This is a genomic window from Streptomyces sp. NPDC002779 (assembly GCF_042888685.1).
GTDB lineage: Bacteria > Actinomycetota > Actinomycetes > Streptomycetales > Streptomycetaceae > Streptomyces.
In genome coordinates this window covers 871981-986023 of sequence record NZ_JBIAQC010000001.1, presented here as the reverse complement: position 1 = coordinate 986023, position 114043 = coordinate 871981, and the positions used below count along the sequence as shown (strand labels likewise).

Sequence of the window (114043 nt, the reverse complement as noted above, 5' to 3'; positions counted from 1 at the left end):
GCCGGCCGGACGGACGCCGGGGTGCATGCGCGGGGGCAGGTGGCGCATGTGGATCTGCCCGCCGCGTTGTGGGAGGAGCACCGGGAGAAGCTGGTCAAGCGGCTCGCGGGGCGGCTGCCCAAGGATGTGCGGGTGTGGGCGCTGAGCGAGGCTCCGGACGGGTTCAACGCGCGGTTCGCGGCGCTGTGGCGGCGGTACGTCTACCGGGTCGCCGACCGGCCGGGCGGGGTGGATCCGCTGCTGCGCAGTCATGTGCTGTGGCACGACTGGGACTTGGACGTCGCGGTGATGGACGCCGCCGCCAAGTCCCTTGTCGGGGAGCACGACTTCGCCGCCTACGCGAAGAAGCGTGAGGGGGCCTCGACCGTCCGGGAGATCTTCGACTTCGAGGTGCGGCGGACCGTCGACGGGGTCGTCGAGATCGAGGTCCGGGCCGACGCCTTCTGCCACAACCAAGTGCGGTCCATGGTCGGGGCGTTGCTGTTCGTCGGCGACGGGCACCGCGGGGTGGAGTGGCCGCGGAAGGTGCTCGACGCGCGGCTGCGGGACAGTGCCGTGCATGTCGTACGGCCGCACGGGCTGACCCTGGAAGAGGTCGCCTACCCGGCCGCCGATCAGCTCGCCGAGCGGCAGCGGCAGGCTCGGCGGGTGCGGGGGCAGGTGCACTGAAAGGGGGCCCCGCAATCCCGCGGGGCCCCCTTTCGGCGGGCGTCAGTCCTGCGTGCGGGGGCGCTTGCGCAGCCGCGTCGCGGCCCAGCCGAGACCGACCAGGGCCGCGGCCGCCCCGGCCAGGGTGCCGATGCCCGCGGCGCCGGTCAGGGCGAGGCTGCCCGAGTCGCCCTGGGTGCCGGTGCCTCCGGTGCCGCCGGTGCTGCCGGTGCCGCCGGTCGTGGTGTCGGACGTGCCGGACGGGCTCGGGGACGGGGAGGCGGTCGCGCCCTCCTCGGTCACCTCGACGGTGAAGCGGATCCCGGCGTCGCCGGCCGTCGCGAGGACGTTGTACGTGCCCGGCTCCTGGCCCGCGACCAGCTCGGTGGCGGTGGCCTCGCCCTCGGCGTCGGTGGTGACGCTCACGGACTGCTCGCCCTCGAACGTCGGGGCCTCATCGGTGTTGCTCTCGACGCTGAACTCCACCTCGGTGTCGGCCGCCGAAGTACCGTGCTTGGTCACCTTGACGGTCAGCGGCTCGGCGAAGGCCTCACCGGGGGCCGCCTGCTGGTCGTCGCCGCCCGTGATCTCGACGGCGTGGCTCAGTTCCGCGACGTGGGCGGTGAACGTCGTGGAGGCGTCACCGGAGGTCGCGCGGACCGTGAAGGCGCCCTCCTTCTCCTCGGTGATGACGCGGGGGGACTCGGCGCGTCCCTGGGCGTCCGTGTACACCTCGGCCGGGGTGGAGTCGTCCCACCGCACGCCGAGGCCGTTCGGGTCCTCCAGGGTGTAGGTCACCTTCTGGTCGGGCAGCGGCTCCCCGTCCTTGTTCCGGGCCACGACGACCATCGGGTCGGAGACGTCGAACGGATCAATGGTCTGATCGTCACCGGACTCCCGGGTCAGCCCGGACACCACGGGGATGCCCTTGGGGTCCTTCCACTGGAAGACCACACGGCCGTCGCCGCCGCGGGAGTTGGAGCCGCCCTGGCCGATGCCGGAGAGGTCGGGCGTGTTGTCGTCGAGCGGGTTGTGCACCCAGAACGGGTCGTCCTTCGCCGCCGGGTAGGACGTGTTGCTGCTCACCAGGCGTACGTCGGAGGTGCGCTCGGCGTCGACGTAGCTGGAGCCGCCACCGCCGCTGCCGGCGTCGCCCTTCGCCTCCCGGGCGCCGCCGCCACCGCCACCCGCGTACCCCGCGCCGCCACCGCCCGCCTTGGCGCCGCCGTCACCACCGGCACCGCCCTGCGTGTGATCGGCACCGGGCTTGCCGCCCTCGGCACCGGCCGCGCCGCCCTGGCCGCCCTTCGCGCCCTTGCCACCGAAGTCGCCGCCGCCGGCGTCGCCGCCATCGGGAGCGCCACCGTCTCCACCGCTGCCCAGGTCATGGCTGCCGGTCCCGCCGCCGCCACCGCCGGCGGCGATGAACAGCGCGGTGCCGTCCGCGGCGCGGACCGCGGTGCTCGCGCCGCCGCCCCCACCCCAGCTGTCCGCGCCGCCCTTGCCGCCGAGCGCGTCGCCGTAGAGCTTGCCGCCGATGCGCACGCCGCCGACCTTGACGGTCAGATGCTCACCGGGGGTGACGTCCAGCGTGCCCCCCACATACGCGGCATTGCCGCCGCCGGCGAAGGCATTGCCGTCGCCGCCCATGCCCCAGCCGCGGAAGTCCAGCTCCTCGACCCCGGCCGGGACCTGGAAGTCCACGGCCGCGCCCGAGTGGTCGAAGATCTTGCAGTGGGTGAAGCCCTCCGTCGGCTTGCACGGTGCGGTCCCGGCCGCGGCGGCCGGGAAGGCCCCGCCGGCTCCCAGACCCGCCACCAGCAGTGCGGCCGCGGCAGTGAAGCGCAGGCCGACTGAACCCCTGTTCATGAACCCTCCGGTGTCATACGTACACAGCCCCCCCCGGGGGCCTGCGAAGTGTCGTGGTGAGGCGGCGAGATTCCCCTGTCTCGTCCAGGCCCTTGAAAAATGAAGGTAGGACCGAAAGCATCAACCTCACGTGTTCTACTGTGAGTTTACTGTCACACTGGTCTCATTGAACACATGAATAAGTGAACGCTTTTGACGAACGAGGGCATTTTGAGAAGAGGTAAAAGGGGCTCCGCTCCGATGGGGCGGCGTTCCGCGCTGCGGGCCATGGGGTTCGGGGGCCTGGTCACGGTGGGTGGCATAGGCGCGCTGGCCACCGCGGACGCGGCTCCGGCCGAGGGCCTCGGGGTGCCGCCGTACGCGCCGACCGGAGTGCGGCCGCGCTATCGCCGGGCGACCTGGAGCCAGCAGTTCCAGTCGGGGCACGGCTGGACGGCGGGGGGCACCGGGACCGCCTCGTCGAACCCGGCCGACACCGCCGTCTTCACCCGGGGGACGTCCTCGGTCCGGGTGACCACCGCGGGCACCGGGGTGCAGTCGTACGTCCGCAAGACCGGCATGACCGCCATGGACCTCAGCGGCAAGATGATCCGGCTGATCTTCCGGGTCTCGGACGCCGCCCACCTCAGCCGGATCGTCTTCTACCTGGGCAGCTCCGGGCTGAAGAACGCCTTCAGCTGGCGGGTGCACACCCACTCCGGCACCGGGGCCAACTACGTGCAGTCCGGGGAGTGGGTGACGGTTCACCTGCAGTGGGCGGACGTGGCCGCCGCGTCCGGCACGTACACGCTCTCCGCGGCGGGCGAGCCGTCGGTGCGGACGGGCTTCACCGACATGTCCTTCGCGGTCTACGACGACGCGGCGGCACCGGTGACGTACCACCTCCAGGCGGTCGAGCTGGTGCCCGACACCGAGTCCGTCTTCCCCAAGGGCGTGGTGTCCATCACCTTCGACGACTCGCACAAGTCGGTGCACGATCTGGCCCGTCCGGTCATGGACCCGTACGGCATGCCGGGCACGCTGTACAACATCGCCGATGTGATCGGCACCGGCTCCTTCGTGACCCTCGGCCAGATGCGCTCGCTCCAGGACTCCTCCGGCTGGGAGATGGCCGGGCACTCCTACGCCAACGCCACGCACACGGCGAGTTACCCCAAGCTCACCGCCCAGCAGGTCGACGCGGATTTCGCAAAGCTGCGGGAATGGCTCGTCGGCAACGGATTCACCAGCGAGCACTTCGCCTATCCGCACGGCGCATTTCAGAAGACCACCGACGGGGTGCCCGTCGATCTGCTCGCCGCCCGCCACTTCACCACCGCGCGCTCGATCATTTCCGAGACCATCGAGAGCTTTGCGCCGGCCATGCCCTACCGGCTCAAAGCGCTGACCGGAATCACCGACGGAACGGGAATCGGCGGCACCGCGCTGAGCAAGGTGGTCGGCACGGGCGGAGCGCTGGACCGCTGTGCCAACAGCGGCAGTTGGCTGATCCTGTGCCTGCACAAGATCGTGGCCGGTACGCCGGCGGCGAGCACCGAGATCAGCCAGGCCGGTCTGCGCACGCTGATGGCGGAGATCGACAAGCGCGAGATCGAGGTGCTCACCGTCCAGGAGGCGATGGCGTACTACGCCTGACGGCTAGCGGCGGTCGTTGAACCAGCCGTCGTCCTGGTGCTCCGGGGCGTACGGCTGGTTCTCCGGGGGCCACTGCTGCTGTTGCTGCGGCGGCTGTTGCTGTTGTTGCTGGTACGGACCCTGCGGCTGCTGCGGGACGTAGGGCTGCTGGCCCTGGTGGCCCTGCCACTGGTCGTACCCCTGCTGCTGGTGGTGCTGCGGCTGCTGCTGGTACGGACCCTGCGGCCGGCCGCCGTACGGCTGCGGCTGCTGCTGGTACTGCGGCTGTTGCTGCTGGTACTGCGGTGTGATGTAGCCCTGCTCGGGGATCGGCTGCGGCTCTGTCACGCCGTTCCACGCCACCTGCTGCTGGGGCGCGTTGCGGCCCATGTCGTGCAGCTCGCCCTGGGTGTGGCCGGTGTAGGCGTGGGCCATGCCGTTGGGGTTGCGCGGGGAGGCGTGCGGGGCCGTACGGGCGAGGGCGATGCCCTCCAGGCGCATCATCTCGATCGTGGAGGAGACCTGCTGGGACGAGTACTCGTCCTCTTCCTCGTAGACCGCGGAGACGTCCTGCTCGTGGTCGCCGGCGACCGAGACCTCGACGCCGCCCTGACGGGTGCCCCAGCTGCCCTTGTGCAGGGTGAGCAGGGCGTAGAAGCGCAGCGGGGTCAGCAGGAGCAGCTGGATGACGCCGTACAGCGGGGCCAGCAGGAACATGCCGAAGCGTTTGATGAAGCCCATGCCGCGGCGGGGGAAGTCCAGGTACCGGACGTTGCGCAGGTACCCCATGAGGACCATGAAGACCAGGTAGTCGCCGATGTGGTTGACGAACCGCTCCGGCTGCATGATCGGCAGGATGACCATGGAGTAGAACATCGCCGAGCCGAAGACCAGCCACAGCGCCAGTTCCATGCAGGTCAGCCAAAAGGCGGGCCGGAACTTCTTCTGGTTCCTGAAGGCCCACAGGGACTCGCGGAAGAAGGACTTGTTCCAGCGGACCTGCTGGCGCAGGAAGTGCGGCAGCTTCTCGGGGACGGCGGTGTAGCCGACGGCCGTCTCCTGGAAGACGACCTGGCCCTCCATCAGGCAGTAGTTCGTCATGCGCCGGTCGTCGCCGAAGACGGCCGGCTTGCCGAGGAACTGCTGGTTGAGGAAGTCCGGCAGGTACTTGCGCACCAGCGTGCCGCGGTACACCGAGAGCGCGCCGCAGCAGCAGAGCACCGACTTCAGCCGGGAGTACGCGGCCCGCTCGAACAGGAACGAGTTGCCGTACCGCAGGTCCTGCAGGCGCGTGAAGATGTTGCTGTCGTGGTTGAGCGCGAGGACCATGCCCGTGGAGGCCATGATCTTCGGGTCGGCCATGGGCAGCAGCAGCTCGCGGACGGTGTCCCGGGACAGGATCGTGTCCGAGTCCACGCACAGGAACAGGTCGGTGTACGGCGCCGCCTCGAAGCCGAGGGCGAGGGCCTCGCGCTTGCCCTTGTTCTCGGGCTGCACGCTGACCGTGTACTTCACGCCCTGCGCCTCGAACTCGCGGCGCATCTTCTTCGCCGCCTTGATGCCGGAGTTGTCGGCGCTGGCGTCGTCGATGATGTGGATCTCGTTGGGGAGCCGGCTCTGCGCGAGAAGGCTGCGCATGCCCTGCTCGAACATCACCGGGTCCTCGTTGTAGATCGGGATGACCGCGGTGACCCAGGAGTTGTCCAGCAGCATCAGCTCCTCGCGGTCCGCCTTGGCGGGCCGGTAGAAGAGTGCACCGAACATCTTGAGGGCGAGCAGCCCGAGCGCGCCGAACGAGTAGTAGTGGAGCGAGTCCGGGTCGAGCTTGGTGACGATGACGGCGGCGATGGCGAGGAAGAAGAAGTACGAGACCTTCAGATGCCGTCGGCGCTTGTGACGGCGGCGGCCGTCGGTGTCGACGGCCCCCGGTATGTAGGCGTCGGTCACAGCTTGACCACCTGGGGATGGTCGGCCGACCTGCCGCGCGTGTCGAAGAGCAGGCGGCACCGGTCGGCCAGCGCGTCCAGGTCGAGCTCGCTGTGCTGCTGGAGAAGGATGGTCAGGTCGGCGTCGGCCGCACCGGCGAGGTAGTCCTCGACCCGGGGCACCGAGGTGCCCTCGACGGTCCAGCCCTCGACGCGGGGGTCGTAGTACGCGAGGTCGGCGCCGCGCTCGAGCAGCAGCTCGGCCACGTCCACCGCGGGGCTCTCCCGCTGGTCGGAGATGTCCGGCTTGTAGGTGACGCCGAGCAGGAGGACGCGCGAGCCGCGGATCGGCTTGCCCTGCTGGTTGAGCAGGTCGGCCGCGCGGGCGACGACATGGGCGGGCATCCGCTGGTTGATCTCCTGGGCCAGTTCCACGAATCGGAACGGTATACCGAGCGAACGCACCTTGTAAGAAAGGTAGTTCGGGTCGATCGGGATGCAGTGGCCGCCGACGCCGGGGCCCGGGTAGAAGGGCGCGAAGCCGAAGGGCTTGCTGGAGGCGCAGCGGATGGAGTCCCAGAGGTCGACACCGATCTCACGGCAGAACATCGCCATCTCGTTGACGAGCGCGATGTTCACGTGCCGGTAGGTGTTCTCCAGCAGCTTGGCCATCTCGGCTTCACGCGTGCCCTTGGCCTCCACCACGCTGCCCACGAAGCGCTCGTACAGCGCGCGGGCCGCCTTGGTGCAGTCCGGGGTGGTGCCGCCGACGACCTTGGGCGTGTTCTCCAGGCCGTAGGTCGGGTTCCCCGGGTCGATGCGCTCGGGGGAGAAGGCGAGGTAGAAGTCGACGCCCGCCGTCAGGCCGCCGGCCTCCAGGCGCGGGCGGACGACCTCGTCGGTGGTGCCCGGGTACGTCGTGGACTCCAGGACGACCAGGGTGCCCGGCTTGAGGTGGGCCGCGATGTCCGCGACGGCGGAGTCCACCGCGCCGAGGTTGGGCGCGCCGTGCTCGGTCAGCGGGGTCGGCACGCAGATGACGACGGCGGCCGCGTCCGCGATGACCTCGGGCGAGGAGACCGCGCGGAAGCCCTGGTCGAGCATGGCGCGTACATCGGCGTCGCTGATGTCGTCGACGTGCGAGGAACCGGAGTTCAGCCCCTGCACCACTGGCTGGCTGCGGTCCAGGCCCACGACCTTGAGGCCGGAAGCGCTTGCTGCCCGGGCAAGGGGCAGCCCGACGTAGCCGAGCCCGATGATCACGAGATCGACAGTGGTGTTTCGGTTCACGGCAATACTTCCCACCCCGGCGCCACCCAGGCCCCCCGGCCCGGGCGCACAGTCATCCATCGAATACAGGAGCGAGAAGGCTAACAGCGACCACACATGTGTTCACAGCTCGCACACCGTCTTTATTGTCACTAGAGGCGCGTACAACCCTTACGCATGGTCATGAGTCGGCTCGTTCGGCGCCGGATTCCGCTTCGAACCGACCCCTGGTGCCGGGCCCGGCGACGGGTACCCTCTTGCCGATTCCATCCGCCGGGCGCACGCCCCGCGCCCCCTGAAGGAGACCTACGTGGCGTCCCGTCGTCAACCCCGCCGGCGTAGTGGCATAGCCCGCGCTTTCAAGGTCCTGCTCGTGGTGGCCGTCCTGGCCGGCGGTGTGCTGGCCGCCAAGCCGCTGTGGAACCACTTCAACCCGGAGGACCCCGAGCTCACGGTCCGCTACCGCACCGAGACCTCCGCCGAGGCCGACGCGGTCCGCCCGTGGCTTGAGGTCTTCAACACCTCCGAGCAGCCGGTCCCGCTGAGCGAGGTCGCCCTGCGGTACTACTTCGCGGCCGACGACGACGCCTCCTACGGCTTCAACTGCGTGGAAGCGGCGGTCGGTTGCGCGAATCTGACCGGTGCCGTGGTCGCCATGGACACGCCGCACGAGGGCGCCGACCACTACCTGGAGCTGGGGTTCACCGAGAAGGCGGGGGTGCTGAAGCCCGGCGCCAACAGCAAGGGCCTGGAGATCCAGCTCTACCGGACCGACCACAAGCCGGTCGACCAGGACGGTGACTGGTCCTACGACGCCTCCAAGAAGACCTACAAGGAGTCCGACCGGATCCCCGCCTACAAGCGCGGCGCCCTGGTGTGGGGCGAGGAGCCCGGCGGCGGGGACGGGAAGACCTCGGCGCAGCCGGTGTCCCGGACCGAGCCGGAGCTGCCCGAGGGCGGCTTCTTCGACGACTTCAACTACCGGGGCCCGAAGGACACCGCGCTGTTCAAGCACGGCTGGCTGGTGCGCACCAGCGAGGGCGGTCCCGGCATCGAGAGCACCTGGACCGCGAAGGGCGTCTCGTTCCCGGGCGACGACGAGGCGCTCGGCGGGCAGGTCCTCAACCTGCGCGCCGCCACCGACGGCACCGAGGCCGGCACCGCGCAGGCGGCCCTCGGCACCAAGGAGGCCAAGTTCCGCACCGGCACCTACGCGGCCCGGATCCACTTCACCGACAAGCCGACGACCGGTGAGAACGGCGACCACATCAACCAGACGTTCTTCACCATCGGCGGCTCGGGCAGCAAGTACGCCGAACTCGACAACGAGTACATGCCGAACGGCGGTTGGGGCGCGCCCGGACCGAAGCTGGACACCACCACCTGGCGCAATGCCGACGAGGGCGACCGCGTCACCAACAAGACCGAGCGGAGCATCGCCGGCTGGCACACCATGGTGATCACGGTCGACAAGAAGTCGGTCACCTACAGCATCGACGGCGAGACCCTCTACCGCAGCGGCGCGGACTACGCCCCCCGCGCGGACATGGCGATCCACTTCAACACCTGGTTCGTGGACCTGCCGTTCGCCGGCGACCGCGCCTGGGACATGAAGGTGGACTGGGTCTACCACCAGGCCGGCGAGAAGCTCACCGCGAAGGAGGCCGAGCAGGCCGCCAAGGAGTTCCAGGGCAACGGCGTCGGCTGGTTCGACACCCTGCCCGCCTCCTGAACGGCTAGCCCGCCTGCGCCGCCGCCGATGCCTGGGCCTCGCCCCGGCGGCGGATCTGGTTGAAGGTGAACGTCTGGAGGTCGTCATCGGCCGAGAACACCTCGGTGTCCTTGGTCGTGACGTCCTTGCCGCTGGTGAAGCCGGTGACCGTGAAGTAGGCGTAGCGGCCGCTGGCATTGCGCGTGGTGCGGCAGACGGCGCCGCTGCAGAAGGGCTTCACGCCCTTGCCGGCCAGCGCCTTCACGATGCTCTTGTCGTCCGTCTCGCTCTTGGCCTTCGTGGCCTGGGCCGCGGTGTCGAAGACGGCCACGCCGACCGTGACCGCGACGCCGTCGTGGACGTAGGTGACGCGCATCAGACGGGTGCAGTCGTTGGCGTCGAGGATCTTCGGCAGGGTCTTCAGGGCGGCCGAGGAGCAGTCCCCGGTGTCGGCCGTCGCGCCCTTCTGGTAGACGGTCTCGCCCACGGTCAGCCGGGTGCCCGGGAAGAGGGTCTCGGGGCTGAGCGGGGCGGTGTCCTTCTTCGCGCTGGCGATGAAGTCGTTCGGATCCAGCGGGGGCGGCGCGCTCGTCGGCTCGAAGGACGGCGCCGGGCCCGTGGACCCGCTCGGTATGTCCGCGGTCGCGGGAAGCTGCGCGCTCGGCTTGCCGGACGCCTCGTCGCCGCCGTTCGCCGACACCACGGCCACCGCGACCGCCGCGGCCACGCCGACCGTGGCCAGCGCGCCACCGCCGATCAGCAGCAGCCGGCGCCGCTTGTTACGGGACTCGGACGCCTCGGCGAGCGCGGCCCAGTCCGGGGTCTGGCTGTCGCCGCCGCTGTTCCACGGCTGCTGGGAATGCGGTTTCCAGGGGTCCCACTGGGACTGGGGTCCCCCCTGCTGCCCGAAGCTCATGCGCCGCATCTTAGACGGGGCCCGGGGTGTGCCGTTCCGCCTCAAGAGGCCCTGGACGCCTAGCGTTGCGTCGATGAGCGAGCGCAAAAGCGACATCTCCGGGTGGTTGGTACGACCCGCGTCCTGGCATCTGTGGGCGCTCCTCGCGGCCGTGCTCGGCGCCACGACGGTCCGCACCACCCGGGTGACCAGGGACGGCGGCATGGACAACGCCATCGTGGTGCGGGCCGCGCGCACCTGGCTGGCGGGCGGCTCCCCCTACGACGATCCGCACTTCCTCTATCTCCCGGGCGCCGTCCTGGCCGCCGCCCCCCAGGCCCTGCTCTCCCCGGCCGCGCTGCGCCTGCTGGTCCCGCTCGCGGTCACCGCCTGCCTCGCCGCGGGCTGGGCCTGCGCCCTGCGGCTGCACCGCGTCCCGCTCCGCAGCCGCCTGGCCGCCCTGGGCCTGGCCGGCCTCGCCGCCGGCTTCGCCCCCTTCGCCCATCTGATCCTCCTGGCGAACTGGACGGCGACGGCGGCGCTCGCCCTGCCGCTGGGACTGCTCCTGGCGGACCGGAACCGCTGGACGGCGGCCGCCGTGGTGCTCGGCACGGCGATCGCGCTGAAGCCGGTCCTGGTCCCGGTGGCGCTGCTGTTCGTCTTCGCCGGCCGGTGGCGGGCCCTCGCCCTGCTGGTCGCGCTGCCCGCCACGGCGTCGGCGGTCGCGGCCCTCTTCCTCCCCGACCCCACCGGCTTCTTCACCCGCACCCTGCCCTTCCTGCTGCGCGGCGACGACGACTTCGTACGGCTCTACGAGGCGTCCCCGGCGGCCGTGCTGCCCCGGCTCGGGGTGCCGCAGGGGCCCGCCGCCCTGCTCGCCCTGCTCGCGGCGGCCGTCGGGGTGGGCTGCGCGTACCGGCGCTGGCGGCGCGCCGACGCCGGGCCGCTCAGGCTCACGGAGACGGCGGCGGCCCTGATGCTCTCGGCGTTCCTGGTGTCCAGGCCGTCGTATGACCACTACCTGGTGATCGTCGTGCCGCTGCTGCTCGCCTCTGTTCCGTGCGCGGGGTCGGTGGCCCGGTCGCCCTGGTTCTGGCTCGCGCTGGTGCCCCAGCTGCCGGGGCTGAGCTGGCCCTATCTGGAACCGGTGCAGCGGCGGGCCTTCAAGGACGCGCTCACGCTGTGTGTGCTGGCGGGCACGGTCGCCGGGCACGGCTGGGCGGGGCGGCGCGGGGACGGGGTAAAATCGGTTCCCGTTAAGGCAGCGACCTCGTTTTGACCCTTCCGGGGCAGCACAGGTATTCTGCCTGTTCGTTGTGTATTGGCTTGCTCATTCTCACGGGACGGGCCCTTACACCGGTCCACCGGGCCGATGACCAGCGACCTGCACGCGGTTTGCGTCAACCGCAGTGTGGTCAGGGCTGTCGTGATCGTTTCGGTGACCTGTTCAGGACCATTCACTCGAAGCGAAGGCTACGAACCGTGCGTACGTACAGCCCCAAGCCCGGCGATGTGACGCGCCAGTGGCACGTCATCGACGCCCAGGACGTTGTCCTCGGCCGTCTCGCCACCACCGCAGCGACCCTCCTCCGGGGCAAGCACAAGCCGATCTACGCCCCTCACGTCGACACCGGTGACTTCGTCATCATCATCAACGCCGACAAGGTGCACCTGTCCGGCAACAAGCGGACCCAGAAGATGGCCTACCGCCACTCCGGTTACCCGGGTGGTCTGCGCTCGGTCCGTTACGACGAGCTGCTCGACAAGAACCCCGAGAAGGCCGTCGAGAAGGCCGTCAAGGGCATGCTCCCCAAGAACACTCTGGGCCGTCAGATGCTCTCGAAGCTGAAGGTCTACAAGGGTGACCAGCACCCGCACGCTGCCCAGCAGCCGGTGCCGTTCGAGATCACCCAGGTCGCGCAGTAAGTCCGGCCACCCCCTAAGACTGAACAGAATCTGAGGAGAATCGTGGCCGAGACCACTGCCGAGCAGCCGCTCGAAGAGCTTGACATCGACAGCTACACCACCGAGTCCGAGGTCCCCGTCGAGGGTGAGTACACCTCGGAGTCCACGGCTTCCCGCTTCGGCGAGCCCCAGCCGGCCGCCGGCCTGGGCCGTCGCAAGAACGCCATCGCCCGCGTCCGGATCGTCCCGGGCACCGGCAAGTGGAAGATCAACGGTCGCACCCTCGAGGACTACTTCCCGAACAAGGTGCACCAGCAGGAAGTCAACGAGCCCTTCAAGGTGCTCGAGCTCGAGGGCCGTTACGACGTCATCGCCCGCATCGCGGGTGGCGGTGTCTCCGGTCAGGCCGGTGCGCTCCGTCTCGGTGTCGCCCGTGCGCTGAACGAGGCCGACGTCGACAACAACCGCGGCGCCCTGAAGAAGGCCGGCTTCCTCAAGCGCGACGACCGTGCGGTCGAGCGCAAGAAGGCCGGTCTGAAGAAGGCCCGTAAGGCTCCGCAGTACAGCAAGCGTTAAGCTTCGCTGCCTGCAGCGCGTACTCGCACTTCAGCAGTACGTTCGAACGCCCCGGCGGCACGCCACAGTGCCGCCGGGGCGTTCGTTTATCACGGTCTTGGGCGTATAACGGCACAAGACGTTCAAAGACTGATGTGATCGCATGATCGTGGGCGATCCCCGGAAGTGACGCTTCATCAGGAGGACAAGTGGGACGACTCTTCGGCACGGACGGCGTGCGCGGTGTCGCCAACGCGGATCTGACCGCCGAAATGGCGCTCGGTCTGTCGGTCGCGGCGGCCCACGTGCTGGCCGAGGCGGGCTCCTTCGCGGGCCACCGGCCCACCGCGGTGGTCGGCCGGGACCCGCGCGCGTCCGGGGAGTTCCTGGAGGCCGCCGTGGTCGCCGGTCTGGCGAGCGCGGGCGTCGACGTGCTGCGGGTCGGTGTGCTGCCGACGCCCGCCGTGGCGTATCTCACCGGCGCGCTCGGCGCCGACCTCGGCGTCATGCTCTCCGCCAGCCACAACGCCATGCCGGACAACGGCATCAAGTTCCTCGCGCGCGGCGGGCACAAGCTCGACGACGAGCTGGAGCAGCGGATCGAGGCCCTCTACGAGGAGCACCGGCGCGGTGAGCCCTGGGAGCGGCCCACCGGCGCGGGCGTGGGCCGGGTCCGGGAGTACGACGAGGGCTTCGACAAGTACATCGCCCACCTCGTCGCCGTCCTGCCCAACCGGCTCGACGGGCTGAAGATCGTCCTCGACGAGGCGCACGGTGCCGCGTCCCGGGTGTCGCCGGAGGCGTTCTCGCGGGCCGGTGCCGAGATCGTCACGATCGGGGCCTCGCCGGACGGGCTCAACATCAACGACGGCTGCGGCTCGACCCACCTCGATCTGCTGAAGGCCGCCGTCGTCGAGCACGGCGCGCACTTCGGCATCGCCCACGACGGCGACGCCGACCGCTGCCTCGCCGTGGACCACACCGGCGAGGAGGTGGACGGCGACCAGATCCTGGCCGTCCTCGCGCTGGCCATGCGGGAGCGCTCCGCGCTGCGCGCCGGGACCGTGGTGGCGACGGTGATGTCCAACCTCGGGTTCAAGCTGGCGCTGGAGCGGGAGGGACTGAAGATCGTCCAGACCGCGGTCGGCGACCGGTATGTGCTGGAGGAGATGAAGGAGCACGGGTACACCCTGGGCGGTGAGCAGTCCGGGCACGTGATCATCCTCGATCACGCGACCACCGGTGACGGCACGCTGACCGGGCTGATGCTCGCGGCGCGGGTCGCGGAGACCGGGCGGTCGCTGCGGGAGCTGGCCTCGGTGATGGAGCGGCTGCCGCAGGTGCTGATCAACGTGCCCGACGTCGACCGGACGCGGGTGAAGACGTCCGGGGAGCTGGCGGCGGCCGTCGCGGAGGCGGAGGCGGAGCTGGGGTCCACCGGGCGGGTGCTGTTGCGGCCCTCCGGGACCGAGCCGCTGGTCCGGGTGATGGTGGAGGCGGCGGACATCGATCAGGCTCGGGCTGTTGCCGGGCGGCTGGCCGATGTGGTGAAGTCGGCACTGGGCTGAGCGTCTGCGGGGGGCTGTTGTTGGCCGGCTGCGGCGCCGTCGTGGCTTGTCGCGCAGTTCCCCGCGCCCCTAGGTGGGTGTGCCTGCCCGGCGCCTTGAGTGTGCCCAGAACCACTTCTGGGCCAGCAGCGTCAAGGTGCCTGCCAGGACGATGCCCAAGAGGTTCAGCAGGAGCTGTTCCGTCGAGCCCACGGTCTGCTCGGTGTCGCCGAAGCTCAGGGCCACCGCCGCGTTGGCGGCCGCCGGAACCGTGGTGACCGAGATGGCGACGCCCACCAGGGCGCCCGACTTGGACGAGGTCAGCGAGAGGGTGCCGGCCATGCCGGCCAGGATCGCGACGATGAACGAGAACCAGTCGGGGGCGTAGACGAAGCCCGTCTGAGGGCGCTTGGCGTCCAACTGCTCCCTGCTGAACAGGTCGATCGCGTCCATGAAGTGGCTGAAGCCGACCGTCACCGCCATGGCCACGGCGAAGCCCACCAGCAGTGCGACCAGTGACCGCAGCGCCAACCGCGGGGCGCGCTGCACCAGCGCCGTGCTGAAGCCCGCCAGTGGTCCGAACTCCGGGCCGACGGCCATCGCGCCCACGATCAGGATGGCGTTGTCGAGCACCACACCGCAGGCCGCGATCATGGTGGCGAGGGTGAGGAACGCGAGGTAGGTGACGGAGAGCGTCGACTCCTCGTGGGTCGCGTCCGTCAGCTGCTCCCACAGGACCGCGTCCGCGGCCTCGCCGGGGGCGTCCTTCTCGGCCTTGTCCGCGCGCTTGGACAGGGAGAGGTCGATGCTCTCGACGGCGATGGACCCGCAGTCCTCGATCTCCAACCGCCTCAGCCCGTTGAGGAGTTCGTCCCCCGCCTCGCGCGCCACGTCGCACATGACGACATCACCGGCGGGGGTACGGGCGGCCCCCTTCAGCACCACGAGATGGGTGGTGCCGACGGTCGACTCGATCAGGCCGACCACCTCGTCCGTCTTGCCGGGAGGCGTGATCAGGCGCAGATGCAGCATGGGCGCCTTTCTACCAGCTCACAACTTCCGCAGGCTCAGCCGCTGCACTTTGTGGTCGGGGCCCTTGCGCACGACGAGGGCCGCCCGGCCGCGGGTGGGGGCGACGTTCTCCACCAGATTGGGCTTGTTGATGGTCCGCCAGGTCGTCCGGGCGTAGTCCAGTGCCTCCTCCTCGGAGACCTGGGTGTACTTGCGGAAGTACGAGGACGGGTTCTGGAAGGCGGTGGCGCGCAGTTTCTTGAAGCGGCTGAGGTACCAGCGCTCGATGTCCTCGGTGCGGGCGTCGACGTACACGCTGAAGTCGAAGTAGTCGGCGAGGCCGACCCGGGTGCGGCCGTCCTTGCCGGGCAGGGCGGGCTGCAGGACGTTCAGGCCCTCGACGATCAGGATGTCCGGGCGGCGGACGGTGAGCCGCTGGTCCGGGACGATGTCGTAGATGAGGTGGGAGTAGACGGGGGCGGTGACCTCCTCCTTGCCCGCCTTGATGTCGGCGACGAAGCGGGTGAGGGCGCGGCGGTCGTACGACTCCGGGAAGCCCTTCCTCGACATCAGGCCCCGGGCCTCCAGCTCCCTGGTCGGCAGCAGGAAGCCGTCCGTGGTCACCAGTTCCACGCGCGGGTGCTCCGGCCAGCGCGAGAGCAGCGCCTGGAGGAGGCGGGCGACCGTGGACTTGCCGACGGCGACCGAACCGGCGACCCCTATGACGAAGGGCGTGCCGGACTGCGAGCCCTGTTCGCCGAGGAAGGTGTTGAGCGCGCTTCTGAGGCCGTCCGTGGCGCCGACGTAGAGATTGAGCAGACGGGAGAGCGGGAGGTAGATGTCCCGCACCTCGTCGAGGTCGATGACGTCGCCGAGACCGCGCAGCTTCTCGACCTCCTCGGCGCTGAGCGGCAGCGGCGTCTTGTCGCGCAGCGCGCTCCACTCGGCTCGGGTGAGGTCGAGGTAGGGAGTCGCCTCCGGCCTGTGCCGGTGGGCGCTCCGGGGCATCGGTGGGACCGGAGAGATCACAGTCCATTGTTACGGGAGGACGAACGGACGGCGGGGTGGGATCCGTCACGCGCCGGGGATTTCCGGGCGAATCGGGACAAGGCGGGGAATGTCAGTGGTGTGCGTCACAGTTGTGGGAGAGGTGGGCCCAGGCCGGGGTCCACCGGCCCCCGAGGGGTGAGCCATGACGTATGCGATCGAGGCGGAAGGGCTGGTCAAGCGGTTCCGGGAGACCGAGGCGCTGGCCGGGGTCGATCTGGCGGCCCGGCAGGGCTCGGTGCTCGGGCTGCTGGGGCCCAATGGGGCGGGGAAGACCACGGTCGTGCGGATCTTCGCGACGCTGCTCAGGCCGGACGGCGGCCGGGCCCGGGTCGCCGGGTACGACGTGGTGCGGCAGGCGGGGGCCGTGCGCGCGCTGGTCGGCCTGACCGGGCAGTACGCCGCCGTCGACGAGAACCTGACCGGCACGGAGAATCTGCTGCTCATCGGCCGCTTGCTGGGCCTGCCGCGGCGCGAGGCGAAGGCGCGGGCGCGGGAACTGCTGGAGCGCTTCCAGCTGACGGACGCGGCCGGGCGGGCGGTGAAGACGTACTCCGGAGGCATGCGACGGCGTCTCGACCTCGCCGCGAGCCTGGTGGGCCGGCCCAGCATCCTCTTCCTCGACGAGCCCACGACCGGTCTGGACCCACGCAGCCGAGGGGAGCTGTGGGACCTGCTGCGGGGCCTGGTCGCGGACGGCGCGACCGCCCTGCTGACCACGCAGTATCTGAACGAGGCCGATGTGCTCGCCGACGACATCGTGGTGATCGACAAGGGCCGGGTGATCGCCGAGGGCACCCCGGACCAGCTGAAGTCCCAGGTCGGCGGCCAGGTGCTGCAGGTGCGGCCGTTGGCCGCCCGGGAGCTGGGGCGGGTGCACGCGCTGGTGGCCGAGGCGGCCGGCGCTCAGACCCAGATCGAGGGCGAGACGGTCACGGCCCCGGTGAAGGACCCCGAGCTGATGCCGGCCGTGGTCCGCACGCTCGACCGGGAGGGCATAGCGGTGGGCGAGCTGGCGCTGCGCCGCTCCTCGCTGGACGAGGTGTTCCTGGCGCTGACCGGCCACCGCGCCGAGCCCGGGGGCGCACCGGAGGAGGACGGCGGCGGGTCGGTCCGCGAGGACACCGAGCCGGCGCGGGCGGTGAACTGATCATGGCCGCCACCACCGTCACGGCACCCCTCACGAAGTCGGGCCGGGTGCGGCCGCTCGCCGGCCTCCGGCAGACCTTCACCATGGCCTGGCGGAGCCTGGTCGCGGTCAAGCACAACCCGCTCGAACTGGTCGACTACAGCATCACGCCGATCATGTTCGTGTTCCTGTTCACCTATGTCCTGGGCGGGCAGATGGCCGGGTCGCCCGAGGCGTACCTGAAGTACGCGCTGCCCGGGATCATCGTGCAGAACACCCTGTTCATGACGATGTACACGGCGATGGCGCTCAACACCGATCTCACCAAGGGAGTCTTCGACCGGCTGCGCAGCCTGCCGATAGCCCGCTCGGCGCCGCTGATCGGCCGGATCACCGCCGACCTCGCCAAGCACCTGTGGGCGCTGCTGCTGATGATCGGGCTCGGGCTGCTGCTCGGCTTCCGGGTCACGGGCGGGTTCGACGGCTTCCTGCTCGGCACCCTGCTGGTGATCGTGTTCGCGGCGGCGGTGTCGTGGTGCGCGGTGCTGATCGGGATGCTGGCGGGGGACGCGGAGAAGGTGCAGGCGTTCGCGTTCACCCTGATCTTCCCGGTCACCTTCACCAGCAGCGCGTTCGTCCGGGTGGACACGATGCCGGGGTGGCTCCAGGCGTGGAGCGACGTCAACCCGGTGACCCATCTCTCGGACGCCTTCCGGGGGTTGCTGCTCGGCGGGCCGGTGGCGGAGCCGGTGCTGTGGTCGCTGCTGTGGGCGGCCGGGATAGCGCTGGTGTTCTATCCGCTGGCGATGCGGGCGTACCGGGCCAAGACATGAGGGAGCAGGGCACGGAAATTTCCGGAATCGGGCACGCGGTGACCGCTTTGGCGCTCGATTCGATCGTAGGCTGCCGTTCATGTGCGGAATCGTGGGATACGTGGGGTCGCAGTCGGCGCTCGATGTCGTGATGGCCGGGCTGAAGCGACTGGAGTACCGGGGCTACGACTCGGCGGGTGTGGCCGTGCTCGCGGACGGCGGGCTGGCCGCCGCGAAGAGGGCCGGCAAGCTCGTCAACCTGGAGAAGGAACTCGTCGACCGCCCGCTGCCGAGCGGTTCCACCGGCATCGGGCACACCCGCTGGGCGACCCACGGCGGACCCACGGACACGAACGCGCATCCGCACCTGGACAACGCCGGGCGCGTGGCCGTCGTCCACAACGGCATCATCGAGAACTTCGCGGCGCTGCGGGCCGAACTGGCGGAGCGGGGCCACGAGCTGGCCTCCGAGACGGACACCGAGGTCGTGGCGCATCTGCTCGCGGAGGAGTTCTCCTCCTGCGCCGACCTCGCGGAGGCGATGCGGCTGGTGTGCCGGCGGCTGGAGGGGGCGTTCACGCTGGTCGCCGTGCACGCGGACGAGCCGGACCTGGTCATCGGCGCCCGCCGGAACTCGCCGCTGGTGGTGGGCGTGGGGGAGGGCGAGGCGTTCCTCGCCTCCGACGTGGCCGCCTTCATCGCCCACACCCGTTCCGCGATCGAACTGGGCCAGGACCAGGTCGTGGAACTGCGCCGCGACGGCGTCACGGTGACCGGCTTCGACGGCAGCCCGGCCGAGGTCCGCTCGTACCACGTCGACTGGGACGCCTCGGCCGCCGAGAAGGGCGGCTACGACTACTTCATGCTCAAGGAGATCGCCGAGCAGCCCAAGGCGGTCGCCGACACCCTGCTCGGCCGCATCGACGGCACCGGCTCGCTGACCCTGGACGAGCTGCGGATCCCGGCGAGCGAACTGCGGGAGATCGACAAGGTCGTCGTGGTGGCCTGCGGTACGGCCTTCCACGCGGGGCTGATCGCCAAGTACGCCATCGAGCACTGGACGCGGATCCCCTGCGAGGTGGAGCTGGCCAGCGAGTTCCGCTACCGGGACCCGATCCTGGACGCGCGGTCCCTGGTCATCGCGATCTCCCAGTCCGGGGAGACCATGGACACGCTGATGGCGCTGCGGCACGCCCGTGAGCAGGGCTCCCGGGTGCTGGCGATCTGCAACACCAACGGCTCGACGATCTCGCGCGAGTCGGACGCGGTGCTGTACACGCACGCGGGGCCGGAGGTGGCGGTCGCCTCGACGAAGGCCTTCCTGACCCAGCTGGTGGCCTGCTACCTGGTGGCCCTCTACCTGGGCCAGGTGCGCGGCACCAAGTGGGGCGACGAGATCCGGGCGGTGGTCCGGGACCTGGCGGAGATCTCCGGCGCGGTGGAGCAGGTCCTGGAGACCATGGAACCGGTGCGCGCGCTGGCCCGCTCCCTGGCCGCGAAGAACACGGTCCTGTTCCTGGGCCGGCACGTGGGCTACCCGGTGGCGCTGGAGGGCGCGCTGAAGCTGAAGGAGCTCGCCTACATGCACGCCGAGGGTTTCGCGGCGGGCGAGCTGAAGCACGGGCCGATCGCGCTGATCGAGGACGACCTGCCGGTCGTGGTGGTCGTACCGTCCCCGCGGGGGCGGTCGGTCCTGCACGACAAGATCGTGTCCAACATCCAGGAGATCAGGGCCCGGGGCGCGCGGACGATCGTGATCGCGGAGGAGGGCGACGAGGCGGTGGTGCCGTACGCCGACCATCTGATCCGCATCCCGGTGACGCCGACGCTGCTTCAGCCGCTGGTGGCGACGGTGCCGCTGCAGGTGTTCGCCTGCGAGCTGGCGACGGCCCGGGGCAACGAGGTGGACCAGCCCCGGAACCTGGCCAAGTCGGTGACGGTGGAGTAGCCCGGCGCCGAGCGGTCAGGGGGCCGTCCGCACGTCCCGCCACGCGCGGGCGATCCCCTCCGCCACGTCGTGCGCCCCGACCGGCGCCCCGTCCGCCGCGTACCGTCCCGCCAGGCCGTGCAGGTACGCGGCCACGCTGCCCGCGTCCCGCGCCGGGAGCCCCGCGGCCAGCAGGGATCCGGACAGCCCCGACAGCACGTCCCCGCTGCCCGCCGTGGCCAGCCAGGGCGTGCCGGTCGCGTTCACCCGGACCGGCGTCGCCGCCTCCGGGTCCGCCACCAGCGTCGTGGAGCCCTTCAGCAGCACCGTCGCCCGGTACCGGGCCGCCAGCTCCCGTACCGCCGACAGCCGGGACCCCTCGACCTCCTCCCGGGCGACGCCCAGGAGCGCCGCCGCCTCCCCGGCATGCGGAGTCATCAGGGTCGGCGCCGTGCGGTCCCGTACCGCCTGACGGTCCGCCAGGCGCAGTCCGTCCGCGTCGATCAGCAGGGGTACGTCCGCCTCCAGCACCTCCGCCACCGTCGCCGCGTCGTCCCCGGCGCCCGGTCCCACCACCCAGGCCTGGACCCGGCCGGCCTTCCGCGGCCCCCGGTCCGAGACCAGGGTCTCGGGGAAGCGGGCGAGCACCGCGTCCCCGGCCGGGCCGACGTACCGCACGGCTCCGGCACCGCCGCGCAGCGCGCCCGCCACCGCCAGCACCGCCGCCCCCGGGTACCGCGCGGACCCGGCCGCGATGCCGACCACGCCCCGCCGGTACTTGTCGCTCTCCGCCCCCGGCACCGGCAGCAGCCGTGCCACGTCCGCGTGCTGCAACGCCTCCAGTGCGGCCCGTTCCGGCAGTTGCAGCCCGATGTCGACCAGCCGGACCGCACCGGCGTACTCCCGCGCCGGATCGATCAGCAGGCCCGGCTTGTGGGTGCCGAAGGTGACGGTCAGGTCGGCACGGACCGCCGGCCCCCGCACCTGGCCGGTGTCCGCGTCGACCCCGCTCGGCAGGTCCACGGCGACGACGGCGGCCCGGGACCGCGCGGCGGCCTCGGCCAGCGGTGCCGCGTCCGGGCGCAGGCCGCCCTTGCCGCCGATCCCGACGATGCCGTCCAGCACCAGGTCCGCCCGCTCGATCAGCGGCGCCGCGGCATCGGTGCCGGTCACCCTTCCGCCCGCCCCGCGCAGGGCCGCGAGCCCGGCCGCGTGGGCCCGTTCCGGTGCCGGCAGTACCGCGGTGACCCCCGCGCCGCGCCGGGCCAGGCGGGCACCGGCCCACAGCGCGTCGCCGCCGTTGTCGCCGCTGCCGACCAGCAGCACGACGCGGCTGCCGTAGACCCGGCCGAGGAGGTCCGCGCAGGCCGCGGCGAGGCCCGCCGCCGCGCGCTGCATCAGTGCCCCCTCCGGCAGCCGTGCCATGAGGTCCCGTTCCGCCGCCCTGACCGTCTCCACGCTGTACGCAGTACGCATGCGGTCGAGTCTCTCGCGCCCCTCAGCCTTCCGCGACCACCACCGCGGAGGCCACTCCCGCGTCATGACTGAGCGACACATGCCAGGACCGCACGCCGAGTTCCGCCGCCCGGGCCGCCACCGTCCCCGTCACCCGCAGCCGCGGCCGGCCGCTGTCCTCGACGAAGACCTCCGCGTCCGTCCAGAGCAGGCCCGCCGGGGCGCCCAGTGCCTTGGCCAGCGCCTCCTTCGCCGCGAACCGCGCCGCCAGCGAGGCCACTCCCCGCCGCTCCCCGCTCGGCAGCAGCAACTCGCTGTCCAGGAACAGCCGTCGGGCCATCCCGGGCGTGCGCTCCAGGGAAGCCGCGAAACGGTCGATCTCCGCCACGTCGATACCGACCCCGATGATGCTCATGCCGAGCACCCTACGGCCGGGGCCGCGGTGCGTACGTCCGGGTGACCCCGCCGCGCGGCACGCTCCGGACGGTCCGGGTGCGCGGTTCGCTGATCGCATGATCAGCTCGCGTATGACGTGTCGGGGTGTCGCTGTGGTGATGGCCGCGGCGTGTGTGCTGCCGGTGGGGAGCGCGGCCGCCGCGCCCGGCCCGGAGGGGGAGTTGGTGCCCGGCGTGGCGCCCAGGGTGTGGGTGACGGACACGCCCGACCAGATCCTGCCGCCGGTGGTGTACACGCCCAGCGCCCGCGAGGACGCCGTGGAGCCGCGGGAGGCCGCCGAGGGGGCCTACGATCCGGTCGAGTACGTGCCCCTCGGGGACGCCGTCGCCCGGGTCACGTGCAGCAAGCGGACCGGGCCCTATCAGCGGCAGGTCGAACGGTGGCTGAAGCGGAAGGCGGACGGGAAGCAGTCCGCCGCCGACTGCCGGGCCATCCGGGCCTTCCAGATCAAGCACCGGATCAAGCCCGCCATCGGCTTCGCGGGACCCGTCACCTGGGCCACCATGCAGCTCGTCGGCGCGCGCAAGAACCCCAACGCCGCCGGGAAGTGCCCGGTGCGGTCGTACCGCGTCGCCTGCGTCGATCTCGGCCGCCAGCTGACCTGGGTGCAGAAGGGGAAGAAGGTCGTGTACGGGCCGGTGCCCATGCGCAGCGGCCGGGCCGGGTACCGGACCCGTACCGGATGGCACAAGGTCTACTGGAAGCACAAGAACCACGTGTCCACGCTGTACCACCAGCCCATGCCCTACGCGCAGTTCTTCATCGGCGGCCAGGCCTTCCACGCCGTCTACGGGTCGATCTTCACCACCGTCGGCTCCATGGGATGCGTCAATCTGCGCCTCGGGGACGCCCGGAAGCTGTGGAGCGTGCTGAAGAAGGGGGACCGGGTGTACGCCTGGGGCCGTCGCCCCGGCAGCTGACCCGGGGCTCGACCGGCCCGTCGGACCCCTCTGAGAGACTGAGGGCGCCATGACTGAAACTGCTGCCCTGCGGACCGCGCCCCTGCGGGCCCGCGCCGAGATCGATCTGGCCGCCGTGCGGGCCAATGTGCGGGCCCTGCGCGCCCTCGCGCCGGACGCGGCCCTGATGGCCGTCGTGAAGTCCGACGCCTACGGCCACGGCGCGCTGCCGTGCGCCCGCGCGGCCGTCGAGGCGGGGGCGACCTGGCTCGGCACCGCCACGCCCGAGGAGGCCCTCGTGCTGCGGGCCAAGGGGCGGCTGCCGGACGACGTCCGGATCATGTGCTGGCTGTGGACCCCGGGCGGGCCCTGGCGGGAGGCCGTCGAGGCCCGCCTCGACGTCTCGGTGAGCGACCTGTGGGCCCTGCGCGAGGTCACGGCCGCGGCCCGCGAGGCCGGGCGGCCGGCCCGGGTGCAGCTCAAGGCCGACACCGGCCTCGGGCGCGGCGGCTGCCAGCCGGGCGAGGACTGGGCCGGGCTGGTCCGGGAGGCGCTCGCCGCCGAAGGCGACGGGCTGCTGAAGGTGACCGGCCTGTGGTCGCACTTCGCCTGCGCCGACGAACCCGGACACCCCTCCATCGACGCCCAGCTCGCCCGCTTCCGCGAGATGACCGGGTACGCCGAGGAGCGGGGCGTGCGCCCCGAGGTACGGCACATCGCCAACTCGCCGGCCACGCTCACCCGCCCCGACAGCCACTTCGACCTGGTGCGGCCGGGCATCGCGGTCTACGGCGTCTCACCCAGCCCCGAGCTGGGCAGCCCCGCCGACTTCGGGCTGCGGCCCGCGATGACGCTGTCCGCGTCCGTGGCGCTCGTCAAGCAGGTGCCCGGCGGCCACGGCGTCAGCTACGGGCACACCTACACCACCGCCGGCGCGACCACCCTTGGGCTCATCCCCGTCGGGTATGCGGACGGTGTTCCGCGGCACGCCTCCTCAGCCGGCCCCGTGCTGGTCGGCGGCAAGTGGCGGACGATCGCGGGGCGGGTCGCGATGGACCAGTTCGTCGTGGACCTGGGCGGCGACGAACCCGAGCCGGGGGCGCGCGCGGTGCTCTTCGGGCCCGGTGACGGCGGTGAACCCACCGCCGAGGACTGGGCGCAGGCCGCCGGCACCATCGCGTACGAGATCGTCACCCGGATCGGCACCCGTGTTCCGCGCGTCTATGTGAACGAGAGCCAGACTGACGGGCAGCAGTAGTCCGGCGAAGAGGAGCGGTACGTGAGCGAGAGCAGTGCGGAGGGCGTCGCGGCCGCCGCGGCCGTCGCCTCCGCCGGCGCCTGGCGCCGCGCGACGGGATTCGCGGGCGCCGCGATAGGCGTGGTCGCCGCGGGCGCCGCCGCCGGGGTCGCCATAGAGCGGCTCACCGTCGGCCGGGGGATGCGGCAGAAGGCCCGTCTCGCGCTCGACTCGGCGGGCCCTTACGGCGCGCTGCGCGGCATGCCCGGCAAGGCCGTCTCCGACGACGGCACCGAGCTGTACTACGAGGTCGACGACGTCGAGCCCGAGGGCGGCTCCGCCCCCCGCCGGCGCCGCCTCTTCGGACGCAAGGCCCCGGCTCCCGTCACGGTCGTCTTCAGCCACGGCTACTGCCTCAGCCAGGACTCCTGGCACTTCCAGCGGGCGGCGCTGCGCGGCGTCGTCCGGACCGTGCACTGGGACCAGCGCAGCCACGGCCGCTCCGCGCGGGGCGCCGCGCAGGTGCGCGACGGGGTACCGGTCGACATCGAGCAGCTCGGCCGGGACCTGAAGGCCGTCATCGACGCGGCCGTGCCGGAGGGGCCGGTCGTGCTCGTCGGGCACTCCATGGGCGGGATGACCGTCATGGCGCTGGCCGACCAGTTCCCCGAGCTGATCCGGGACCGGGTGGTCGCCGTCGCTCTGGTCGGTACGTCGTCGGGGCGGCTCGGCGAGGTCAACTTCGGGCTGCCCGTCGCGGGCGTCAACGCCGTGCGGCGCGTGCTCCCCGGTGTGCTGAAGGCGCTGGGGCAGCGGGCCGAGCTGGTGGAGAAGGGGCGCCGGGCCACCGCCGATCTGTTCGCCGGGATCATCAAGCGGTACTCCTTCGCCTCCCGGGACGTCGACCCGGCGGTGGCGCGGTTCGCCGAGCGGCTGATCGAGGGCACGCCGATCGACGTGGTCGCCGAGTACTACCCGGCCTTCGCCGACCACGACAAGACCGAGGCGCTCGTCCACTTCGCGGACCTGCCGGTGCTGGTGCTGGCCGGGGTCAAGGACCTGGTCACGCCGAGCGAGCACAGCGAGGCCATCGCCGATCTGCTCCCCGACGCCGAGCTGGTGCTCGTGCCGGACGCCGGGCATCTGGTGATGCTGGAACACCCGGAAGTGGTCACCGACCGTCTCGCCGACCTGCTCACCCGCGCGGGGGCGGTGCCGGCGGGCGCTACCGTGGGTGGCTATGGAAGCAGTACCGCACAACCAGGCTGAGACCGAGCTGACGGTCACGTCTCCCGAGCAGATGCGGGAGCTCGGCCGCCGGCTCGCCAAGCTGCTGCGCGCCGGGGACCTCGTGATGCTCAGCGGGGAGCTCGGCGCGGGCAAGACGACACTGACCCGCGGGCTAGGGGAAGGGCTCGGGGTCCGGGGCGCCGTCACCTCGCCGACGTTCGTCATCGCGCGCGTCCATCCCTCGCTGGGTGAGGGTCCGCCGCTCGTCCACGTCGACGCGTACCGCCTCGGCGGCGGGCTCGACGAGATGGAGGACCTCGACCTCGACGTGTCGCTGCCGGACTCGGTGATCGTCGTGGAGTGGGGCGAGGGCAAGGTCGAGGGGCTGACCGACGACCGGCTCCAGATCGTCATCCACCGGGCCGTCGGCGACACGACCGACGAGGTACGGCAGGTGACGGTGACCGGGCTCGGAAAGCGCTGGGCCGAGGCGGGTCTGCCGGCGCTGTCCGCCTGAGTCCCGCCCGGGTCTCCGTGAACGGGGTCTCCGGGGAACGAGGTCTCCATGAACATTCCGACAAGACGTCGGGAAGATATTGCGTTCGCCGTCCCGGGCGTGGTCACATGGTACCCAGCCCGTAGTTAGGTGTGCCTAACTACGTCTGCCCCCGGCTCCCAGGAGGCGTCCATGTCGGTCACGGAACGGGACGCGACGCAGCCGCGTCCGCTGCCCGGAGTGTCCATGCGCGACCTGCTGGCGTCATGCGCCGCGGCAACCGCCGTGTCCACCCCGCCCCGCGCCCCCGAACCGAAGGCTCCGCCACAGCGGGAGCGCAAGGCGGCCTGAGGGTCAGCGGATCACGACGACCTTCTGTCCGATCGTCGCGAAGTCCCACATCGCGTCGCCGTCCGCCCGGGTCTCGCGGATGCCGCCCGTGCGGGGCGCCGCGCCCGGGGCCCCGGCCGTGTCGTCGACCGCCGCGCTGAAGCCGATGACGACACCGCCCACGCTGGTGAAGCGGACCACGTGCTCGACCGGGACGCCGTCCGTTCCGGTGATCGCGTTCGAGCGGGAGGTGACCGCGTAGACGCCCGGCGCCGGGTCCACCGTGCCCGGGTCCACCTGGAAGGTCCGCTTGACCTTGTCGCCCGCGCCGACCAGCCACACCCGGTCGTCGTCCACCGAGTACACCACCCGTTCACCCTTGCCGGACCCGGCGGGCAGGGCGGCCGGGTTGCGCTGGTCGCGGGGCGCCTTGGAGGCGGCCGCCGCGGGGGTGCTGCCGGCGTCCGGCCGGCCCAGGTCGGCCGGGACGTTCGCCGAGGCCTGGTAGGCGAGGTAGCCGACGGTGACCAGGGCCGCCGTGGTGAGCCCGGCCACGAATCCGGAGCTGCTGCTTGCCACCGTCGCCCACCTCTTTGTCGTACGTCGTGCTTCCCGGCGACCGTAGCAGCCGGTGACCGCTCCTCCCGGGCGGCCGTGCGGCGGCGCGGGGAGCCGTAGGCTGTTTGCGTGCTCTTGCTCGCTCTGGATACCGCCACGCCCGCCGTCACCGTCGCGCTGCACGACGGCACGGACGTCATCGCCTCGTCGAGCCAGGTGGACGCCCGCCGGCACGGCGAACTGCTGCTGCCGGCCGTCGACCGTGTGCTCGCCGAGGCGGGGCTGAAGCTCGACGCCGTCACCGGCGTCGTCGTAGGGACCGGACCCGGCCCGTACACCGGGCTGCGGGTCGGTCTGATGACCGCCGACACCTTCGGGCTCGCGCTCGGCGTCCCCGTGCACGGGGTGTGCACCCTCGACGGCCTCGCCTACGCCGCCGACATCGCCGAGGGCCCCTTCGTGGTGGCCACCGACGCCCGGCGCAAGGAGGTCTACTGGGCCACGTACGCCGACTCCCGCACCCGCCTGACCGACCCGGCGGTCGACCGGCCCGCCGAGATCGCCGAGCGGGTCGCGGGCCTGCCCGCGGTCGGGGCCGGGGCGCTGCTGTACCCCGAGACCTTCCCGCGCGCCCACGAACCCGAGCACGTGTCGGCGGCGGCCCTCGCCGCGCTGGCCGCCGAGCGGCTGGCGGCGGGCGAGGAACTCCCCGCGCCCAGACCGCTCTACCTGCGCAGGCCCGACGCCCAGGTCCCCAAGAACTACAAGGTGGTCACCCCCAAGTGACAGCGGTGCTGCGCGAGATGCGCTGGTGGGACATCGATCCGGTGCTGGAGCTGGAGAAGGACCTCTTCCCCGAGGACGCCTGGTCCCGCGGGATGTTCTGGTCCGAGCTGGCCCACGCACGCGGTGCCGGGGCGACCCGGCGGTATCTCGTGGCCGTCGCGGGCGAGCGGATCGTCGGCTATGCCGGCCTCTCCGCCTCCGGCGACCTCGCCGACATCCAGACCATCGCCGTCGCCCGCGACCACTGGGGCACCGGCCTCGGCGGGCGGCTGCTGACCGAGCTGCTGCGGGCGGCCACCGCCTTCGACTGCGCCGAAGTGATGCTGGAGTGCCGGATCGACAACGTCCGCGCCCAGAAGCTCTACGAGCGCTACGGCTTCGAGGCCATCGGGTTCCGGCGCGGCTACTACCAGCCGGGCAATGTGGACGCCCTCGTGATGCGCCTGAACACCGACTCCACGGGCGGCTCCGCCACGGGTCCCGCCTCAGAACAAGGAACAGAGATCCATGGCTGACGAACCCCTGGTGCTGGGGATCGAGACCTCCTGCGACGAGACCGGCGTCGGCATCGTGCGCGGGACGACCCTGCTGGCCGACGCCATCGCGTCCAGCGTCGACGAGCACGCCCGCTTCGGCGGCGTGGTCCCCGAGGTCGCCTCCCGGGCCCATCTGGAAGCGATGGTGCCGACCATCGAACGCGCGCTGAAGGAAGCGGGCATCACCGCCCGCGACCTGGACGGGATCGCCGTGACCGCCGGTCCCGGCCTCGCCGGTGCCCTGCTCGTCGGGGTCTCGGCGGCGAAGGCGTACGCCTACGCGCTCGGCAAGCCGCTCTACGGCGTGAACCACCTCGCCTCGCACATCTGCGTGGACCAGCTGGAGCACGGCCCGCTGCCCGAGCCGACGATGGCGCTGCTGGTGTCCGGCGGGCACTCCTCCCTGCTGCTGTCGAGCGACATCACCTCCGACGTCCGGCCGATGGGCGCCACCATCGACGACGCGGCCGGCGAGGCCTTCGACAAGATCGCCCGGGTGCTGAACCTGGGCTTCCCCGGCGGCCCGGTCATCGACCGGTACGCGCGCGAGGGCGACCCCGGCTCCATCGCCTTCCCGCGCGGGCTCACCGGGCCCCGCGATCCGGCGTACGACTTCTCCTTCTCCGGTCTCAAGACGGCCGTGGCCCGCTGGATCGAGGCCAAGCGGGCCGCGGGGGAGGACGTGCCGGTGCGGGACGTGGCGGCCTCCTTCCAGGAGGCGGTCGTGGACGTGCTGACCCGCAAGGCCGTGCGGGCCTGCAAGGACGAGGGCGTCGACCACCTGATGATCGGCGGCGGGGTGGCAGCCAACTCCCGGCTCCGGGTGCTGGCCCAGGAGCGCTGCGAGGCGGCCGGGATCCGGCTGCGGGTGCCGCGTCCGAAGCTGTGCACGGACAACGGCGCCATGGTCGCCGCGCTCGGCGCGGAGATGGTCGCGCGGGGCCGGCCGGCCTCCGGCTGGGACCTGTCCGCCGACTCCTCGCTGCCGGTGACCGACCCGCACGTGCCGGCACACGACCATGTGCACGAGGTCAGCAAGGGGAACCTCTACCCGTGACGGTCGCGCTGATGTGGGAGGCGCGGGCGGCCGAGGGCCGGGGCGCGGAGCTGCTGGCCTGGGTCGCCCGGCAGCGGCTCGCCGAGCCTCCGCTGCGCCGGGAGACCTTCCGGGCCCCGGGGGACCGGGTGCTGGTCATCACCTGGTGGGACGGCGACTACGACGCCGTACTGCCGGAACTGCCCGAGCCGGACGGTGAGCTGGTCACTCGGGCGGTGCACCGGTGGCGGTTCGAGGCAGTGGACGAGGGCTGACCGCCAGACGCCAGGGCCGGTCGGGGTCGTGGCCCCGCCACAGCACCTTGCCGTGGCGGCGCTCCCAGCCGGCGGCCAGCCAGGCCTGGCCCAGCCAGGCCGCCGCCGGCCACAGCGGGAACAGGGCCGCGGCGGGCTCCCAGGCGAGCGCGGCGCCGAGCGTCCCGGCCGTCATCACGGTGAACAGCCACCAGTTGACCGGATGCCGGAGCGAGGACGCCGCGGCGGGCGGCGTTGCCAGGGGCTCCGCCGCCTCGAAGTCCAGCACCTCGCTCAGCCATCTGATCCGGGACGCCTGCGCGAGCGTGAACAGCACCGCGAACCCGAGGAGACCGGCCGCGAACAGCCCCAGCCCGCCCGCGTCGAGCGGCGCCCCGTGGACCCCGGCCGTCACCGGCACACAGACCGCGACGGCGGCCGACGCCGTGCCGACGGACCGCAGTTCGTGGTGGACGTAGCGGTCCATCCGGCCCCTCCCCAGGGGTCAGGACACCACCGTCTCGCAGACCAGCCGCCGGTCGGGGCCGAGCGTCCGCGGCGGGCCGGTCAGGGTCAGGCGTGCCGAGTGCAGTGTCTCCGCGCTGGACGTGCCCAACCGTAGTTCCAGCACGCCGGGTTCGACCACCTTCGCGTGCGAGCGGTCCGTGAAGGCCGACAGGTCCGCGTGGAAGCGGAAGGTCACCTGCCGGGCCTCGCCGGGTGCCAGCTCCAGCCGCTGGTAGCCGATCAGCCGGACGTCCGGACGGGTCACCGAGGCCACCGGATCGTGCAGGTACAGCTGCACGACCTCCGCGCCCGCGCGGTCGCCGGTGTTGCGGACGGTCACGCTCATCTCGTACGAGCCGTCCGTGCCGATCTCCGTGTCCGCCGCGTCGGACTCCCAGGCGAAGCGGGTGTACGAGCGTCCGTGGCCGAACGCGTACAGCGGGGTCGGGTCCAGGTTGCTGACCTCGCCCGCGAGGCCCAGCGGCGGCTGGAGATACGTCCACGGCTGCCCGCCCGGTGCCCGCGGGACGCTCACCGGGAGGCGTCCGGAGGGGTTCACCCGGCCCGAGAGCACTCCGGCGACCGCCGGGCCGCCCTCCTCGCCGGGGAAGAAGGCCTGGACGACCGCGCCCAGGCGGCCGTGCCAGCGGCCGAGCGCGTAGGGGCGGCCGGTGAGCAGGACCAGCACGACCGGGACGCCCGTCGCCACCAGCGCGTCCAGCAACTCGCCCTGCACGCCCGGCAGTCGCAGGTCGCTCACGTCGCAGCCCTCGCCCGAGGTGCCGCGGCCGAACAGGCCCGCCCGGTCGCCCAGCACGGCGAGGCAGACATCCGCCTCGGACGCCCGCGCGACCGCTTCCTCGAAGCCCGCGAGATCGGGGTCGGAGACCCCGCAGCCCTCGGCGAACGTCACCTTCGCGTCGGGGAGTTCGGTGCGCAGCGCCTCCAGGACGGTCGGGATGCCGATGCCCATCGGGACGTCGGGGTGGTGGGTGAGGACATGGGAGGGGAAGGAGTAGCAGCCCAGCATCGCCAGGGCGTCCGCGGCGCGGGGCCCCACGACCGCGATCCGGGTGTCCGGGGCCAGCGGCAGCAGCCCGTCCGGGTTGTCCAGCAGCACCACCGACTCCTCGGCCAGCCGCCGGGCCAGGGCGCGGTTGGCGGGGGAGTCGAGGTCGATGCGCTCGGCGGGTTCCGGGTCCCAGTCCTCGTCCAGCAGGCCCAGTTCGCACTTCTGGAGCAGGACGCGGCGAGCCGCCCGGTCCACCAGCTCCTCGGGGATCTCGCCCGCGCGGACGGCGTCCAGGAGCGGCTTGCCGTAGCACTTCAGGCTCGGCAGTTCCACGTCGATCCCGGCGGCGAGGGCCGCGTGCGCCGCCTCGGCGTCGGTGCCCGCCACGCGGTGCAGCGACCGCAGGAAGCCGATGCCGAAGTAGTCGGCCACGACCGTGCCGGTGAACCCCCACTGCTCGCGCAGGAGTTCGGTGAGCAGACCGGGGTCCGCCGAGGCGGGGACGCCGTCGGTCTCGGTGTACGCCGCCATCACACTGCGCGCCCCGCCCTCGCGCAGCGCCATCTCGAACGGCGGCAGCGTCACGTCGGCGAACTCGCGCACCCCCGCCCGCACCGGCGCGAGGTTGCGGGCGCCCGCCGAGGAGGCGTACCCGGCGAAGTGCTTGAGGGTGGCGATCACCCCGGCGGACTCCAGGCCCCGCACATAGGCGGTGCCGATGGTGCCGGTCAGATACGGGTCCTCGCCGATCGTCTCCTCGACCCGTCCCCAGCGCGGGTCGCGGACGACGTCCAGGACGGGTGCGAGGCCCTGGTGGACGCCGACCGAGCGCAGGTCCTCGCCGATCCGCCGGGCCATCTCCTCGACCAGCGGGGCGTCGAAGCTCGCTCCCCAGGCCAGCGGCACCGGGTAGGCGGTGGCCCGCCAGGTGGTGAACCCGGCCAGGCACTCCTCGTGGGCGACGGCGGGGATGCCGAAGCGTCCGGCGGCCGCGATCCGGCGCTGGGCGCGGGCCAGCGCCTGCGCGCCGAGCGCCGGGTCCACGGGGGCGGTGCCGAAGGAGCGGGTGAGCTGGCCGAGGCCGTGGGTGATCAGCTCGTCCCAGTCGTACTCGGCGGTCATCTCGCGTTGCAGCGGGGCGACCCCGTCGCCGTCCGTGGCGGCGCCCACCCACACGCCGTAGAGCTGGGCGGTCTTCTCCTGCAGAGTCATCCGGGAGAGCAGGTCGTCGACGCGGGCGGAGGCGGGCAGGGCGGGGTCGCGCCAGGGGGCGGTCGTCATGGAACTCCTGTCGGGGCGGATGCCTCTCGCGAATGTTTCGTTGTTCACCTCGAATGTTCCGGGAACCTAGGGGCGGCGGGAAGGGTTCGTCAAGAGGGGGCGCAGGGATACGATCGCCGCCATGACACCCTCCGAGCCCGCGGAAACGCGGACGACAGCCCGCGCGACAGGTCGGTCCGCGCAGAGCGCGACGCTCGCCGAGATCGCCCGGGAGGCCGGCGTCTCGGCGCCGACTGTTTCGAAGGTCCTCAACGGCAGAGCCGATGTCGCTCCCGCCACCCGCAGCCGGGTCGAGGAACTGCTGCGCGCCCACGGCTACCGGCGCCGGCGCGCCGAGGCGAGCCGATCGCCGCTGATCGACCTGGTCTTCCACGAGCTGGAGAGCGCCTGGGCGATGGAGGTCATCCGCGGGGTGGAGAACGTCGCCCGGGACGCCGGGCTGAGCGTGGTGCTCAGCGAGAGCGCGGGACGGCTCACGCCCGGGCGGACCTGGGCCGACCAGGTCGCCGCCCGGCGTCCGCACGGGGTGATCCTGGTGCTGTCCGGCCTCGACGACTCCCAGCGCGCGCTGCTCATGAGCCGTTCCATCCCGTTCGTGGTGATGGACCCGGCCGGCGACCCCGGCGCCGACGTGCCCTCCATCGGCGCCACCAACTGGCAGGGCGGGCTCGCCGCCACCCGGCATCTGGTCGAGCTCGGGCACACCCGGATCGGCGCCATCACCGGCCCCTCGCGGATGATGTGCAGCCGCGCCCGGCTCGACGGCTACCGGGCCGCACTGGAGACGGCCGGGCTGCCGGTCGACCCGGCGCTGATCCGGCCCGGCGACTTCCACCACGAGACCGGCTACCGCGAGGGCCTGAAGCTGCTGCGCGGACCGGACCGGCCGACCGCGGTCTTCGCCGGCAACGACCTCCAGGCGCTCGGCCTGTACGAGGCCGCGCGCGAACTGGGGCTGCGCATCCCGGAGGACCTGAGCGTGGTGGGCTTCGACGATCTGCCGGTGGCGCGCTGGGTCGGGCCGCCGCTGACGACCGTACGGCAGCCGCTGACCGAGATGGCGGAGGCGGCCGCCCGGCTGGTGCTGGACCTGGCCAAGCAGGACGGTGATCCGGCGGCGACCCGGGTGGAGCTGGCCACGAGCCTGGTGGTGCGCAGCAGTACGGGAGCGCCGCCCGCCGATTAGCGGGAACGTATTGACGGGGTCCCGTACCGCCTCCACACTGCCCGAAGCCAGTCGGTTGTACGGCCGAAACTTTCGGAGGCACCCGCAATGAGATCGCTGAGAACGGGCTCCACCCTGGCTTCACTCCTCACGGGCGTCGCGATGCTCGGCGGCCTGCTGCTCGCGGCACCCGTCGCGCAGGCCGCCGATGCACCGCTGCGCGACCTCGCCGCCGCCAAGGGCAAGGTCATCGGCACCGCCGTCACCGGTTCCAAACTCACCGGCACCTACGGCGAGATCGCGGCCCGTGAGTTCAACGCGCTCACCCCCGGCAACGCCATGAAGTGGGAGTCGGTCGAGCCCGCGCGCGGCAGCTTCAACTGGGCCGAGGCCGACCGGATCGTCGCGTTCGCCGAGGCCAACGGCCAGGAGGTGCGCGGCCACACCCTGGTCTGGCACAGCCAGAACCCGGGCTGGCTGACCAACGGCACCTGGACGGCGGCCCAGTTGCGGCAGCTCATGACCGACCACATCGCCACCGAGGTGGGCCGGTACAAGGGGCGGCTCGCCACCTGGGACGTGGTGAACGAGCCGTTCAACGAGGACGGCACCTACCGGCAGACGCTCTGGTACAACGGCCTCGGTGCCGACTACATCGCCCAGGCGCTGACCGCGGCCCGCGCCGCCGACCCGAGCGCCAAGCTGTACATCAACGACTACAACGTCGAGGGCGTCAACGCGAAGTCCACGGCCCTGTACAACCTGGTCAAGTCGCTGAAGGAGCGCGGCGTCCCGATCGACGGCGTCGGACTCCAGGCCCACCTCATCCTCGGCCAGGTGCCGTCCACGCTCCAGCAGAACATCCAGCGCTTCGCCGACCTCGGCGTCGACGTGGCCATCACCGAGCTGGACATCCGGATCAACCTGCCCGCGGACAGCGCCGAGCTCGCCCAGCAAGCCACCGAGTACAAGCAGGTGGTCAGCGCCTGTGTGGCCGTGGCCCGCTGTGTCGGCGTCACCGTCTGGGGCTTCACCGACTCCGACTCCTGGATCCCGGACACCTTCCCCGGGCAGGGCGCGGCGACCCCGTACGACGAGAACTTCGCGCCGAAACCGGCGTACCACGCCATCGCTGAGGCCCTCGGCGGTACGACGACACCGCCGACGGGCGCCTGCAAGGCCACGTACAGCGTCGTCAGCCAGTGGAACTCCGGGTTCACCGGCCAGGTGCGCATCGCCTGCGACGGGGCCTCGCTGTCGTCCTGGAAGGCGACCTGGGCCTATGGCGCCGGGCAGCGGATCAGCCAGTCCTGGAACGCGACCTGCACCCAGTCGGGCGCCGCGGTCAGTTGCTCCAACGCCTCCTACAACGGGACCGTGCCGAACGGGGGTTCGGTGACCTTCGGGTTCAACGCGTCCTGGAGCGGGAGCAATCCGGTGCCGGTGGTGACCCTGGGCTGAGAAGTCTGAGAATTTCCGAAGAAAATGGTCCCCGGCACGCTCGTTGTCATAATTCGGACTTACGTTCCTGTCCGTGACCGGAGACGAGGCGAGCGGGGACGAGGGCAGCACAGTGGGCCGGCGGTCGAGAGCGCTCAAGGCCGCCGGCCTCACCCTCGCGGGCGTCGTGGTGCTGGCCGCCGCCGCTGCGGGGTGGGCGTACTGGCAGCTCAACGGCAACATCCACAGCGTCGACATCAACAGCGCGCTCGGCGACAACCGGCCGGCGAAGGCCACCCCGTCGGCCACGGCCGCCGCGGAGGAGCTGCCGACCGAGTCGCTGAACATCCTGGTCCTCGGCTCCGACTCGCGCAGCGGCGCGGAGAACCAGGCGCTCGGCGGCGGCGACAGCACCGGCGCCCGCTCCGACACGGCGATGGTGGTCCACCTCGACGCGGGACGCTCCGGGGCGACGGTGGTGAGCATCCCCCGGGACACCCTCGTCCCCCGCCCCGCCTGCCCGCTGGAGGACGGCGGCTCCACCCCGGCCGTCTCCGCGGCGATGTTCAACAGCGCCTACGCGGTGGGCGGGCCGGTGTGCGCGGTCAAGACGGTCGAGTCGATGACGGACGTCCGCATGGACCACTACATCGAGATCGACTTCGCGGGGTTCGCGAAGCTGGTGGACGCGCTCGGCGGGGTCACGGTCACCACCGAGGAGGACATCGACGACGAGGACAGCCACCTCACCCTGGAGGCGGGCACCCACCATCTCGACGGCGAGCAGGCCCTGGCCCTGGCCCGCACCCGGCACGGCATAGGCGACGGCAGCGATCTGGGGCGGATAGCCCTGCAGCAGCAGCTGGTGAAGGCGCTGCTGGCGCGGATCTCCGCGACCGAGCTGCTCACCGACCCCGCGAAGGTCTACCGGGTCGCCGACGCGGTGACCGGCAGCCTCACCACCGACACCGGACTGGACTCGCTGACCGAGCTGACCCGCCTCGGCCGGAGCCTGGAGGCGCTCTCGGCGGACGCGGTGCGGACGGTGACCCTGCCCGTCGTACCGGCGCCCCAGGACTCCAACCGGGTGGTGGCGCGGGAGCCGGAGGCGGGCGAGCTGTGGGAATCGCTGCGCTGAGAAATTTTTTTTCGGGGAGGTGTCGATCCGGGCGGTCGCCGTTCGACGCAGGGGTGAGAGGCCGGGAAGGACCGGCCGTCCGATCCGAGGAGCCACCATGCCCCGCTACCTGTCGCTCGTGCAGATCGACGAGAAGACCGCCCCCGCCGAGGGCCCCAGCGCCGACCTGATGCAGCGCATGGGGGAGCTGATCGAGGAGATGACGAAGGCCGGGGTGCTGCTCGACACGGCCGGACTGACGCCGACGGCCCAGGGCGTGCGGGTCCACTACGAGGGCGGCCGGACGTCCGTCACGGACGGACCCTTCACCGAGGCCAGGGAGGTCATCGGCGGGTACGCCCTGATGCAGTGCAAGGACCGGGCCGAGGCGATCGAGTGGACGACCCGCTTCCTGAAGGTCCACGAGCCGCACTGGACGGTCACCTGCGAGGTCCGCGAGATCGCCGAGGGCTGATCCCCCTTGGTCCCGGCCGCGCGGGGGTGTTGCATGGTGGGCTGTGACTTCACAGCCCACCGCGGACCCCCGCGGCGCCGTCGAGACCGTCTTCCGGATCGAGTCCCCGAGGATCGTCGCCGCCGTCGCCCGCGTCGTCCGCGACATCGGAATCGCCGAGGAGCTCGCGCAGGACGCCCTGGTCGCCGCGCTGGAGCAGTGGCCCCGGGACGGGGTGCCCGACAACCCGGGCGCCTGGCTCATGACCACCGCCCGGCGCCGCGCGGTCGACCTGGTCCGGCGCGGCGAGAACTACGCCCGCAAACTGGCCGAGATCGGCCGCACGCTGGACAGCACGGTCCTGCCCGTCGAGCCCGCGGGGCCGGACGACATCGACGACGACCTGCTCCGGCTGGTCTTCACCACCTGCCACCCGGTGCTGTCCACCGAAGCTCGCATCGCCCTCACCCTGCGTCTGCTCGGCGGCCTGACCACCGCCGAGATCGCCCGCGCCTTCCTGGTCCCCGAACCGACGGTCGCCCAGCGCATCGTCCGCGCCAAACGCACCCTCGCCACCAGGAACGTCGCCTTCGAAGTCCCCTACGGCGCCGACCGCGAGGCCCGCCTCGGCTCCGTCCTGGACGTCATCTACCTGATCTTCAACGAGGGGTACGCCGCCACCGCGGGCGACGACCTGCTGCGCCCGTCGCTGTGCGAGGACGCCCTGCGCCTGGCCCGCGTGCTCTCCGCCCTGATGCCGAAGGAGCCCGAAGTCCACGGCCTCACCGCCCTGCTGGAGTTCCAGGCGTCCCGGCTCGCCGCCCGCACCGGACCGGACGGCGAGCCGGTCCTCCTCAAGGACCAGAACCGCCGCCGCTGGAACCGCATGCTGATCGCCCGCGGCATCGAGGCCCTGGCCCGCACGGACACCGCCGGCACCCCGGGCCCGTACACCCTCCAGGCCGCCATCGCCGCCTGCCACGCCCACGCCTACCGCTACGAGGAGACCGACTGGAAGAGCATCGCCACCCTCTACGCCCTGCTCGCCGCCCGGGCCCCCTCCCCGGTCGTCGAACTCAACCGGGCCGTGGCGGTGTCGATGGCCGAGGGCCCGGCCGAGGCCCTGGAGATCGTCGACGCCCTCGGCGCCGGACCCGCCCTGCGCGACTACCACTTGCTGCCGAGCGTCCGCGGCGACCTGCTCCACCGCCTCGGCCGTACGGCGGAGGCGAGCGCGGAGTTCGCCCGCGCGGCCTCCCTGACGCGCAACGAGCGGGAGCGGGAGCTGCTGCTGCGCAGGGCGGCTCAGAGCGGGTGACCGACCAGCATGGTGGGCGCGCCCCGCACCCGGGTCAGGAACACCGTCGCCGCGTTCGGTCCCTGCGGCTTGACCTTCCGGCGCAACTCCTCCGGCTCGACGGCGGACCCCCGCTTCTTGACGGTGAGGACGCCGACCTCGCGCTGCCGTAGCAGGGCCTTCAGCTTCTTGACGTTGAAGGGGAGTCGATCGGTGATCTCGTAGGGCGTCGCGAAGGGCGTCGGGCGCAGGTCGTCGCCGGTGATGTAGGCGATGGTCGCGTCGATGAGCCCGCCGCCCACCGCCTCGGCGACCTCGGCGACCAGATGGGACCGGATGACGGCGCCGTCGGGCTCGTACAGGTACCGCCCGACGGGCCGGACGGCGGGGTCGGGCAGGCCCCGGCCGAGGAGGGTACGCGGGCCGGGGAGCAGGGTCGCGCGGACGGCGCCCGGCTCGGTGCCGAACCACAGCACCGCCTCCTTGACGTCCCCGCCGTCCGAGATCCACTCGGCCTCGGCGCCCTCCGGCACGGCCTCGTGCGGGATGCCGGGCGCGACCTTCAGGGCGGCGTGCGGGGCCCTGAGGGCCGCCTGGACGGCCCAGGACAGGGGAGGCGAGTACGCCTCGGGATCGAAGATGCGGCCCCGGCCGCCGCGCCGCGCCGGATCGACGAACACGGCGTCGTAACCGGCCGTGTCGACCTCCGTGACGTCCGCCTCGCGCACCTCCATGAGGCCGGCGAGCCCGAGCGCGTCGGCGTTGGCGCGGGCGACGGCCGCCGTCAGGGGGTCCCGGTCCACCGCCAGCACCCGGATCCCGGCCCGGGCCAGCGCGACCGCGTCCCCGCCGATCCCGCAGCACAGGTCCGCGACGGAGGTGACGCCGAGGTCCCGCAGGCGCCCGGCCCGGTACGCGGCCACACTCGCCCGCGTCGACTGCTCGACGCCGTTCGGCGTGAAGAACATCCGCCCCGCGTCCTCGGCGCCGAACTTGGCCTCCGCCCGCTGCCGCAGCCGCGCCTGGCCGAGCGCCGCCGACACCAGGCCGGCGGGGTGGTCCCGGCGCAGCCGGGTGGCGACCGCGAGTTCGTCGGCGGGGGCGGTGCCACGCACCGCGTCGAGGAGGGCGCGGCCCTCGGGGGTGAGGAGGGGAGCGAGGTCGTTCACCGGGTCATTGTGGGCCAGTCGGTGGACGGTGCGCCCGCGGCGGCGGTGTCGGCCGGGTGTCGGAGGGGGTGCCTGGGAGGATCCGACCCCATGCGAGTAGTAGGACAAAATGATAAGAAACGGTCCGTTCGAGGGGCCCGGATCCGCGGCGGAATCGCCGTGCTCGCCGTCGCCGCCATCGCCTCCGGCTGCACCCAGGGCGCCGCGTCCCGCCCGGCCCCCGGCCAGCAGCCCCTCCTGGCACCGCCCGCCCGCGCCCTGGACTCCTACGCCACCAAGCTGCGCGCCACCGCCGCGGCCCGGGCCGCCGCCGCGAAGCGCTGGGGCCTGGCCAAGGTCCCGCTGACAGCCCCCGCCCCGCCCGCGAAGAAGCCGAGGATCACCACCCGCAAGGGCTTCGAGGTCGACGGGCACACCGAACGCGACCTCCCGCCGGTCTTCACCACCGTCCCCACCGAGCAGAAGATCGTCTTCCTCACCATCGACGACGGCGCCGAGAAGGACCCGGCGTTCCTGCGGATGATGACCGAGCTGCGGATCCCGTACACCGCCTTCCTCAGCGACTACCTGGTCAAGGAGGACTACGCCTACTTCAAGCGGATGCGCGACCGAGGGGTCGGCCTGCACAACCACACCCTCCATCACCCCTTCATGCCCGGCCTGTCCTACGCCCGCCAGAAGCGCGAGATCTGCGGCATGCAGGACGTGATCGAGAAGCGCTACGGCACCCGGCCCGACCTCTTCCGGCCGCCCTTCGGCAACTACAACGCCGCCACCCTGCGCGCCGCCAAGGCGTGCGGCATCACGCACGTGCCCCTGTGGAACGAGGAGGTCTTCGTCGACCGCTGGGAGTACCGCGAGTGGGACCGGGACATCCACCCCGGCGACATCGTGCTCAGCCACTTCCGGGGCAAGGAGCACTGGAAGGGCACCATGCCCGACATGATCCGCCGGTTCCTCGACAGGATCACCGCCGAGGGGTACGCGGTGGCCCGTCTCGAGGACTACCTGTGAGGCCCCGGGGCCCGCTGGCCGGGGCGGTGGCGGCCGTCCTCCTGACGGGCTGCGCCCAGGCCGCGGGCCCCTCGGACCGGCCGGCCCCGGGGCCGCCCGGGGCCTTTGCGCCGCTGGTCGTGCGGCACGTCGCCACCGACGACCGGGTCGTCTTCCTCACCTACGACGACGGCGCCGAGCAGGACCCCCGCTTCGTCGACCTGGTCCGTGCGCGGCGGCTCCCGGTCGCCATGTTCCTCACGGACAGCGTGGTCGGCCCGGGCTACGGCCACTTCGCGCGGCTGCAGTCGGTGGGCGCGTCGATCCAGAACCACACCCTCGACCACCGGGCCCTGCGCGGCCTGCCGTACGCCGGACAGCGCGCCGAGATCTGCGGCCAGCAGGACAAGCTGCGCGCCCGCTTCGGCATCCGCCCCCGCCTCTTCCGCCCCCCGCACGGCACGTACGACACGACCACGCTCCGGGCGGCGGCCGGCTGCGGGATCTCGGCGGTGGTGCTGTGGCGGGCGGCGATGGGCGGCGACGGCCGGCTGACCTACACCGGGGGCCCCCACCGCCTGCGCCCCGGCGACATCGTCTCGCTGCCCTCGGACGACCCGACGGGGGTGCCGCTGGTGGAGCGGACACGGCGGCTGCTGGGGGAGATCCGGGAGCGGGGACTGAGGGTCGGCAGGCTCGAGAACTACCTGTGACGCGCCGCGCCGAGCCGTCGGCATTAGCAGTCCGCTTGACCGAGTGCTAATCACGGTCATAGGCTCAGGTCTGGCACTCCCCACTGGAGAGTGCCAACTACGCGACGGGCAGGTCCGGCACCCGCGACGACGGATCCACCTGGTCGCCACCTCAGACAGTTAACCCCGTGAGATCTCCGAAGGGGGAGGTCGGATCGTGACGACCACCAGCTCCAAGGTTGCCATCAAGCCGCTCGAGGACCGCATTGTGGTCCAGCCGCTCGACGCCGAGCAGACCACCGCCTCTGGCCTGGTCATCCCGGACACCGCCAAGGAGAAGCCCCAGGAGGGCGTCGTCCTTGCCGTGGGCCCGGGCCGCTTCGAGAACGGCGACCGTCTGCCGCTCGACGTCAAGACCGGCGACATCGTGCTGTACAGCAAGTACGGCGGCACCGAGGTGAAGTACAACGGCGAGGAGTACCTCGTCCTCTCGGCTCGCGACGTGCTCGCGATCATCGAGAAGTAACCACAACCTCAAAGTTTTTCGAGCTGCGCCCCTGGCCCCCGCGACCACATAAGAAGCCGGGCGCCCGGGGCGCAGTTTCTTTTTGAGAACCCACCGATCCGAGAGGGCTCCCGCTGTCATGGCGAAGATCCTGAAGTTCGACGAGGACGCCCGTCGCGCCCTCGAGCGCGGCGTCAACAAGCTGGCCGACACGGTCAAGGTGACGATCGGCCCCAAGGGCCGCAACGTCGTCATCGACAAGAAGTTCGGCGCCCCCACCATCACCAACGACGGCGTCACCATCGCCCGCGAGGTCGAGCTCGACGACCCGTACGAGAACCTCGGCGCCCAGCTGGTGAAGGAGGTGGCGACCAAGACCAACGACATCGCGGGTGACGGTACGACCACCGCCACCGTGCTGGCCCAGGCGCTCGTCCGCGAGGGCCTGAAGAACGTCGCCGCGGGTGCCTCCCCGGCGCTGCTGAAGAAGGGCATCGACGCGGCCGTCGCCGCCGTGTCCGAGGAGCTCCTCGCCACCGCGCGCCCGATCGACGAGAAGTCCGACATCGCCGCCGTCGCCGGTCTGTCCGCCCAGGACAGCCAGGTCGGCGAGCTCATCGCCGAGGCGATGGACAAGGTCGGCAAGGACGGTGTCATCACCGTCGAGGAGTCCAACACCTTCGGTCTGGAGCTGGACTTCACCGAGGGCATGGCCTTCGACAAGGGCTACCTGTCGCCGTACTTCGTGACGGACCAGGAGCGCATGGAGGCCGTCCTGGAGGACCCCTACATCCTCATCAACCAGGGCAAGATCTCCTCCATCCAGGACCTGCTGCCGCTGCTGGAGAAGGTCATCCAGTCGGGTGCCTCCAAGCCGCTGCTGATCATCGCCGAGGATGTCGAGGGCGAGGCCCTGTCGACCCTGGTCGTGAACAAGATCCGCGGCACCTTCAACGCGGTCGCGGTCAAGGCCCCCGGCTTCGGTGACCGCCGCAAGGCGATGCTGCAGGACCTCGCGGTCCTCACCGGCGCCACGGTCATCTCCGAGGAGGTCGGCCTCAAGCTCGACCAGGCCGACCTGGACGTGCTGGGCTCCGCCCGCCGTGTCACGGTCACCAAGGACGACACGACCGTCGTCGACGGCGCCGGCAACACCGAGGACGTCGCGGGCCGCGTCAACCAGATCAAGGCCGAGATCGAGAACACCGACTCCGACTGGGACCGCGAGAAGCTCCAGGAGCGCCTCGCGAAGCTGGCCGGCGGCGTGTGCGTGATCAAGGTCGGCGCCGCCACCGAGGTGGAGCTGAAGGAGAAGAAGCACCGTCTGGAGGACGCCATCTCCGCGACCCGCGCCGCGGTCGAGGAGGGCATCGTCTCCGGTGGTGGCTCCGCTCTGGTGCACGCCGCCAAGGTGCTCGAGGGCGGCCTCGGCAAGACCGGCGACGAGGCCACCGGTGTCGCCGTGGTCCGCCGCGCGGTCGTCGAGCCGCTGCGCTGGATCGCCGAGAACGCCGGCCTGGAGGGTTACGTCATCACCGCCAAGGTCGCCGAGCTCGACAAGGGCCAGGGCTTCAACGCCGCCACCGGCGAGTACGGCGACCTGGTCAAGGCCGGCGTCATCGACCCGGTGAAGGTCACCCGCTCCGCCCTGGAGAACGCCGCCTCCATCGCCTCCCTCCTCCTCACGACCGAGACCCTGGTCGTCGAGAAGAAGGAAGAGGAGGAGCCGGCCGCCGGTCACGGCCACAGCCACGGCCACTCCCACTGACGTACGTCAGCACTGAGGCCCGGCACCCCAGGGGTGCCGGGCCTTCGCGTTGCCTACCGCTCCAGCCCCTCCAGCGCGCCCAGCTGCTCCATCAGCCCCAGCCGGTCGTACTGCCACCAGCCCTCGGCGATCTTCCCCTCCGGGGTGCACCGGTGGATGGTGCACCCGGTCATGGACACCTGCCGTCCGGTGGCCCGGATGCCCATGAAGTCGCCCGTGTGCCGGCCGTCGATGGCCCAGCGGGTGCACACCAGGTCGCCCTGGGCCAGCTGGTCCTCGATCGTGAACGTGAAGTCGAAGCCGTCGCGCCACATCCGCACCTCGCGCCGCATCGCGTCGATGCCGATCGTGTCCTGCGGGTTGGCGGGATCGTGGTCGTGATAGTCCTCGACGAGCACGTCATTCAGCGTCGGGGCATCGCCCTTCCCGGCTATCTCCTCGAAGAACCGCCGCACGGTCGCCTCGGCCAGCTGGTCGTCCCGCACGACGTCCAGATCGGTGAACGTCGGCGTCTCGTCGCAGAGGGCGACCATGTCCTCGAAGATCCGGCCGGTCTCCGGGAGACTCGAATTCCGCATCGCCTCCTCGTACGACGGGAACTCCACGATCTCGATGAAGTGCGACGCGTCGGACCGGTCCTTGCCGATCACGCTGTGCGTCGCGGTCCGCTTCCCCTTGGTCTGCTCGACCCACGTGTCCATCAGCCGGTTCATCTCGTCGAACCGGCTTGTTCTGCAGTCGATGAGCTGTACGAACGTCATGGCGTCGCCTCCGTCCCCCGAGGGTCCGGTCGAACACCTCCATTGTCCCCGCTCGGCCGGACTCGCGCCCCTACTGCGGCCCGTACTTGCGCCCCGTCCGGGAGCTGAGCCCGCCGAGCATCCCGCGCGGCACCACCTTCGTGACGCCCATCAGCACCTTGTACCGGGGGTCGGGGATCGACACCGTCTTGCCCCGCGCCAGATCGTCCAGGGCGGACGCGACCAGCTTGTCGGCGTCCAGCCACATCCAGCGGGGGATGTTGTCCGTGCCCATCCCGGCCCGCTCATGGAACTCGGTGCGCACGAAGCCCGGGCACAGCGCCATCAGCCGCACGCCGCTGCCGGCCAGGTCGCGCGCCGCGCCCTGGGTGAACTGCACGACCCACGCCTTGGAGGCACCGTAGGTCCCGCGCGGCACGAAGGCGGCGACCGAGGCGACGTTCACCACCCCGCCCCGGCCCCGCTCGCGCATCGCCTCGGCCGCCGCGGACGTCAGCCGCAGCACCGCCTCGCAGTGCACCTTGAGCATCTTCAGCTCGTCGGCCATGGAGACGTCGAGATAGCGGCCCTTGTTGCCGAAACCGGCGTTGTTGATCAGCAGGTCGACGGGGTTCCTGCGGTCGGCGAGCCGGGCGGCCACCGCCTCGATGCCCTCGTCCGTCGCCAGGTCCGCGGTCAGGACCTCCGCCTCGATGCCGTGCCGGTCGTGCAGCTCAGTCGCCTGCTCGCGCAGCCGCTTGGTGTCCCGTGCGACGAGGACGAGGTTGTGTCCGTCGGCGGCCAGCCGCCGTGCGAAGGCGGCGCCGATGCCCGCGGTCGATCCCGTGATGAGAGCCGTTGTCATGACGCAAGATTAGTGACCCGGACCGGGCGAATCCGCTCCCTGCCCGGCTCCTTTCCAGGACCTGCCCACCTCGCCGCCGGACGTCACGTCAGACGCCGTACCGCGACACGTACTTGCGCGCCGCCGCCAGCGACTCCGGGTGCAGCGCCTCGCCCGCCGGCAGCAGCCGCGGCAGCAGCTCCCGCTGTGTGGTGACCGCCCGGAACTGCAGCGCCACCGTCACCTCGTGGTCCGGCCGGTGCAGGATCTCGATCGCGTCGCCCGCCCGCACCTCACCCGGCTCGATCACCCGCAGATACGCCCCCGGCGCCCCCTTCGCCGTGAACCGCTTCACCCACCGCTGCTCACCCAGGTGGCCCTGGAAGGTACGGCAGGGGATGCGCCCGCACGTCACCTCCAGCACCAGCTCCGGGCCGACCCGCCAGCGCTCCCCGATCAGGGCGCCGGACACGTCCAGGCCGCTGGTCGTGAAGTTCTCGCCGAAGGCACCGCTCGCCAGCGAACGCCCCAGTTCGCGCTCCCACTCGTCCAGGTCCTCACGCGCCATCGCGTACACGGCCTGGTCGTCCCCGCCGTGATGCCGCGTGTCGCATATGTCGTCCCCGGCCAGCCCGCTCGCCCCGGTCCCCTTCGGCCCCGGCGCCGCCACCCGCACCGGCGCGTCGGTCGGCCGCTTGTCGATCGCGGTCACACCCTCGGGGTGGTCCGTGTAGGGCACCGCCGTCCGGCGGCCCAGATTCACAGAGAGAAGCTTCATGGCGGCACGGTAGGCGAAGCAGGGTCAAAGCTTCAGCGCATTTAGGAGCGCCTGATCAAAGCCTCGCTTATCCTTGTGGGGTGATCGAGGCCCGACATCTGCGCGTACTGCGCGCCGTCGCCACCACCGGCTCCTTCTCCGCGGCGGGGCGCGAACTGGGCTGCACCCAGCCCGCCGTCAGCCAGCAGATGAAGGCGCTGGAGGCGTCCGTCGGCACCCCCCTGCTGATCCGCAGCGGCCGCGAGATGCGGCTGACCCAGGCGGGCGAGGCCCTCGTCCGGCACGCGGTCGGCATCCTCGCCGGACTCACCGCCGCCGAGGAGGAGGTCGCCGCCATCGCGGGCCTGCGCGCCGGCCGGGTCCGTCTGGTCTCCTTCCCCAGCGGCAGCTCCACCCTCGTCCCCACCGCCCTCGCCGCCCTGCGCGCCGCGCACCCCGGCACCCGGGTCTCCCTGGAGGAGGCCGAGCCGCCGAGGTCCGTGGAACTGCTCCGCGAGGGCGACTGCGACCTGGCCCTCGCCTTCCGCTACGAGGGCGCGGCCCAGGAGGGCGAATGGGACGACCTCGTGGTCCGGCCCCTGCTCACCGACCGCCTGGTCGCCCTGGTCCCGGAGCGGCACCGGCTCGCGCGGGCGCGGTCCGTGGCGATCGGCGACCTCGCCGCCGAGCCCTGGATCGCCGGATGCCCGCGCTGCCGCGGTCAGTTGGTCGAGGTGTGCGAGGGCGCCGGCTTCACCCCGCGCATCGACTTCGCCACCGACGACTATCCGGCGGTGGTCGGCCTGGTCGGCGCGGGCCTGGGCGTGGCGGTCCTGCCCCAGTTGGCGGTGGAGTCGGTACGCCCGCGCGGTGCACGCACGGTGACACTGGAACCGGCGGTGCGCCGGGAGATCGTCGCCCTCACCCTGCCCGACCTCGCCCAGGTGCCGGCGGTGACGGCGACGCTGGAGCAGCTGGCGCGGGCGGCGAACCGTCAAGTGCGGGACACGAACAGCGAGTCGGGGCGCACGAAGTAAGGGCACGCCTGCGCGTGCCCCAGCTGTGAAGAAACGTTCCTTCAGTTGTTCGAGGCGGTGTGCCCGCCGCCGGTCGACGCCGACACCAGCCGGTGGCGCGCCCGCCCCATGAGCTCCTCGCGCTCGTCCTCGGTCAAGCCGCCCCATACGCCGTACGGTTCGCGCACCGCCAGCGCGTGCGCCGCGCACTGGGCACGGACGGGGCATCTCATACAGACCTCTTTGGCCGAGTTCTCACGAGCACTCCGGGCCGCACCGCGTTCGCCCTCCGGATGGAAGAAGAGCGAACTGTCGACCCCGCGGCAGGCAGCCAGGAGCTGCCAGTCCCACAGGTCCGCGTTCGGTCCGGGAAGGCGGGAGAAATCTGCCATTGCGTGACCCCTTGTAGCCGTTCTGGGCGGATACGGTGTCTACGACCGTACATCTATGATCTAAGTAGATGAAAATATGACTCATTGCGAATCTAGCCTCAGACACCAGGAAATGGGAAGAAAAAGGTCTGAATGGGGCATGGCTTGTGATGAAAGCTTGAGGGTCTGCCGTGCATGTCTGCACCGTGTCCGACCCCTCACGTAGAGTGCCGAAGACGGCGCACGGCCCCGTAACTCTTTCGAGTGACCGTCGTTGAGAGTGCGGATGCGGTTGAAACAACAAGCGCTCGGGCAGGCGTCCGAGACGGTCGACCGCACAGGTGACGATTTCGTACCAGCCTGGAGGCTCAAGGTGACGTGCATCAGCTGCGGAGGGCGGCCATGACATCCGTCCTCGTCTGCGACGACTCCCCGCTTGCCCGAGAGGCACTCCGCCGCGCGGTCGCGACCGTGCCCGGTGTGGAGCGTGTGACGACGGCGGCCAACGGCGAGGAAGTCCTCCGCCGCTGGGGCGCCGACCGCTCGGACCTGATTCTGATGGACGTACGCATGCCCGGTCTGGGCGGCGTCGAGACCGTGCGGCGGCTGCTGTCCGCCGACCCCGGGGCGCGCATCATCATGCTCACCGTCGCCGAGGACCTGGACGGCGTGGCCCTCGCGGTCGCCGCCGGCGCGCGGGGTTATCTGCACAAGGACGCCTCGCGCGCCGAGCTGCGCGCGACGGTGACCCAGGCGCTGGCCGACCCGACCTGGCGGCTCGCCCCGCGTCGGCTGCGCTCCGCGGAGATGGGCGCCGCGCCCACGCTCACCGCGCGGGAGATCCAGGTGCTGGAGGGCATGAGCCACGGCCGGTCCAATGCCGAGATCGGGCGTGAGCTGTTCCTCTCCGAGGACACCGTCAAGACGCACGCCCGGCGCTTGTTCAAGAAGCTCGGTGCCTCTGACCGGGCGCACGCTGTGGCGCTCGGGTTCCGATGGGGCCTGGTTCGCTGAGAACTCGGTCGTGCTCGCCCTCGCCTCGGTGCAGGTCGGCTGTGGCTGGTCGCGCAGTTCCCCGCGCCCCGTTTGGGGCGCGGGTGCTCGTTTCGTCGCGGATGCCGCATCCTTGAGTTGTGGAGTCTCTCGGGGACAAGTCGGTCGAGCGGAAGGGGAGGGCGCAGGAGATGAGTTCCGGCGCACCTGCTCATAACGCTTCGGTGCACAACATGGGACGCGGTGCCGCGGACCGCGGCGCCGCAGGGCACCATGGACCGATGCGCGACGACGAGGCGGCCACTGCCGCAGGGGCGATCGGTGCACTCGTCCATCGCGCTGTCGACGGGGACGAGCAGGCCACGCATGACCTGCTCGCCCATGTCCACCCCCTCGCCCTGCGCTACTGCCGCACCCGGCTGTCCCGGCTGCCCGGAGACGCCCGGCACTTCGTGGAGGACCTCGCGCAGGAGGTCTGCGTGGCCGTCCTGCTCGCGCTGCCGCGCTACCGGGACACCGGCCGCCCCTTCGAGGCGTTCGTCTTCGCCATCGCCGCGCACAAGGTCGCCGACCTGCAGCGGGCGGCCATGCGCCACCCCGGATCGACCGCGGTCCCCTCCGACGAGATGCCGGAGCGCCCCGACGACTCCCTCGGCCCCGAGGAGCGCGCCCTGCTCAGCAGCGACGCCGAATGGGCCAAGAAACTCATGGCCAACCTGCCCGAGAACCAGCGTGAGCTGCTGCTGCTGCGGATCGCGGTGGGGCTGACCGCGGAGGAGACGGGCCAGATGTTGGGAATGTCACCCGGAGCGGTGCGGGTGGCCCAGCACCGGGCCCTGAGCAGGCTGCGGGCGCTGGCGGAGCAGTAATCCGCCCTTTCTTGAACAGGCGTCCCCTCGATTCCGTACGAACATACGAAGCCCGAGGTCGGTCAGGACCGTGGAATTTGCTAGCCGTGCTTCCCGTTAGCATGGACATCCGCACCGATCAAGGCCATTTGGGGAAGGTGTCATGACTGCCAACGTCGACGGAGTGCCCGCCAAATTCGCGACACTCGGGCTGACCTACGACGATGTGCTGCTGCTGCCGGGCGCGTCCGACATGGCGCCCGACGACATCGACACCGCCTCGTACGTCTCCAAGAACGTCCGGGTCAACATCCCGCTGCTGTCCGCCGCCATGGACAAGGTCACCGAGTCGCGCATGGCGATCGCGATGGCCCGCCAGGGCGGCGTCGGCGTACTGCACCGCAATCTCTCCATCGAGGACCAGGCCAACCAGGTCGACCTGGTGAAGCGCTCCGAGTCCGGCATGGTGGCCGACCCCATCACCGTGCACCCGGACGCTACGCTCGCCGAGGCCGACGCGCTGTGCGCCAAGTTCCGCATCAGCGGTGTGCCGGTCACCGACGGGGAGAAGAAGCTCCTCGGCATCGTCACCAACCGTGACATGGCCTTCGAGACGGACCGCTCCCGCCGGGTCCGCGAGGTCATGACCCCGATGCCGCTGGTCACCGGCAAGGTCGGCATCTCCGGCGTGGAGGCCATGGAGCTGCTGCGCAAGCACAAGATCGAGAAGCTGCCGCTGGTCGACGACGCGGGCGTCCTCAAGGGCCTGATCACGGTCAAGGACTTCGTCAAGGCGGAGAAGTACCCGAACGCCGCCAAGGACGCCGAGGGCCGCCTGCTGGTCGGCGCCGCGGTCGGCGTGGCCGGGGACGCCTTCGAGCGCGCCCAGGCCCTCGTCGAGGCCGGTGTCGACTTCATCGTCGTGGACACCGCGCACGGCCACTCCCGGCTGGTCGGCGACATGGTCGCCAAGATCAAGTCGAACTCCGCCGGCGTCGACGTCATCGGCGGCAACATCGCCACCCGGGACGGCGCCCAGGCGCTGATCGACGCCGGTGTGGACGGCATCAAGGTCGGCGTCGGCCCCGGCTCGATCTGCACCACCCGGGTCGTCGCCGGCATCGGTGTCCCGCAGGTCACCGCCATCTACGAGGCGTCCCTCGCCGCCAAGGAGGCCGGGATCCCGGTCATCGGCGACGGCGGCCTGCAGTACTCGGGCGACATCGCCAAGGCCCTGGTCGCGGGCGCCGACACGGTGATGCTCGGCTCGCTGCTCGCGGGCTGCGAGGAGTCGCCGGGCGAGCTGATGTTCATCAACGGCAAGCAGTTCAAGTCGTACCGCGGCATGGGCTCGCTCGGGGCCATGCAGTCCCGCGGCGACCGCAAGTCGTTCTCCAAGGACCGGTACTTCCAGGAGGGCGTCGCCTCCGACGAGCAGCTCGTGCCCGAGGGTATCGAGGGCCAGGTGCCCTACCGCGGTCCGCTCTCCTCGGTCGTCCACCAGCTGGTCGGCGGCCTGCGCCAGTCGATGTTCTACGTCGGCGGCCGTACGGTCCCCGAGCTCCAGGCGGGCGGCCAGTTCGTCCGGATCACCTCGGCGGGGCTCAAGGAGAGCCACCCGCACGACATCCAGATGACGGTCGAGGCGCCGAACTACAGCCGTAACAAGTAGGCGCGAGCCTCTTCCAGGGCGGCCCCGGAGCACCGGGGCCGCCCTCGCCGTGCCCGTCGGCGATACTGGAAGACGCTGAAACGCATCAGGGAAAGGCCACAGACGTGACTGAGATCGAGATCGGGCGCGGCAAGCGCGGCCGCAGGGCGTACGCCTTCGACGACATCGCCGTCGTCCCGAGCCGTCGTACGCGGGACCCGAAGGAGGTCTCGATCGCCTGGCAGATCGACGCCTACCGCTTCGAGCTGCCGTTCCTGGCCGCCCCCATGGACTCGGTCGTCTCACCGGCCACCGCGATCCGCATCGGTGAGCTCGGCGGCCTCGGCGTGCTGAACCTCGAGGGCCTGTGGACGCGCCACGAGGACCCGCAGCCGCTGCTCGACGAGATCACCGAGCTGCCCGACGAGGCCGCGACCCGCCGCCTCCAGGAGATCTACGCGGCTCCCATCAAGGAGGAGCTGATCGGCGCGCGCATCAAGGAGGTGCGCGACTCGGGCGTGGTCACCGCGGCGGCGCTCTCCCCGCAGCGCACGGCGCAGTTCTCCAAGGCCGTGGTGGACGCGGGCGTGGATCTCTTCGTCATCCGCGGTACGACGGTCTCCGCGGAGCACGTATCGGGCTCGCACGAGCCGCTGAACCTGAAGCAGTTCATCTACGAGCTCGACGTCCCGGTGATCGTCGGCGGCTGCGCCACGTACACCGCGGCCCTGCACCTGATGCGCACCGGTGCGGCGGGCGTCCTGGTCGGCTTCGGCGGCGGCGCGGCGCACACCACGCGCAACGTCCTCGGCATCCAGGTCCCGATGGCCACCGCGGTCGCCGACGTGGCCGCGGCCCGCCGCGACTACATGGACGAGTCCGGCGGCCGGTACGTCCACGTCATCGCGGACGGCGGCGTGGGCTGGTCCGGCGACATCCCGAAGGCGATCGCCTGCGGCGCGGACGCGGTGATGATGGGCTCCCCGCTGGCCCGGGCCACCGACGCGCCCGGCCGCGGCCACCACTGGGGCATGGAGGCCGTGAACGAGGAGCTGCCGCGCGGCAAGAAGGTCGACCTCGGCACGGTCGGCACCATCGAGGAGGTCCTGACGGGCCCGTCGCACACCCCCGACGGCTCGATGAACCTCTTCGGCGCGCTGCGCCGGGCCATGGCCACGACCGGGTACAGCGAGCTGAAGGAATTCCAGCGGGTCGAGGTCACGGTGGCCGACTCGCAGCACAAGCGGTAGGTCGTACGGTGTCCGAAGGGCCGGTCATCCCGAGGGGTGACCGGCCCTTCCCATGACCTTCTTCACAGCCGGTGCGCCGCCCCCGTGGGCGTGGCCCCCCGGGTGTCGAGCAGCAGCTGTGCCTTCACCGACAGGCCCTGGAGGTCGTACGTCCGGTGCTGCTGGAGCAGGATGGTCAGGTCCGCGTCGGCCGCTGCCTCGTAGAGGGAGTCCGCGCGCGGGACCGGGCGGTCCAGGACGTTCCAGGAGGGGATGTGCGGGTCGTGGTAGCTGACGGAGGCGCCGAGGCTCATCAGGCGGACGGCGATCTCCTCGGCCGGGGTGGACTGCTGGTCGGCGAGGTCCGCCTTGTAGGTGACCCCGAGCAGCAGGACGCGGGCCCCGCGCGCCGATTTGCCGTGCTCGTTGAGGAGGGTGGCCGCGCGCTGGATGACGTAGCGCGGCATCTGGCTGTTGACCTGCTGGGCCAGTTCGACCATGCGCAGGGTGCGGCCGGTGTGGCCGGTCAGGTCCTGGGGGACGGCGTGGCCGCCGACGCCCGGGCCGGGGCGGAAGGAGTGGAAGCCGAAGGGCTTGGTCTCCGCGCAGCGGATGACGTCCCACAGGTCGACGCCCATGTCGTGGCAGAGGGCGGCCATCTCGTTGACGAGGGCGATGTTGACGTGCCGGAAGTTGGTCTCCAGCAGCTGCACCGTCTCCGCTTCTCGCGGGCCACGCGCGCGTACCACCTTGTCGGTGAGGCGTGCGTAGAAGGCCGCCGCCGACTCGGTGCACGCGGGAGTCAGGCCGCCGATCACCTTCGGTGTGTTGGCGGGGGTGAAGTCGCGGTTGCCGGGATCCACTCGGCTGGGGGAGTAGGCCAGGTGGAAGTCGCGGCCCGCGCGGAGCCCCGAGCCCTCCTCCAGCAGCGGGCGCAGGACGTCCTCGGTGGTGCCCGGGGGCACCGGTGACTCCAGGATCACCGTGGTGTGCGGGCGCATGCGCCCGGCCAGCGTGCGGGCGGCCGTCTCGACCTGGGTGAGGTCCAGGCCGCCGTCCGCCCCGCGCGGGGTGGGCGCGCAGATGACGGCGGTGCGCACCCGGCCCAGTTCGGCCGGGCTGGTGGCGTGCCGGAAGCCCGCCGCGAGCATGCGGCGCACCTCCGCGGGGCTGAGCGAGCCGGGTTCGGGCCCGGTGCGGTAACCGAGCGTGGAGATGCCGACGGCCACGGCGGCCTGGGCCAGGGGCAGGCCGTACGGGCCGAGTCCGATGACGGCGAGATCTGCGGGCATGGCGTGGGCCGTCCTTCCCAGTAACCGAAGCGGGACAGGTGCGCAAGCCCTGTGGACAGGACGGGCGAGCGCAATGTCAGACTAGGAGTAAATATGACCGAAATACGGGATTGATCCTGTGTGTCTTCCCGGCGGGCGGGCAACACCCGGCGGACAGATCCGTGAAGGTTGTCCACAGGCTGGGGGCGACTGGTGGCTGAAGTCGGGCAAGCCGGTCAGACTTTGGGCATGGGGGACAGGACCGGGCTTCGCCCACCGGTGCGGCCGGGACGACCTACAGCGGGAGGCAGCGGTGAGGACAGCGACACTGGGGCCGGCGCAACGCGCCGAGTCGCTCGCGGCAATGGCCGAGCGCGAACTGGATCTGCTGGTCGTGGGCGCCGGAGTGGTCGGCGCGGGCACCGCGCTCGACGCGGCGACCCGGGGCCTGTCCACCGGACTGGTCGAGGCGCGTGACTGGGCGTCGGGCACGTCGAGCAGGTCCAGCAAGCTGATCCACGGCGGCCTGCGCTATCTGGAGATGCTCGACTTCACGCTCGTGCGCGAGGCGCTCAAGGAGCGCGGCCTGCTGCTGGAGCGGCTCGCCCCGCACCTGGTGAAGCCGGTGCCGTTCCTGTACCCCCTTCAGCACCAGGGCTGGGAGCGGCTGTACGCCGGTTCCGGCGTCGCCCTCTACGACGCCATGTCGATGGCCCGCGGCCACGGCCGGGGCCTGCCCATGCACCGTCACCTGAGCCGCCGTCACGCCCTGCGGGTGGCGCCCGCCTTGAAGAAGGACGCGCTGGTCGGCGCCCTGCAGTACTACGACGCCCAGATGGACGACGCCCGGTACGTCGCCACCCTGGTCCGCACCGCCGCCGCGTACGGCGCCCAGGTGGCCAACCGCGCGCGGGTGACCGGATTCCTGCGCGAGGGCGAGCGGGTGGTCGGCGCCCGGGTGCAGGACGTCGAGGCCGGCGGGGAGTACGAGGTCCGCGCCAAGCAGATCGTCAACGCCACCGGTGTGTGGACCGACGACACCCAGGCCATGGTGGGGGAGCGGGGGCAGTTCCATGTGCGCGCCTCCAAGGGCATCCACCTGGTCGTGCCCAAGGACCGCATCCACTCCGGGACCGGTCTCATCCTGCGGACCGAGAAGTCCGTGCTGTTCGTCATCCCCTGGGGGCGGCACTGGATCATCGGCACCACGGACACCGACTGGGACCTCGACAAGGCGCACCCGGCCGCGTCCAGCGCCGACATCGACTATCTGCTGGAGCATGTGAACTCCGTGCTCGCCGTGCCGCTCACCCGGGACGACGTGCAGGGCGTGTACGCGGGGCTGCGGCCGCTGCTGGCCGGTGAGTCGGACGCCACCAGCAAGCTGTCGCGCGAGCACACCGTGGCCCATCCGGTGCCGGGGCTCGTCGTCGTGGCGGGCGGGAAGTACACGACGTACCGGGTGATGGCCAAGGACGCCGTTGACGAGGCGGTGCACGGGCTGGACATGCGGGTCGCGGAGTGCGTCACCGAGGACGTCCCGCTGCTGGGCGCGGAGGGCTACCGGGCGCTGTGGAACGCGCGGGCGCGCATCGCCGCCCGGACGGGGCTTCATGTGGTGCGCGTGGAGCACCTGTTGAACCGCTACGGCGCGCTGGCGGAGGAGGTGCTCGACCTCATCGCCGCGGACCCCTCGCTGGGCGAGCCGCTGCGGGCGGCCGAGGACTATCTGCGCGCCGAGGTGGTGTACGCCGCCTCGCACGAGGGCGCACGGCACCTGGACGACGTGCTGACCCGGCGGACCCGTATCTCCATCGAGACCTTCGACCGCGGCACCCTCAGCGCCCGCGAGGCGGCCGAGCTGATGGCGCCGGTCCTCGGCTGGGACAAGGACCACATCGAGCGGGAGATCCAGCACTACGAGAAGCGGGTGGAGGCGGAGCGGGAGTCGCAGCGGCAGCCGGACGATCTGACCGCGGACGCGGCGCGGCTGGGGGCGCCGGACATCGTGCCGCTGTAGCCCTTCGCTCGCCCTTGCGCCGGCCCTTGCTTGCGCCGGCCCTTGCGTTCGCCCTTTTTCGTGCACCTCTTTGTTCACTCGAACGAGTGGCGGGAGCGGGGATCTTCGCCCGGAACCCGGCCGTTCTACCGGGTGCGGGGGCAGAACTCGGCGGTGAGCAGCCGGGGTTCGAGACCGGGGTCCGTCACCGCCGTCGTGTTCACCCGGTAAGTCAGGACACGGCGTCCGTCGACGGTGGCCGCGGTGCGCACGAAGCTGCCGGAGATGATCCCGTTGTGGCCCCACACCGTGGTGCCGCAGGGCAGCCGCACGGGAAACAGACCCATGCCGTACAGGCCGTGTGCGGCGCGGGTGTCGAGCATCTCGCGCATCCAGTGCGGGGGCAGCAGTTCACCGCCGAGCAGCGCCGCGTAGAAGCGGTTCAGATCGGCGAGCGTGGTCACCAGCTCACCCGCGGCCCCGGCCACCCGCGGGTCGAGCTCGGTGACATCGCGCCCGCCGGAGGTGTAGGCGCGGCCGTGCGGGGAGGGCAGCGAGGTGCGTGATCCGGGAAAGGAGGTGCCGGTCAGCCGCAGTGGAGCGATCAGCCGGCGTTGGGCCTCGGCCGCGTAGGAGCGGCCGGTGACCTGCCGGACGACCAGGCCGAGCAGGACGTAGTTGGTGTTGGAGTAGGCGAATCGGCCGCGGTCGGCCGGGGGGTGGGTGAGCGCGAGGCGGACGGCCTGACGAGGGGAGAGGGGGACCAGGCCCCCGGTGTCGGCGGTGAAGTCGTGCAGGCCGCTGGTCTGGGTGAGCAGGGCACGCAGGGTCAGCGCGCGACCGTCGTGGCCCGCTCCGCGCACCAGGCCCGGCAGGTGCTTGTCCACCGGGTCGGACAGGGACAGCCGGTCTTCGGCGGCCAGTTGCAGGACCACCGTGGCGAGGAAGGTCTTGGTGATGCTGCCCGCCCGGAAGTGGTCGGCGGCGGCGATGCCGGGGCCGGCCTCGGCGTAACGGCTGCCGTCCTCCGCGCGGGAGAGCAGCGCCGCGGCCGGGGCGCCGCCCTGGGTGACCAGCAGCGGAAGCACCGCGTCCGTGGTCGGTGCGGCGGGCACGGAGGAGGTGGACGGGGTGAGCGCCAGCAGGGCCAGGGCCACGGGAACGGCCAGTAGGGTCCGTAGTGGCGGCATGGCGGGACCTCCTTGTCGGGGCCCATGATGCAGGGTGCGGAACGGCCGGTTCCGCCGGGGGCACACCCGACTCCCGGTCCACTTGCGCACCAGCGGCACCCTGGGCGTCGGGCACTTGTCGGGTGAGAGACAATGGAGGCTCTGTCAGGGCGGGTTGCATGAGGGGACGCATGTCGGAGGCGGAGCGGGCGGGAGCATCCCGTCAGGACAACAGCGGTCGTCTCCTCGCCGGGCGGTACCGGCTGGGAGATGTGCTGGGCCGTGGCGGCATGGGTACGGTCTGGCGTGCGCAGGACGAGACGCTGGGCCGGACCGTCGCCGTGAAGGAGCTGCGGTTCCCCTCGAGCATCGAGGAGGAGGAGAAACGCCGGCTGATCACGCGGACGCTGCGGGAGGCCAAGGCCATCGCGCGGATCCGCAACAACAGCGCGGTGACGGTCTACGACGTGGTCGACGAGGACGACCGGCCCTGGATCGTGATGGAGCTCGTCGAGGGGAAGTCGCTCGCCGAGGTCATCCGGGAGGACGGCCTGCTGAAGCCGAGACGTGCGGCGGAGGTCGGGCTCGCGGTGCTCGACGTGCTGCGCTCGGCCCACCGTCAGGGCATCCTGCACCGGGACGTGAAGCCGTCGAACGTGCTGATCGCCGACGACGGCCGGGTCGTGCTCACCGACTTCGGCATCGCCCAGGTCGAGGGCGATCCGTCGATCACCTCCACCGGCATGCTCGTCGGCGCGCCCTCCTACATCTCCCCGGAGCGGGCGCGCGGGCACAAGCCGGGACCGGCGGCCGACCTGTGGTCGCTCGGCGGTCTGCTGTACGCGGCGGTCGAGGGGGTGCCGCCGTACGACAGGGGCTCCGCGATCGCCACGCTCACCGCGGTGATGACCGAGCCGTTGGAGGAGCCGAAGAACGCCGGGCCGCTGCGGGACGTGATCCACGGGCTGCTCACCAAGGACCCGGCGCAGCGGCTCGACGACGCCGGTGCGCGGTCGATGCTGAACGCGGTCATCCATGCCCCCGAGCCCAAGGCGGAGGCGGAGGTGCAGGACGCGACGAAGGCCGTGCCGCTGCCGGCCCAGCCGGAGGCGCCGGCGGACGCCGGGGAGCGGTTGCGGGGGGCGCTGCGTTCCGTGCGCAAGGCCGCCGTCTCGGCGGGGGCCGCGGACGCCTCGCGTGCCGACTCGGGTGGCGCGACGGCCGGTTCGGGCGCGGGCGGCGACGAGCAGCGCGGTGCTGCCGGGGGCAACGGGCAGGGCGGGGGGCGTAGTTCGGGGTGGCCCGTGATGACGCCGCCGGATCTGCCGGCCCGGCCGGCGCCCAGGGCGCCGCTCACCGATGTGGTGCCGCGGCGGACGTTGCTGATCATCGCCGCGGTCGTGGTGCTGGCCGTCATCGGGGTGGTGCTGGCGGTCGCGTTCAGCGGGGACGACGACCCCAAGGGCACCGCGGGCGGTGGGGGCACCAAGTCCTCGGCCGAGGCGAGCGCGAGCGGCGACACCAGGGACGACGAGAGCGGTGCGGCGACGCCGGACGGGCAGGCGAGCCCGTCCGCGTCGACCGGATCGACGCCGAGCGCCAGTGCGAGCGGTTCCGCCGGGGGCGGGGCGGGCTCGGACGGTTCGTCCGGAAGTGGCGGCGGTGTGGCGGTTACGCATGAGGGCAGCCAGGGGTACTCCATCGGGCTGCCCAAGGGGTGGAAGTACCAGTCCACGAGCGCAGCGGGTGACCGGTTCACCGGGCCCGACGGGCAGAAGCTGCTCATCGGCTGGACCACTGAGCCCAAGGACGACCCCGTTGCCGACTGGGAGGCGCAGGAAGGCGCCATGCAGCGCTCCCAGTACCAGCGGATCCGCATAGAGGCGGTGGACTACCGCGACTGGAACACGGCCGATTGGGAGTTCACCTACGTCGACGGGGGTACCAAGTACCGGAGCATCGACCGTGGGTTCGTGGTGGACGACGATCTCGGGTATGGGCTGATGTACACGGCGAAAGCCGCCAATTGGGGTACTGAGCTGCGTAAGGACACATGGCGGACGCTGACGAAGTCCTTCGAACCGGAGTCGTGATCCACCGCGATGATGCGTGGTCACGGTTTGGTGCGTGAGATCTGGCATCCCCTCTTTATGGGTTGCCTACGGCACGTATCGTGAGTGCTTGCGGACCGTACGCATCCAGGTATGCGGCCACAACGGGACGCAAGGCGAACGGATTTGACCAACCGGGCGGCCGGGGGAGGCGTCGTGGACGACTATGCGGGTCGGGTGCTCGCCGACCGCTACCGCCTGCCGCTGCCGCCGTCCGACGAGTACGAACTCACCGAGACGCGCGCCTTCGACACCTACAGCGGACAGGAAGTCCTGGTCCGGCAGGTGCCGTTGCCGGAGGTCGTCGAGGCCGAGGTGCTCGACGCGGAGGGGCTGCCCGACGGTTTCACCGCGCGTGAGCGGGGCGCGGCGCGGCGGCCCGCTCCACGCGGCAGTGCCCGGCGGCCCAGCGATCCGGCCGTGCGGCGGGCGGTGGAGGCCGCGCAGGCCGCGGCCCGCATTCCGGACCATCCCCGGCTGGACCAGGTCTTCGACGTGTTCGCCGAGGGCGGTTCGCTCTGGATCGTCAGCGAGCTGGTGCCGGCGCGACCGCTGGCCGCGCTGCTCGCGGAGAAGCCGCTGACGCCGTACCGGGCGGCCGAGGTCGCCTCCGACGTGCTGATGGCGCTGCGGGTGCTGCACGCGCACGGCTGGGTGCACCGGAACATCACCGCCCGGACCGTGCTCGTCTGCGACGACGGACGGGTGATGCTGACCGGTCTCGCGGTCGGGGCCGCGGAAGAGGCGCTGTGCGGGTACGACCCGGTGCCGGTGGACGATGACGAGGGCGGTGCGGGGGTCGGCGGATCCGGTGGTCCCCCCGGCGGTTCGGTCTCCGTGGAGATGGACCCCGAGGCCGCTCGGCGGGCCGCGATCGAGGCCCGGGAGGCCACTGGGCTGCCCCCGGTCGGCGGACCGGGCGGGCCCGCCGGTCCGATCGGCGCGGGAGCCGGAGCGGCGGGGCCCCGGGCGGTGGAGGCCGGTGGATCCGGCGGATCCGGTGCGTCCGGTGGGTCGGGCGGGCCCGGCGGGGACATCCGGGCGGCGCGGGCCGGGGCGATCGCCGCGTACCGAGCGGGGGCGCGGGCCGCGGCCCGGGTGCAGGAGGCGCAGAACGGCCGAGCCGCGTTGCCGGGCGCCCGCTCGGCCCCCGAGGGCAACGGTGCGCCGCAGCCGCCGTATCCCTCGAACGGGGCCCAGGAGCCGCCGTATTCCTCGGCGAACGGGGCGTCGCAGTCGCCGTACTTCACGGGCGGTGGGGCGCAGCAGCAGCCGTATCCCTCGGCGAACGGGGCGCAGCAGCCGTATCCCTCGGGCAACAGCGCCCAGCAGCCGTATCCGACCGCGAACGGCGCCCAGCAGCCGCCGTATCCCTCGGCCGGTGGGGCCCAGCAGCCGCCGTACCCCTCCGCCGACGGCGCTCACCAGCCGCCCGCCGGGACGCCCGGTCAGATTGCCGATCCGTACGGTGTCCGTGCCGGTTCCTGGCACGGTGCCGCCCCCCGCCCGGGCGCCCCGGGTGTGGCCCCGGAGTCGGCCGGCCGGCCCGGAGTCGAGGCAGGCCCGGGCCGCACGGCGCTGCCCCCGGCCGGGAACGGCCCGCTGATCCCTTCCCCCGGAACCCAGGGCACGGGCGCCCGCCGTCCAGGCTCCGCCGGACGCCCCGCCGGTTCGCCGGGCTCCGCCGGGCACCGATCCGCCGGTGCGCCGGGCTCCGCTGGTCGCCCGTCCGCCGGTTCCCCGGGTCCCGCGGGGCTGCCGCCCGCCGGTGCGCCGGGCTCCGCTGGACGCCCGTCCGCCGGTGCCGCCGGCCACACCGGGATCGCCCCCGTCGTCCCGTCGCCCAGTCGCTGGGACGAGTTGGCCGCTAGCGCCCCCGTGCGCCGGGGGCCCGCCACCGCGCTTGCCGCTGAGCGGGCCCGGCAGGCCCGTATGGCCGTCGTGGGGCCCGTCACCGAGCGGTGGGCGCCCGAGCAGGCCGGTCCGGTGCACGAGAACTGGCAGTTGGCGGCGCCCATCGGCCCGGCCACCGACCTGTGGGCGCTCGGCGCGCTGCTGTTCCGGGCCGTGCAGGGGCACGCCCCGTACCCCGAGGAGTCCACCGCCGAGCTGGTGCAGATGGTGTGCGCCGAGCCGCCCGCCTTCGCGGAGGAGTGCGGCCCGCTCCGACCGGTCGTGGAGTCGCTGCTGCGCCAGGACCCCACCGAGCGGATCGACTTCGAGGAACTGCGCGGCTGGCTGCGCTCCCTCGTGCGGTCCGCGCCCGAGCCGGAGGCCGGGGCGCATGTCGTTGCCGCGCCGCCCGCCGACGCCAGCCGGCTGCCGGTGGTGCGCCGCAGGGGCGAGCTGGTGCGCAGGCGGCGTGCGGGGCTGCCCGCGCACCAGGGACGGCACAAGCGGGCCCGTAAGGAGGAGAGTTCGCCGCGCAGCCTGGGCCGTACGCTGCTCGTGCTGATCCTGCTGCTGATGGCGGGAGCCGTCGCGTACGCCATGCTCTTCATGCCGAAGGCCGAGAGCGGCGGCGCCGAGAACACCGGCCGGGCCGGCGCCACGGGCGAGGTCGGCCAGGCGCCGGAGGCCAGCAGTGAGCCCCGGCCCGACCAGACCTCACCCGGCGAGGAGCCGGAGAAGCCCGGGAACAGCCCTTCGGAGTCGGCGCGTTCGACCGACTCACAGACCACCGGTCCCGATGTCGCCGACGGCTTCACCCTGCGCGCGGACGACGAGGGCTTCCGGGTCGCCGTCGCCAACGGCTGGGACCGGGAGGCGAAGAACGGCCGCGGACAAGTGGTCTACGCGCACGGCGACTTCGAGCTCATCGTCGTACCGGGCCGGGACACCGCGGACGAGTTCGGCGGCGACCCGATGGCGTACCAGCGGGAGGACGAGCCCGAGCTGCAGCCGTACCGGGACTCCAGCTGGGCCACCTCCACCGGTCTGAAGACCATCGAGGTGGGCGGACGGAGCATGGCCGAGGGCCAGTTCACCTGGACCGACGACGAAGGCCGCGAGCGGTTCGTCCGCAACCTCGCCATCCTGATCGACGACCGGTACCACGTCGTGCAGGTGCGCGGTCCGGAGGCGGAGCGGGACGAGGTGACCCGGCTGTTCGAGCAGGCGTCGGCGACGTATCAGGTCACCGGCTGATCGCGCTGCCCGACGCTGGGTGACGGCAACCGTCACAGTGCTGTCTCCGTGTCACCCCGCCGGTTCCCCGGGCGCGGCCCGGTCCCTAATCTGAACCCGTCAAGAACATTGCGGGGCGACGTGAATCAGATGCAGGGCCAGCTCCTCGCGGGGCGCTACCGACTGGCCGAGACCATCGGCAGCGGCGGTATGGGCCGGGTGTGGCGTGCGCACGACGAGGTACTGCACCGGGCCGTCGCCATCAAGGAATTGACCGCCGCGCACTTCGTCTCGGACAGCGACCAGGAGCGGCTCCTCGCCCGCACCCGGGCGGAGGCCCGGGCCGCCGCGCGGATCAACCACTCCGCGGTCGTCACCGTGCACGACGTGCTCGACCACGACGCCCGGCCGTGGATCGTGATGGAGCTGGTCGAGGGCGTCTCGCTGGCCGACGCGGTCAAGGACCGTGGCCGGATCGAGCCGCGCGAGGCCGCCCGGATCGGCCTGTGGGTGCTGCGCGCCCTGCGCGCCGCGCACGCGGCCGGTGTCCTGCACCGCGACGTCAAGCCCGGCAACGTCCTGCTCGCCGACGACGGCCGCGTCCTGCTCACCGACTTCGGCATCGCCCAGATCGAGGGCGACACCACCATCACGCGCACCGGTGAGGTCGTCGGCTCCGTCGACTACCTCGCCCCGGAGCGCATCCGCGGCCACGACCCGGGCCCCGCGTCCGACCTGTGGGCCCTCGGCGCCACCCTGTACACGGCGGTGGAGGGCCGCTCGCCGTTCCGCCGTACCTCCCCGCTCACCACCATGCAGGCGGTGGTCGAGGAGGAGGCCCCGCGGCCCGCGTACGCCGGTCCGCTCGGCCCGGTCGTCGCCGCGCTGCTGCAGAAGGACCCCGCGGTGCGCCCCGACGCGGTCGCGGCCGAGCTGATGCTCGCGGAGGCGGCGGAGGGCCGGCGGCCGAACGCGGCGCAGTTGTACGTGCCGACCCAGCACGCCCGCCCCGGGTCCGGGCCCGAGACGCCCACGACCCCGGAAGCGGCCGCGGCCACGCCGTATCCGCCGCCGAGCGGACCGCCGTACGGGCCTGTCACCGCCAACCAGGCTCCCGCCGCCCCTTCCCGGCGCCGCCGGATGCGTACGCTCGCCCTGGTCGTCGTGCTGGCCGCGCTGGTCGGCGGAGGCACCGTCGTGGCCCTCCAGAAGTGGGACGAGGGGCGCCGGACGAACCGGATGTCACCGTCGCCGAGCCCGACGCCCACGGCCGGGAACAGTGCGAGCGCGAATCCCGACAGCACCGTCCCGGCAGGCTGGGTGCCCGTCGACGACCCGCTCGGTTTCGGCCTCTCCCTGCCCGCGGGCTGGTCGCGGAGCAACTACGAGAAGTCGGGCGACTTCCAGCGGGTCGACTACTCGCCCGACGGCGGCAGGAACCTGCTGCGGATCACCATGGACAGCTCCCCGGACTTCAACGACCCGTATGCTCACCTCGCCGATCTGAGCCAGGTGCTGGGCGGGCGGCTGGTGGACTACACGCAGGTCGGCCTGGAACGCGGTGCCTACCGCGACCGCCCGGGCGCGCGGCTGGAGTACACCTGGACCCAGCTGGCGAAGGACTCGCCCTTCCCGGGTCCGTTCCGCGCCGTCGACCGGATGTATCTCGCCCGCAGCGGCGTCGAGTACGCGATCTACGCGTCCGCTCCCGTCGGCGAGTGGGCCGCCGCGGAGGAGCGGTTCGAGATCGTCCTGCAGAGCTGGCGCGAGGGCTGAGAACCCACCGGGGGCACAGTTTGGCCGGTCAGCGCCGCGGAGCGCGGGCGTCCGGCGCGGCATGATGGGACGTATGGCGACCCACGAGGATCAGGGGGAGGGCGACTTCCGGGTCATCGCGGGCCGTTACCGCCTGGAGGAGCGGATCGGGCGCGGCGGGATGGGCGTGGTCTGGCGGGCCACCGACCAACTGCTCAAACGGCGCGTGGCGGTCAAGGAGTTCCCCTTCGACGAGGGCGACTTCGGATCGCTCACCCCGGGGGCCCTCCGGCGGCGCCGTGAGCGCACGCTCCGCGAGGCACGGACGGTCGCGCGGCTGCGGCATCCGCACATCATCGTCGTGCACGACGTCATCGAGCACGCCGAACGGACGTACATCGTCATGGAGTTGATCGACGGGGGCTCCCTCGACGACCGGATCTCCGGGTACGGGCCGGTCGACGCCGTCGAGGCCGCGCGGATCGGCGCCGACCTGCTGAGCGCGCTGCGCACCGCGCACGAGGCCGGGGTGCTGCACCGCGACATCAAGCCCGCGAACGTCCTCATCGACTCCGGTACCGGCCGGGTCGTGCTCACCGACTTCGGCGTCGCCCGGATCGCGGGGGCCAGCACCCTCACCGAGACCGGCACCTTCGTGGGCTCGCCCGAGTACACCGCGCCCGAGCGGATGTCCGGCGCCAGGACCGGGCCCGCCTCCGACCTGTGGTCGGTGGGGGCGCTGCTGTGCACGGCGGTCAGCGGTGAATCGCCGTTCCGGCGCGACTCGTTGGGCGGCATCCTGCACGCGGTCGTCTTCGACGAGATACGGCCGCCGCCGCAGGCCGCGCCGCTGTTGCCCGTCGTACGGGGCCTGCTGGAGCGCGATCCGCAGCGGCGCCTGGACGCGGCGCGGGCCGAGTGGATGCTGCGGGACTTCCTGGCCACCGGCCGCCCACCGGGACCGGCGCCGGCCCCGTCGGTCTGGCGCTCCCGACGGGGCGTGCTGGTGAGCGTGCTGCTGGTGGCCGCGGTGGCGGTGGCGGGGGTGTCGGCGGTGGCGCTGCTGGTGAAGGGGGAGGGGAACGGACCCGTACCGCCCCCGTCGAGCACCGGCCCGCGGCCCTCGGTGAGCACGTCCGTCTCGCCCTCGGTCACCCCTTCACCGACGCTGTCCCCCCGCGCGTACATAAATGGGAGATAAGCCCCGCCCCGGGTCACGGGTCTGCTACCGGACAGTGTTCGAGGTGGAACGCGGGGCCCCGGGCGCGATATGGATGGACGCATGAGCAGCAACGGGGGAGCCCCTTACGGATCCGACGAGCCAACCAGTTTTGGTCTGCAACCGCCGAGACCGGCCGCGGCCGTGCCGCACGCGGCCCATGGGCCGCACCTGGGCCACGGTCCGCACCCGGGCCAAGATCCGCAACCGGACCGTGTGCCGCATCCCGGCAACCCCTACGCGACGCCCACCCAGGTCGTCCCGGAGCAGCCTCGGCCCGCGCAGGATCCGGGCGCCGGGCGCCTGATCGGCGGCCGGTACCGGCTGCTGAGCAAACTGGGGCACGGCGGCATGGGCACCGTGTGGCGGGCCAAGGACGAGACCGTGGGCCGCGAGGTGGCCGTCAAGGAGCCCCGCATCCCGGACCACCTTCCCGAACGCGAACGCGCCAACGCCTTCGAGCGGATGCGCCGCGAGGCCCGCGCCGCGGCCGGGCTCGACCACCCGGCCGTCGTCAATGTGTACGACGTCGCCGTGGTGGACGGCCGGCCCTGGATCGTCATGGAGCTGGTGCAGGGCCGTTCGCTGGGCGACGTCCTCCAGGAGGGCACCCTCGGCGCCCGCGAGGCGGCCCGCATCGGCCTCGACGTGCTCGGCGCACTGGAGGCCGCGCACGCGGCGGGCATCCTGCACCGGGACGTGAAGCCCGACAACGTGCTGCTCGGGCGGCACGAGCGCGTCGTGCTCACCGACTTCGGCATCGCCCAGATCGAGGGCGAGACCAATCTGACCGACACCGGCGGCTTCGTCGGCTCGCCCGAGTACATCGCCCCCGAACGCGTGCTGGGCCAGCGGCCGGGCCCCGCGAGCGACCTGTGGTCCCTCGGTGTGGTGCTGTACGCGGCGACGGAGGGCGTCTCGCCGTTCCGCCGCAGCAACACCCCGGCCACGCTGCAGTCGGTCCTCAACGCCACCCCGGCCGCGCCCGCCTCCGCGCAGGGCCCGCTCGCCGAGGTCATCACCGGGCTGCTCCAGAAGGACCCGGCCCGCCGTCCCGACGCCGCGCAGACGCGGGCGCTGCTGGAACGGGCCGCCGACCCGCCGGTGCAGGCGCCGACGCAGGTCGTCCCGTTCGGGATGGCCGAGGGCGGGATGGCCGGGGGCGGTGCGGCCGAGGGCGGGGTCCGCGTCGGCCGTAAGACCCTGATCGGCGTCGTCGCGGCGGTCGTGGCGATGGCGCTGGCGGCCGTGTTCGTCGTGATCGCCGACCCGTTCGCGGACGAACAGCCGCCGGACCCCTGGGCGCAGCGAGCGCACGCCGACCTGGGTGTGACGCTGAGCGTGCCCAAGGAGTACCGGGTGGGCAAGCCGGACGCCGACGACACCGACAAGAACTGGGTGACGTACACCGACTGGAGCGGCGGCATCTGGGTCGGCGTGAACGTGGCCAGGAAGTCCGAGGACACCTCGGGGACCATCAAGAACACCGCCGCCGCCGAGATGTACGACGACAACGAGAAGTTCAAGACCACCGGCGACTACAACCTCGGCATGCCCGAGGACCCCAGGACCGATCCCGCGGAGACCCGGTACAAGGGCGAGAAGGCGGCCGAGAACACGGTCCGGTACATCACGACCGACACCCAGAACCCGCGCCCGCGCGAACTGCGGATCTTCTACTACAAGACGTCCAAGGACGACATGTACAAGGTGACGATCAGCTACCCGGGCAAGGGCGACTTCACCGAGCGGGGCCGCGAGGTGGCGAGGAACGTGATCGAGAAGCTGGAGATCAATCCGCTGTGACGCGGCTGGTGGGCGGACGGTACCGGCTGGTCGAACGCATCGGCTCCGGCGGTATGGGCACGGTGTGGCGCGCGCACGACGAACTCGTCGACCGTGAAGTCGCCGTGAAACAACCGCGGTTGCCCGGCGAACCCGAGGACGAGGCGTACCAGCGGGCCGCCCACCGGCTCTACCGTGAGGCCCGGGCCGCCGCCCGCGTCGACCATCCGTCCGCCGTCGCCATCCATGACGTGGTCGTCGAGGAGGACGGACTGCCCTGGATCGTCATGGAGTTGGTGCGCGGCGAGTCCCTGCACGAGCGGCTCAGGGGCGGCCCGCTGGAGCCCGCCGAAGCCGCCCGGACCGGCCTCGCCGTCCTCGGCGCCCTGCGCGCCGCGCACTCCGTCGGCATCGTGCACCGGGACGTCAAACCGGCCAACGTCCTGCTCGGCCCGCACGACCGGGTCGTCCTCACCGACTTCGGCATCGCCCACATCCAGGGCGAGGAACCCCTCACCGCCACCGGGGAGTTCGTCGGCTCCCTGGAGTTCATCGCCCCCGAGCGGATGTCCGGCCGCACCGCGGGCCCCGCCTCCGACCTGTGGTCCCTCGGCGTCCTCCTCTACGCCGCCGTGGAAGGCTGGTCCCCCTTCCGCCGTACGACGATGGAGTCCACGCTCGCCGCGATCCTCGCCGTCGATCCGCCCGCGCCGAAACGAGCCGGCGCCCTCGGCCCGCTCCTCGTCCGGCTGCTGGCCAAGGACCCGGCCGAACGCCCGGACGCGCAGGACACCGCGAAGGCGCTGGAGGCGCTGGAGGCGGTGGTCCCCGAGCAGGCCCGGGAGCCGGCACCCCAGGACGCCTCGGGGCTGGCGGAGTTCGGGGACGACATCAGGACGATGCGGCTGGCCGCGGACGAGGCCACCTCCGCCGAGCCGATACCCGCCGAGCCGATACCCGTAGGACCGCCCCAGCCCCCGCCCCAGCCCCCGCCGACCCGGCGCCGCCCGCTCCTGCGCCGCCCCCTCCCGCTGGCCGTCCTGGGCGTCCTCCTGGCCGGCTCCTGCTGGCTGGGCATCGCCCTGCTCGCCGGACCCGACAGCGGCGCGGCCCCCAGGAACACCGCCGCCCGCAAACCGGCGCCCAGTGCCGGCGCCACCGGCGACACCTGGGCCGCGCACACCGAGAAGGCCATGCACGCCACCCTCGCCCTCCCCGCCGGGTACGAGGAGTTCGCCCGCCAGGGCACCGACGCCGTCCAGCCCCGCATGGTCGAGTACGCGGACCCGGACGGCGCCGTACAGGTCCGCTTCACCCTCTGGGACAAGGCCCCCAGCGCCCCCCTGATCCAGGCGGAGCAGCACGCGGCGACCTGGGACTTCTACGGCGGTGCCAGTACGCGGTACACCCACACCAGCCTCAAGGGCTGGGAGGCCGTGCAGTCGGACAGCACCTTCGGAGACAAGGACGCCCGCCGCCGCGTCATGGAGATCTTCGTCCGCACCGACGACGGCCGGCTGTACGAGCTGCGGGTGGAGATGCCCAAGGGCACGGCCGAGGAGAAAGAGGGCACGGCGGTTTTCAAGAGCGCGCGCGACCGGCTCAAGATTTCCCCAACGCCCTGATCAGCGCGTTTGTTGCCAGTGGACGCTGGCGGGATGTGTGCACTCGGTGAATCCCCGTTACCGACGGGTACACAAAGGCTCCGCCGCGGCATACCCTGCGCGTCATGACGGACTCGCAGGCCCCGGCACAGACCGGCACGAATCCCCTCGCCCCCGCCCCGGAGGGCGTCCGCACCGCGGCCGACGTGGTGACCCCCGAGCTGGTCGCCCAGCTCACCAAGGGCGTGACCGGATCGGGCCGCACCGCCAACCACACGCCGTTCACCGGCGAGAAGCTGGCGGACCTGCCGGAGTCCACGCCCGAGGACGTGGAGAAGGCGTTCGCCGCGGCCCGCGCCGCCCAGGCGATCTGGGAGCAGACCCCGGTACGCGAGCGCGCCGCGGTCCTGCTGCGCTTCCACGACCTGGTGCTGGCCCGCCAGGCCGAGGTCCTCGACCTGATCCAGCTGGAGACCGGCAAGGCCCGGCTGCACGCCCACGAGGAGGTGCAGGCCGTCGCCGTCGCGGCCCGCCACTACGGCCGCCGGGCCGCCGCGTACCTCAGGCCCAAGCGGCACACCGGTGCCATCCCGGCCCTCACCAAGGTGACCGAACTGCGCCACCCGCGCGGGGTCGTGGGCCAGATCGCGCCCTGGAACTACCCGCTGGAGCTGTCCGTCGGCGACGCCCTGCCGGCCTTCGTCGCGGGCAACGCCGTCGTCATGAAGCCGGACACGGAGACCTGTCTGACCGCCCTGTGGGCCCGTGACCTGCTCGTCGAGGCCGGTCTGCCCGCCGAGGTGTTCCAGGTGGTGCTCGGCGACGGACCGGTCGTCGGACCCGAGGTCGTCAAGCGCGCCGACTACGTCTCCTTCACCGGCTCCACCCGCACCGGCCGCGAGGTCGCCCAGGGTGCCGCCGCCCGGCTGGTCGGCGTCTCCCTCGAACTCGGCGGCAAGAACGCGATGCTGGTCCTTGAGGACGCCGACATCGAGAAGGCGTCCGCCGGCGCCGTCCGCGCCTGCTTCTCCTCCGCCGGCCAACTGTGCATCTCCATCGAGCGGTTGTACGTCCACGAGTCGATCGCCGACGCCTTCCTGGAGCGCTTCGCCGCCCGCACCAAGGCCATGCGCCTCGGCCGCTCCCTCGCCTACGGCGCCGACATGGGCTCCCTGGTCGGCGAGCGCCAGCTGGAGACCGTCAAGCGGCACGTGGAGGAGGCCGTCGCCAAGGGCGCCACTCTCGTCGCCGGCGGTGTGGCCCGCCCGGACATCGGCCCGTACTTCTTCGAGCCGACCATCCTCGACGGCGTCGAGGCGCCCATGGCGGTGTGCACCGAGGAGACCTTCGGCCCGGTCGTCTCCGTCTACCGCTTCACCAGCGAGGACGAGGCGATCGAGCACGCCAACGCCACGCCGTACGGCCTCAATTCCTCGGTCTGGACGAAGGACGGCCGCCGGGGCCGCGCGGTCGCCGCCCGGCTGCGCACCGGCACGGTCAACGTCAACGAGGGCTACGCCCCCGCCTACGGCAGCGTCCAGTCGCCGATGGGCGGCATGAAGGACTCGGGCCTCGGCCGCCGCCACGGCTCCGAGGGCATCCTCAAGTACACCGAGGCCCAGACGGTGGCCCACCAGCGCCTGCTGCCGATGGCGCCGTCGCTGGGCATGGACGACGAGAAGTACGCCCGGTTCATGAGCAGGAGCCTGCGGCTGATGAAGGCCTTCCGGTTCCGGTAAAGGGGAGAACGCGTGAGCAAAGACGCTTACGACTACGACGTCATCGTCGTCGGATCCGGCTTCGGCGGTTCGGTGACCGCCCTGCGCCTGACGGAGAAGGGCTACACGGTAGGTGTCCTGGAAGCGGGCCGCCGCTTCACCCCCGACACCCTCCCGAAGAACTCCTGGGACCTGAAGAACTACCTCTGGGCGCCGAAGCTGAGGATGTTCGGCCTCCAGCGCATCCATCTGCTCGGCAACGTCATGGTGCTGGCCGGCGCGGGCGTCGGCGGCGGCTCGCTGAACTACGCCAACACCCTCTACGTACCGCCGAAGCCGTTCTTCGACGACCCGCAGTGGCGGCACATCACCGACTGGCAGGAGGAGTTGAAGCCGTATTACGACCAGGCCCAGCGGATGCTCGGCGTCCGGCTCAACCCGACCATGACGCCCTCCGACGTCCATCTGAAGGCCGCGGCCCAGCGCATGGGCGTCGGGGACACCTTCCACATGGCCCCGGTCGGCGTCTTCTTCGGTGACGGCAAGGACGCGGACGGCACGGTCAAGGCCAAGCCCGGCGAGGTCGTGGACGACCCCTACTTCGGCGGGGCGGGCCCGGCCCGCCAGGCCTGCACCGAGTGCGGCGGCTGCATGACGGGCTGCCGCCAGGGCGCGAAGAACACCCTGAACGAGAACTACCTCTACCTCGCCGAGAAGGCGGGCGCGGTCGTGCACCCCATGACGACGGTGGTGTCGGTCACCGACGACTCCCAGGGCGGGTACGCGGTCGCCACCCTGCCGACGGGCCGCAGGAAGAGCGGGGGCCGCACCTTCAAGGCCCGCCGGGTCGTCCTCGCCGCCGGCACCTACGGCACCCAGACCCTGCTGCACCGGATGAAGGCGAGCGGGCACCTGCCCTATCTCTCGCCGCGGCTGGGCGATCTGACCCGGACCAACTCCGAGGCGCTGGTGGGCGCGCAGACCACCGACCGGCGCTACCGCAAGGTCAGCGGCGAGAAGAAGGTCGACTTCACCCGCGGGGTGGCCATCACGTCCTCGATCCACCCCGACCCGAACACCCATATCGAGCCGGTCCGTTACGGCAAGGGCTCCAACTCCATGGGCAGCCTGACGATCCTCCAGGTCCCCTACACCGAGGGCTCCTCCCGGGTCGCGGCCTGGCTGGGGCACGCGGCCCGGCATCCGCTGCAGGTCCTGCGCTCCCTGTCCAACCGGCGCTGGTCGGAGCGGACCATCATCGGGCTGGTGATGCAGTCCCTGGACAACTCCCTGACGACGTACCTGAAACCGGACGGCGTCGGCAAGGGCATGCTGACCGCCCGCCAGGGCCACGGCTCCCCGAACCCCATGCAGATCAAGGCGGCCACGGAGGGCGCGTCGGCGATCGCGGCGGAGATCAACGGCTTCGCGGGCTCCAACATCGGCGAGCTGATGGGCACCCCGCTCACCGCCCACTTCCTCGGCGGCTGCCCGATCGGGGACTCGTCCGAGACCGGCGTCATCGACCCGTACCACCGGCTCTACGGCCACCCCGGCATCTCGGTGGTCGACGGCGCCGCGGTCTCGGCGAACCTGGGGGTGAACCCCTCGCTGACCATCACGGCGCAGGCCGAGCGGGCGATGTCGCTGTGGCCCAACAAGGGCGAGCAGGACCCGCGTCCGGCGCAGGACCGGCCGTACCAGCGGCTCCAGCCGGTCGAGCCGAAGGCACCGGCGGTCCCGATGGAGGCGTTCGGCGCGCTGCGGCTGCCGTTCCTGGGGATGCCGGCGGTGCCGCCGAAGAACTGACGGGACACGAGAAGGACCTGCACCCCCCTCCGAGCGCAGGTCCTTCTCTGTTCTTGCGTCAGGCTCTGTTCTTGCTCAGGCTCTTTTCGTGCGTGAGCCTCCGGTGAGACTTACGCCTCGGCACCCGCCTTGCGGCGCTTCATCGCGAACACGACGCCGGCACCGGCGACGATCGCGATCCCGCCGATGGTGGCGAGGGCCGGCAGGCCGGAGTCCGAACCGGTCTCGGCGAGTTCACCGTCGACGTCGACCTCGCTGACGTCGGTGATCTCGTCCTTGCCGCCGGTCTGCGGCTTGGAGTCGTCCGGCTTGCCCGGCTTCGAGCCGGCCGGCAGCACCTCGAAGAAGTAGATGCCGTAGTTCTCGTCCTCGGAGGTCCAGCAGCCGTCCTCGGTCGAGTACTCGGCCAGACCGATGGCGATGCCGACCGCGCTCGGGACCTCGCGGGCGATGCTCACCCGCAGGTCGTAGCTGATCGACTGGCCGCCCTCCAGCGTGAAGGTGTTGAGCGCGCCGCCCTCACCGAACTGCGTGGCGAGGTCGACCCAGCCGCCGCCGCTCCTGACCTGCACGGTGACCAGGTCGGTGTAGTCGTCCTCCAGCTCCCAGTCCATCGCGGCGACGCCGACGACGGGCATGATGTCCTCGATCGTCTCGTCGCTGGAGTTGCTGACGTTGAACTGGAAGTCCGTCCAGCCGCTGCCCGCGACGACGGTCTCCGGCAGGCCGGACAGCGAGCTGTGCAGCGCCTCGCTGATGTCCCAGACCGGGTCGCCGTTCTCGTCGACCGGGCACTCCTCGACGACCTCGTCGCCGTCCTCGTCCTCGGACTCCTCGTCGGAGGGGGTGCTCTGGCTCGGCGACGGGGAGGCGCTCTGGTCGGCCGGCGGGGTGGTGCCCGACGGTGCCGGGCTGGTGCTGTCGTCACCGGCCGGGGTCGAGGTCTCGGGTGCCGGGCTGGTGCTGTCGTCACCGGCCGGAGTGGAGGTCTCGGGTGCCGGGCTGGTGCTGTCGTCGCCTGCCGGGGTGGACTGGTCGGCGGCGGGCGTGCTCTCCGACGTCGACGGCGCCGGCGACGTCTCGTCCGTCGCGAACGCGGCCGGCGCGGACAGCAGCGCGATCGGCGCTATGGCGGCCGTCGCGGCCGCGGCGGCCAGGGCACGGCGAAGCTTCATGAAGACCTCGGGAAGTCGATGTGGGAGGCCTCCGCCTGGGGGTGCGGGTGTGGCCCTCGGTTCGCATGGTTTGATCCGCGAACCCTGCGAATGGTTGCCCCCGCACTCACACCGTCTTTATGTGACCTGGACCACTCTCCTGCGGCGGGGTGCGGACACGGCGAAGGGCCCCGCGGTGACGGAGCCGCGGGGCCCTTCCTTCGTCAGCACCGACGTCGGGGCGTCGCCGGTGCCGGGAGCGGCGCCGGGGGTTGCGCCGCTGGTCCGGTGGTGGGCCGTGAGATCTCGGCCTGCGGCATTGCGGTGCGACAGCACAGTGCAATGCGAGGGTGTGTTCCGGCGGTCGGCCCCGGGCGTCCCCGGAGCCGGCCGTTTCTCTTGGGTGACCGGGCTGCTGTCCCCTGCCGTCCGGTCACTCGACTGGAGCGAGGTCCCACGACGCACGGCACGATCCGTACGTCTCATCGCTCCAGTGAGCCACGCGTGGTTCTCTCGGGCCCGCCCCTGGCTGGCACGGACACCTCCACCAACGAAGCGCCTCGCCCCCGGTCACGCGCCGTACGGGTGAGGGCGGGCCCGAACTCAGATGCGACCGCGGCACAGTTCGAGCAGCGTCATCGCGAGGGCGGTGCCCGGCTTGCCGAGCGCCTGCCGGTAGTGGTCGAGGATCTCCATCTCGCGGGAGAGGTTCACCCGGCGCCCGCCCGAGGAGATCCGGGCCTCCTGAACGACCGCGGAGACGGCCATCCGTTCCTGGATCAGGCCGATGATCCGGTCGTCGAGGGAGTCGATGCGCTGCCGGGCGCCGGTGATCACTCCGGCGGCCTCGTCGGTACGGGCGCCGGTCTGCTCTGCTGCGGTGGCGGTCATGCCGGGGGTCTCCTGTACGGGGTGGGGTGCCCCGGGGCGACACGGTCCGGAAACGACAGGCGCCCCGGGCCTTGTCGGCCCGGGGCGCCTGGGAAGTCGCTTGTCAGTTGCTCAAGCAGCACGACCATGGCAGCCGGCGGGCCGGGTGCCATAGGTAAAGCGGAAGGTCGGGTGCGTGAGCATGCGGTCAGTATGCCGTTCCCCTCGGTGACCGCCAACCCGGTTCGCATCCTGAGACGCCATCCGCCGTTTGCCGCCCCGGTAGAATCGATGGCACAGCCCCTTTCAAGCCGCCGGAAGGCAACCCGTGTCACCAGCGACCCCCGCCGCCCCCGACACCGTCCTGGTCGTCGACTTCGGCGCGCAGTACGCCCAGCTCATCGCCCGACGCGTCCGTGAGGCCCGGGTCTACAGCGAGATCGTGCCGAGCACCACGCCGGTGGCGGAGATGCTCGCCAGGAACCCGGCGGCGATCATCCTCTCCGGCGGCCCCTCGTCCGTCTACGAGGAGGGCGCCCCCCAGCTCGACCGCGCGCTCTTCGAGGCCGGCGTCCCCGTCTTCGGCATGTGCTACGGCTTCCAGCTGATGGCCCAGAGCCTCGGCGGCACCGTCGACAACACCGGCGCCCGCGAGTACGGCCGCACCGACCTGCGTGTCTCCCGGACGTCCTCCACCCTCTTCGAAGGCACCCCGGCCGAGCAGCACGTCTGGATGTCGCATGGCGACGCCTGCTCCGCCGCCCCCGACGGCTTCACCGTCACGGCCTCCACGGACGTCGTCCCGGTCGCCGCCTTCGAGAACGACGAGAAGAAGCTCTACGGCGTCCAGTACCACCCCGAGGTCATGCACTCCACGCACGGCCAGCAGGTGCTGGAGCACTTCCTGTACCGGGGCGCGGGCCTGAAGCCGGACTGGACCACGGGCAATGTCATCGAGGAGCAGGTCGCGGCCATCCGCGAGCAGGTCGGCGACAGGCGCGCCATCTGCGGGCTGTCCGGCGGCGTCGACTCCGCCGTGGCGGCGGCCCTCGTCCAGAAGGCCATCGGCTCCCAGCTGACCTGCGTCTACGTCGACCACGGTCTGATGCGCAAGGGCGAGACCGAGCAGGTCGAGAAGGACTTCGTGGCCGCGACCGGCGTCCAGCTGAAGGTCGTGGACGCGGAGGAGCGGTTCCTCAAGGCGCTGGCCGGGGTCTCCGACCCCGAGGAGAAGCGGAAGATCATCGGCCGCGAGTTCATCCGGGTCTTCGAGCAGGCCCAGGCCGAGATCATCGCGGACGAGGGTCCGGCGGTGGAGTTCCTGGTCCAGGGCACGCTCTACCCGGACGTGGTCGAGTCCGGCGGCGGCACCGGCACGGCGAACATCAAGTCGCACCACAATGTCGGCGGCCTCCCCGAGGACCTGGAGTTCCAGCTCATCGAGCCGCTGCGCCAGCTGTTCAAGGACGAGGTCCGGATGGTCGGCCAGGAGCTGGGCCTGCCGGAGGAGATCGTCCAGCGCCAGCCCTTCCCCGGTCCGGGCCTCGGCATCCGGATCGTCGGCGAGGTGACCAAGGAGCGGCTCGACCTGCTGCGCGACGCCGACGCCATCGCCCGCGAGGAGCTCACCGCGGCCGGTCTGGACCGCGACATCTGGCAGTGCCCGGTGGTCCTGCTCGCGGACGTCCGCTCGGTCGGCGTCCAGGGCGACGGCCGCACGTACGGCCACCCGATCGTGCTGCGCCCGGTCTCCTCCGAGGACGCCATGACGGCCGACTGGTCGCGCCTGCCCTACGAGGTCCTGGCGAAGATCTCCACCCGCATCACCAACGAGGTGCGGGACGTCAACCGGGTCGTCCTCGACGTGACGTCGAAGCCGCCGGGCACCATCGAGTGGGAGTAGGCCCCACTAGGTCCGCTTGATCAGGCGCAGGGGCTCGCCGGGTCTCCAGACCTGGAGGACGAGGTACTTGTCGTCCTCGACGCAGGTCCGCACGACCTCCGTCAGCTCGGCACGGAAGAGGTGGAACGGCTCCGGCGGTTCCACCTCTTCGCCGTACCGGGCCTTCTCCGCGGCGTCGTGGACCTCGACCGCCCGCCCGCTGATCCGCACGTCGCCGCCGCCCATGCCGGTGCCCTCACCCGGGTTCGCCTGGAGCGCGAAGCGCGGATCGCGGCGCAGGTCCAGCGCCTTGAGCGAGCCCGGCATCATGCCGAGCCACAGCTCCCCGTTGAGGAACCGTGTCTCCAGGCCGGTGGTGCGCGGGGAGCCGTCCTTGCGGAGGGTGGCGAGGATGTGGTGGGTGTAGGCGCCGAAGCGCTCCTCGACGAGCTTCGCGAGGTCGGGTTCGGCGGCGGTGAAGGCGGCCCAGCTGTTCGTCATACGACGAGTGTGGCGCCGAAACCCGACATCTGCTGTCCGGTATCAGGCGGTGTACGGCAGCGGGCGTACGAACGTGTCCCGGCCCCGCTCGTCCCGCGCCGGTGTGCAGCCCGCCGCCCTCAGGCGCTCGGCCAGCTTGGCGCGCCGGGCCTCGTTCACGCGCAGGGTGATCAGCAGGAACGCCGGGGTCAGGGCGGCGAGCGTGAGCAGGACCGCGAACTTCCCGGTCACGGCGGCCAGCAGCACGAACAGCAGCGGGAACGCCCAGGACATGGTGATCAGCTGCTTGCGGTTGGCGGCGGCGCCCAGGGCGTCGTACCGGATGAGCGTGGCGATCAGGTCGACGTCCGGCTGCGCCTCGGGGACGGGCGTCAGCGAGCCCTGGTACATGCCGGGCACCGGGCCGCCCGCGCCCGCCTGCGGGAACGCGGCCGCGTTGGCCGCCGCGCGCTGCCGGGCCCGGGGGTCGGCGTCGCGGACCATGCGGACGTACAGGGTCTTCTGCCTGCCGACGTGGCGGACGTCCGCGTACCGGAAGCCGTAGCACTCGGCGATGTACGCCAGCGCGCCGAGGGTCTCCCACTCGGCGAGGGGATGCACGAGCTCGACCACGTCCTGGGACGCGAGCTGCCGCATGAGGGCGGTGACGTGGCGGTCGGCGATACTCACGAAGGCTCCTGGCTGAAAAGTGACGCTGAATCTCTTGTTCCGCATCACAGACCCATGAGTCCCTGAAAGGGTTGTGCGTCACCTTCACCACTCGGCCCTGCCCTTTTGCCCTGACCGACGGTAACTTCCGGGCCGTAACGGAACCAGTGCAGGAGGCTGCCACATGTCCGGGTCCACGCCGCCGTCTCCGCTGCCCACCGACCGGCTGCGCTTCGCCATGCCGCCGATGCACGAGTCGGTCGAGGACGAACGCCGGCACCGCAAGGAACGGCTCGCCGGCGCGCTGCGGATCTTCGGGCGCCTCGGCTTCGAGGACGGCGTCTCGGGGCACATCACCGCGCGCGATCCGGAGTTCAGCGACTGCTTCTGGGTGAACCCCTTCGGGATGCCCTTCCGGCACGTCACCGTCAGCGATCTGGTGCTGGCCAACTCCGACGGGCAGGTCGTCGACGGCCGCTACCACGTCAACCAGGCCGCCTTCACCGTCCACGCCCAGGTCCACGCCGCCCGCCCCGACGTCGTCGCCGTCGCCCACTGCCACTCCGTGCACGGCCGCGCGCTCGCCGCCCTAGGCGACCTCCCCGACCCGATCACCCAGGAGAGCTGCGCCTTCTACGAGGACATCGCCCTGTACGACGCCTACAGCGGGGTCGCCGTCGACGCCCGGGAGGGCCGCCGGATCGCCGGCACGCTCGGCTCGAACAAGGCGCTCGTCCTGCGCAACCACGGACTGCTGACCGTGGGGGACTCGGTGGACGCGGCGGCCTGGTGGTTCCTGTCGCTGGAGCGCTCCTGCCAGGTGCAGCTGACCGCGAAGGCGGCGGGCCGGCCGGTCCTGATCGACCACAAGGCGGCGGTGGCGACCCGCGAACAGCTCGGCGGGGACCTGGTCGCGTGGATCAACTACCAGCCGATGTGGCAGGACATCAGCCGCAGCGAGCCGGATCTGCTGAGCTAGCGGTGCTCCGTCCGGTTCTCGTTCTGGAAGCCGCGCAGCACGGCGGCCTTCGTCATCGCGAACTCCTCGTCCGTCAGCACGCCGTCCCGGTGCAGCTCGCCCAGCTCCCGCAGCCTGCGCAGGAGGACGTCGTGATGGTCGGCCGGGGGCGGCACGGCCGCCGCGAGCGGATGGACGGGCTCCGCGTACCGCACGCCGGTGCGGGCGGAAGGGTGCGGCAGCCGGGCCGTCACCGCGGTGGCGACCAGCGCGGTGAGCAGATCGCGGCGCGCGCTGCCCCACAGATCCAGGGCGTACGGGTCCTTCTCCGGCGGCAGCTTGGAGAAGGACGTCTCACGGGTCACGAACCGCAGGAAGCCGTCCTCGTAGCCGGAGTTGGGCAGCCACTCCACCCCGGCGACATCGGCGATGTCGATGATGCGCGGCCCGGTGGCCCGCTTGACCCGGTCGGAGGTGTCGGCCCAGTCGATGCGCACCTGGACCCCGTCGAAGGAGACGGTGCCGTCCGAGGAACGGACCGAGACCGGCACCGGGGGACCGGGCAGCAGATAGGCCTTGGTGGGCTCGTTCGGGATCTGGTCCAGCAGCAGGCAGCGGCGGATCTCCTCGGCCACGTACTCGGCGACCCCGGCCCGGTCGACGTCCACCGTCAGCCGGTACGGGTCCGCCGGATCGGGCAGCCGTCCGCCGGTCGCGTGCAGCAGCGGGTCGGCGCCCTCCCGCAGCCGCATCCGCAGCCGGCCTCGCCTGCGTTCGGGTTCGAAGACGACACCGGCGACAGCCTCCAGCGGTACGGAGATCTCCCCGTACGTCTGCCGGAACAACGCCACCGAGCGGTGCAGACCCGGCGTGATCCTGACCGTGGTGCCGTCGAAGGCCCAGGTCCCGTCGCGCTGGATGATCTCGGCCATGGGGAAATTCTCCCAGCCGGGTCAACACGGCGGACCGCACATCACTCCCGGCCGGCCTTCCACGGACCGGACCTGCCGGGCGCCGCCGGGGTGATGTAGGGCACAATTCGCTGTCATCGCACTGGAGTTGTGACGGTACTGAGCGCGAGGAAGGCGGCGTCGGACGTGGCGGTGCAGGAGGCGAGACAGGGCTCGGACGGGGGTGCCCACGCGGGTGGCTGCACCTGCGGGAACTGTCCGCACGGGGCGCGTGCGGGACACCGGCGGGCGGTGGCCGAATTCCTGCTGAAACGGGACGAGTTCGCGGCCGGACAGGGGCTGCCCGCAGCGGTCGCCCACTCGGCCTCGGCGTCCCGGCAGTGGGTCTCCGAGGAGCTCACCCAGTCCGCCGAACTGGTCGCCGAACGCGGCCGCGCCGAGGGCGACGCCTGGCTCGCCCGCCTGTGGCGCCGCACCGCGTGCACGGTGTGGGCCCTGGTCGTCGCCCTGCTCCTGGTCCAGTCGCTCACCGCGATCGGCACCGGCTGGACCAGCGCCCGTACGGCCGGACTGCTGGCGGCGGTGGTGACGGCCGGCGCGCTGACCGCCGCGTCGTGGCTCCACCGCGCCCGGGGCGGCGCGCTGGCCCCCGTCATCGGCGAGGACAACCGGCTCTCCACCTCCCGCGCGGTGGCAGCGGCGTGGGTGCTCTTCGTGGCGTACGCGGTACTGGTCCTGGTGGGCCGCCTCGCCGTCGCCTCCGACCCCGACGAACGCGACGCCCTGATCTCCGGCCTCGAACTCGCCCGCGGGGCCGGTGCGGTGACCGTCCTCGCCGTGGTCTGCGCCCTCGCCGTACTGGTACGCCGGGTGGTGGGCCTGCGGGTGCTGGGCCAGCGCCTGCAGAAGGTACCCGCGGACCGCCCACGCGCCGCCGACCTCCTGACCGACGACGCGGGCCGGGGAACCTTCGCCGACATCCAGTACGTGGTCATCAGCGCGGTGGCCCTGCTGTTCGCCGCGGTACGCCTGGCCCGCCGCCCCGACCAACTCCCGGACCTGCCCTGGGGCCTGGCGGTGGTCGTCCTGATCTCCGCGGCGACCTACCTGGCCGGCAAGTACGCCGAGGGCGGCCGCCCGGTGATCCTCTCCGTGGTCCGCTCCCGCGAGGCCGGCGATCTGGACGGCCCGATCCGGACCGGCGACGACATCGAGATCCGCGGCGCCGGCTTCGTCCCGCCCGGCGCGGGCACGGCCGAACGGCTCTCCCGCATGGTCGTCCGCATCGGCCCGGTCAACGTCCACGTCCCGCTGGTCCCGGTGGCCGGAGGCTTCAGCAACCCGACGGACACGGTCCTCACGGTCCCGGTCCCCGCGGATGTGGAGCCGGGGAGGGTGGAGGTACAGGTCGTGACGGCCGCCGGGGTGGAGACCGGGCGGTACGCGATCGACGTGACGGAGTGACCGCGCGGGGCGGACGGCCCGGGCGGGCTGCCGGGGCGGGTCCAGGGTGGGGCGGGTCCAGGGCGGGGCGGGTCCAGGACGGGGGCGAAAAACCGTCAACCCGGAGAAAATGGTCTGGTCAGGATTGAGTGGGCCCCGGTCGGTGAACGTATCGTCCCTTGAGGGGCACGTCCCGACGGGCGAGAGGCGGCACCGATGACGCACGGCTTCCGTACCGACACACACGACCCCTATCTGGACGGCGGCCACGACTGGCGGGACCTGGCGACCCGCTACGCCCTCCTCCCGCTCCGCATCTTCCTCGGCGTCACCTTCATCTACGCCTCCCTGGACAAGCTCACCGACAGCGCCTTCCTGCAGGACTCCGGCTCGGGCTCCATCGGCGACATGATGCGCGCCGTCCGCGACTCCTCCGCCGTCCCCTCCCTGGTCGACACCGCTCTGGAGAACCCCGTCGCCTTCGGCTACACCATCGCCTTCGGCGAACTCGCCGTCGGCATCGGCACCCTCCTCGGCCTCTTCGCCCGCCTCGCGGCCCTCGGCGGCGCCCTGATCTCGCTCAGCCTGTGGCTGACGGTGAGCTGGGCCGCGGAACCGTACTACTACGGCAACGACCTCGCCTACCTGATGGCCTGGCTGCCCCTGGTCCTCGCCGGCGCCCCCTACCTCTCGCTGGACGCCCTGCTCCACGCCCGCAGACGGCAGCGGGCCGGCTACCAGTAGGCGACGACGACCGGGACGGCTATCAGCAGACGGTGACCGGCACCAGTTACCGGCGGCGGGCGGCGACCGGCGGGCGGCGGGCGGCGGGCGGCGACCGGACCGGCTATCAGCGGGCGCGGGTCGGCACGGCTATCAGCGGGCGCGGGTCGGCACGGCTATCAGCAGGCGGCGGCTGGGACCGGTTACCGGCGGGCGGCACCGGCTATCAGCAGGTGGCAACCGGCACCGGCTATCAGCAGGCGGCAACCGGCACCCGCTGTCACCAGGTGGCGACCGGCACCCGCTGTCGCCAGGCACCGACCGGCACTGGCTATCAGCGGGCGGGGGTCGGCACGGCTATCAGCAGGCGGCGGCTGGGACCGGTTACCGGCGGGCGGTGACCGGCGCCTGCTGTCACCAGGTGGCGACCGGCACCCGCTGTCGCCAGGCGCCGACCGGTACCGCTCCCCACGTCACCGCGCAGCCTCCCGCTCGGCCCGTGTCGGTGTCGTCCGGGAGCCGTCGCCCGCGCGGCCCGTCCGGCGGCGCCTGCGGACGCCCCGGGCCACGATCGCGGCCACACCCGCCAGGCACAGCCCGGCCAGCACCACCGGGATCACCGCGAACCACGGCGTCTCCCACGCCCCGCCCGCGTCCCCGGCGTAGATGACGCCCGCGAGGGTGAGGAAGGCGCCCGCGACCAGCCGCCCGGGCTGGAACTCATGACGCAGCACGCCGCACCTCCGCCTGTCCCACGCCCACATCCAGATCGAGCTCGATCGTGCCCGCCGCCTCGGTGCCCTTGGCCGGCTTCAGCGTGACCTCCTTGTGCTTGCCCGGTGCCACGTCCACGTCCTGCTGGTCGTCGCCGGGGAGCTGGATGTCTCCCACGCCCACGGCGATGCTCACCTTCACGGTCACCTCCGGAGGCACGATCACCTTCAGCTCTCCCACGCCGACCTCGGCGCTGGTGATCACCGTCCTTCCCTCGGCGACCTCCAGCCGGCTCAGGTCGAGGGTGCCGACACCGGTGCCCAGGTCGTACCGGCTCCCTACGGCCGCCGCACTGGCCGGCTTCCAGGTCGTACGTATCCACTCGGTGCCGATGTCCTTGGGCAGGGCGGCCGATGCGGCCAGCAGTCCCGCGGTGATGACCGCCATGAAGACGGACCCGGCTCCCGTGCGCCCGAGGAACGCGCTGACCGCGATGCCCGCACCGAACACCATCAGCGCGCAGGCCAGACCGGTCTGGAGGCTGGTGCCGAGCGGATGTTCGTGCCAGGTCAGGCCGGTGCCCAGACCGCCCGCGACCAGGGCCAGCAGCAGCACCCAGCCGCCGATCCAGCGGGGCCCGCGCGGCTTCGGCGGCTCCGGGCGGCGGGCGAGCAGCTCCTCACGGCCGTGGGGGTATTCGCCGAGGCTGATGTCGACCAGCGCGGTGATGTCCCGGTCGCGGGAGTCGCGGGGGCCCCACAGATAGCCGGTGCCGCCGTCATGGGTGCCGTCCTTGACGATGGGGTCGCGCCACCAGGAGGGGTAGGCGGAGGGCGCCGGGGGCGCCTGGGCCTCCGGCGGGGCGTCGGCGACGGCCTGCGCGGCGAGCGGATCGGGATCGGCGCCGCCGCGCTGCCGCGACCAGTACCCGGCGCCCGCGAGGAGCAGGGAGAGGATGACGGCGAAGGACAGCACCCCGCCGTTCCGCAGCATGGTCAGGAACACTCCGCAGCCGACCAGCGCGAACAGCACCGCCGCCAGCGCCTGGCCGTCGACCCGGCCGGTGAGCAGCTTGCGCACCTCGTTCTCGTCCTCGTCGTCGGACGGGACGAAGAGCCAGGCGAAGCCGTAGAAGATCAGGCCGAGGCCGCCGGTCGCGGAGAGCACGGTGAGGGTGATCCGGAAGATCACCGGGTCCATGTCGCACTGCCGTCCGAGGCCGGCGCACACCCCCGCGAGCAGCTTGTGCCGCCGGTCCCGGCGGAACCGGCCGGGCGGCTCGGCGCCCGTCCCCTCTTCCCGCGCGCCCGCCCGCCCGTGTGCGCGCGAGCCCGCGCCGGGAGCGGAGTCCGCGGCGGGCGCGGCACCCCGCGGCCCGGCTCCCGCGGCGGGGTCCGGGCCGGAGCCGGGTCCCGGACCCGTCGCGGCGTGCTCGTGATCAGTCATGGGTCCATGGTGACGGGCGCGGCGCCCCGGCGGCAGTGGGAACGACCCTGGCCGGACCCTGATATCGCCCCTGAGCCGGCGCCCGGGACCCGTTCGAGCCGGTGGCCGCCCGAAGATCGGGGGAGTCTCGGGGGTCAACCCTGATGCTCCGCTCCGCCGGTCGTGTGACCATCGGTGGCATGTCGGAAGCCGCAGCAGCGCCCCTCGCCGAACCGCGGCCGCCGCGCAAGCTCTACCGCAGCAGCGACGGACGCTGGCTCGGGGGTGTGGCGCGGGGGCTCGCCGGGCACCTCGGGCTGCCGGTGATCTGGGTGCGGCTCGTCTTCGTCGGCCTCTTCATGGCGGACGGCCTCGGCGCTCTGCTGTACGCCGCGTTCTGGTTCTTCGTGCCGCTCGGCGTCGGCGGCGTCGCGGGACAGCGCCCGCCCTCCCTCGTCGGCACCGAGACCTCGGCGGACGGCCGCCGCAGACTGGTCGCCCGCAAGCCGGACAAGGGCCAGATCGTCGCCCTGCTCCTCATGGTCGTCGTCGCCATGGTCTTCGTGGGCAGCGTCGACGTCGGCACCGGGGCGCAGGCCTATCTCTGGCCCGCCGTCCTCGTCAGCGCGGGCGTCGCCCTGGTCTGGCGGCAGGCGGACAACGCCCGCCGGGCCCGCTGGATGGAGGTCGGCCGCCGTCGGCGCACCCTGACCCTGCTGCGCGCAGCCGGCGGAGTGCTGCTGGTCACCGCCGGTGTCTCCGGCATCTTCGTGCTCCAGGGCTCCGCCGCCCATCTCGGCTCCGTGCTCCAGGCGGCCCTCGCGGTGCTCGTCGGCATAACGCTCCTCGCGGGCCCGTACCTCGTCCGCATGACCCAGGATCTCTCCGAGGAGCGGCTGATGCGCATCCGCGCCCAGGAGCGCGCCGAAGTGGCCGCCCACGTCCACGACTCGGTGCTGCACACGTTGACCCTGATCCAGCGCAACGCGGAGAACGCGGGCGAGGTGCGCCGCCTCGCCCGCGCCCAGGAGCGCGACCTGCGCACCTGGCTCTACAAGCCCGAGGGCACCGGGAAGGACGAGGCCGAGGAGCCCGACACCCTCGCCGACGCGGTCCGGCGCAACGCCGCCGAGGTGGAGGACAAGCACGGCGTCCCCATCGAGGTCGTCGTCGTCGGCGACTGCCCGCTCGACGAGAGGATCGGCGCACAGATGCAGGCGGCGCGCGAAGCGATGGTGAACGCCGCCAAGTACGGTGGCGAGGGCGGCGCCGTGCAGGTCTACGCGGAGGTCGAGGGGAAGACGGTCTTCGTGTCCGTCCGGGACCGCGGTCCCGGCTTCGATCTCGACTCGATACCCGCCGACCGCATGGGCGTCAGAGAATCGATCATCGGCCGCATGGAGCGCTACGGCGGTACGGCGCGGTTGCGCGCGGTACCCGACGGCGGCACGGAGGTCGAACTGGAGATGGAGAGGGCGGAGAAGACGTCATGAGCGACGAGGCAAGCGGTACGGCGGAGGCCACCGGCAGCGCGGGTGAGCGTCGGGTGCGTGTGGTCCTCGTCGACGACCACCGGATGTTCCGTACGGGGGTCCAGGCCGAGATCGGCCAGACCGAGCAGACCGGCGTCGAGGTCGTCGGCGAGGCGGCGGATGTCGACCAGGCGGTCACGGTCATCACCGCGACCCGCCCCGAGGTCGTCCTCCTCGATGTGCACCTGCCGGGCGGCGGCGGCGTCGAAGTGCTGCGCCGCTGCGCCCCGTTGATGGCCGACGCGGTGGAACCCGTCCGCTTCCTGGCGCTGTCCGTGTCGGACGCCGCGGAGGATGTCATCGGGGTGATCCGGGGCGGCGCGCGGGGCTATGTGACCAAGACGATCACCGGCACCGACCTGGTCGACTCGATCTTCCGGGTGCAGGAGGGCGACGCGGTCTTCTCGCCGCGGCTGGCCGGCTTCGTCCTCGACGCCTTCGCCTCCACGGACGCCCCTCCGGTCGACGAGGACCTGGACCGGCTCACCCAGCGCGAGCGCGAGGTGCTGCGGCTCATCGCCCGGGGTTACGCCTACAAGGAGATCGCCAAGCAGCTGTTCATCTCGGTGAAGACGGTCGAGTCCCATGTCTCGGCGGTGCTGCGCAAGCTCCAGCTCTCCAACCGGCACGAGCTGACCCGGTGGGCGACGGCCCGACGGCTGGTGTGAGCACGCGACCCGCCTGCGCACTCCGCCTGCGCACTCCGCCTGCGCACTCCGCCTCACACCACCCGGGTCGCCCCCGCGAACGGCATCTCCGTGATCGGTGCCAGCCGTACCGGAGCGGACGGGTTCGGGGCGTGGATCATCTGTCCGTTGCCGACGTAGATGCCGACATGGGTGATGCCGGAGTAGAAGAACACCAGGTCGCCCGGGAGGAGTTCGGAGCGGGAGACCCGGCGGCCGGCGTCGATCTGGGCGTAGGTGGTGCGGGGCAGGGAGACTCCCGCCGCGCGGTAGGCGGCCTGGGTCAGGCCCGAGCAGTCGAAGGCGTTCGGGCCGGTGGCGCCCCACACATAGGGGCTGCCGAGCTTCTGGTAGGCGTAGGCGACGGCGTCCGCCGCGCGGGAGTCGGGCGCCTGGCCGGTGGCCGCCCCGGGTGCCGCGAGGGGGGTGCGCGGGTCCGGCGCGGAACGGGCGGCGCGCTCGCCCGTGCCCTCGCCCGGCTCCGCGCGCTCCTCGGCCGACAGCCGGGACAGCAGCCGCTCGGCGGCGTCCAGCTTCCCGGTGATCGTCTTCTTGTGCCGCTTCAGCTCCGCCTGGCGTGAGGTGAGCGAGGCCAGCTCGACCCGCGCGGCCCCGCGCAACTGCTCGATGGCGCGCAGCTGTTCGCGTACGTCGGCGACGGAGGCGGCCTGTCGGGTGCCGACGCGCTCGACGAACTCGGCGCCCTCCAGATACCGCTCGGGGTCGTCGGTGAGGGCGAGCTGTACGGCGGGGTCGAGACCGCCGTCGCGGTACTGTGCCGCCGCCATCGAACCGAGCGCGTCCCGGGCCGTGTTGAGCTTCTCCGTCCTGCGGGCGGCCTCGTCCCGCAGCGTCTTCAGCCGCGCCTCGGCCGCGTCCGCCTTCTCCTTCACGCCGTTGTACTTGTCGGTGGCGGCCTCCGCCTCCCGGTACAACCGGTCCACCTCCGCCTTGACCTGCGCCGGTGTCCGTACGGGCTCGGCGTGCCCGGTCCCGTCGAAGCCCGTCGCGGTCGCCGCGCCCGCGAGGGCGACGGTGGCGGCCGTACGGACGGTGGTGCCGCCGGCCGAGCGCTGCCGGGGCTTGCGGTGCGCTGCCATGGGGACTGCACGTCCTTTCGCACGACTCCTCTGACCCGCCCGGCCCGCACGCCGCCAGGGGGAGCGGAGTACTGCCTCACGCGTCCGGCGGTGCGGAGCACGGCCTTCGCGCGTCCGGCGGCGGCCCGCACAGGGGGAGCGGTCCGCCGCCGGACTTTCTCGGCGGTGGTGTCCGGCTGCCGCCCTGGCCCGGGCGGCGGTGGGGAGCCGGTCACCTGGAGGAGGACGCTAAACCTGGGTGTGCCGGGTGGGTGACGCCTTGTGCGGAACTGCCATGAGCGGATCATCGGGTGACCGCATGTGACCGTGATCCGCGAGCGGGGCGGTCGCCTTCACGCTGAGCGATGACCGAAGTGGGGGTTTCCGAGGCGGGTGAGGGCGGCGGGGTGCTATGGCGCGCATATATGCATGATCCGCCGCGTGGGGAAGACGGGCCGGTGCCGAGCGCTCCGGAGGCCCGGTGTCAGGCGTCCCGGAGGCCCCGGATTAGGCTCCGGCCTCATGGACGTACTCATCCATCTCTTCGTCGGCCTGCACATCATCGGCATCGCCGCCCTGCTGGGCGGATTCCTCACCCAGCTGAAGGCGATGGGCCAGGGCACCGCCCGGTTCGTGCCGGCGATGCTGCACGGCGCGCTGACGATGCTGGTCACCGGGGTGATCCTGGTCGGGCTCAACCAGGCGGACGACCAGACCGTCGACAACATCAAGATCGGCGTGAAGCTGGCCCTGCTGATCGTGATCCTCGGGCTCGTCTATGTGAAGCGGGACGACGAGAAGGTGGACAAGGGCCTGTTCGGCATGGTGGGGCTGCTCACCACGGCGAACGTCTTCATCGCGGTGCTGTGGACGTGAGCCCGGCAGCGTCCCGGGCGGCGGACGCGGCGTAGGCCCGCTCCTCCCGCACCGCCCCCGCGGCCACGGCGAGCCAGGCCGCGACCGCGATCCACAGCAGGACCTCCCCGGGGGTCTGCAGCCAGGGGACGTCCACCGCGGCGGCGACCGACAGGGTCGCCGCCGCGGTCATGCCCAGCGGGAACACGGTCGCCCAGCGGCGGACGTCGTAGCGCGGCCGCGGCCGGATCACCTCGGAGGCGAGGAGTACGGCATACCAGGCGAGGTCGAGCGCGAGCACGCCGGCGGTGACCGTGCGCAGGACGTCGTCGGCGTCGTCGTTCCACAGGTACAGGCGCGCGCTGTCGGCGCCGATCAGCTTGGACCCGGCGAGCGCGGAGATGGCCATCGCGCCGCCCGCGACCCACTGGTCCCCGGCGCCCTCGACCACCTGGCGCGGATCGAAGCAGGCCAGGGCGACGGCGTAGAGGACGAGACCGAGCCAGAACAGCACCAGCGCCGCGTGCGCGAGCCAGGCCGCCGACTCCGCCGCGGCGAGGGTGGCGCCGAGTACGGCGAGGCCTTGCGTGGCCACGCAGCCCAGGAACACCGCGCCGGGCATACCGCGGTGCCAGTGGCGCACGACGACACCGAGCAGGCCCGCCCACAGCAGGGCGGCCGCCGCCAGCAGGGCCCCGGCCAGGACCTGCCATCCCTCGGCGGAGAAACGGGTGCCGAGCACGGCCGTCGCCGCGACGGCGGTGAGCGCGGCGGGGGTGCCGGCCTCCTCCCGCCAGCGCCGCGGCTGCCGCAGCAGCCGTACGACGAAGTCCCCGGCCAGGCCCAGCCAGGCCGTGCAGCCCACCGCCAGGGCGATCAGGGAGAGGATCTCGTGCCCGGTGAGGTGCAGGCCGACCGACACGATGCCGGTCGCCATCACCGCCGCCCCGGCCGCCGGAGGACGCAGCGCCCACCAGGCGCGAAGTGAGCGGAGCGCGAGGGAGCCGGACATGCGCCGATGCTAAGGAGCGCGGCGCGGCCGGCGAGGGGGCACGCGCGCGTGGGCGGGGAAACGGGGCACCGAATCACCCCCGCGCGCGTGCCGCGTCGATCAGGCCGGCCGGACCACGCTGTGGATCGAGCCCTCGCCGTCGTAGTAGACCGACTCCTCGCGGACGTACGTGCCGGGCTTCGGGGCGTGGATCATCATGCCGTTGCCGATGTAGATGCCCACGTGGGTGACGTCGTCGTAGAAGAAGACGAGGTCACCGGGGAGGGCGTTGGCGAGGGAGACCGTCGTGCCGGCCTCGACCTGGTCGTACGTGGTGCGCGGCAGGGAGATGCCCGCCGCGTTCCAGGCGGCCTGGGTCAGCCCCGAGCAGTCGTAGGAGTCGGGGCCCGTGGCGCCCCAGACGTACGGCTTGCCGATCTGCGCGCGGGCGAAGGCGATCGCCTTCTCGGCCTTCGTGGCGTAGGAGGAGTCCGCGGTGGCCTCGGAACCGGTGCTGCCGGTGGAGGTCTCCGTCGCACCGGAGGAGGAGCCGCTCTGCTGCTGGGCCGCCGCCTTTGCGGCCTCCTCGCGGCGCTGTTCCTCCGCCGCCTGCTGATCGGCCAGCTCGGCGGCCTTGCGCGCGGCCTCCTCCTGGCGCTTGCGCTCGATCGCGGCGAGCCGCGCCTTCTCCTCCGCCGTCAGCTGCGACAGCAGCTCCCGCGCGTCGGCGAGCTTCTTCTGGACCGTGGACTTGGCGGTCTTCAGATCGGTCTGCGACTCGTTCAGCGTTTGGAGGCTCTCGGTGGCCTCCTTGCGCTTCTTCATCGTCGCCGACTGCTCGGTGATGTAGTCGTCGACCGCTTCCTTCTGGCGGCCGGTCATCCGGCTCATCAGCTGGGTCTGGTCGAAGTAGTCCTGCGGGGTATCGGCGAGCAGGAAGGTCGCGGTGTCGGGGGCGGCGGCGCCGGTGCGGTACTGGGCGGCGGCGAAGGACCCGAGTTCCTCCCGCGCGTCGTTGAGCTTCTGGGTGCGCTCGGCGACGTCGTCGAGAAGGGTGTCGACCTGCTTGCGCTGCTTGGTGGTCCGCTCCTTGGCGGCGTTGTACTTCTCGGTCGCCGTCTCCGCCTGCCGGTAGAGGTCGTCGACCTTCTTCTCGACCTCTTCGAGGCTCGGCTTGTCGTCCGTGGCCGGGTTGGCGTTGGCCGTCTGGGACAGCAGGGCCACGGAGGTGAGGGCGGCCGTGGCAAGGGCGGGGGTCCGTATGCCTGCTACGCGCGTACCCGCGGGACGCGACTTGCGGTGCGACGCCAAGGGAGGCGACTCCTTCCAATGGTCCGCCTACCGAGTTAGCTGTCGGGTTCGGGCGGGTGGTTAGGAAGGGTTGCCCTACGACCGTGTCCCGTGCGGGAGTCGGGTCGATTCACCCCAATGTCGGTGGGTCCCCGGCTCGGCTGCCTGGGCGGCAGCGGACTCGGCGGAGGCCGCGCGGCCCGGCGAGGTTCGCCGGTGGGGGTCGTACGGCCTGTGCGGCACGGTAGCCAACTCGTGTGGCGCCTGTGAAGGTTGATGGGTGATATGCCCGATACATTTTCGTGACCTTGGGTCAGGGCATCGGCCGTCGTGATCGATCTGGCCGGATCTGCGGCGACCTGTCCGTCGGCCGGCTCCCGTCCGACGCTGTGACCAAGGTCTCCGCCGCAGGTGTACGGGGGTGAAGGTCCCCTGCCCGGCGGGCGCGACGCGACGATCCCCGGCCGCCGATCCGGGGGATGTTCTCAGGGCGGCGGCGGGCTGTCAGTGGGGAGCCCTAGACTCGGAGAGCGATGAGCAGCCTCTTTGACGACAGCTTCCTGGCGGACCTCCAGGCCCCTCGGGCCCATGCGGAGGAACCCCCGCCGCCGCCCGAGGACGATCACGCTCCGGAGTCGGTTCCGGACGATCTGTTCGGCGGGAAGTTCGACGTGCCCCCGGACCGGGACGCCTACTACCGCGACGGCGCCCCGCGCCCGGCCCTCGACGCGGCCGCGCTCATCGAGGGGCTGAACGAGAACCAGCGCGCGGCCGTCGTGCACTCCGGCACCCCGCTGCTCATCGTGGCCGGAGCGGGCTCCGGCAAGACGCGCGTGCTCACCCACCGCATCGCCCATCTGCTCGCCGCGCGGAACGTGCACCCCGGGCAGATCCTCGCGATCACCTTCACCAACAAGGCCGCGGGCGAGATGAAGGAGCGCGTGGAGCAGCTCGTCGGCCCGCGGGCGAACGCGATGTGGGTGATGACCTTCCACAGCGCGTGCGTGCGGATCCTGCGGCGCGAGTCGAAGAAGCTCGGCTTCACCTCCTCCTTCTCGATCTACGACGCCGCCGACTCCAAGCGCCTGATGGCCCTGGTCTGCCGTGACCTGGACCTCGACCCCAAGCGCTTCCCGCCGAAGTCCTTCAGCGCCAAGATCTCGAACCTGAAGAACGAGCTGATCGACGAGGAGGACTTCGCCGCCCAGGCCTCCGACGGCTTCGAGAAGACCCTCGCCCAGGCCTACGCGCTCTATCAGTCCCGCCTGCGCGAGGCGAACGCGCTGGACTTCGACGACCTGATCATGACGACGGTCCATCTGCTGCGCGCCTTCCCGGACGTCGCCGAGCACTACCGCCGCCGCTTCCGGCACGTCCTCGTCGACGAGTACCAGGACACCAACCACGCCCAGTACGCGCTCGTGCGCGAGCTGGTGGGCACCGCCGAGCACCCCGTCGACGTACCGCCCGGCGAGGACGACCTGCAGCCCGCCGAACTCTGCGTCGTCGGTGACGCCGACCAGTCGATCTACGCCTTCCGCGGCGCGACCATCCGCAACATCCTCCAGTTCGAGGAGGACTACCCGGACGCGACGACGATCCTGCTGGAGCAGAACTACCGCTCCACCCAGACGATCCTCACCGCCGCCAACGCCGTCATCGAGCGCAACGAATCCCGCCGCCCCAAGAACCTGTGGACCAACGCGGGCGCGGGCGCGCGCATCACCGGCTATGTCGCCGACACCGAGCACGACGAGGCGCAGTTCGTCGCCGACGAGATAGACCGCCTCACCGACGCGGGCGACGCGAAGGCCGGCGACGTCGCCGTCTTCTACCGCACCAACGCCCAGTCGCGCGTCTTCGAAGAGGTCTTCATCCGCGTCGGCCTGCCCTACAAGGTCGTCGGCGGCGTCCGCTTCTACGAGCGCAAGGAGGTCCGGGACGTCCTGGCCTACCTGCGCGTGCTCGCCAACCCCGAGGACTCGGTCCCGCTGCGGCGCATCCTCAACGTCCCCAAGCGTGGCATCGGCGACCGTGCCGAGGCGATGATCGACGCCCTCTCCCAGCGCGAGAAGATCAGCTTCCCGCAGGCGCTCAAGCGCGTGGACGAGGCGTACGGCATGGCCGCGCGCTCCACCAACGCCGTCAAGCGGTTCAACACGCTGATGGAGGAGCTCCGTACGATCGTCGAGTCCGGCGCCGGACCCGCGACCGTCCTGGAGGCGGTGCTCGAACGCACCGGCTACCTCGCCGAGTTGCAGGCCTCCACCGACCCGCAGGACGAGACCCGGATCGAGAACCTCCAGGAACTCGCCGCCGTGGCCCTGGAGTTCGAGCAGGAGTCCGGCGAGGGCGAGGCGACCGGCTCGCTCGCCGACTTCCTGGAGCGGGTCGCGCTCGTCGCCGACTCCGACCAGATCCCCGACGAGGCCGAGGACGGCTCCGGCGTCATCACCCTGATGACCCTGCACACCGCCAAGGGCCTGGAGTTCCCGGTCGTCTTCCTCACCGGCATGGAGGACGGCGTCTTCCCGCACATGCGGGCCCTCGGCCAGACCAAGGAGCTGGAGGAGGAGCGGCGCCTCGCCTACGTCGGCATCACGCGCGCGCGGGAGAGGCTGTATCTGACCCGCTCGTCGATGCGCAGCGCGTGGGGGCAGCCCTCGTACAACCCGCCCTCCCGCTTCCTGGAGGAGATTCCGGCGCAGCACGTCGACTGGAAGCGCACCGGTGCCACCTCGCCGGTGTCCTCCGGGCCCGCGTCGGGTGTGGCGGCCTCGCTGTCGTCGTCCCGGTCGCGCTCCTCGGCCTCCGGCGCGTCCGGCTTCGCCACCCGGCGGACCTCCGAGCAGCCGGTCGTCTCGCTGGCGGTCGGGGACCGGGTCACGCACGACCAGTTCGGGCTCGGCACCGTGACGGCGGTCAAGGGCACGGGCGCCAACGCCGAGGCGACGATCGACTTCGGCGACAAGCCGAAGCGGCTGCTGCTGCGCTACGCGCCGGTGGAGAAGCTGTAGTCCCGCTCGTCCCCCGCTGCTGAACGGCGGCGGGGGACTGCCGGGGAGTTACGACGGTTCGAGGCCGTGGCTGCGCAGCCAGGCCAGCGGGTCGATAGCCGACCCCCCGCCCGGGCGGACCTCGAAGTGCAGATGCGGGCCGGTCGAGTTGCCGGAGTTGCCGGAGAACGCGATCTGGTCGCCGGCCTTCACGGCCGTACCGGAGGCGACCTGGTACGTGGACAGGTGGCAGTACCACGTCTCCGTGCCGTCCATCGCGGTCACGATCATCATGTTGCCGTAGGCGCTGTTCCACTGGGTGCGCACGGTGCCGTCGGTCGCGGCCAGCACCGGAGTGCCGTACGCCACCGGGAAGTCGATGCCGGTGTGCACGGACATCCAGTTGATGCCGGCCTGGCCGTAGTAGGCGCTGAGCCCGTGCTGGGCCACCGGCAGCGCGAACTTCGGGCGCAGCCGCTCCTTGCGGGCCGCTTCCTCGGCCGCCTTCTTCCGCTCGGCCTCCTGCTCGGCCTTGAGGTCGATGCGCTCCTGCGTCCGGCTGGCCCGGTCGGCGAAGTCGTCGGCGCCGGCCGAGAGGCTCTCCAGCTGGGTGTCCAGCATGTTGTTGGCCGTCGAGGGCTTGACCGCCTGCGCGTCCGACGCGGTGGCCGTGGTCTCCTGCTCGTCGGGCGTCAGCGTGCCGACGGAGGCGGCGGCGATCCCGGCCACGCCCATGACACACGCCGACGGCACGGCGATGGTCAGCAGCGCGGAGCGCTTGGCGGGGGGACGGCGGCGGGAACGGGACGCGGTGCGGGCGGCGGCGCGGGAACCCGGAGCGGGGGCACTCTCCTCCTCGTCGTCGAGGAGGGGGGTCACGTCGGGGATCTCGCCGGTGTCGCTCGACTCGCCCTCGCCCGGGGCGGGTTCCTCGTACGAGGTCTCGCGGTAGGACGTCCCGTCGTACGACGCTTCCTCGGCCGCGACCTGCTCGAAGGTCGCCGTCGGCTGCTGGTCGAACGACTCGGCCCGGTGCTCGTAGTCGTCGGACCCGGTGGCGGCGCCGTCGGAGTTCCACTGCGTGGCGTCGTAGGTGCCGGTGTCGAAGGTCTGCGTGCCCCAGTCCCAGTGCTGGGTCCGGTCGGCGGGGCCGCCGGACGGGTCGGGCTGGAGCCAGGCGTTGGCGTCCCACTGGCCACTGGCGTCGGGGCTGGTGGCCTGCGGCGGAACGCCGGGCAGCTGCTGGTGGCCGGCCGACCAGGCGGTCGTCTCGTAGACGCCGGTGTCATAGGCGGCGTGGTGCTGGGCCGCGTACGCGTCGTAGTGCGGGGTCTGATGGCCGACCGTGGCCCACTGGCCCGAGTCGTAGGCGCCGGTGCTCTCGCCCGGCATCGAGCCGAACAGCGGGTCCGTGTCGAACGTCCCGGTGGGCTGCGGAAATCCGGTGGCGTCGTAGTGACCCTGCGTGGTGAAGTCGTCGTACTGGGCTTCCTGGGTGCCGTACGACGCGTAGTGCGCCGAGGCGGCCTCGGAGGCCGGAGCCGGGGTGGTCATGATCCCCGACGGGTGACGGTCGTTCACCAACTTCTCTTTCGCCTCGACAACAGGGGCTGCCAGAGCAGTGCGGCGACTGTACCCGGCGGTATGCGGGCGCGACAATCTTCGGCAGGTTTCACCTTTCCCGGAAACGGGCATTCGGCCGTGTTTCGGGGGACAGAGGGCGCGACTTTGGCCTTGTGTTCGAAGATTGTTCGAGACTTCCGCCGGATCCGGGTCGGCTCAGGCCACCGTCAGACCGCCGGCGCGGGCGATTTCGGCTTTCGTCCAGTCGGTGTCGAGTGCCTGCCGTATCCCGACCGCCACGGCCGGGTGCACGGGCAGGGCGAGATGTCCGACCCCGCTCACCCGCACGTTCCGCGCCGACAGGTCGGGGTGGTCGATGCAGGCCGTCTCCAGCGGGTCCATCAGATGGTCGAGGTCGCTCCAGAAACTGACGAAGTGCGTTCGGCAGCCGGGCGCGGGCCCGGCCAGCTCCTCCAACACCACCGAGCCGGGGCGCATCTGGCGGACGATGGGATGCGCGTTCGCCAGCGGCGCCACGCGGGTGCCCGAGTGCGGGGTGCCGAGGGTGACGAGCGTCCGCACCCGGAGGTCACCGCCGAGCCGCTGCACGTAGTAACGGGCGATGAGGCCGCCGAGGCTGTGTCCGACGACGTCCACCCGGCTGCTGCCCGTGCGTGCGCAGATCTCCTCGATGTGCCGGCCGAGCAACTCGGCCGCCGTGCGGATGTCGCAGGTCAGCGGCGAGTAGTTGAGCGACTCGAGTTGCTGCCTGCCGTGCTGGGCGAGGCTGCGGCGCAGCAGCACGAAGACCGAGCGGTTGTCTATGAAACCGTGCAGCAGCACGACCGGGGGCTTCGCCTCCGCCGGCAGCCGGGGGGTGTCCGCGGAGCCCGGTGCGGGGAGGGGGGCCCTGCGCTCCGGGGAGATCCCGGACGGATAGAGCAGGAGGTGTCCGGCGAGGATCGCGATCTCGAGGGCGGTGGCCTTCAACAGCGCCATGGACAGTCCGGTCAGCCGGCTCGGGAGGAGCCGCTGACAGAGCGGGAGAAGGGGCAGCACTGCCTTGGTGACCGTCATGGCCGACCTCCTGTCGGCACGCCCGAGGACGTCTGTGTCCCCCGTGTGCCCTCATGGGAGGTCGCGCCGAGGCCGGCCGACGGTGCGCGAGCGGGCCGCGCGGGGCGGGGGCGGCGTGTGACGTCCATGACGCCGATGACGTGACGAGACTCCCTGCCGGTGTGGCGACGAGGCTCTCCGCTGTCGTGCCGTACCTGCCCTGCGTGCTCCTCGTGCCCTCGCCGACCCGCCGCACCCCCATGCCGCGCGGCCTGCGGCGCGGTGGTGCGGCGATCTCGTCGCGGCTCCCGTTGCGCGGGTTCCGGCCGTGGCCCGGCGGCCGCGTGTGTCCGCGGTCCGTGAGCCGCAGAGGGTCGGAACGGTGCGCGGCGAACGTGTCCCACCATGTGATTTCCCCCTCGGTCTCCACCGTGAAACTGCGGGGTGCGCGATGCTGGCGATAACGTTCGTTCACTTCCCCGGGCGCTGTGGCGCGGGGCGTCCGTGCCACGGCGTGTGCGGCGTGTACGGCGCGAGTGATGTGTGCGGTACTTGACGGTACGGATGGATGTAGTCGCTTCATGGAGGCAGTGATGGGTGTGGCAGCCGGTCCGATCCGCGTGGTGGTGGCCAAGCCGGGGCTCGACGGCCACGATCGCGGGGCGAAGGTGATCGCGCGGGCACTGCGCGACGCCGGTATGGAGGTCATCTACACGGGCCTGCACCAGACGCCCGAGCAGATCGTCGACACGGCGATCCAGGAGGACGCCGACGCGATCGGTCTGTCGATCCTCTCGGGCGCCCACAACACGCTGTTCGCCGCGGTGATCGCCCTGCTCAAGGAGCGGGACGCGGAGGACATCCTGGTCTTCGGCGGCGGGATCATCCCCGAGGCGGACATCGCGCCGCTGAAGGAGAAGGGCGTCGCGGAGATCTTCACCCCGGGGGCGACCACGCAGTCGATCGTGGACTGGGTCCGCGCGAACGTGCGTCAGCCGAGCGTCTCCGGAGGCTGAGCGGTTGTTCCGGCGCGGGCGGGCGGGTCGCCGGCCCGCGCGGTCCCGCTCAGCTCCTCCAGCATCGCCGCCCGCAGCCGCAGGGTCGTGACGAGCCGCTGGAACGCCTCCGCCCAGTATCCTCCGGCCCCCGGCGAGGCGTCCTCCGTCTCGTCGGGCACCGCCAGCAGGCCGTCGAGACGGCTCGCCTCGGCCGGGTCCAGACAGCGCTCGGCCAGCCCCATCACGCCGCTGAAACTCCACGGGTAACTCCCCGCGTCCCGCGCGATGTTGAGCGCGTCGACCACCGCCCGCCCGAGCGGCGCGGCCCACGGCACGGCGCACACGCCCAGCAGCTGGAAAGCCTCGGACAGCCCATGCCGCGCGATGAAGCCGGCCACCCACTCGGCCCGTTCGCCCGGATCCAGCGTGCCCAGCAGCTTCGCCCGCTCGGCCAGTGACACCGCTCCGGGCCCGCCCGCCTCCGGCGCCGACGGCGTCCCGAGCAGCGCCCGCGCCCACTCGGCGTCCCGCTGCCGTACGGCCGCCCGGCACCATGCCGCGTGCAGCTCGGCCTGCCAGTCGTCCGCGACCGGCAGCGCCACGATCTGCGCGGGCGTCCGGCCGCCCAGCCGCGCGGGCCAGCCGCCGAGCGGTGCCGCCTCCACCAACTGTCCGAGCCACCACGACCGTTCCCCGCGTCCCGCCGGAGCCTTCGACACCACACCGTCGCGCTCCATGCTCGGATCGCACTCGTGCGGTGCCTCGACCGTGATCGTCGCGGTGGCCCCGGTGTGGTCCACGGCCACACACGCCCCGGCCCGGACCGCCATCCGCCCGGCCAGCGCCGAGTCGGGCAGCGCCGACAGCAACTCGGCCGCCGTCGCCCGCACGTTGCGGCTGCGGTCGGCCAGCGCCTGCTCCAGGAACGGCTCGTCCGACGGGCCGAGGCCGGTGCGCAGCGAGTCCAGGAACATCAGCCGGTCCTCGGCCCGCTCCGTCGCCCAGGTCGTCGCCAGCAACTCCCGTGCGGCGGCGGGCTCCCGCGCCCGTATCGCGGCCAGCAGGGCGACGCGCTCGGCGAACAGGCCCTCCTGCCACAACCGCCGCACCCTCTCCCGCTCCTCGGGGCGGGGCAGCGCCGTCCCGCCGCCGGGCGTGGCGCGCAGGGCGAACCGCCAGTCCGGGTTCAGCCGCGCCAGCCACACCGCGCGGGTGCCCGCGAAGCGCAGTGCCGCCGGCCGCAGGTCCGTGCGGCCCCGGGCCGCGTCCAGCAGGGCCGGCAGCAGCTGCGGCGGCGCCGCGTAGCCGTGGGCGTTGGCCGCCGTCAGCCACTGGGGCAGCAGCTCCATGAGGTCCGGCGCCGTGCCTCTGCGTCCGCCGCCGGTACCTCCGCGGTCGGCCAGCAGCAGCGCCAGCCTGCGGGCCGCCGCCGGGGGCAGCGCGGGACGGGTGTCCGCGGGCGCCGGCTCGGGACGGGCCGCCGCGCGGGCCGGGAGCAGGCCCGCCCTCCGGCGCACGGTCTCCAGGGCCGCCGCGTCCAGCAACGCGACCGGCGCCTCCCGGGCCGGGTCCGCCCCCGGCGGGGTGCGGCGATCGGTCCCGAGGAGGGCAGTGGTGACGAGCTCTTCCCAGGCAGACGCGTCCGGGGTCCTGTTCACGAGGGTCGTCCCTTCTGTGGGGTGCTGCCGGGTGGCGGGCTGGGGGTGCGGCGGGGGCGGATCAGCACAGCTGTATCGCCTTGCCTGGTCCTTGCCGTCCGGCTGCGGGCGGGGTGAGGCCGTAGTCGTCCTGAGGTGTGTCGGGGGCGGATCAGCACAGCTGTATCGCCTCGCCCGGTCCTTGCGGCCATGCCGCGAGCGGGGTGAAGCCGTGGTGGCCGCATTCGCCGAAGACCTTCACCGGTTCGCCGCCCGAGAGGGCGACCAGCTTCCACAGGCCGGGGCGGGACCGGGCCGTGGGGGTGAGCGGCAGGGCCGCGTCGGTGTCGGCGTCGGCCAGCTGCCAGGACTCGCCGTCCGGAGTCGGTATCACCCGCTCCAGCGTCACCGGGACGGAGTCCAGCCAGGGGTCGTCCCGCAGCGCCTCCCCGTAGCGCGCGGCCGCCTGCGCCGTCGTCACCCCTGCCGGGCGCAGAGAGGTGGGCACGGGTGCGGCGAACCGCTCGCCCAGGGAGGCCCGCAGCTGACCGGCGCCCGGATAGGGGGACACCTCCGCCTCCAGGGCCAGCCCGACCGGGAGCGCCGGCTCAGGGGCGCGGCCCGCGGCGCCGTAGGACAGGAGGAGGGCGGTGCGGGCCGAGTCGGCGCCGTGGAGCCAGATCCGGCGGGTGGTCAGGCGGGCGTCCGCCGTGTCGTACTGGGCGAGGACCAGCCAGCGGTCGCGGATCGGCGGGCCCTCGGGCGAGGCGGGCAGACCGATGCGGGAGCGGACCGTCGCCGCCAGGGGCTCCGGCAGCCGCTCGCGGTGCAGCCAGCCCTGGTCCAGCAGGTGGAGCAGCGCACACTCCTCCAGCAGCCGCACCGGCCAGCCGGGTCCGGACGACGGGATCGCCCCCAGCTCCCTCACCCGTGCCGCGAGTCCCGACGCCTGGGCGTCGACCATGCGGGCGGCCGTCTCCTCCCACAGCCCGTACCCCGCCTGCTCCGCGCCGGCCAGTCCGCCGCGCAGCAGATCCGCCAGCCGCTGCTCAAGCTCCGTCGCCCCCGCGGTGACCTTCTCCGCCCGGCGCTCCGCCCGCCGCCGCGCCGCCTCCGGATCGGCCGAGCCGGACGAGGAACCGGAAGCGCCCTCCGCCCGCTGCTGCTCCGCGCGCTTCCTTCTCCCCTCGGTCCACTCCCGCGCCCAGTCCGGCGGCTGCCCCTGCGGCACGGCCCCGTCCCCGCCCGCCCACAGCAACAGCAGCCCGAGCGCGTGCTTGCACGGGAACTTCCGGCTGGGGCAACTGCACTTGTACGCGGGCCCTGACGCGTCCGCGATGTCGACGACCGTCTGATACGGCTTGCTGCCACTGCCCTTGCACAGCCCCCACACCGTCCCCTCGTCGGTACTGCCCGCCTCGGACCACGGCCCGGCCGCGCCGAGTTTGCTGCCCGCTTTGCGTGACGCGGTGTCAGGCGCGAGTGCCAGCACCTGCTCCGCGCTCCAGCGCACCCCCTGCTGAGTCATGCCATCGAAGGTAGATCCCCCCACTGACAATCGGTCCGGCGAGCGCGTTTGCGCAGGTCGGAACCGATTGTCAGTGGCGTGGTGCACGGTTGGTGACAGATCCGAACCGGCCGAGCTGGAGGGGGACTTCGCCATGACCGTGTCCGTGGACCCGACGACCGAGACAACACGCGAGAGCGCACCGACCGAGCCGTTGCGACCGCACGCCGAGGACGCCTTCGCGGCCGAACTGTCCGCGCTGGCCGCGCAGGACGACCGTCCGCGCCCGGCCCGCTGGAAGCTGTCGCCCTGGGCCGTGGCGACCTATCTGCTCGGTGGCACCCTGCCGGACGGCACCGTGATCACTCCGAAGTACGTGGGACCGCGCCGCATCGTCGAGGTCGCCGTCACCACCCTCGCCACCGACCGCGCCCTGCTCCTGCTCGGAGTGCCCGGCACCGCCAAGACCTGGGTGTCCGAGCATCTGGCCGCGGCCGTCAGCGGCGACTCGACCCTGCTGGTCCAGGGCACCGCCGGCACCCCGGAGGAGGCGATCCGGTACGGCTGGAACTACGCGCAGCTGCTCGCGCACGGCCCGAGCCGGGACGCGCTGGTGCCGAGCCCCGTCATGCGGGCCATGGCGGAGGGCATGACGGCCCGGGTCGAGGAGCTGACCCGGATCCCGGCCGACGTCCAGGACTCGCTCATCACGATCCTGTCCGAGAAGACCCTGCCCGTCCCGGAGCTGGGCCAGGAGGTGCAGGCCGTCCGCGGCTTCAACCTCATCGCCACCGCCAACGACCGCGACCGCGGGGTCAACGACATCTCCAGCGCCCTGCGCCGCCGCTTCAACACGGTCGTGCTGCCGCTGCCGGAGAGCGTCGAGGTGGAGGTCGACATCGTCTCCCGGCGCGTCGACCAGATCGGCCGCTCCCTCGACCTGCCGGCCGTGCCCGACGGCGTCGACGAGATCCGCCGGGTGGTGACCGTCTTCCGCGAGCTGCGCGACGGGGTGACCTCCGACGGCCGGACCAAGGTGAAGTCGCCCAGCGGCACCCTCTCCACGGCCGAGGCGATCTCCGTCGTCACCGGCGGCCTGGCGCTGGCCGCCCACTTCGGGGACGGCGTCCTGCGGCCCGCGGACGTCGCCGCGGGCATCCTCGGCGCCGTGGTCCGCGATCCGGCCGCCGACCGGGTCGTCTGGCAGGAGTACCTGGAGGCGGTCGTCCGCGAGCGTGACGGCTGGACCGACTTCTACCGCGCCTGCCGGGAGGTGAGCGCGTGACCGCCTGCTGGAGGCTCCGCACGCAGGACGACGACACCAGGTGGCCGGCCAGGCGAGGGGGACGGTGTGACGACGGGAGCTGACCCCGGCACGGCCGCCGGGCCGCTGCTGCTCGGCGTACGGCATCACGGGCCCGGCTCGGCGCGGGCCGTGCGGGCGGCGCTGGACGCGGCCCGGCCGCGCGCGGTGCTGATCGAGGGGCCGCCCGAGGCGGACGCGCTGATCCCGCTGGCCGCCGAGGAGGACATGCGGCCGCCGGTCGCCCTCCTCGCCCATGCCGTGGACGAGCCGGGCCGCTCGGCGTTCTGGCCGCTGGCCGAGTTCTCCCCGGAGTGGGTCGCGATCCGCTGGGCGCTGGAGCACGAGGTACCGGCCCGCTTCATCGACCTTCCGGCCACCCACACACTGGCGTGGCAGAAGGAGGACAAGGAGGACACGGGGGAGAAGGAGGAGGGCACGCCGGCGCCCGAATCCCCGGAGGAGCAGGCCGAGAGCCGTGCCGATGTCCGGGTCGACCCCCTCGCCGTGCTCGCCGACGCCGCCGGATACGACGACGCCGAGCGCTGGTGGGAGGACGTCGTCGAGCACCGCGGGGTCGGTGCGGCGGGGGATCCGCTCGCGCCGTTCGCGGTACTGGCCGAGGCCATGACGGCGCTGCGGGAGGTGTACGGCAGCGGCGGACACGACCGGGACCTGGTGCGCGAGGCGTACATGCGGCTCCAAGTACGCGCCGCGCAGAAGGAGTTCGGGGACGCGGTGGCCGTGGTGTGCGGGGCCTGGCACGTGCCCGCGCTCGGCGGGCGGAGCACCGTCGCCGCCGACCGGGCCCTGCTCAAGGGACTGCCCAAGGTCAAGGCGGACATGACCTGGGTGCCGTGGACGCATCGCAGGCTGGCGCGGGCCAGCGGCTACGGGGCGGGCATCGACTCGCCGGGGTGGTACGGGCATCTGTTCCGCGCCACCGACCGGCCCGTCGAGCGGTGGCTGACCAAGGTGGCCGGGCTGCTGCGGGCCGAGGACCGGATGGTGTCCTCCGCCCATGTCATCGAGGCGGTACGGCTGGCCGAGACGCTCGCGGCGATGCGCGGCCGCCCGCTGCCCGGCCTGGGCGAGACCACCGACGCCGTGCGGGCGGTGATGTGCGACGGCTCGGACGTGCCGCTGGCGCTGGTGCACGACCGGCTCGTTGTGGGCGACGTGCTGGGCGAGGTGCCGCGGGACGCGCCCGCGGTGCCCCTGCAGCGGGACCTCGACCGGATCCAGCGCAGGCTGCGGCTCAAGCCGGAGGCGCTGGAGCGGGAGTTGGAGCTCGACCTGCGCAAGGAGACCGACGCCGGGCGCAGCCGGCTGCTGCACCGGCTGCGGCTGCTGGGCGTGCCGTGGGGAGAGCCGGCCGCCTCGCGGGGGAGCACGGGCACCTTCCGGGAGACCTGGCGGCTGCGCTGGGAGCCGGAGCTGGCGGTGCGGATCGCCGAGGCCGGGGTGTGGGGGACGACCGTACTCGCCGCCGCGACCGCCAAGTCCGAGGCGGACGCCGTCTCGGCGCAGCACCTCTCCGACGTCACCGCGCTCGCCGAGCGGTGCCTGCTGGCCGAGCTGCCGGACGCGTTGCCGACGGTGATGCGGGTGCTGGCCGACCGGGCCGCGCTCGACTCGGACGTCGGCCACCTCGCCCAGGCCCTGCCCGCCCTGGTCCGCTCCCTGCGGTACGGCGACGTGCGCGGCACCGACACCGGGGCACTCGCGGAGGTCGCCGCGGGTCTCGCCGAGCGGATCTTCGTCGGACTTCCCCCGGCCTGCGCCGGACTCGACGCGGACGCCGCCGAGGAGCTACGGCGCCATGTGGACGCCGTGCACGGGGCGGTGGGGCTGCTCGGGGACGCGCCCGCGCCGGGCCACGGTGATCTGCGCGGGCGCTGGCGGGCGGTGCTCAAGGTGCTGTCCCTGCGGGACTCGGTTCCCGGCGTGATCCGCGGCCGGTCCGTGCGGCTCCTGCTGGACGAGGGGGAGTTGGCTCAGGACGAGGCGGCCCGGCTCATGGGGCTCGTGCTGTCGCCGGGAACACCTCCCGGGGACGCGGCGGCCTGGATCGAGGGCTTCGTCGGCGGCGGCTCGGGCGGCGGGATGCTGCTCGTGCACGACGAGCGGCTGCTCGGCCTGGTCGACGCCTGGCTGACCGGGGTGCCGGCGGACGCGTTCACCGACGTACTGCCGCTGCTCAGGCGCACCTTCTCGGCGTACGAGCCGGGCGTGCGCAGAACGCTCGGGGAGCTGGTGCGGCGCGGGCCGGGACAGCGGGGCGGTGCGGCGGTCGCGGGTGGGGGCGTACCCGGGTTCGCGGCCGAACTGGACCAGGAGCGCGGGAACGCCGTGCTGCCGGTGGTGCGGCTGCTGTTGGGGCTGGACACGGACGACGACGACCTGGTGGGGGTGGCGTGATGGCGGCCGGAGGACGGGCGGAGCGGAGCGCGAGGGCCCGAGCGGTGCGGGCCGCGCGGCAGGCGCCGGGACAGGGCCAGGAGACGCGGGCGGGGGGCCGGCCGGCGACGATCGTGCCGGTGATCCCGCTGTGGGAACGGCACGGAGGGATGCGCGGATGACGACGGACGTGACGGACCCGGCGCAGGAGCGGCTGCGGCGCTGGCGGCTCGTGCTCGGCGGGGACGCGGCCGACGGCACCGGATGCACGCTCGCCGGGCAGGACGCCGCGATGGACGGGGCGCTCACCGCGCTCTACGGAAAGGGGGACAGGCCGCAGACGGGGAAGGACCGTTCGGCGGGGCTCGGGGCGTCGGCGCCGTCCGTGGCGCGCTGGCTCGGGGACATCCGCACCTACTTCCCCTCCTCCGTCGTGCAGGTCATGCAGCGCGACGCCATCGACCGGCTCGGACTCTCCACGCTGCTGCTGGAACCGGAGATGCTGGAGGCGGTGGAGGCCGACGTGCATCTCGTCGGGACCCTCCTCTCCCTCAACAAGGCCATGCCGGAGACGACCAAGGAGACCGCGCGGGCCGTCGTGCGCAAGGTCGTCGAGGACCTGGAGAAGCGGCTCGCCACCCGCACCCGGGCCACGCTCACCGGCGCCCTCGACCGCAGCGCGCGGATCAGCCGGCCGCGCCACCACGACATCGACTGGAACCGCACGATCGCCGCCAACCTCAAGCACTATCTGCCGGAGTACCGGACGATCGTGCCCGAGCGGCTCATCGGCTACGGGCGGGCCTCACAGTCGGTGAAGAAGGACGTCGTGCTCTGCATCGACCAGTCCGGGTCGATGGCGGCGTCGGTGGTGTACGCGTCGGTGTTCGGGGCGGTGCTGGCGTCGATGCGGTCGATCGACACCCGGCTGGTCGTCTTCGACACCGCGGTCGTCGACCTCACCGACCAGCTCGACGACCCGGTGGACGTCCTGTTCGGCACCCAGCTCGGCGGCGGTACGGACATCAACCGGGCGCTGGCGTACTGCCAGTCGCAGATCACCCGGCCCGCCGAGACGGTGGTCGTGCTGATCAGCGACCTCTACGAAGGGGGCATTCGCGACGAGATGCTGAAGCGGGTGGCGGCGATGAAGGCGTCGGGCGTGCAGTTCGTGGCGCTGCTCGCGCTCTCCGACGAGGGGGCACCGGCGTACGACAGGGAACACGCGGCGGCGCTCGCCGCGCTGGGGGCACCGGCGTTCGCGTGTACGCCGGATCTGTTCCCCGAGGTGATGGCGGCGGCGATCGAGAAGCGGCCGATCCCCGTACCGGATCCGGCGGCAGCAAAACGGACATGAGTACCCATCGGTCACGGGGGGCTTGCGCGGCCTCAGGAGTCCCGTGCAAGGATCGATGCCTTCACCGACTTCGACTCCGTGCCGCCGTACGGGAGGATCCGCCCCCTTGACCTGGTCAGCAGCTCTGCCCGGTGCCGCTGTGCGCATGCCGCGCACGGCGGCCGGACGGCGTGTGCTGTACCTGGCGCTGCTGGTGGGCGGGTTGTTCGCGCTAGGGCTCCTCGGCGGACAGCGGGCTCAGGCGGCGGAGGACGCGCCCACGGCTCTGTCGGTCGACGTGCGCACGGCGGTCGAGGGGGTGACCGGGTCGGTGGCTCGGGAGCCCGGGGCCGGGGAACCGCAGGGGCGAGAGCTTCGGTCCGTCACCGAGGACACCGTTCCGGCCGTCACCGAGCGTGTCGTGCGGCCCGTCGGCGAGCTCGTCGGCGCGGTGACCGAGGGGCTGGACGAAGCACGGGGCACGGTGCCGCCGCGGGAGTCGCTGCCTGAGCTGCCCGCCCTGCCCGCCTTGCCCGACCAGCCCGCTCTGCCCGACCAGCCCGCTCTGCCCGAGCAGCCCACTCTGCCGGAGCTGCCCCAGGCCCCGGATGCGGAACTTCCCGTGCTCCCCGGCCTCCCGGAACTCCCCGCGCTGCCGGAACAGACGCTGCCGGCACCGGCACCCGTGCCGGTGACCTCCGCGCCAGCCGACGAGGCGGATTCCGCCGGGCCGGCGACCGGGGAGGCCGCCACGGCTACCCCGCACGGCGTCACGCCGTACGACACCACCGCGCCCGCGCCCGCGCACCGCACCTCCGCTCACCCCCACCCCCACCGTGCCGACTCCACCGCGCCCGTGCCCGCGCGGCACGCGCCCGCAGGTGTTCCGGGCGGTGCCCTGGACCACCGTGCGACGGTCGACAACGGCACGCCCAGGCATGGCGACGCGCATGCGGTCGCCGCACATCACCCGGCCCCGCCGCGGCTGGTGCCCGGCGCCGCCGCGCACGTCGGTGCCGACGAGATCAGGGACGCGTACCGGGACATTCCCGTATCCCCCGCCTAGAGCAGGCCTTTTCCCGCGCAGTGGACCTGCCGCGCGGGGGCGGAACAGGTCTGCCCGTGTCCCCAATCTCCTTTAAGGATCCGACGTACGCATGAACAAGAACATCCGCCGTTCCCTCGTCATAGCCGCCGGTGTCACCGGCGCGTGGGCGCTCGGCTCCACCGCCGCGAGCGCGGACGAGCTGCCCTCCGCCACGCTGTCCGTGCCGGACGCCACGGAAGACGTCACCGAGGGCGTGGCCGAGACGGTCACCGCCACCTCGAAGCAGACGGCATCCGTCGAAACGAGCACCACGACCACCCCCAAGGCCCCCAAGGCCACCAAGGCCACCAAGGCCCCCAAGGCCCCCAATCTCAAGGGCGGCGCCGCGCAGCTCACCGAGGGCGTCAAGGCGGCCCGCGCCGCGCAGACCGCGCAGCAGACCCCCGAAATCCCGAACACCCCCCAAATCCCCACCACCCCCGAAATCCCCACCACTCCCGACACCGTCGACTACCTCTTCGGCCCCCTCGCCGCCTTCGCCCCGGAGGTGGAGCGGACCCTGAGCGCCCCGACCGGCACCGCCACCGCCGTCCTCGACGAAACGAGCACCGCGGCCGTCCCGCCCCTCGTCACCGCCGCCGTGGACGGAGCCTTCCCCCCGGTCACCCGGGCGGTCGACGCCGCCACCGCCGCGGCATACGGCCTGGTGACCGACGTCCAGCCGGTCGCCACCGGCGCCGCCACCAATGTGCACGCCGTCGCCACCGAAACCGTGGCGGACGTCCACGCCGTCGCCACCGAAACCGTGGCGGACGTCCACCCCCTCGCCACCCGCACCGTCTCCGGCGCCCAGCCGGTCGCCCACGGCGTCCTCGCCGACGTACCCCCGTACGCCACCGGACTCGTCGGTCAGGTCGCCGCGGACGCGCAGGGGGCCGTGCTGCCGCCCGTCGCGCACACGGCCGTGCGCGGGGTCACTCCGGTCGCCGGGCAGGCCGTGACCGACGCGGGTGCGCTGGCGTACGGCGTGGCGGCCGACGCGCAGCCGCTCGCCCACGGCCTCGCCGGGGACGTCGGCCCCTTCGCGCACCGTGCCGTCGGCCATGTCGCCCACCCCGTGGCGGACCTCGTCCAGCCGGTCGCGTACGCCGCCGGGACCGCGGCCCAGGGCGTCGTGGGTGACGTCCAGCCCTTCGCCCACGGCGTCGCCGGCCATGTCTCCCCGGTCGCCGAGAACCTGACCGGCACCCCGCTGGCGGGCAACGCCGTCACCGGCGTCCAGGGCGTCGCCGACTCGGTCACCCCGGGGTACCTCCGCTCCCTCTGAATCCCGGCTCCGTGAGGCGTAAGGACCCGGACGGCCGAAAGCCGTCGGACCGTCCGGCCGGGACCTCACGGACGGCCGGGCGGTCCCCATTGGGGTGGGGACCGCCCGGCCGGAGCCCTCGGGGGCGCAGTCGATTCCTGCCCCTTCGGGCTGTTCCAGGGGCCTCACCGGGCCAACCCCAGCCCGGTGAGGCCCTTCACATCAGGCACTCCGTGCCAGTGAGCACGGCATCATGTGACAGGTATCACCGCTCAGGTGTGACCCCTGATTTAGAAGCCCCCGTCGAGCGGCGATAACCTGCGAGACGGACATGCCGCGCGCTCGGACACCGTGTGCGCCTCCCTAGTGACAGCGGACGTCACGTTGCCCTTCGCGGCACGCCCACGCATCCAACGAACCGCGAGATCACTGATAGGGACGGAAGCGCGTGGACCTGTTCGAGTACCAGGCGAGGGACCTCTTCGCCAAGCACGATGTACCGGTGCTGGCCGGTGAAGTCATCGACACGCCTGAGGCGGCCCGCGCAGCCACTGAGCGCCTCGGTGGCAAGTCCGTCGTCAAGGCCCAGGTGAAGGTCGGCGGGCGTGGCAAGGCCGGTGGCGTGAAGCTCGCCGCCACCGCGGACGAGGCCGTCGCCCGCGCGACGGACATCCTCGGCATGGACATCAAGGGCCACACGGTCCACAAGGTGATGATCGCCGAGACGGCTCCGGAGATCCTGGAGGAGTACTACGTCTCCTTCCTGCTGGACCGTGCCAACCGCACCTTCCTCTCCATCGCCTCCGTCGAGGGCGGCATGGACATCGAGGAGGTGGCGGCCACCCGTCCGGAGGCCGTCGCCAAGACGCCGATCGACGCGATCGACGGCGTGACCGAGGAGAAGGCCCGCGAGATCGTCGAGGCCGCGAAGTTCCCGGCCGAGGTCGCCGACAAGGTCGTCAACGTCCTCGTCAAGCTGTGGGACACCTTCATCAAGGAGGACGCCCTCCTGGTCGAGGTGAACCCGCTGGCGAAGGTGGCCTCCGGCGAGGTCATCGCCCTGGACGGCAAGGTGTCGCTCGACGACAACGCCGAGTTCCGTCACCCCGACTTCGAGGAGCTCCACGACAAGGCCGCGGCCGACCCGCTCGAGGCCGCTGCCAAGGAGAAGAACCTCAACTACGTCAAGCTCGACGGCGAGGTCGGCATCATCGGCAACGGCGCGGGTCTGGTCATGTCGACCCTGGACGTCGTCGCGTACGCCGGTGAGGCGCACGGCAACGTCAAGCCGGCGAACTTCCTGGACATCGGCGGTGGCGCCTCCGCCCAGGTCATGGCCAACGGCCTGGAGATCATCCTCGGCGACCCGGACGTGAAGTCCGTGTTCGTCAACGTCTTCGGTGGCATCACCGCCTGTGACGAGGTCGCCAACGGCATCGTCCAGGCGCTGAAGCTCCTGGAGGACCGCGGCGAGGAGGTCACCAAGCCGCTCGTCGTCCGTCTCGACGGCAACAACGCCGAGCTCGGCCGGCAGATCCTCACCGACGCCAACCACCCGCTGGTCCAGCGCGTCGACACCATGGACGGCGCGGCCGACAAGGCCGCCGAGCTGGCCCACGCCGCCAAGTAAGCACTCAGGACGAGGACAGAACACACCATGGCTATCTGGCTCAACAAGGACAGCAAGGTCATCGTCCAGGGCATGACCGGCGCCACGGGCATGAAGCACACCAAGCTCATGCTCGGCGACGGCACCACGGTCGTGGGCGGCGTGAACCCGCGCAAGGCGGGCACCTCCGTCGACTTCGACGGCACCGAGGTACCGGTCTTCGGCACCGTCAAGGAGGCCATCGAGGCCACCGGCGCCAACGTCTCCGTCATCTTCGTGCCGGAGAAGTTCACCAAGGACGCGGTCGTCGAGGCCATCGACGCCGAGATCCCGCTGGCCGTCGTGATCACCGAGGGCATCGCCGTGCACGACTCGGCGTCGTTCTGGGCGTACGCCGGCAAGAAGGGCAACAAGACCCGGATCATCGGCCCGAACTGCCCCGGCATCATCACCCCGGGTCAGTCGAACGTCGGCATCATCCCGGGCGACATCACCAAGCCGGGCCGTATCGGTCTGGTCTCGAAGTCCGGCACGCTGACGTACCAGATGATGTACGAGCTGCGTGACATCGGCTTCTCGACCGCCGTCGGCATCGGTGGCGACCCGATCATCGGCACCACGCACATCGACGCGCTCGCCGCGTTCGAGGCCGACCCCGAGACCGACCTGATCGTCATGATCGGCGAGATCGGTGGCGACGCCGAGGAGCGGGCCGCGGACTTCATCGCGAAGAACGTGACCAAGCCGGTCGTCGGTTACGTCGCGGGCTTCACCGCGCCCGAGGGCAAGACCATGGGCCACGCCGGCGCCATCGTCTCCGGTTCGTCCGGCACCGCCCAGGCGAAGAAGGAGGCCCTGGAGGCCGCCGGCGTCAAGGTCGGCAAGACGCCGACCGAGACGGCGAAGCTGGCGCGCGAGATCCTCAGCGCCTGAGCTTCCGGCTGATCCGTCGGATGGGCCCGTTCCCCGGTGGGGAGCGGGCCCATCGGCGTCATCCCGGCAGCGGTACCAGCCGCTGCGGACCGCTCGCCGTCTCCTGGCGCAGCTTGGCCCGCAGCTCCTGTTCCGTCTCGGACAGCGGGCCCGGGGCGACCTTCGGGGGGACGCCCTGGACGGTCCGGCCCGGTGAGACGGGCGCCTCGTACTGCCGGGGTGCGGTGCGCAGCGTCAGGGCCGTGGTGCCGATGAGGGCGACCGTGAAGGCGATGGCGGCGCGGGTCCAGAAGCTGGCCCGGCGCTCGCTGCCGGTGCGTACCGTCGGCGGTTTCGCGGCGCGCAGGCGCTCCGCCGACGCCACCTCGGCCAGCCGCCGGTGGAGTTCGGCGGGGTCGGCCAGCTCCGGCAGCCGCGCGGCCACCGCCTCGCGCGCGTGCAGCAGCCGGTTCGCCGCCGCGGGCGTGCTCGCCTCCGTCTCCGCCGCGGTGTCCGGGAGATCGAGGCCCACTCCGTCATAGAGCAGCAGGGTGCGGCGGTACGGCGGCGGCAGGGTGAGGAGTACGTCCATCAGCGCGCGGTCGGAGGGGTTGGCGGGCGGCGGTTCGGGGTGCCGGTAGCGGGGGCGGAAGCGGTGCCAGGGGGAGAGGGCGTACTCGTACGCCGTCGCCCGCACCCAGCCCGCCGGATCCCGGTCGACGGCCACCTCCGGCCAGCGCTGCCAGGCGCGGTCGAAGGCCCGCTCGACCGACTCCCGGGCCAGCTCGCGTCGCCCCGTGAGCAGATAGGCCTGCCGTACGAGGGCGGGCGCGCAGAACGCGTAGAGCGCGTCGAAGGCCTGAGCGGGCGTCAGCGGCCGGGACGACTCGACCTCCGCGGGTGCCGGTTCGGGCGGCGGGGTCCGTACGGGCAGCTCGGCGGTGTCGGCGCTCTGCTGAGGTGCGGTCACCTCGGGCTCGTCCGGGGCCTCCTGGGCGGCCGGCGTCGTGGTCAGCTCGTTCAGCAGTCGCGCGTACGCCTCCCGCTTCCGGCCGCGCGGCGTCATGCGGCCGGTCTCCCACGCGCGCACGGTCTCCCGGGTCACGCCCACCTGCGCCGCGACCTGAGCCTGCGTCAACGACTGGGCCTCGCGCAGGCGTCGGCGTTCCTTGGGCGGGGGCAGCGGGGTTGCAGGGCTCTGCGTCACGAGGTGCCCCTTCGGACGAAAATGTACATAAACGTATATTGAGCGACACAACGGGGGTTCGCCTGTTACGACGGGAAAGCGCGTGTCGTTGGGAGCATGGCGGGCGTGATCCAGCTGACCGTTCGTCGATCGCCGTTGTCGTCCCTGCTCAACCGGGCGCGCGACCGCTACCCCGGACTGGCCGCGAGCCTCCTGGGTGGCGCCGTGGCCGCGGGCCTCGGTCTCGGCTCGCTCGCCGTGCTGGTGATGGTGCTGTGGATCAGCTCGCCCTACCCCGACAGCGGTCCCTCGGGCGCGCTGCACGTCGCCGCGGCGCTGTGGCTGCTGGCGCACGGCGCCGAACTGGTCCGCGTCGACACGCTGTCCGGCGTGCCCGCGCCGGTGGGCGTCACGCCGTTGCTGCTGCTCGCGCTCCCGGTGTGGCTGGTGCACCGCGCCGCGCGGGACGCGGTGGAGGGGGAGGAGTCGGAGGAGCCCACCGTCTCGGGGCGTACGGCCTGGGCGGGTGTCGTGCTCGGCTATCTCGCCGTGGGCGCCGCCGCCGCGGGGTACGCGGCGGGCGGGGTGCTCCGGCCGGACTGGGTGTGGACCGGGGTGTGGGTGCCGCTGGTCGTCATCGCAGCGGCCGGGGCGGGGGTGTGGACGGCGTACGGGCGGCCCCGGGACGCCGTGGACGAGGTGCTGATCCTGCTGCCGGCGGGGATGCGGCGGCCGGTCGTCGGGGGAGAGGCGCGGGCCCGTCTCGATGCCGCGGCACGGGCGGCCGGGGCGGGTACGGCGGTGCTGCTCGGGGGCGGGGCGCTGCTGCTGGCGGTGTCACTGGTGTGGCACGGCGGGGCGGCGCGGACGTCGTTCTTCCAGCTCACCGAGGGGTGGTCGGGGCAGTTCGCGGTGCTGCTGCTGTGTCTGGCGTTGATGCCGAACGCGGCGGTGTGGGGCACGGCGTACTCCCTGGGCCCCGGCTTCTCCCTCGGTGCGGGGCACGTCGTGGGGCCGCTGTTCTCCTCGCCCGCCGCGCTGCTGCCGCCGTTCCCCTTGCTGGCGGCGGTCCCGGAGGCGGGGCCGGGGACGCCGGTGAACTGGGCGGCGGGGGCGGTGCCGGTGCTGGCCGGGGTGACCGTGGGGTGGTTCGTGGGACGGGCCGGGAGCGCGGAGACGGACGGCTCGGCGTGGTCCCGGGGGCGGACCGCCGGAGCGGCGGTGCTGGCGGCGGTCCTGGGTGCGGCGGCCATGGCGGGGCTGGGCGCGATGGCGGGCGGTGCGCTCGGGGTGGCGGCGCTGGCCGGGTTCGGACCGGTGTGGTGGCAGGTGGGGGCGGCCGCGCTGGCGTGGGGCGTGCTGGTCGCGGTGCCGGTGGCGGTGGCGGTGCGGTGGTGGCGGTGCCGGGGGAGGGCGGACGGGCCCGCACCTCGGGTGGGGACGCCTCGGGCGGAGGAGCGGGGCGGGAAGGACGCGCCCGGAGGGAAGGACGCGCTCGGAGGGAAGACTCCGTCGGCGGGTCGGACTCGGCGCGGCGTGAGGGCTCTGTTCGCCGGAAAGGCTCAGCGCGGGGAGAAGACTCAGCGCGGGGAGAAGGCCCCGCCCGGAGACAAGGCCTTTCACGAAGGAAAGATCCCGTCCGCCGCACAGGCTTCGTACGACGACGGCGACGACGACAGCTTCGAGCCGTACGACTTCCTGCCGACCGAGCCGGAGTCGGTCTGGCCGCCGGTCTGGCCGGCGGACGACGCGGCACGGGAGGCGCGCTGGGCCGCACTGCGGGAGGCGTCGGGGCAGGAGGACGCCCCCGAGTCCTCGTGACGCCCGCCCCTTCCGGGCCCGGACCCGGGGCGCGGCTCCGACCCCGGTCAGTGCCTCAGCCGGTGTCCCCCAGAACCCCGCGCAGCTCCTCCGGCAGCAGGTCCTCGCAGGCCTGCTTCGCCTGGTAGGTCAGGGCGTCGGTGGTGCAGGTGTAGTAGTCGTTGTACACCAGCTTCGCCGTGAAGCCCGCCGCCACCAGGGCGATCGCCAGGGACGCCGTGACCACACCGCTCACCGCGGCCGTCGTCTGGGGGCGGCCGGTGTTCGCCGGGGCCGGGGTGTCGGGGTCGGGGGTGCGGGGCTTGGCCCGCAGGGCGGTGATGCCCCAGTACAGGGCGAGCGCGCCGAGCATCAGGGCGACGTACGGCCAGCTGAACAGGGCGAAGAAGAACGCCCACATGCCACAGAGCAGGGCGTAGCGCGCGCGGCGCTGCGAAGGGTCGGTCGGGTCCCAGCGCATGTTCGTGCCGGGGCCGTCGTTGCCGCTCGGGGTCTCGGGGTTCGGGCCGGGGCGCTCACCGAAGCCGCCGGAGGACCGGCCGGGCTGGCGGTCGCTCCACTGGCTGCCCCAGGGTGAGCCCTGGTCGCCGTCACCGGAGTCGCCGCCTCCGGATGCCGGGCGGCGCGGCTGCCACGGGCGGTCCGGGGTGCCCTCCGGCGGCGGTGCGAAGGGGTTGTCGTCCTTCGGCCTGGCGTCCCGCTCGTCGCCGCTGTTCCCGCCCGACGGCGCGTCCGGCGGCGAGGAGGGCCGCTCGCGCAGCAGCACGCCACGGCGCTCCCCTCCCTGCACCGGCTGCGGGGGGAGCGTGAGGAGTCGCAGGCTGCGGTCCGGCATCAAGTGAGCGTCTTCCCCTAGGTGATTACGGCTGACTACTGCTGGCGGCACCAGGTCCGTCACCCTGTGAACGCACCGTCCACGAACGGCGTTCCCGACCGGGCCCCTCTCAGACGCTACCTTCCGGCCACGCCCCCGTCCCGAGGGGGCTGCCCGGTGTGCCGGTATCGTTGCTGACGGTCGGCCGCTTCGTAGGCTTCCCCGTATCCGGGGGCCCGAAGCATTCGTACGAACGTACATACCGCCGTGCGGGCCCGGCCACCGTACCGACGCACCCCCGAGAAAGGCCCCCGCTGTGGCTGCCAAGCGCCTCGTCGTGCTGGTCTCCGGATCCGGCACCAATCTCCAGGCGCTGCTCGACGCCATCGCCGCCGACGGCACCGAGGCCTACGGCGCCGAGATCGTGGCCGTCGGAGCCGACCGCGAGGGCATCGAAGGGCTGGCCCGCGCCGAGCGCGCCGGCATCCCGACCTTCGTACGGAAGGTCAAGGATTTCGGCAGCCGCGAGGAGTGGGACGCGGCGCTCGCCGAGGCCGTCGCCGGATACGAGCCCGATCTCGTGGTCTCCGCGGGGTTCATGAAGATCGTCGGCAAGGAATTCCTCGCGCGCTTCGGCGGCCGGTTCGTGAACACGCACCCCGCCCTGCTGCCCAGTTTTCCCGGCGCCCACGGCGTCCGTGACGCGCTCGCGTACGGCGCCAGGGTCACCGGCTGCACCGTCCACTTCGTCGACGACGGCGTCGACACCGGACCGATCATCGCGCAGGGCGTGGTCGAGGTCCGGGACGAGGACGACGAGAGCGCTCTGCACGAGCGCATCAAGGAAGTCGAGCGCAGGCTGCTCGTCGATGTCGTGGGGCGGCTCGCCCGCAACGGCTATCGCATTGAGGGACGAAAGGTAGTTATCCAGTGACCGCCGAGAGCAACAAGCGGGCCCTTCGACGGGCGCTCGTCAGCGTCTACGACAAGACGGGTCTCGAGGACCTCGCCCGCGGGCTGCACGAGGCCGGCGTCGAGCTGGTGTCGACCGGCTCCACGGCCTCCCGTATCGCCGCGGCCGGCGTCCCCGTCACCAAGGTGGAGGAGCTCACCGGCTTCCCCGAGTGCCTGGACGGCCGCGTCAAGACGCTGCACCCGAAGGTCCACGCGGGCATCCTCGCCGACCTGCGCCTGGAGGACCACCAGCGGCAGTTGGCGGAGCTCGGCGTGGCGCCGTTCGACCTGGTCGTCGTCAACCTCTACCCCTTCCGCGAGACCGTCGCCTCCGGCGCCTCCCCCGACGAGTGCGTCGAGCAGATCGACATCGGCGGCCCCTCGATGGTCCGCGCCGCCGCCAAGAACCACCCCTCGGTGGCCGTGGTGACCAGCCCCTCGCGGTACGCCGACGTCCTGGCGGCCGTGCGGGACGGCGGCTTCGACCTCGCCACGCGCAAGCGGCTCGCGGCGGAGGCCTTCCGGCACACCGCGGCCTACGACGTGGCGGTGGCGAGCTGGTTCGCGTCCGAGTACGCGCCCCTCGACGACTCCTCGTTCCCCGACTTCCTCGGCGCCACCTGGGAGCGGAAGAACACCCTGCGCTACGGCGAGAACCCGCACCAGCCGGCCGCGCTGTACACCTCCGGGTCCGGCGGTCTCGCCGAGGCCGAGCAGCTGCACGGCAAGGAGATGTCGTACAACAACTACACGGACACCGACGCCGCCCGCCGTGCCGCGTACGACCACGCCGAGCCGGCCGTCGCGATCATCAAGCACGCCAACCCGTGCGGGATCGCGGTCGGCGCGGATGTCGCCGAGGCGCACCGCAAGGCGCACGCCTGCGACCCGCTGTCGGCGTTCGGCGGGGTGATCGCCGTCAACCGCCCGGTGTCCAAGGAGATGGCCGAGCAGGTCGCGGAGATCTTCACCGAGGTCATCGTCGCGCCGGACTACGAGGAGGGGGCCCTGGAGGCCCTCGCCAAGAAGAAGAACATCCGCGTGCTGCGCTGCCCCGAGGCCCCGGCCGCCCCGGTCGAGGTCAAGGCCATCGACGGCGGCGCGCTGCTCCAGGTCACGGACCGCCTCCAGGCCGACGGCGACGACCCGGCCAACTGGACCCTGGCGACCGGCGAGGCGCTCTCCCCCGAGGAGCTCGCCGAGCTGTCCTTCGCCTGGCGGGCCTGCCGGGCGGTCAAGTCCAACGCCATCCTCCTCGCCAAGGACGGCGCCTCGGTCGGCGTCGGCATGGGGCAGGTCAACCGGGTCGACTCCGCGAAGCTGGCGGTGGAGCGGGCGGGCGCCGAGCGCGCGCAGGGCTCCTACGCCGCCTCCGACGCGTTC

The 114043-nt window shown here is 72.3% G+C and carries 96 protein-coding genes and 1 riboswitch (2 of these 97 running past the window's edge); of the genes, 62 read left to right on the top strand and 34 right to left on the bottom strand.

Annotated elements, in window-relative coordinates; all coding sequences use genetic code 11:
* Nucleotides 1-669, top strand: the 3' portion of a protein-coding gene (gene truA / locus ACFYW5_RS04410) for a tRNA pseudouridine(38-40) synthase TruA (RefSeq protein WP_389415421.1). The gene continues 174 nt to the left of window position 1, outside the view; 669 of the gene's 843 nt are visible here — the last part of the coding sequence; its start codon lies off the left edge, out of view; it ends in the stop codon at nt 667-669.
* A gap of 42 nt (nt 670-711) precedes the next feature.
* Here the strand turns inward: truA and ACFYW5_RS04405 are convergent, their stop codons facing one another.
* Nucleotides 712-2517 carry a hypothetical protein gene (locus ACFYW5_RS04405; protein WP_389415420.1) on the bottom strand — a complete coding sequence of 602 codons (1806 nt, stop codon included), beginning with the start codon at nt 2515-2517 and terminating at the stop codon, nt 712-714.
* A 240-nt stretch (nt 2518-2757) separates the two neighbouring features.
* Here ACFYW5_RS04405 and ACFYW5_RS04400 point away from each other — a divergent pair, with 240 nt between their 5' ends.
* Entirely contained in the window at nt 2758-4152 is a 1395-nt protein-coding gene (locus tag ACFYW5_RS04400; RefSeq protein ID WP_389415419.1) for a polysaccharide deacetylase family protein, read from the top strand.
* A 3-nt stretch (nt 4153-4155) separates the two neighbouring features.
* Here the strand turns inward: ACFYW5_RS04400 and ACFYW5_RS04395 are convergent, their stop codons facing one another.
* On the bottom strand, nt 4156-6078 hold the full coding sequence (locus tag ACFYW5_RS04395; protein ID WP_389415418.1) for a glycosyltransferase: 1923 nt from the start codon (nt 6076-6078) through the stop codon (nt 4156-4158).
* On the bottom strand, nt 6075-7346 hold the full coding sequence (locus ACFYW5_RS04390) for a nucleotide sugar dehydrogenase (RefSeq protein WP_389415417.1): 1272 nt from the start codon (nt 7344-7346) through the stop codon (nt 6075-6077). The genes ACFYW5_RS04395 and ACFYW5_RS04390 overlap by 4 nt, the downstream gene beginning before the upstream one ends.
* A gap of 289 nt (nt 7347-7635) precedes the next feature.
* Here ACFYW5_RS04390 and ACFYW5_RS04385 point away from each other — a divergent pair, with 289 nt between their 5' ends.
* Nucleotides 7636-9057, top strand: a complete 1422-nt coding sequence (locus ACFYW5_RS04385; RefSeq protein ID WP_389415416.1) for a cellulose binding domain-containing protein — start codon at nt 7636-7638, stop codon at nt 9055-9057.
* A 4-nt stretch (nt 9058-9061) separates the two neighbouring features.
* Here ACFYW5_RS04385 and ACFYW5_RS04380 read toward each other — a convergent pair whose 3' ends face one another.
* Entirely contained in the window at nt 9062-9952 is an 891-nt protein-coding gene (locus ACFYW5_RS04380; RefSeq protein WP_389415415.1) for a hypothetical protein, read from the bottom strand.
* A gap of 73 nt (nt 9953-10025) precedes the next feature.
* Between ACFYW5_RS04380 and ACFYW5_RS04375 the strand changes: the two genes are divergently transcribed.
* The 4 genes from ACFYW5_RS04375 (at nt 10026) to glmM (ending at nt 13959) form a co-directional block, all read left to right on the top strand.
* Nucleotides 10026-11210, top strand: a complete 1185-nt coding sequence (locus ACFYW5_RS04375) for a glycosyltransferase family 87 protein (RefSeq protein ID WP_389415414.1) — start codon at nt 10026-10028, stop codon at nt 11208-11210.
* Between the two features lie 203 nt (nt 11211-11413).
* On the top strand, nt 11414-11857 hold the full coding sequence (gene rplM, locus ACFYW5_RS04370) for a 50S ribosomal protein L13 (protein ID WP_250070999.1): 444 nt from the start codon (nt 11414-11416) through the stop codon (nt 11855-11857).
* Nucleotides 11858-11899: 42 nt separating this feature from the next.
* Nucleotides 11900-12412: a 30S ribosomal protein S9 gene (gene rpsI / locus ACFYW5_RS04365; protein WP_389415413.1), complete on the top strand. Its 513-nt coding sequence runs from the start codon at nt 11900-11902 to the stop codon at nt 12410-12412.
* A 188-nt stretch (nt 12413-12600) separates the two neighbouring features.
* A complete protein-coding gene (glmM, locus tag ACFYW5_RS04360) occupies nt 12601-13959 on the top strand; it encodes a phosphoglucosamine mutase (protein ID WP_389415412.1) in 1359 nt (452 codons plus the stop codon).
* A 69-nt stretch (nt 13960-14028) separates the two neighbouring features.
* Here glmM and ACFYW5_RS04355 read toward each other — a convergent pair whose 3' ends face one another.
* Nucleotides 14029-14970, bottom strand: coding sequence for a DUF389 domain-containing protein (locus ACFYW5_RS04355; protein WP_389415411.1), 942 nt, complete (start codon nt 14968-14970; stop codon nt 14029-14031).
* An 18-nt stretch (nt 14971-14988) separates the two neighbouring features.
* A complete protein-coding gene (gene coaA / locus ACFYW5_RS04350; RefSeq protein ID WP_389415410.1) occupies nt 14989-15957 on the bottom strand; it encodes a type I pantothenate kinase in 969 nt (322 codons plus the stop codon).
* Between the two features lie 184 nt (nt 15958-16141).
* Between coaA and ACFYW5_RS04345 the strand changes: the two genes are divergently transcribed.
* The 3 genes from ACFYW5_RS04345 (at nt 16142) to glmS (ending at nt 19885) form a co-directional block, all read left to right on the top strand.
* A complete protein-coding gene (locus tag ACFYW5_RS04345) occupies nt 16142-17146 on the top strand; it encodes an ATP-binding cassette domain-containing protein (protein WP_389415409.1) in 1005 nt (334 codons plus the stop codon).
* A gap of 2 nt (nt 17147-17148) precedes the next feature.
* Nucleotides 17149-17958 carry an ABC transporter permease gene (locus tag ACFYW5_RS04340; protein ID WP_389415408.1) on the top strand — a complete coding sequence of 270 codons (810 nt, stop codon included), beginning with the start codon at nt 17149-17151 and terminating at the stop codon, nt 17956-17958.
* 79 nt (nt 17959-18037) lie between these two features.
* The gene (glmS, locus tag ACFYW5_RS04335) at nt 18038-19885 is read left to right on the top strand and encodes a glutamine--fructose-6-phosphate transaminase (isomerizing) (protein WP_389415407.1); all 1848 of its coding nucleotides are present in this window, start codon (nt 18038-18040) and stop codon (nt 19883-19885) included.
* A 15-nt stretch (nt 19886-19900) separates the two neighbouring features.
* Here the strand turns inward: glmS and ACFYW5_RS04330 are convergent, their stop codons facing one another.
* On the bottom strand, nt 19901-21340 hold the full coding sequence (locus ACFYW5_RS04330; protein WP_389415406.1) for an NAD(P)H-hydrate dehydratase: 1440 nt from the start codon (nt 21338-21340) through the stop codon (nt 19901-19903).
* 22 nt (nt 21341-21362) lie between these two features.
* Entirely contained in the window at nt 21363-21734 is a 372-nt protein-coding gene (locus ACFYW5_RS04325) for a holo-ACP synthase (protein WP_250071011.1), read from the bottom strand.
* Nucleotides 21735-21831: 97 nt separating this feature from the next.
* On the opposite strand from ACFYW5_RS04325, the gene ACFYW5_RS04320 reads away from it, so the two are divergent.
* The 5 genes from ACFYW5_RS04320 to ACFYW5_RS04300 all read left to right on the top strand — a co-directional run bounded on the left by ACFYW5_RS04320 (nt 21832) and on the right by ACFYW5_RS04300 (nt 25988).
* Nucleotides 21832-22695: a L,D-transpeptidase family protein gene (locus ACFYW5_RS04320; RefSeq protein WP_389415405.1), complete on the top strand. Its 864-nt coding sequence runs from the start codon at nt 21832-21834 to the stop codon at nt 22693-22695.
* A gap of 49 nt (nt 22696-22744) precedes the next feature.
* Nucleotides 22745-23932, top strand: a complete 1188-nt coding sequence (alr, locus tag ACFYW5_RS04315; protein WP_389415404.1) for an alanine racemase — start codon at nt 22745-22747, stop codon at nt 23930-23932.
* 21 nt (nt 23933-23953) lie between these two features.
* Nucleotides 23954-25180, top strand: coding sequence for an alpha/beta fold hydrolase (locus tag ACFYW5_RS04310; RefSeq protein ID WP_389415403.1), 1227 nt, complete (start codon nt 23954-23956; stop codon nt 25178-25180).
* A complete protein-coding gene (tsaE, locus tag ACFYW5_RS04305; protein ID WP_389415402.1) occupies nt 25152-25658 on the top strand; it encodes a tRNA (adenosine(37)-N6)-threonylcarbamoyltransferase complex ATPase subunit type 1 TsaE in 507 nt (168 codons plus the stop codon). Before ACFYW5_RS04310 ends, tsaE begins: the two co-directional genes overlap by 29 nt.
* A gap of 171 nt (nt 25659-25829) precedes the next feature.
* Complete coding sequence (locus ACFYW5_RS04300; RefSeq protein ID WP_389415401.1) at nt 25830-25988, top strand: hypothetical protein; 159 nt, start codon at nt 25830-25832, stop codon at nt 25986-25988.
* 3 nt (nt 25989-25991) lie between these two features.
* Here the strand turns inward: ACFYW5_RS04300 and ACFYW5_RS04295 are convergent, their stop codons facing one another.
* Nucleotides 25992-26546 carry a hypothetical protein gene (locus tag ACFYW5_RS04295; RefSeq protein WP_389415400.1) on the bottom strand — a complete coding sequence of 185 codons (555 nt, stop codon included), beginning with the start codon at nt 26544-26546 and terminating at the stop codon, nt 25992-25994.
* A gap of 108 nt (nt 26547-26654) precedes the next feature.
* Here ACFYW5_RS04295 and tsaB point away from each other — a divergent pair, with 108 nt between their 5' ends.
* Genes tsaB through ACFYW5_RS04275 form a run of 4 tightly spaced genes read left to right on the top strand, consistent with a single transcriptional unit; the run spans nt 26655 to nt 29158 of the window.
* The gene (gene tsaB / locus ACFYW5_RS04290; RefSeq protein WP_389415399.1) at nt 26655-27311 is read left to right on the top strand and encodes a tRNA (adenosine(37)-N6)-threonylcarbamoyltransferase complex dimerization subunit type 1 TsaB; all 657 of its coding nucleotides are present in this window, start codon (nt 26655-26657) and stop codon (nt 27309-27311) included.
* 17 nt (nt 27312-27328) lie between these two features.
* Nucleotides 27329-27826: a ribosomal protein S18-alanine N-acetyltransferase gene (rimI, locus tag ACFYW5_RS04285; RefSeq protein WP_389415638.1), complete on the top strand. Its 498-nt coding sequence runs from the start codon at nt 27329-27331 to the stop codon at nt 27824-27826.
* Entirely contained in the window at nt 27819-28904 is a 1086-nt protein-coding gene (gene tsaD / locus ACFYW5_RS04280) for a tRNA (adenosine(37)-N6)-threonylcarbamoyltransferase complex transferase subunit TsaD (protein WP_389415398.1), read from the top strand. The genes rimI and tsaD overlap by 8 nt, the downstream gene beginning before the upstream one ends.
* Nucleotides 28901-29158 carry a hypothetical protein gene (locus ACFYW5_RS04275; protein ID WP_389415397.1) on the top strand — a complete coding sequence of 86 codons (258 nt, stop codon included), beginning with the start codon at nt 28901-28903 and terminating at the stop codon, nt 29156-29158. The genes tsaD and ACFYW5_RS04275 overlap by 4 nt, the downstream gene beginning before the upstream one ends.
* On the opposite strand, the gene ACFYW5_RS04270 is transcribed toward ACFYW5_RS04275, so the two are convergent.
* The gene (locus tag ACFYW5_RS04270; protein WP_389415396.1) at nt 29109-29624 is read right to left on the bottom strand and encodes a hypothetical protein; all 516 of its coding nucleotides are present in this window, start codon (nt 29622-29624) and stop codon (nt 29109-29111) included. The two genes, ACFYW5_RS04275 and ACFYW5_RS04270, sit on opposite strands and share 50 nt — an antisense overlap.
* A gap of 18 nt (nt 29625-29642) precedes the next feature.
* A complete protein-coding gene (locus ACFYW5_RS04265) occupies nt 29643-31937 on the bottom strand; it encodes a glycoside hydrolase family 3 N-terminal domain-containing protein (RefSeq protein ID WP_389415395.1) in 2295 nt (764 codons plus the stop codon).
* 121 nt (nt 31938-32058) lie between these two features.
* On the opposite strand from ACFYW5_RS04265, the gene ACFYW5_RS04260 reads away from it, so the two are divergent.
* The 5 genes from ACFYW5_RS04260 (at nt 32059) to ACFYW5_RS04240 (ending at nt 37431) form a co-directional block, all read left to right on the top strand.
* Nucleotides 32059-33123, top strand: coding sequence for a LacI family DNA-binding transcriptional regulator (locus ACFYW5_RS04260; protein WP_389415394.1), 1065 nt, complete (start codon nt 32059-32061; stop codon nt 33121-33123).
* An 87-nt stretch (nt 33124-33210) separates the two neighbouring features.
* The gene (locus ACFYW5_RS04255; protein ID WP_389415393.1) at nt 33211-34563 is read left to right on the top strand and encodes an endo-1,4-beta-xylanase; all 1353 of its coding nucleotides are present in this window, start codon (nt 33211-33213) and stop codon (nt 34561-34563) included.
* 73 nt (nt 34564-34636) lie between these two features.
* The gene (locus ACFYW5_RS04250; protein ID WP_389415392.1) at nt 34637-35680 is read left to right on the top strand and encodes an LCP family protein; all 1044 of its coding nucleotides are present in this window, start codon (nt 34637-34639) and stop codon (nt 35678-35680) included.
* Nucleotides 35681-35777: 97 nt separating this feature from the next.
* The gene (locus ACFYW5_RS04245; RefSeq protein ID WP_389415391.1) at nt 35778-36134 is read left to right on the top strand and encodes a YciI family protein; all 357 of its coding nucleotides are present in this window, start codon (nt 35778-35780) and stop codon (nt 36132-36134) included.
* Nucleotides 36135-36177: 43 nt separating this feature from the next.
* On the top strand, nt 36178-37431 hold the full coding sequence (locus ACFYW5_RS04240) for an RNA polymerase sigma factor (protein ID WP_389415390.1): 1254 nt from the start codon (nt 36178-36180) through the stop codon (nt 37429-37431).
* On the opposite strand, the gene ACFYW5_RS04235 is transcribed toward ACFYW5_RS04240, so the two are convergent.
* Nucleotides 37419-38579 carry a methyltransferase domain-containing protein gene (locus ACFYW5_RS04235; protein ID WP_389415389.1) on the bottom strand — a complete coding sequence of 387 codons (1161 nt, stop codon included), beginning with the start codon at nt 38577-38579 and terminating at the stop codon, nt 37419-37421. The two genes, ACFYW5_RS04240 and ACFYW5_RS04235, sit on opposite strands and share 13 nt — an antisense overlap.
* 90 nt (nt 38580-38669) lie before the next feature.
* Here ACFYW5_RS04235 and ACFYW5_RS04230 point away from each other — a divergent pair, with 90 nt between their 5' ends.
* The 4 genes from ACFYW5_RS04230 (at nt 38670) to groL (ending at nt 42537) form a co-directional block, all read left to right on the top strand.
* Nucleotides 38670-39593, top strand: coding sequence for a polysaccharide deacetylase family protein (locus ACFYW5_RS04230; protein WP_389415388.1), 924 nt, complete (start codon nt 38670-38672; stop codon nt 39591-39593).
* A complete protein-coding gene (locus ACFYW5_RS04225; protein WP_389415387.1) occupies nt 39590-40285 on the top strand; it encodes a polysaccharide deacetylase family protein in 696 nt (231 codons plus the stop codon). The genes ACFYW5_RS04230 and ACFYW5_RS04225 overlap by 4 nt, the downstream gene beginning before the upstream one ends.
* 196 nt (nt 40286-40481) lie before the next feature.
* Nucleotides 40482-40790, top strand: coding sequence for a co-chaperone GroES (gene groES / locus ACFYW5_RS04220; protein WP_149511938.1), 309 nt, complete (start codon nt 40482-40484; stop codon nt 40788-40790).
* Between the two features lie 118 nt (nt 40791-40908).
* The gene (gene groL / locus ACFYW5_RS04215) at nt 40909-42537 is read left to right on the top strand and encodes a chaperonin GroEL (RefSeq protein ID WP_389415386.1); all 1629 of its coding nucleotides are present in this window, start codon (nt 40909-40911) and stop codon (nt 42535-42537) included.
* A gap of 53 nt (nt 42538-42590) precedes the next feature.
* On the opposite strand, the gene ACFYW5_RS04210 is transcribed toward groL, so the two are convergent.
* The 3 genes from ACFYW5_RS04210 to ACFYW5_RS04200 form a co-directional block, all read right to left on the bottom strand.
* The gene (locus ACFYW5_RS04210; RefSeq protein WP_389415385.1) at nt 42591-43298 is read right to left on the bottom strand and encodes an ester cyclase; all 708 of its coding nucleotides are present in this window, start codon (nt 43296-43298) and stop codon (nt 42591-42593) included.
* Between the two features lie 70 nt (nt 43299-43368).
* Nucleotides 43369-44142 (bottom strand): SDR family NAD(P)-dependent oxidoreductase, encoded by a 774-nt coding sequence (locus tag ACFYW5_RS04205; protein ID WP_389415384.1) that lies wholly within the window; start codon nt 44140-44142, stop codon nt 43369-43371.
* Nucleotides 44143-44230: 88 nt separating this feature from the next.
* Nucleotides 44231-44899 (bottom strand): MOSC domain-containing protein, encoded by a 669-nt coding sequence (locus ACFYW5_RS04200; protein ID WP_389415383.1) that lies wholly within the window; start codon nt 44897-44899, stop codon nt 44231-44233.
* A gap of 80 nt (nt 44900-44979) precedes the next feature.
* Here ACFYW5_RS04200 and ACFYW5_RS04195 point away from each other — a divergent pair, with 80 nt between their 5' ends.
* Entirely contained in the window at nt 44980-45915 is a 936-nt protein-coding gene (locus ACFYW5_RS04195; RefSeq protein WP_389415382.1) for a LysR family transcriptional regulator, read from the top strand.
* A gap of 41 nt (nt 45916-45956) precedes the next feature.
* Here the strand turns inward: ACFYW5_RS04195 and ACFYW5_RS04190 are convergent, their stop codons facing one another.
* Entirely contained in the window at nt 45957-46286 is a 330-nt protein-coding gene (locus tag ACFYW5_RS04190) for a WhiB family transcriptional regulator (RefSeq protein WP_389415381.1), read from the bottom strand.
* 381 nt (nt 46287-46667) lie between these two features.
* Between ACFYW5_RS04190 and ACFYW5_RS04185 the strand changes: the two genes are divergently transcribed.
* From ACFYW5_RS04185 to ACFYW5_RS04170, 4 genes are all read left to right on the top strand, one after another.
* The gene (locus ACFYW5_RS04185) at nt 46668-47279 is read left to right on the top strand and encodes a response regulator transcription factor (protein WP_003948568.1); all 612 of its coding nucleotides are present in this window, start codon (nt 46668-46670) and stop codon (nt 47277-47279) included.
* A 260-nt stretch (nt 47280-47539) separates the two neighbouring features.
* Complete coding sequence (locus tag ACFYW5_RS04180; RefSeq protein ID WP_389415380.1) at nt 47540-48127, top strand: sigma-70 family RNA polymerase sigma factor; 588 nt, start codon at nt 47540-47542, stop codon at nt 48125-48127.
* 142 nt (nt 48128-48269) lie between these two features.
* Nucleotides 48270-49778 (top strand): IMP dehydrogenase, encoded by a 1509-nt coding sequence (gene guaB, locus ACFYW5_RS04175; RefSeq protein ID WP_389415379.1) that lies wholly within the window; start codon nt 48270-48272, stop codon nt 49776-49778.
* A gap of 104 nt (nt 49779-49882) precedes the next feature.
* Nucleotides 49883-51007 (top strand): GuaB3 family IMP dehydrogenase-related protein, encoded by a 1125-nt coding sequence (locus ACFYW5_RS04170; protein WP_389415378.1) that lies wholly within the window; start codon nt 49883-49885, stop codon nt 51005-51007.
* A gap of 62 nt (nt 51008-51069) precedes the next feature.
* On the opposite strand, the gene ACFYW5_RS04165 is transcribed toward ACFYW5_RS04170, so the two are convergent.
* Complete coding sequence (locus ACFYW5_RS04165; RefSeq protein ID WP_389415377.1) at nt 51070-52278, bottom strand: nucleotide sugar dehydrogenase; 1209 nt, start codon at nt 52276-52278, stop codon at nt 51070-51072.
* Between the two features lie 292 nt (nt 52279-52570).
* Here ACFYW5_RS04165 and ACFYW5_RS04160 point away from each other — a divergent pair, with 292 nt between their 5' ends.
* Nucleotides 52571-54277 carry a glycerol-3-phosphate dehydrogenase/oxidase gene (locus ACFYW5_RS04160; RefSeq protein WP_389415376.1) on the top strand — a complete coding sequence of 569 codons (1707 nt, stop codon included), beginning with the start codon at nt 52571-52573 and terminating at the stop codon, nt 54275-54277.
* Between the two features lie 125 nt (nt 54278-54402).
* Here ACFYW5_RS04160 and ACFYW5_RS04155 read toward each other — a convergent pair whose 3' ends face one another.
* Nucleotides 54403-55446: a serine hydrolase domain-containing protein gene (locus ACFYW5_RS04155; RefSeq protein ID WP_389415375.1), complete on the bottom strand. Its 1044-nt coding sequence runs from the start codon at nt 55444-55446 to the stop codon at nt 54403-54405.
* Between the two features lie 170 nt (nt 55447-55616).
* Between ACFYW5_RS04155 and ACFYW5_RS04150 the strand changes: the two genes are divergently transcribed.
* The 8 genes from ACFYW5_RS04150 to ACFYW5_RS04115 all read left to right on the top strand — a co-directional run bounded on the left by ACFYW5_RS04150 (nt 55617) and on the right by ACFYW5_RS04115 (nt 70552).
* Nucleotides 55617-57518 (top strand): serine/threonine-protein kinase, encoded by a 1902-nt coding sequence (locus ACFYW5_RS04150; protein WP_389415374.1) that lies wholly within the window; start codon nt 55617-55619, stop codon nt 57516-57518.
* A 174-nt stretch (nt 57519-57692) separates the two neighbouring features.
* Entirely contained in the window at nt 57693-60683 is a 2991-nt protein-coding gene (locus ACFYW5_RS04145; RefSeq protein WP_389415373.1) for a protein kinase, read from the top strand.
* Nucleotides 60684-60812: 129 nt separating this feature from the next.
* Nucleotides 60813-62438: a serine/threonine-protein kinase gene (locus ACFYW5_RS04140; RefSeq protein ID WP_389415637.1), complete on the top strand. Its 1626-nt coding sequence runs from the start codon at nt 60813-60815 to the stop codon at nt 62436-62438.
* Nucleotides 62439-62511: 73 nt separating this feature from the next.
* The gene (locus ACFYW5_RS04135; protein WP_389415372.1) at nt 62512-63618 is read left to right on the top strand and encodes a serine/threonine-protein kinase; all 1107 of its coding nucleotides are present in this window, start codon (nt 62512-62514) and stop codon (nt 63616-63618) included.
* Between the two features lie 81 nt (nt 63619-63699).
* Complete coding sequence (locus tag ACFYW5_RS04130) at nt 63700-65442, top strand: serine/threonine-protein kinase (RefSeq protein ID WP_389415371.1); 1743 nt, start codon at nt 63700-63702, stop codon at nt 65440-65442.
* Nucleotides 65443-65495: 53 nt separating this feature from the next.
* Nucleotides 65496-67046 (top strand): serine/threonine-protein kinase, encoded by a 1551-nt coding sequence (locus tag ACFYW5_RS04125; protein ID WP_389415636.1) that lies wholly within the window; start codon nt 65496-65498, stop codon nt 67044-67046.
* 104 nt (nt 67047-67150) lie between these two features.
* Nucleotides 67151-68764: a succinic semialdehyde dehydrogenase gene (locus ACFYW5_RS04120; protein WP_389415370.1), complete on the top strand. Its 1614-nt coding sequence runs from the start codon at nt 67151-67153 to the stop codon at nt 68762-68764.
* Nucleotides 68765-68776: 12 nt separating this feature from the next.
* Entirely contained in the window at nt 68777-70552 is a 1776-nt protein-coding gene (locus ACFYW5_RS04115) for a GMC oxidoreductase (RefSeq protein ID WP_389415369.1), read from the top strand.
* 110 nt (nt 70553-70662) lie between these two features.
* Here ACFYW5_RS04115 and ACFYW5_RS04110 read toward each other — a convergent pair whose 3' ends face one another.
* Both ACFYW5_RS04110 and ACFYW5_RS04105 read right to left on the bottom strand, forming a co-directional pair.
* Nucleotides 70663-71727, bottom strand: coding sequence for an LPXTG cell wall anchor domain-containing protein (locus ACFYW5_RS04110; protein ID WP_389415368.1), 1065 nt, complete (start codon nt 71725-71727; stop codon nt 70663-70665).
* Nucleotides 71728-72309: 582 nt separating this feature from the next.
* Nucleotides 72310-72597: a chorismate mutase gene (locus tag ACFYW5_RS04105; RefSeq protein WP_389415367.1), complete on the bottom strand. Its 288-nt coding sequence runs from the start codon at nt 72595-72597 to the stop codon at nt 72310-72312.
* Nucleotides 72598-72904: 307 nt separating this feature from the next.
* Here ACFYW5_RS04105 and guaA point away from each other — a divergent pair, with 307 nt between their 5' ends.
* Complete coding sequence (guaA, locus tag ACFYW5_RS04100) at nt 72905-74479, top strand: glutamine-hydrolyzing GMP synthase (protein ID WP_389415366.1); 1575 nt, start codon at nt 72905-72907, stop codon at nt 74477-74479.
* 6 nt (nt 74480-74485) lie between these two features.
* Here the strand turns inward: guaA and ACFYW5_RS04095 are convergent, their stop codons facing one another.
* Together ACFYW5_RS04095 and ACFYW5_RS04090 are read right to left on the bottom strand one after the other, a co-directional pair.
* Nucleotides 74486-74959, bottom strand: coding sequence for a pyridoxamine 5'-phosphate oxidase family protein (locus ACFYW5_RS04095; RefSeq protein ID WP_389415365.1), 474 nt, complete (start codon nt 74957-74959; stop codon nt 74486-74488).
* A gap of 42 nt (nt 74960-75001) precedes the next feature.
* Nucleotides 75002-75628 (bottom strand): hypothetical protein, encoded by a 627-nt coding sequence (locus ACFYW5_RS04090; RefSeq protein ID WP_389415364.1) that lies wholly within the window; start codon nt 75626-75628, stop codon nt 75002-75004.
* 163 nt (nt 75629-75791) lie between these two features.
* Between ACFYW5_RS04090 and ACFYW5_RS04085 the strand changes: the two genes are divergently transcribed.
* Complete coding sequence (locus ACFYW5_RS04085; protein WP_389415363.1) at nt 75792-76586, top strand: class II aldolase/adducin family protein; 795 nt, start codon at nt 75792-75794, stop codon at nt 76584-76586.
* Here the strand turns inward: ACFYW5_RS04085 and ACFYW5_RS04080 are convergent.
* Nucleotides 76583-77497 carry a DUF4429 domain-containing protein gene (locus tag ACFYW5_RS04080; RefSeq protein ID WP_389415362.1) on the bottom strand — a complete coding sequence of 305 codons (915 nt, stop codon included), beginning with the start codon at nt 77495-77497 and terminating at the stop codon, nt 76583-76585. The genes ACFYW5_RS04085 and ACFYW5_RS04080 overlap by 4 nt on opposite strands.
* 165 nt (nt 77498-77662) lie before the next feature.
* On the opposite strand from ACFYW5_RS04080, the gene ACFYW5_RS04075 reads away from it, so the two are divergent.
* The 3 genes from ACFYW5_RS04075 (at nt 77663) to ACFYW5_RS04065 (ending at nt 80043) form a co-directional block, all read left to right on the top strand.
* Nucleotides 77663-78940: a hypothetical protein gene (locus ACFYW5_RS04075; protein ID WP_389415635.1), complete on the top strand. Its 1278-nt coding sequence runs from the start codon at nt 77663-77665 to the stop codon at nt 78938-78940.
* A 195-nt stretch (nt 78941-79135) separates the two neighbouring features.
* Entirely contained in the window at nt 79136-79663 is a 528-nt protein-coding gene (locus tag ACFYW5_RS04070; protein WP_389415361.1) for a DoxX family protein, read from the top strand.
* 32 nt (nt 79664-79695) lie between these two features.
* Complete coding sequence (locus ACFYW5_RS04065) at nt 79696-80043, top strand: hypothetical protein (protein WP_389415360.1); 348 nt, start codon at nt 79696-79698, stop codon at nt 80041-80043.
* A gap of 72 nt (nt 80044-80115) precedes the next feature.
* Here the strand turns inward: ACFYW5_RS04065 and ACFYW5_RS04060 are convergent, their stop codons facing one another.
* Complete coding sequence (locus ACFYW5_RS04060) at nt 80116-80376, bottom strand: hypothetical protein (protein WP_389415359.1); 261 nt, start codon at nt 80374-80376, stop codon at nt 80116-80118.
* Nucleotides 80363-81802, bottom strand: coding sequence for a PspC domain-containing protein (locus ACFYW5_RS04055; RefSeq protein ID WP_389415358.1), 1440 nt, complete (start codon nt 81800-81802; stop codon nt 80363-80365). The genes ACFYW5_RS04060 and ACFYW5_RS04055 overlap by 14 nt, the downstream gene beginning before the upstream one ends.
* A 179-nt stretch (nt 81803-81981) precedes the next feature.
* Here ACFYW5_RS04055 and ACFYW5_RS04050 point away from each other — a divergent pair, with 179 nt between their 5' ends.
* Both ACFYW5_RS04050 and ACFYW5_RS04045 read left to right on the top strand, forming a co-directional pair.
* Nucleotides 81982-83274: an ATP-binding protein gene (locus ACFYW5_RS04050; protein WP_250071083.1), complete on the top strand. Its 1293-nt coding sequence runs from the start codon at nt 81982-81984 to the stop codon at nt 83272-83274.
* Complete coding sequence (locus ACFYW5_RS04045; protein WP_389415357.1) at nt 83271-83981, top strand: LuxR C-terminal-related transcriptional regulator; 711 nt, start codon at nt 83271-83273, stop codon at nt 83979-83981. The genes ACFYW5_RS04050 and ACFYW5_RS04045 overlap by 4 nt, the downstream gene beginning before the upstream one ends.
* Nucleotides 83982-84034: 53 nt before the next feature.
* On the opposite strand, the gene ACFYW5_RS04040 is transcribed toward ACFYW5_RS04045, so the two are convergent.
* Nucleotides 84035-85099 (bottom strand): NlpC/P60 family protein, encoded by a 1065-nt coding sequence (locus tag ACFYW5_RS04040; RefSeq protein WP_389415356.1) that lies wholly within the window; start codon nt 85097-85099, stop codon nt 84035-84037.
* 501 nt (nt 85100-85600) lie between these two features.
* Here ACFYW5_RS04040 and ACFYW5_RS04035 point away from each other — a divergent pair.
* A complete protein-coding gene (locus tag ACFYW5_RS04035) occupies nt 85601-85954 on the top strand; it encodes a hypothetical protein (RefSeq protein ID WP_389415355.1) in 354 nt (117 codons plus the stop codon).
* On the opposite strand, the gene ACFYW5_RS04030 is transcribed toward ACFYW5_RS04035, so the two are convergent.
* Both ACFYW5_RS04030 and ACFYW5_RS04025 read right to left on the bottom strand, forming a co-directional pair.
* The gene (locus ACFYW5_RS04030; protein WP_389415354.1) at nt 85932-86945 is read right to left on the bottom strand and encodes a tellurite resistance/C4-dicarboxylate transporter family protein; all 1014 of its coding nucleotides are present in this window, start codon (nt 86943-86945) and stop codon (nt 85932-85934) included. The two genes, ACFYW5_RS04035 and ACFYW5_RS04030, sit on opposite strands and share 23 nt — an antisense overlap.
* A gap of 99 nt (nt 86946-87044) precedes the next feature.
* Entirely contained in the window at nt 87045-88235 is a 1191-nt protein-coding gene (locus ACFYW5_RS04025) for an NlpC/P60 family protein (protein WP_389415353.1), read from the bottom strand.
* Between the two features lie 7 nt (nt 88236-88242).
* Nucleotides 88243-88396: riboswitch (cyclic di-AMP (ydaO/yuaA leader) on the bottom strand.
* 351 nt (nt 88397-88747) lie between these two features.
* Here ACFYW5_RS04025 and pcrA point away from each other — a divergent pair.
* Nucleotides 88748-91231 (top strand): DNA helicase PcrA, encoded by a 2484-nt coding sequence (gene pcrA / locus ACFYW5_RS04020; RefSeq protein ID WP_389415352.1) that lies wholly within the window; start codon nt 88748-88750, stop codon nt 91229-91231.
* A 48-nt stretch (nt 91232-91279) separates the two neighbouring features.
* Here the strand turns inward: pcrA and ACFYW5_RS04015 are convergent, their stop codons facing one another.
* On the bottom strand, nt 91280-92905 hold the full coding sequence (locus tag ACFYW5_RS04015; RefSeq protein ID WP_389415351.1) for a M23 family metallopeptidase: 1626 nt from the start codon (nt 92903-92905) through the stop codon (nt 91280-91282).
* A gap of 84 nt (nt 92906-92989) precedes the next feature.
* Complete coding sequence (locus tag ACFYW5_RS04010; RefSeq protein ID WP_389415350.1) at nt 92990-93850, bottom strand: esterase/lipase family protein; 861 nt, start codon at nt 93848-93850, stop codon at nt 92990-92992.
* A gap of 572 nt (nt 93851-94422) precedes the next feature.
* Here ACFYW5_RS04010 and ACFYW5_RS04005 point away from each other — a divergent pair.
* Nucleotides 94423-94845 carry a cobalamin B12-binding domain-containing protein gene (locus tag ACFYW5_RS04005; RefSeq protein ID WP_186281212.1) on the top strand — a complete coding sequence of 141 codons (423 nt, stop codon included), beginning with the start codon at nt 94423-94425 and terminating at the stop codon, nt 94843-94845.
* Here the strand turns inward: ACFYW5_RS04005 and ACFYW5_RS04000 are convergent.
* Complete coding sequence (locus tag ACFYW5_RS04000) at nt 94821-96485, bottom strand: DUF5691 domain-containing protein (protein ID WP_389415349.1); 1665 nt, start codon at nt 96483-96485, stop codon at nt 94821-94823. The two genes, ACFYW5_RS04005 and ACFYW5_RS04000, sit on opposite strands and share 25 nt — an antisense overlap.
* Nucleotides 96486-96636: 151 nt before the next feature.
* The gene (locus ACFYW5_RS03995; protein WP_389415348.1) at nt 96637-97992 is read right to left on the bottom strand and encodes an SWIM zinc finger family protein; all 1356 of its coding nucleotides are present in this window, start codon (nt 97990-97992) and stop codon (nt 96637-96639) included.
* A gap of 133 nt (nt 97993-98125) precedes the next feature.
* Between ACFYW5_RS03995 and ACFYW5_RS03990 the strand changes: the two genes are divergently transcribed.
* The 7 genes from ACFYW5_RS03990 (at nt 98126) to sucD (ending at nt 107906) form a co-directional block, all read left to right on the top strand.
* On the top strand, nt 98126-99256 hold the full coding sequence (locus tag ACFYW5_RS03990; RefSeq protein WP_389415347.1) for an AAA family ATPase: 1131 nt from the start codon (nt 98126-98128) through the stop codon (nt 99254-99256).
* Between the two features lie 66 nt (nt 99257-99322).
* Nucleotides 99323-101695 (top strand): DUF5682 family protein, encoded by a 2373-nt coding sequence (locus tag ACFYW5_RS03985; protein WP_389415346.1) that lies wholly within the window; start codon nt 99323-99325, stop codon nt 101693-101695.
* A gap of 157 nt (nt 101696-101852) precedes the next feature.
* Nucleotides 101853-103031 (top strand): VWA domain-containing protein, encoded by a 1179-nt coding sequence (locus ACFYW5_RS03980; protein ID WP_389415345.1) that lies wholly within the window; start codon nt 101853-101855, stop codon nt 103029-103031.
* Between the two features lie 106 nt (nt 103032-103137).
* Nucleotides 103138-104076 carry a hypothetical protein gene (locus ACFYW5_RS03975; protein ID WP_389415344.1) on the top strand — a complete coding sequence of 313 codons (939 nt, stop codon included), beginning with the start codon at nt 103138-103140 and terminating at the stop codon, nt 104074-104076.
* Between the two features lie 91 nt (nt 104077-104167).
* Entirely contained in the window at nt 104168-105385 is a 1218-nt protein-coding gene (locus ACFYW5_RS03970; RefSeq protein WP_389415343.1) for a hypothetical protein, read from the top strand.
* A 427-nt stretch (nt 105386-105812) separates the two neighbouring features.
* The gene (gene sucC / locus ACFYW5_RS03965; protein ID WP_389415342.1) at nt 105813-106994 is read left to right on the top strand and encodes an ADP-forming succinate--CoA ligase subunit beta; all 1182 of its coding nucleotides are present in this window, start codon (nt 105813-105815) and stop codon (nt 106992-106994) included.
* 27 nt (nt 106995-107021) lie between these two features.
* Nucleotides 107022-107906: a succinate--CoA ligase subunit alpha gene (gene sucD / locus ACFYW5_RS03960; protein ID WP_250071099.1), complete on the top strand. Its 885-nt coding sequence runs from the start codon at nt 107022-107024 to the stop codon at nt 107904-107906.
* Nucleotides 107907-107964: 58 nt separating this feature from the next.
* On the opposite strand, the gene ACFYW5_RS03955 is transcribed toward sucD, so the two are convergent.
* On the bottom strand, nt 107965-109092 hold the full coding sequence (locus ACFYW5_RS03955) for a helix-turn-helix domain-containing protein (protein ID WP_389415341.1): 1128 nt from the start codon (nt 109090-109092) through the stop codon (nt 107965-107967).
* Between the two features lie 96 nt (nt 109093-109188).
* On the opposite strand from ACFYW5_RS03955, the gene ACFYW5_RS03950 reads away from it, so the two are divergent.
* Nucleotides 109189-110892: a DUF6350 family protein gene (locus ACFYW5_RS03950; RefSeq protein WP_389415340.1), complete on the top strand. Its 1704-nt coding sequence runs from the start codon at nt 109189-109191 to the stop codon at nt 110890-110892.
* Between the two features lie 55 nt (nt 110893-110947).
* Here ACFYW5_RS03950 and ACFYW5_RS03945 read toward each other — a convergent pair whose 3' ends face one another.
* The gene (locus ACFYW5_RS03945) at nt 110948-111727 is read right to left on the bottom strand and encodes a hypothetical protein (RefSeq protein ID WP_389415339.1); all 780 of its coding nucleotides are present in this window, start codon (nt 111725-111727) and stop codon (nt 110948-110950) included.
* 295 nt (nt 111728-112022) lie between these two features.
* On the opposite strand from ACFYW5_RS03945, the gene purN reads away from it, so the two are divergent.
* Both purN and purH read left to right on the top strand, forming a co-directional pair.
* Nucleotides 112023-112640 (top strand): phosphoribosylglycinamide formyltransferase, encoded by a 618-nt coding sequence (purN, locus tag ACFYW5_RS03940; RefSeq protein WP_389415338.1) that lies wholly within the window; start codon nt 112023-112025, stop codon nt 112638-112640.
* Nucleotides 112637-114043: the 5' portion of a bifunctional phosphoribosylaminoimidazolecarboxamide formyltransferase/IMP cyclohydrolase gene (gene purH, locus ACFYW5_RS03935; RefSeq protein WP_389415337.1), read on the top strand. Its footprint extends 156 nt past the window's final position; the window shows 1407 of its 1563 coding nt (coding positions 1-1407); the start codon lies at nt 112637-112639; its stop codon lies off the right edge, out of view. Before purN ends, purH begins: the two co-directional genes overlap by 4 nt.

What these genes read in the sequence shown, in the direction of transcription:
- groL (WP_389415386.1), top strand. Translation starts at nt 40,909, where the DNA reads ATGGCGAAGATCCTGAAGTTCGACGAGGACGCCCGTCGCGCCCTCGAG.
- ACFYW5_RS04200 (WP_389415383.1), bottom strand. Translation starts at nt 44,899, where the DNA reads ATGAAGCTTCTCTCTGTGAATCTGGGCCGCCGGACGGCGGTGCCCTAC.
- ACFYW5_RS03970 (WP_389415343.1), top strand. Translation starts at nt 104,168, where the DNA reads ATGAACAAGAACATCCGCCGTTCCCTCGTCATAGCCGCCGGTGTCACC.
- ACFYW5_RS04230 (WP_389415388.1), top strand. Translation starts at nt 38,670, where the DNA reads ATGCGAGTAGTAGGACAAAATGATAAGAAACGGTCCGTTCGAGGGGCC.
- ACFYW5_RS04040 (WP_389415356.1), bottom strand. Translation starts at nt 85,099, where the DNA reads ATGGCAGCGCACCGCAAGCCCCGGCAGCGCTCGGCCGGCGGCACCACC.
- ACFYW5_RS03990 (WP_389415347.1), top strand. Translation starts at nt 98,126, where the DNA reads ATGACCGTGTCCGTGGACCCGACGACCGAGACAACACGCGAGAGCGCA.
- ACFYW5_RS04205 (WP_389415384.1), bottom strand. Translation starts at nt 44,142, where the DNA reads ATGACAACGGCTCTCATCACGGGATCGACCGCGGGCATCGGCGCCGCC.
- ACFYW5_RS04355 (WP_389415411.1), bottom strand. Translation starts at nt 14,970, where the DNA reads ATGCTGCATCTGCGCCTGATCACGCCTCCCGGCAAGACGGACGAGGTG.
- guaB (WP_389415379.1), top strand. Translation starts at nt 48,270, where the DNA reads ATGACTGCCAACGTCGACGGAGTGCCCGCCAAATTCGCGACACTCGGG.
- tsaE (WP_389415402.1), top strand. Translation starts at nt 25,152, where the DNA reads ATGGAAGCAGTACCGCACAACCAGGCTGAGACCGAGCTGACGGTCACG.
- ACFYW5_RS04150 (WP_389415374.1), top strand. Translation starts at nt 55,617, where the DNA reads ATGTCGGAGGCGGAGCGGGCGGGAGCATCCCGTCAGGACAACAGCGGT.
- ACFYW5_RS04400 (WP_389415419.1), top strand. Translation starts at nt 2,758, where the DNA reads ATGGGGCGGCGTTCCGCGCTGCGGGCCATGGGGTTCGGGGGCCTGGTC.
- sucD (WP_250071099.1), top strand. Translation starts at nt 107,022, where the DNA reads ATGGCTATCTGGCTCAACAAGGACAGCAAGGTCATCGTCCAGGGCATG.
- ACFYW5_RS04095 (WP_389415365.1), bottom strand. Translation starts at nt 74,959, where the DNA reads ATGACGAACAGCTGGGCCGCCTTCACCGCCGCCGAACCCGACCTCGCG.
- ACFYW5_RS03945 (WP_389415339.1), bottom strand. Translation starts at nt 111,727, where the DNA reads ATGCCGGACCGCAGCCTGCGACTCCTCACGCTCCCCCCGCAGCCGGTG.
- ACFYW5_RS04055 (WP_389415358.1), bottom strand. Translation starts at nt 81,802, where the DNA reads ATGACTGATCACGAGCACGCCGCGACGGGTCCGGGACCCGGCTCCGGC.
- ACFYW5_RS03995 (WP_389415348.1), bottom strand. Translation starts at nt 97,992, where the DNA reads ATGACTCAGCAGGGGGTGCGCTGGAGCGCGGAGCAGGTGCTGGCACTC.
- ACFYW5_RS04130 (WP_389415371.1), top strand. Translation starts at nt 63,700, where the DNA reads ATGAGCAGCAACGGGGGAGCCCCTTACGGATCCGACGAGCCAACCAGT.
- ACFYW5_RS04190 (WP_389415381.1), bottom strand. Translation starts at nt 46,286, where the DNA reads ATGGCAGATTTCTCCCGCCTTCCCGGACCGAACGCGGACCTGTGGGAC.
- ACFYW5_RS04140 (WP_389415637.1), top strand. Translation starts at nt 60,813, where the DNA reads ATGCAGGGCCAGCTCCTCGCGGGGCGCTACCGACTGGCCGAGACCATC.
- ACFYW5_RS04210 (WP_389415385.1), bottom strand. Translation starts at nt 43,298, where the DNA reads ATGACGTTCGTACAGCTCATCGACTGCAGAACAAGCCGGTTCGACGAG.
- ACFYW5_RS04120 (WP_389415370.1), top strand. Translation starts at nt 67,151, where the DNA reads ATGACGGACTCGCAGGCCCCGGCACAGACCGGCACGAATCCCCTCGCC.
- rimI (WP_389415638.1), top strand. Translation starts at nt 27,329, where the DNA reads ATGCGCTGGTGGGACATCGATCCGGTGCTGGAGCTGGAGAAGGACCTC.
- ACFYW5_RS04070 (WP_389415361.1), top strand. Translation starts at nt 79,136, where the DNA reads ATGACGCACGGCTTCCGTACCGACACACACGACCCCTATCTGGACGGC.
- pcrA (WP_389415352.1), top strand. Translation starts at nt 88,748, where the DNA reads ATGAGCAGCCTCTTTGACGACAGCTTCCTGGCGGACCTCCAGGCCCCT.
- ACFYW5_RS04135 (WP_389415372.1), top strand. Translation starts at nt 62,512, where the DNA reads ATGGCGACCCACGAGGATCAGGGGGAGGGCGACTTCCGGGTCATCGCG.
- ACFYW5_RS04260 (WP_389415394.1), top strand. Translation starts at nt 32,059, where the DNA reads ATGACACCCTCCGAGCCCGCGGAAACGCGGACGACAGCCCGCGCGACA.
- ACFYW5_RS04265 (WP_389415395.1), bottom strand. Translation starts at nt 31,937, where the DNA reads ATGACGACCGCCCCCTGGCGCGACCCCGCCCTGCCCGCCTCCGCCCGC.
- ACFYW5_RS04010 (WP_389415350.1), bottom strand. Translation starts at nt 93,850, where the DNA reads ATGACGGTCACCAAGGCAGTGCTGCCCCTTCTCCCGCTCTGTCAGCGG.
- ACFYW5_RS04270 (WP_389415396.1), bottom strand. Translation starts at nt 29,624, where the DNA reads ATGGACCGCTACGTCCACCACGAACTGCGGTCCGTCGGCACGGCGTCG.
- ACFYW5_RS04375 (WP_389415414.1), top strand. Translation starts at nt 10,026, where the DNA reads ATGAGCGAGCGCAAAAGCGACATCTCCGGGTGGTTGGTACGACCCGCG.
- ACFYW5_RS04300 (WP_389415401.1), top strand. Translation starts at nt 25,830, where the DNA reads ATGTCGGTCACGGAACGGGACGCGACGCAGCCGCGTCCGCTGCCCGGA.
- ACFYW5_RS03980 (WP_389415345.1), top strand. Translation starts at nt 101,853, where the DNA reads ATGACGACGGACGTGACGGACCCGGCGCAGGAGCGGCTGCGGCGCTGG.
- ACFYW5_RS04340 (WP_389415408.1), top strand. Translation starts at nt 17,149, where the DNA reads ATGGCCGCCACCACCGTCACGGCACCCCTCACGAAGTCGGGCCGGGTG.
- ACFYW5_RS04245 (WP_389415391.1), top strand. Translation starts at nt 35,778, where the DNA reads ATGCCCCGCTACCTGTCGCTCGTGCAGATCGACGAGAAGACCGCCCCC.
- tsaD (WP_389415398.1), top strand. Translation starts at nt 27,819, where the DNA reads ATGGCTGACGAACCCCTGGTGCTGGGGATCGAGACCTCCTGCGACGAG.
- ACFYW5_RS04105 (WP_389415367.1), bottom strand. Translation starts at nt 72,597, where the DNA reads ATGACCGCCACCGCAGCAGAGCAGACCGGCGCCCGTACCGACGAGGCC.
- ACFYW5_RS04345 (WP_389415409.1), top strand. Translation starts at nt 16,142, where the DNA reads ATGACGTATGCGATCGAGGCGGAAGGGCTGGTCAAGCGGTTCCGGGAG.
- ACFYW5_RS04030 (WP_389415354.1), bottom strand. Translation starts at nt 86,945, where the DNA reads ATGTCCGGCTCCCTCGCGCTCCGCTCACTTCGCGCCTGGTGGGCGCTG.
- ACFYW5_RS04185 (WP_003948568.1), top strand. Translation starts at nt 46,668, where the DNA reads ATGACATCCGTCCTCGTCTGCGACGACTCCCCGCTTGCCCGAGAGGCA.
- alr (WP_389415404.1), top strand. Translation starts at nt 22,745, where the DNA reads ATGACTGAAACTGCTGCCCTGCGGACCGCGCCCCTGCGGGCCCGCGCC.
- ACFYW5_RS04330 (WP_389415406.1), bottom strand. Translation starts at nt 21,340, where the DNA reads ATGCGTACTGCGTACAGCGTGGAGACGGTCAGGGCGGCGGAACGGGAC.
- ACFYW5_RS03950 (WP_389415340.1), top strand. Translation starts at nt 109,189, where the DNA reads ATGGCGGGCGTGATCCAGCTGACCGTTCGTCGATCGCCGTTGTCGTCC.
- ACFYW5_RS04045 (WP_389415357.1), top strand. Translation starts at nt 83,271, where the DNA reads ATGAGCGACGAGGCAAGCGGTACGGCGGAGGCCACCGGCAGCGCGGGT.
- coaA (WP_389415410.1), bottom strand. Translation starts at nt 15,957, where the DNA reads ATGCCCCGGAGCGCCCACCGGCACAGGCCGGAGGCGACTCCCTACCTC.
- ACFYW5_RS04035 (WP_389415355.1), top strand. Translation starts at nt 85,601, where the DNA reads ATGGACGTACTCATCCATCTCTTCGTCGGCCTGCACATCATCGGCATC.
- ACFYW5_RS04405 (WP_389415420.1), bottom strand. Translation starts at nt 2,517, where the DNA reads ATGAACAGGGGTTCAGTCGGCCTGCGCTTCACTGCCGCGGCCGCACTG.
- ACFYW5_RS04050 (WP_250071083.1), top strand. Translation starts at nt 81,982, where the DNA reads ATGTCGGAAGCCGCAGCAGCGCCCCTCGCCGAACCGCGGCCGCCGCGC.
- ACFYW5_RS04005 (WP_186281212.1), top strand. Translation starts at nt 94,423, where the DNA reads ATGGGTGTGGCAGCCGGTCCGATCCGCGTGGTGGTGGCCAAGCCGGGG.
- ACFYW5_RS04015 (WP_389415351.1), bottom strand. Translation starts at nt 92,905, where the DNA reads ATGCCCGTTTCCGGGAAAGGTGAAACCTGCCGAAGATTGTCGCGCCCG.
- ACFYW5_RS04255 (WP_389415393.1), top strand. Translation starts at nt 33,211, where the DNA reads ATGAGATCGCTGAGAACGGGCTCCACCCTGGCTTCACTCCTCACGGGC.
- ACFYW5_RS04080 (WP_389415362.1), bottom strand. Translation starts at nt 77,497, where the DNA reads ATGGCCGAGATCATCCAGCGCGACGGGACCTGGGCCTTCGACGGCACC.
- ACFYW5_RS04180 (WP_389415380.1), top strand. Translation starts at nt 47,540, where the DNA reads ATGCGCGACGACGAGGCGGCCACTGCCGCAGGGGCGATCGGTGCACTC.
- ACFYW5_RS04325 (WP_250071011.1), bottom strand. Translation starts at nt 21,734, where the DNA reads ATGAGCATCATCGGGGTCGGTATCGACGTGGCGGAGATCGACCGTTTC.
- ACFYW5_RS04165 (WP_389415377.1), bottom strand. Translation starts at nt 52,278, where the DNA reads ATGCCCGCAGATCTCGCCGTCATCGGACTCGGCCCGTACGGCCTGCCC.
- ACFYW5_RS04320 (WP_389415405.1), top strand. Translation starts at nt 21,832, where the DNA reads ATGATCAGCTCGCGTATGACGTGTCGGGGTGTCGCTGTGGTGATGGCC.
- glmS (WP_389415407.1), top strand. Translation starts at nt 18,038, where the DNA reads ATGTGCGGAATCGTGGGATACGTGGGGTCGCAGTCGGCGCTCGATGTC.
- ACFYW5_RS04380 (WP_389415415.1), bottom strand. Translation starts at nt 9,952, where the DNA reads ATGAGCTTCGGGCAGCAGGGGGGACCCCAGTCCCAGTGGGACCCCTGG.
- ACFYW5_RS04125 (WP_389415636.1), top strand. Translation starts at nt 65,496, where the DNA reads ATGGGCACGGTGTGGCGCGCGCACGACGAACTCGTCGACCGTGAAGTC.
- ACFYW5_RS04085 (WP_389415363.1), top strand. Translation starts at nt 75,792, where the DNA reads ATGTCCGGGTCCACGCCGCCGTCTCCGCTGCCCACCGACCGGCTGCGC.
- ACFYW5_RS04110 (WP_389415368.1), bottom strand. Translation starts at nt 71,727, where the DNA reads ATGAAGCTTCGCCGTGCCCTGGCCGCCGCGGCCGCGACGGCCGCCATA.
- ACFYW5_RS04155 (WP_389415375.1), bottom strand. Translation starts at nt 55,446, where the DNA reads ATGCCGCCACTACGGACCCTACTGGCCGTTCCCGTGGCCCTGGCCCTG.